Raw genomic sequence first — 113,346 nt, forward strand, 5'->3', positions numbered from 1 at the left:
TCCCCGGCATGCTCGTGGTGTTCGTGCTCGGGTTGGCGTATCTGCTGGTCAAGCATCGCCGGTGGCGACCGCTGGCGGTTGCGCTGGCCGTGGCGTTCGCCGGCATCGTGCTGTCGGTGTCGACCCTGTCGACGGCGCTGATCCACGAACTGCGGTATTTCCAGCCGTTCCTGCCGCTGTACATCGTGGTGACCGTGATCGGCCTGTACGCCGTGTCGCGGTTGGTGGCGCGTGGCCGGTTCCGTCAGGCGGCGTTGCACCTGCTGCCGGCTGTCGCGTTGCTGTTCTCGCTGATGGCGTTGCCGCAGTGGGCGTGGCGGTTCGGCTGGGAGGCGGCGACGATCCGCGACACGAACATCTCGGTCGCGGCCTGGCTGCGGGGCAATCTGCCACCCGACGCGGTTGTCGGCGTCAAAGACGTCGGTGCGGTCGCGTACTACAGCGATCGCAAGGTCGTGGACACGATCGGCCTGACCACCAACGGCTTCGCCGAGGCCAGTAACCACGGCCCGGGCGCGCTGTACGAGAAGCTGCGTGCGATGCCCGAAGGCGAGCGGCCGGACTACTTCGCCGTGTACGAGCAGTGGCCGGGTGCGGCGATGCACTCGTTCGTCGACACGGGTGTGTTCGATCCGGATCCGGAGATGATGTTCGAGCTGAACGTGCCACGTGACAGCACGGGCTGGAGCATCGTCCCGTTCGACGAATTGGCGGTGCGCAAAGCCGACTGGAGCCTCGCCGGCACGGGCGACGTGGCGCCGGTGCCCGGGGACGTGCGCGACCACGTCGACATCGGATCGCTCGACTCCGAGTCGGCGCACGACTACGCGCCGCAGATGGAACAGCCCGGAGTGCAGCCCTACACGGACCTGCGGAAACAGGATGACGTCATCGACAGCAGCCGCTACATCCTGGGTGGTGAAACGTTCCGCATCGAGAATCTGAAGCCCGGCGAGGACGCGAAACTGACCAGCCGGGTGATGGTCAACGGCATCGAACAGTTCGTGCGTGTGCGCGTGGACGGGCGTGCTGTCGGCGTATGGGACCTCGGGCCGAACCGTGACGCCTGGCGCACGCGGTCGTTCGACATTCCCGGCAAGTTCGTGACGTCGTCGGACGCCGAGATCACCCTGGAACCGGTGCGGCCGCTGCTGAGCCCGTACCCGGAGTACACCAGCTACGGCTACTGGGTGACCCAGTAGCAGCCCCGCCAGATCGGCGGCCCCGTCAGATCGGCAGTTTACGGAAGACCGGGCGCGGGACGTGCCGCAGCACCGACATCACCCAGCGGAACGTGCCGGGTGCCCACACGAGGTCCTTGCCGCGCCGCGCGGCGTCGACGGCGATGTCGGCCACCGACTCGGCCGTCTGCTCCAGGGGGGCCTTGTCCATGCCCTCGGTCATCTTCGTCCGCACCTGGCCGGGGCGCACGACCGTCACCCGCACGCCGTAGGGTGCGAGCGCCTCGCCGAGGCCCAGGTAGAAGCCGTCGAAACCGGCCTTCGTGGAGCCGTAGACGAAGTTCGACCGGCGCACCCGCTCGCCCGCGACCGACGACAGGGCGATCACCGAGCCGTGCCCCTGCTGCTTGAGCCGTTCGGCCAGCGCCACACCCATCGACACGGGCGCGGTGTAGTTGACGGTCGCCATCTCGACGGCCTGCGCGTGGTCCTGCCATGCCTCCTCGGCGTCGCCGAGCAGGCCGAACGCGACGACCGTCACATCGATGTCGCCACCCGAGAACGCCTTGTCGACCACCAGCGGGTGCGAATCGGTGTCGGCGGCGTCGAAGTCGACGGTCTCCACCTCGGCACCTGCGGTGCGCAGGCGCTGCGCGGCCTCGTCGAGGCGCGGCGACTGCCGGGCCGCCAGCACGATCCGCAGCGGGCGCTGGGCGAGGTACTTCTCGGCGATCGCCAGCGCGATGTCCGAGGTGCCGCCGAGCAGCAGCAGCGACTGGGGGTTGCCCACCGCGTCGATCACAGTTCCAGCCTCCTGGCCATGTCGGAGATGAAGATGCCGTAAGGGTCGACGGAGTGGCGGATCTTCTTCCACTCGTCGATGCGCGGGTACATGCGGTGGAACGTCTCCGCGGCCGTCCGCGAGTCCTTCGCCGTGTACAGCCGTCCGCCGAGCTCGAGGACCATCTCGTCGAGCTCGTTGCACAGTCGTGCGAGGCCGGGCTTGATCGGGAAGTCGAGGCACACCATCCAGCCCGGATGCGGGAACGACAACGGCGCCGGATTGCCGTCACCCATGCGCTTGAAGACGTTCAACGCCGAGTAGTGCCCGGAGTGGGCGACCTTCTCGACGATCCGCCGCAGGCCGTCGTTCGCGCCGAGCGGCGTGCTGAACTGGTACTGGAGGAAGCCGTTGCTGCCGTAGCCGCGGTTCCACTCTCCGACCAGGTCGAGCATGTGGTAGAAGGCCGTGATGTTCTGGATCGCGCCGCGGCCCTGTTTCGGGGTGGACCGGTAGTAGAACTCGCCGATCGCGCTCAGCGACAGCTTGTTCATCAGCCCGTTCGGGAAGACGTCCGGCACGGTCAGCAGCTGCGGCGCCGAGAACTTCAACGGCTCACTGCGCAGCTTGGCGGGGAGCTCGTCCAGCGTGGCCAGCGAACCGCGGGCGAACGCGCCCCGCCCGAGCTTGCGGCCCGTCGAGATCGTGTCGAACCAGACGGACGAGTACGTGTAGGCCTCGTCGGAACCGTCGCTGATCAGCTCGAGCGTGCCGTCGAGGTCGGCGGTGCGGTCGTTGTCGACGATGAAGTACGCCGTTTCGGTGCGGGTCATCCTGATGCGCGCCCGCACGATGACGCCGGTCAGACCGATGCCGGCGACCGTGGCCCAGAACAGATCGGCCTCGGGGCCGTCGGGCGTCAGGGTGCGCACGCGGCCGTCGGCGGTCACCAGGTCCAGCGACACGACGTGGTTGCCGAAGCTGCCCGCGCTGTGGTGGTTCTTGCCGTGGATGTCGTTGGCGATCGCGCCGCCGATCGTCACCTGCCGGGTGCCCGGCAGTACCGGTACCCACAGGCCGTACGGCAGGGCCGTCTGCATCAATGCGTCGAGGCTCACGCCTGCGTTGACGTCGACGATCGCGCTGTCGGGGTCGACCGAGTGGATACGGTCGAGAGCCGTCATGTCGATGACGAGGCCGCCCGCGTTCTGCGCCGGATCGCCGTAGGAGCGGCCGAGGCCACGTGCGATGACACCACGCTCGCCCGCTTGCGCCACCGCGCGCGCGATCGCTTCGACGTCGGGGGTGGCGAGTACGTTCGCCGTGGTCGGGGCCGTCCTGCCCCACCCGGCCAGGGTGCGCCGTTCGATGTGCCGTTCCGGCGTGGGTGCGCTCACTCGAGTCAGGGTAACCATCTCGAGATATGGCCTGTCTCCGGTGCCACAATGTCCGATCCTTACACTCGTAAGCGCACGGAACCGAAGAATCGGCGTGCGCCCCCCGGGCAGCCCGGCGGGAACGCAAGCCGGTCGGAACAAGTCGGTTCGGAAGCGAGCAGGCTCAGAACAGGCCAGCAGGAGCGGGCCGGCGGAACGCAGGCCGGTAGAACACAGGCTGGCAGAACAAGGGTGCAGCGGTGACGACGATGGAATCTCCTGCCGGCGAGGTGGTGAGGCCCGCATCGCCCGGCCTGGTGACGCAGATTGTCCGGTTCGTTCTCATCGGCGGCTTCTGTGCGCTGGTCGACTCCGGCTTGTACTGGTTGTTGCTGGAGGCGGGCACGTGGGTGCATTTGGCGAAGGCGCTCAGTTTTGTCGCAGGCACCACCACCGCCTATTTCCTTAACCGTCGGTTCACATTTACTGCCGCCCAAAAGGGTGGTGCCGGTCAGATCGGCGGGTTTGCTGCGCTGTACACGACGACGTTCTTCGTCAACGTCGGAACGAACGCCCTGATGCTCGCGATGCTGTCCGACGACTTCCGGTGGCGGGTCGCGGCCGCGTGGGTCATCGCACAGGGCACGGCCACCGTGATCAATTTCGTGATGCTGAAATGGGTCGTGTTCCGGGAATCGCGTGGGTGATGAAGCCTGGTGCGAACCGTGGCGGGACGGCCTGTACCTTACTGGCGTTCGCGCGTTGGAGTGACGCCGACGACGGCGCCGATTCCGCGATGTGAACACTTCGAACCTCAAATCCGGTGGCCCTGAACTACTTGGAGGACGCCTCTCATGTCCGGTGAAGCAACAGTGACGACCGAGGCGACGGCCGGCGCGCTGTTCACGGCCCACACCCCGGCATCGGGGCGTCTACTCGCACAGCGGGGCCTGTTCGACGGGCCGTCCGCGGTCGTCAGCAAGGACCTGTACCTCGAGGTCGTCTCGGGTGTCGCCTCGCGTGACCGCGAGACCGTCACGCTGGAGCCGTCGGCCAGGGCCACGGGCAACACCTACTTCGGCAGGTTTCCCGCGTCGTACTGGCAGCGCTGGACGACGGTCCGGTCCGTGACCGTCGAGGCCGTCGTGAGCGGTTCCGGCAGGCTAGCGGTGCGGGCTTCCGACGTCGCGGGTGATTCGCGCACGGTCGCCGTCGAGGCCATGACCGACGTCGTGCAGCGCACCGTGACACTCGAGGCCAAGCTCGACAAGTTTGTCGACGGCGGCGGGCTGTGGCTCGACCTGGAGACCGACGCCGTGGAGCGGCTCACGGTCTCGCAGGTGCGCTGGACCGTCGATGCACCCGAGTCGGTCCGTCCGACCGCGGTCACGATCTGCACGATGAACCGCGCCGACGACTGCCTGTCGAACCTGCGCACGCTCGCCGACTCGCTGCCTGCTCTCGAGACGCTCGACGCCATCTACGTTGCCGATCAGGGCGGCGACACGGTCGACTCCCGTGACGGGTTCGCCGCGGTCGCCGCAGACCTGGGTGACAAGCTCAAGTACGTCAAGCAGCCGAATCTCGGCGGCGCGGGCGGCTTCACCCGCGGCCTCTACGAGGTCGCGGGACAGGCAGCGGCCGAGCACGCCAACGTGCTGTTCATGGACGACGACGTGCTGCTCGAGCCGGACATCGTGATCCGGCTGACGGCGTTCTCCAACAAGGCGGCCAACCCGATGATCGTCGGGGGGCAGATGCTGAACCTGCTGCACCCGAACCAGCTGCACGTCGGCGCCGAGTACGCCCAGCTGAACGCGCTGCAGCCGGGGGTGCCGGTGCCGCACAGCCCGGCGACCGCCGACCTGCTCGGCCTGGACCGTCGCGGCAAGAAGGTCCGCCAGGAACGCCGCCTCGACGCCGGGTACAACGGCTGGTGGTCGTGTCTGATCCCGTCCGAGATCGTGCAGAAGATCGGTTACCCGATGCCGTTCTTCTTCCAGTGGGACGACGCCGAGTACAGCTACCGTGCCCGCGCGGCCGGGTTCCCGACGGTGACACTGCCCGGCGCGGGCGTGTGGCACGCCGACTTCCACTGGAAGGACTGGGACGAGTGGCACCGCTACTTCAACCTGCGTAACTCGATCATCACCGCGGCGCTGCACAGCCCGTTCGACCTGAATCTGCTCTCGCGGGTGCTGCTGTCGCAGGTGATGCGCTACCTGCTCGGCATGCAGTACGGTCTCACGGCGACGCTGATCAAGGCCGTCGAAGACTTCCTCGAGGGGCCGGAGATCCTGCACGACGGCGGTGTCGCCGCGATGAAGGAGATCCGCGAACTCCGTGCGCAGTACCCGGAGACACAGCGGCACGACCCGACGAACGTGCCGGGTATCCCGTCGAACAACATCGTCATCAACAACACCGCGCCGCGGCCGAGCATGCAGCGTGCGGTGCTGGCCAAGCGGGTGCTGAACCGCGTGCTCGGCAAGAACCGGTTCAAGATGGGCGCCATTCCCGCCGACGAGGCGCACTGGTGGCACGTGTCGCTGTTCAAGACGGCGGTCGTCACCGACGCCTCGCAGGAGGGTGTGCGGGTGCGGTCCTACGACAAGGAGCGCATGGTCGACCTCGCCAAGCGGACGCTTCAGGTCGTCGGCCGACTCCGCAAGGAGGGCCACGCGGTGCAGGCACAGTACAAGCGCGCCATGCCAGAGCTGACCAGCCGCGAGAACTGGAAGCGCCTGTACGAACTCTGATCCGGTGCGGGTGTTCGGCCCGCGGAGTCACCGCAGGCCGAACACCTTGCCGGAGCGTTGCAGATCGTCGAGGTACGCGGCGGCCACGTGGGCGAAGTTGAGCACCACACGCGAGTCGTCGGCGGTTCGGATGATCTGTACGCCGCCGTCACGCATGTAACCGTGCAGGGTCTGGTTGGCGATGACGTCGTCGGGCGGCAGCGTGAACACCAGCGGTTCGCCGCCCGAGACGAGGTGCAGCACGAGTGCGGGTTTCGAATCGGTCATGAATCCACCTGAACACCGGTGATCCCACCGGACAAGGCGGTTCGCTGACAGCGTGACGCGCCGGGCGGAGGTGTGACGCGCCGGGCGGAGGCCGAGTGTGCCCGGGACGCGTGGGCGGCGAGTCGGGGCGGCGACGTGCCGAGCGCAGCTGCCGGTCACTCGCGGCCAGCCGCGGTCGCGGGGTGGCCGAAGCGTGACAGCGCGGTGCGGCCCGGCTGCTAACGTTTCGCGCGTCGGAAGTGACGAGACGGGGGAGAGATGGCGCAGTCGTTCTCACTGTCGCTGGTGGCGGTGGACCTCCTGCTCGAGCAGTACAAGCTCGGAAGGTCGCCGTTCCCGTTCGAGATCCCGCACATGGGCACGACGCACACCCAGCGCAACCAGGTCCGTGAGGCGGTGTTCCGCGACCTCGAAGCGCGCAGCCTTGCTCGTGGCGGCAGGCTGGAACCGGACGTCGAGGCCACCTTCGACGCGTTCATGCGCGCGCCGTTGATCGTGGCGCTGGCCGGCCAGGTCGACGACGGTGAGGAGCTCTACGCGCGGGCCGTGTCGGACGGCCAGTCCGCGCTCCTGGTGCGGCAGGACGCCAACATGCTGACGTTCACCGAGGTTCGGCCGACGAACTTCGTCGCAGAGCTGGTGGACCTGCTGCCGTTGACGAAGCCGGCGCCGGGCCAGTCCATCACCGTGCCGGTTCCCGCCGCCCGCAGGCCGCGGTCGGAGGGTGGCGGGTACGACCCCTTCGGCGGGATCCAGGCGCCACGGTCGTCGCAGACGACGTCGCAGGAACGCGCCGTGGCCCGGCTGTTCGAGAAGAAGATGGAACGCGTCGGGTTCATCACCGCGTTCGTGCCCGGCGACGACGGCAGGCCGGTCAAGCTGGAACCGGTGATGTGGTTCGACAACGAGGACGGTCGGCACCTCGGCACCCAGCGTTCCGCCGAGGACGGCCAGAAGTGGGCCACCTACGCGCCCGCCGACAACGCCCGCATCGTCTCGCAGCTCTACACCCAACTCGAACCCTACTTGTGATTGTTGGGTTGTTCTGGCGGCCGGTGCGAGTGGCGGAAGCGGCTGCGCCGCTCGGGGCGGCGTCAGAACCCGCGACGGCGCCGGTTGCGTGGGTGGTGAAAGCGGCTACGCCGCTCAGGTGAGAACCCGCGGCGGCGTCGCTAAGCAGCGCGAGGGGAAGATTCGGGGTGTTCAACGCCCCGAAGGTGCCCTTGGGGGCATTCAGTAGCGGTAGAAGTGTTCCTTGCGGCCCTGGCGGACGAGCCGCAGCCACTCGACGAACGCCTTCGGGTCGCGCTTGACGCCCACGAAGTACAGGCCGAACCGGGCGATCTCGAGGGCACCGATCTTGCGCATCCCCGGTTGGGACAGCAGGAACCCGCGGTTGCGGTACGTGTAGTAGCGCTTCACCTCGCTGGCAGGGTCCTGCGCGTGGAACCGGCCGCCGAGCATGGGCTTGAACTCGTCCGATCCGTTCGGGTGCAGGTACGCCGTGCGCAGCGACGTGCCGAACGGCAGGTCGGAGCGCACGAGCCGCCGGTGCAGCTCTACCTCGTCGCCGCGGAAGAACAGCCGCAGATCGGGAACGCCCGTCACCTCGAGGGTCGACGCCCGGAACAGCGCACCGTTCATCAACGAGGCGATGCCGGGCAGGAAGTCCTCACCGAGCTCGGCGGACGTGCGCTTCCACGTCAGGCCACGCCGCAGCGGGAACGCCAGCTTCTCGGGCTCGTCGATGTTGACGACCATCGGCGACACCTCGGCGAGCCCGCGCCGCTCCGCCTCGCCGAGCAGCGTCTCGAGGACGTGCTCGTCGGCGGGCCTGCCGTCGTCGTCGGCGAGCCACACCCACTCGGCGCCGAGCGCCAGCGCGTGCAGCATGCCCAGTGCGAACCCGCCGGCGCCGCCGAGATTGCGGTGGGACGGCAGGTACGTGACCGGCCGCGAGTACGCCTCCACGACGCTGCGCGCCGACTCCTCGTCGGGGCCGTTGTCGACGACGATCAGATGGTCGACGGGCCGCGTCTGCGCTTCGACGACCTTCAGCGACTCGGCGAGCAGGTCGCGGCGGTTGCGCGTGACGACGACGGCGGCGATCGCGCCTTCGGGGAGGGCGCTCATGTCAGCCGCCGTTCACCGGAGCCGTGGCTGCGGACGTGTCGGCGGCCTGCCCGCCGTCGTTGCCGGCTCCCGCGTCGTTGCCGGCTCCCGCGTCGTTGTCCGAGGGCTTGGCGAGGTCGTCGGGGTTGGCCTGGCCGAGGCGTTCGAGCACCTCGCGGCTGACGTTCTGGAACGGGTCCTTGCCCTTGTAGCTGGTGAGGACCTCGCGCAGCCTGCCGTGCTGGCGCACCCGGCCCTCGTCCATCCACATGGCCTGGTCGCACAGCTCCATCAGCAGCTCGTCGGAGTGGCTGGCGAACACCAGGATTCCCGAGCGCTTGACGAGGTCCTTGAGCCGGTCGCGGGCCTTGTTCATGAAGGACGCGTCGACGGCGCCGAGGCCCTCGTCGAGGATGAGGATCTCGGGGTCGATCGAGGTGACGACGCCGAGTGCGAGGCGCACGCGCATACCGCTGGAGTAGGTGCGCAGCGGCATGGCGAGGTAGTCGCCGAGCTCGGTGAACTCGGCGATGTCGTCGATGCGCTTCTCCATCTCCCTGCGGCTCTTGCCGAGGAAGAGGCCGCGGACGATGATGTTCTCGAAGCCGGAGGTCTCCGGGTCCATGCCGACGCCGAGGTCGAACACCGGCGCGACCTTGCCCGAGACCGTCGCCGAGCCGCGCGTGGGCTCGTAGATGCCCGACAGCAGCCGCAGCAGCGTGGACTTGCCCGCGCCGTTGTGGCCGACGAGGGCGAGCCGGTCGCCGTCGGAGAGCTGCAGGTTCACGTCCTGCAGGGCTTCGATGATCGGGACCTTCGAGTCCGAGCCGATCTTGCCGCCGACCTTGCCGAGGACCCGCTTCTTCATCGACCGCGTCTTGGCGTCGAAGATCGGGAAGTCCACGTAGGCGTTGCGGACGTCAATGCTGACCATCTGGTGTCACACCCAATACGAGACACGGGCACGGTAGTTGCGCATCACCACGAGCGCGAGTGCCCATCCGACGATCGTGATGCCGATGGCGACCAGCCAGCTCTTGCCGTCGATGTGCTGGCCGATCAGTGGTGCACGCACGATCTGCACGAAATGGTAGAGCGGGTTCAGCTCGATGAGCGGCAGCGCCCAGGACACGTTCTCGCGCCCGCCGCCCGCGTACAGCTGGTCGATCGGCCACACGATCGGGGTCAGGTAGAACAGCAGCTGGATCAGCGACGAGATGAGCTGCGGGATGTCGCGGTAGCGCGTCGAGATGACGCCGAGCATCAGCGTGACCCAGCCCGCGTTGAGCGCGAGGATCGCGAACCCGGGCACGGCGGTGAGGATCGTCCAGTCGATACCGGGGTGGCACAGGCCGTTGCCGGTGGTGCACGCGCCTTCCTGCACCGCGTACTGCTGCGACAGTGCGGGGAAGTAGATCGCCACGATGATCACGTAGACGATCACGTTGTGCGCCGCCATCAACGTCTGCCGCCACACCGTCCGTAGCGCGTAGATCGTCAGCGGTGCCGGCATCTGCTTGATCAGACCCTCGTTGGAGATGAAGGTCTGCATGCCCTCGGTGATGCAGCCGCTGACGAAGCCCCAGACGATGAAGCCGGTGACGATGTAGGGCAGGAACACTTCGATCCGCAGGCCGAACAGCTGCGAATACAGCAGGCCGAGGCCGAGCGCGATGACACCCTGCGTGATGGTCAGCCAGAACGGGCCGATCACCGAGCGGCGGTACCGCTGCTTGATGTCCTGCCACCCGAGGTGGCCCCACAGTTCTGTCTGCCGCAGGCCCGAGCGGATGTCGTCGAAGGCGCGTTTCCAGGACCGGCTGCCCGGTACGGGCGCGGTATCGGTCGTGTCGGCATTCATCGGTGACGTCGTCCCTGGGCTGTCGCCTGATTCGCCGTCGCGCGAACCAGTGGCCGTCGAGGTGCTTGTGGCATGCACGAGATACGAGGGTACTGCTGCCGCGAACGCGCGAACGCGCGCGTCGGGTTCTGGGGCTTCCGTGTCGCCCGTGTGGGTGGAAATAGGTCCGAAATGCCAGGTCAAGGCATTTTGTCGATGCCCGTTTCGAGCGAGGTGGGAGGTCTCGGAGGCAGGTTCCGGCGCTGGTAGTTTGCGGTCGTGAGTCGATTGGCCGTGACGGCGGCGGGTCTGCTGGTGGTGTTCGCGTTCGGCACCTGGATGGCGTGGTCGTACGTCACCGACGCGACATTCGTCGATGCCCGCTACGCCCAGAATCTCGCCGAAGGGCACGGCCTCGTCTACAACGTCGCCGACCACGACCCCGTCGAGGGATTCACCAGCCTCGTGTGGACGTTGTGGCAGGCGCCGTTCGCCGCATTCGGCGCCGACCCGGTGCTCGTTGCGCAGGTGACGGGAGTCGTGGCGGGGGTGGCGACCCTCATCCTGCTGATGCGCGCGGTCGACGGAGCCGCGGCTGTCGTGGCCGGCTGCGCCTACGTGCTGTTCCTTCCCACCTACTTCCACGTCGCGGGCGGACTCGAGACGGCCCTGGTGGCGCTCGTCGTGCTGCGCATGGCCGTGCTGGGGATGCGCGTCGTCGAGGAGCGGCACGTCGTCGACCTCGAACCCCCGCTACTGCTCGTGCTCGCCGCGCTGCTGCGGCCCGAGGCGTTGATCGCGGTGCTGCCCGCCTTCGTCGTCTGGTTCCGGTCCCGGCGGTTGTCCGGGCAGGCGCGCGTGGGGCTGATGATCGCCGTCGTGCTCGCGCTGGCCTGCGTGGTGTGGACGGTGGTGCGGTACGGCCACCTCGTGCCGAAACCGTGGAGCGACGCCGTCGGCCCGCTCGGGTTCGACGGATCGTGGCTGTGGTCGACGTTCGTGGTGTTCGCGCCGTTGCTGCTGCTCACGGTGGCGTTGCTGACGTGGCCCGCGCTGCGCCGCGTCGGCGCGTTCTTCTGCGTCACGGTGCTGGCGGCAGGCCTGCCGATCGTGCTGTTCGGGCCGCCGGAGGCCGACGCCCTGCACCGCTACGCGTTCGCCGTGTTCCCGGTGCTGTGCCTGGCTGCGGGCGTCGCCGTGGCGGCCATGGCGGGGGTGCGGTTCGTGCAGGCGGGCGTGGGTGTCGTCGTGGTCGGCTGGGTGGCTGTCGCAGGCGTCGCGTCGCCGGGACTGCCGGCCGTGGCGAACACCGGCGTGGACCTCGAACGCACGCACGCCGCGATCGGCAGGGGACTCGCCGACGCGGACGTGCCCGCGGGCGCGCGCACCGTGGCGGTCGCCGACCCGGGTGTGATCCCGTACTACAGCGGCTGGAACGCCGTCGACTACAGCGGCCGCAACGACGGGACCATCGTCGACGGGGCGAGGCCCGACTCCGTGGTGCGCAGCCATGAGCCCGCCGTGATCGTCGTGCCCTCGCCCGGCAAGAACCTCCCCGACACGGTGCACGGACTCGACATTCCCATCGCCGTGGCGGGGTATTCGCAGCTCGGGCCGTTCCAGGCGCGCGACGGCAGCTGGCAGTTCGTGTTCGTCGCCCCCCGGTGGGAGCAGCAGGTCGAGGTGACCGTCCGCGCGGCCGTCGCCCGCGGCGAGGAGCAGTACGGCAACGACTACTCGGTGACGATCAACCGCTGGCTGAACAGCCTCAAGGACTGACCGGTGCTGCGCCGGTTACAGGTACTGGCCCGGGTTGCCGATGCCGGTGGGTGCGCCTTCGGCGGAGCCCTGCGGCAGGCCGCGGCGCATCTGCTCGAGCTGGGCGCGGGCGGCCATCTGCTGGGCGAACAGCGCCGTCTGAATGCCGTGGAACAGCCCCTCGAGCCAGCCGACGAGCTGAGCCTGCGCGATCCGCAGTTCGGCGTCGGACGGCGTGCTGTCCTCGGCGAACGGTTCGACGAGGCGTTCCAGTTCCTTCCGCAGGTCGGGGGCGAGTGCCTCCTCGAGCTCCGTGATCGACGTCTGGTGGATCTCGCGCAGCCGCTGTCGGCTGGCGTCGTCGAGCGGCGCGGCTTTCACCTCTTCGAGGAGCTGCTTGATCATCGTGCCGATACGCATGACCTTCGCGGGCTCCTCGACCATGTCGCCGATCGACTCGCCCTGCTGTTCGGCCTCGCCGTCGGCGGCCTCCGGGTCGATCTGCGCGGCGCTGACCCGGGAACCGTCCGGTCCGACCACCATGACGTGCTGGTCGTCCGAAGGGGTCGCGGTGTACGGGATGTTCGGCTCCGTCATGGCTCCATCCTGGGTCGCTGCGGAAGATGTCGCAGGATTCGAGGGTACTCAACCGGCCGGAGCGCGCCGGGCGTGCCGGGCCGTCGGCGGGGTGGCCGGACGGGTCAGGGGCACCCGGACGATCCGGCTGCCTCCGGTGGCGACGGTCGATCCGGACTCCGGGCCCCGGCTGCGCGGCGAAGGGCCCCGGCTGCGCGGCGAAAACCGACCTCCGTACCTTGTTCGCATGGCGTTTGACGTCGCTCGGATCCGTGGGTTGTTCCCTGCGCTGGGTGACGGCTGGATTCACTTCGACGGTGGAACCGGAATGCTCGTCCCCGAACAGGTCGCGTCGGCCGTCTCGACGGCGATGCGGGCACCGGTCTCCGGGCCGGGCGGAGCGTTCCCGGCCTCCCAGCGGGCGGAGAGCATCGTGGCCGCGGCCCGGCGTGCCGTGGCCGACCTCGTCGGAGGCGAGCCCGAGGGCGTGGTCCTCGGGCCGAGTGCCTCCGCGCTCATCGCCCGGTTCGCGGACACGTTGTCCACGCGCTGGACGATCGGTGACGAGGTCGTGGTGTCCCGGCTCGACGAGGCGGCCAATGTCTCGCCGTGGCTGCGGGCGATGAATCGCGTCGGCGGCAAGATTCGCTGGGGCGAGATCGACATCGAGAACTGTGAGCTGCCGGAGTGGCAGTACACCGGCCTGATGGGTGATCGCACCAAGGCCGTCGCCGTGACCGCGGCTTCCGGCGCCGTCGGTACCCGGCCGGACCTGGGGCCGATCACGTCGGCGGCGCGGCAGGCGGGCGCGCTGATGGTGGTCGACGCGACGTACGCCGCGCCGTTCGTGCCGCTCGACCTCTCGACGCTCGGCGCGGACGTCGTCGTACTGTCGGCGCAGGCGTGGGGCGGGCCTGCGATCGGCGCGCTCGTGTTCCGTGACCCCGACCTGCTGGCACAACTGCCGCCCGCGGAGCTGTCACCGGAGACGACCGGTCCGGAACGCCTCGAGCTGGGTCCGCACCCGTATCCGCTGCTGGCCGGGCTCATCGCCTCGGTCGACTACCTCGCCGACCTCGACGATTCCGCGACCGGCACCCGCCGCGAGCGGCTGCTCACCTCGCTCGGCTCGGCGAAGTCGTATCAGGAGGGGCTGCTCGACCGGCTCTCCGCGGACCTGCGGTCACTGCCGCACGTCACCGTGCTCGGCGATGCGATGCGGCGGATCCCCTCGTTGGCCTTCTACGTCGACGGGCACAAGGCCTCCGACGTCGCCGACCATCTCGCACGGCAAGGAGTCTGCGCGTTCGCCGATCCCGGCAACTGCGGTCTGTTCGACGCGCTCGGCCTCGGCGAGGTCGGCGGCGCGGTGCGGATCGGTCTGGCCCACTACTCGAACAGCTTCGAGATCGGCCAGCTCACGCGCATCCTCGCTGAACTGCCCTGACCCGAACTGCCCGCCCCGGACCACGCCGATCCGAACCACGCCGACTCGCACTGCCCTGCCCCGGCCCACCCGCCGTGCCGGTCCGGCAGGCGGGTGGGTGGGTGCTCACCGCGCCGTCAGGACGACCTTGCCGAACACGTCGCCCTCGTCGAGCGCGCGGTGTGCCTCCGCGGCGTCGCCCAGCGGCAGCACCTGGTCGATCACGGGCAGCACCATGCCCTGATCCAGCAGGGGCCACAGATGCGTGCGCACATCGGCCACGATTGCCGCCTTGCTCTCGAGCGACCGCGATCGCAGTGCCGTGGCCGACACGGTGCCGCGCTTGCGCAGCAGTTTGCCGATGTTCAGCTCGCCCTTCATGCCGCCCTGCATGCCGATGATCACCAGGTGGCCGCTGTCGCGCAGGACGTCGATGTTGCGGTCGAGGTACTTGGCACCGATGTTGTCGAACACGACGTCGGCGCCGCCCGTGGCGGTCTTCAGTTCCTCGACGAAATCCTGCTCGCGGTAGTTGACGGTGATGTCCGCGCCGAGTTGTCTGCACCGCTCGAGGCGGTCGGCCGACCCGGCGGTGACGGCGACCGTCGCGCCGAGTGCCTTGGCGACCTGGATGGCGTGGGTGCCGATGCCGCCCGCGCCGCCGTGCACGAGCAGAACGTCCCCTTCGGACAGACCTGCGTGCATCACGAGGTTGGACCACACGGTGCAGGCCACTTCGGGCAGTCCGGCGGCGGCGTGCAGCTCCACCTCGTTGGGCAGTGGCAGCAGCTGGCCCGCGGGCACGGCGACCTTCTCGGCGTAGCCACCGCCTGCGAGCAGTGCGCACACCTCGTCGCCGAGCTGCCAGCCGGTCACACCGTCGCCGAGTGCGGCGACGGTGCCCGAGCATTCGAGGCCGAGGATCTCGCTGGCACCGGGCGGCGGGGGATAGTTCCCCTGCCGTTGCAGCAGGTCCGCGCGGTTCACGGAGGTCGCGGAGACGTCGAGGAGCACTTCACCGGGCGCGGGCTCGGGGTCGGGCACCTCGGTCAGCTCGAGGTTCTCGGGAGGGCCGGGTTCTCGGACCATGATCGCGCGCATACCGCGACTGTATGTCACACCGGGAAGCCCGGCCGGGTGGTGGCGTGTACCTGCCCGGCGACGGCGGCCGGTGATGGCCATTCCCTTGCGGCTACGTGGTTTTCCTACGAACGGACCTTGACCTTTGGGAGAACTCGCACAAAAGTGACGCCGCAAAGTCAGAAGGGGCTCAGATGTCATTCAGTAGAGGGAAGTTGCGGTCCGTCACCGCCATCGCGGCGTGTGCGGGCCTGGTTCTCACCGGTACCGCTACGGCGCAGGCCGCGCCGAAGTCGTTGCCGGACGAGCTGCCGGAGAAGGTCGAACTCGGCTCCGTGCAGCGGCACCTGATCGCGATGCAGCGCATCGCCGACGTTCACGACGGCAACCGGGCCGCCGGTTCGATGGGACACGAGACGTCCGCCGAATACATGGCGCAGCGCCTCGAACGTGCCGGCTACGACATCACGCGCCAGCAGTTCCCGTTCACCTACACCGAGACTCTCGCCGAGAAGCTCACGGTCGGTGGCGAAGACGCGCCGATCGTCGTCATGGAGTACAGCAAGAACACCGAGGAAGGCGGCATGACCGCCCCGGTCGCCGCCATCGAGCCGGACGACACCCCGGGCTGCGAGGCCGCCGACTACGGTGACGTCACCGGTCGGATCGCGGTCGTCAAGCGTGGCGCCTGCTCGTTCGCCGCCAAGCAGGCCGCCGCGGCCGAGGCGGGCGCGGCCGCCGCGATCGTCTACAACAACGAGTCCGGCCCGCTCAACGGCACGCTCGGCGATGCCGACAGCGCGGTGATTCCCACCGGCGGCGTCAGCCAGGAGGCCGGGAAGACACTGGTCGACGCCGACGGCCAGGACGTCACGCTCGAGCTGCGGCAGCTGCAGGAGGAGCGCACCACCTACAACGTGATCGCCGAGACCACCACCGGCCGCGACGACAACGTCGTGATGGCCGGTGCCCACCTCGACGGCGTCACCGACGGTGCGGGCATCAACGACAACGGCACCGGTTCGGCCGCGCTGCTCGAGACCGCGCTGCAGCTGGGTGGCTCCCCGGAGGTCAACAACAAGGTCCGGTTCGCCTGGTGGAGTGCCGAGGAGTTCGGCCTCGTCGGCTCGACGCACTACGTCAACTCGCTGAGCCAGGAGCAGCAGCTCGACATCGCGATGTATCTCAACTTCGACATGATCGGCTCGCCGAACGCCGGTTACTTCACCCTCGACGGCGACGACTCCGAAGGTGAGGGTGCGGGCCCCGGCCCGTACGGCTCGGCGCAGATCGAGAAGGCGTTCGAGGAGTCACTCGCCGAGCGCGGTGTCGAAGCGGAGGGCAGCGACTTCACCGGCCGCTCCGACTACGGCGAGTTCATCGCCTACGGCATTCCGGCCGGTGGCCTGTTCACCGGTGCCGAGGACGTCAAGACCGAGGAGCAGGCAGCCAAGTGGGGCGGAACCGCCGGTGAGGCGTACGACCCGTGCTACCACACGGCATGCGACAACCTGGGCAACGTCGACTACGGCGCCCTGGACGTCAACGCCGACGCGATGGCCCAGGTGACCGCGCAGTACGCGCTCAGCACCGAGGACGTCAACCACATCGCCCCGGCCGAGAAGAAGAACAGGGCCCAGGTCGCCAAGCAGCGGTCGGCGGACAAGAAGCTCCCGGCTGTTGCCAACGAGCGCGCACACGAGGCCACTGCCTGACCCCGGCACGAGTGCACGAACGCAGTGCCCGTTCCCCGGCTGCGGGGGACGGGCACTGCTGCATTTCACGGAGGATTCTGTCTTGCTGCCGCAGCCCCGGTGGCGGGCGCCTGGGCGCGGCGCGTGGCCGCGCCCAGGCTCTTACCGAGGTTGCGATTGGCGAATCGCCGGCGGCCGAGGTGCATGCGCCCCGCTGCCGCGCGCGACCGGGCCGCCGTAGGACCCCGATCGCGGGGAACGCGGTCTCCGGCGCGACGGGCCTGTGGCCCCGGGTGCCGCACCGGGTTCGGCGCCGTGGGCCGCCGGCTGTGCCTTGATCTTCTTGCCATGGCACCACCTGACCCTTCCCGGGTGGAGTCGGCGAGCTGCCGGCTGGGTGCAGAGGCGTTCGGCTCGGCCGGCTCCCTCCGTGACTCCAGACTGCTCCCGTCCGGCGAGGTGCACAAGCCGGGCGCGCCGCGGAGTTCCGGCCTTCGGGTGAGGAGTTCCGGTCTCCGGGTGAGACCGCCGGCCCCGGCGGGGCGCGTTGGCTCACGGACACGGAGGTGACGGCCCCGGAGACGACCGATACGGAGACGACCGACACGGAGACGATGGCGTGGCGGCCGAACTCGACGAGTGGAGGACGGGCGCCGGGTCCGGGAGTGATCGCGGCCCGTTACCCTGAGCGCCGGGGAAGCGTGGCAGAGCGGCCGAATGCACTCGACTTGAAATCGAGCGTGGGGCAACCCACCGGGGGTTCGAATCCCCCCGCTTCCGCAGCTGTGAGCAGTGCCAACGCCGGGTCGGACATCGCGTCCGGCCCGGCGTTTCGCGCTAGCGGGCCTCAGTTTGGGTCTCGGTTCCCCGTCTCAGACGCCGGTTTCGCCGTCGATGCGTTCGCGGAGCAGGTCGGCGTGGCCGTCGTGGCGGGCGTACTCGGCGATCATGTGGGTGTAGATCCAGCGCAGGCTGACCTCTGCGCCGTGGAACATCGCCGTGGTGTCCAGGGTGTGGTTCGCGCAGTTGCGCTTGGCGACGGCGATCTCCTCGCGCCACGCCGTCATCGCCTGCTCGGCGGACACCTCGTCCAGCAGGGCGAAGCCCTCGTCGTGCTGCCCACCCGTCGACGGGTACACCGACGCCGCGTCCTCGCCGGCGAGGACGCGGCGGAACCAGGCGCGTTCGACCTCGGTCAGGTGCTGCACCAATCCGAGCAGGGTCAGTGCCGACGGCGGCGCCGATGCGGTGCGCAGCTGCTCCTCGCCGAGTCCTTCGCACTTGAGCGCGAGCGTGTCGCGGTAGAAGTCGAGCCACGCCTCGAGGGTCGTCGGCTCGTCCGCGGTCGTCGGCGGCCGCTGTCGTTCCACGGCGACGTTGCTGTCGGGGGTGCGTTCGGTGGTCATGACGATGATGCTCTCAGCGGGTACCGACGTTTCCGGGACTCTCGCCGGTGCCGGTGCCGGTGCCGGTGCCGGTGCCGGTGCCGTCGAGAGCGTGGGCTGCTGCGAACCGGGGACGCTTCGCGCGATGGCGCCGGGCGATCGTGCGCGCCCCCGTGGCGCCGAGCCGCCAGCGCGCCATCGGCCTGCTGACCCCGAACCGGCGCGCCACGGCGGCGTCGGTCCACCCGCGCAGCGCCGCCGTCCTCGCTGCGTCCCGGGGGAGCAGCAGCTCGCCCGCGAGCTCGTCGGCCTCGCGTTCGACGGACGTGGCCGTCGCGCCGCACAACTGGGCACCGGTCACCAGCAGGTCGAATTCGTGCTCGAGCAGCACGTGGGCCATCTCGTGGGCGATCGTCGCGCGCCTGCGCCGGGTGTCGTGCACGTGGTTCTCGACGATCACGCGTGCTCTGCCGACCGCGACGAGCGCACCCGAGAAGGAGTCCGCAGCGGGGCCGGTGAAGTGCCGGACGGCGTCACGGGGCATCGCCGGATCGTGCAGGTCGAGCACGGGGATGCCGTACAGCTCGGCGAGGGTGTACGGATCGAGCGGGTCGTGGGTGGACAGGCCCATCTCTTCCCTGACGGCGAGTGCGAGGCGCCCTGCATGCGCCTTGAAACCGCGTCGGAGCGACTGTGCCACGGCGCTCACCTCCCGGAATCGGGGTTGCCGGAACCGTCCGCGTCGGCGACACGGCTGCCGATGGTGCCGGAGTCGTCGGCGCGGCCGTCGTGCTTGATGCGGCGCATCGTCGCGCCGACGATCTCGAGCAGGTACTCCTTGTCGGCCTCGGGCAGGTCGTCGCGGGCGCGCAGCAGCATGGCGAGCTGGGTCTCCAACTCGGGGGTCGGGCCGTGGGCCGGGGGTGCGACACCGGGTTCGTCGCCGGGACGGCTCATGAATTCTTCCGCAGGCGTGCCGAGCCACTGGACGAGCGCGATGAATCCGTCGAGGTCGGGGCGTTGTCCGTTGCTCATGCGGCTGAGCAGGGACGGGCTGACCCCGGCTTCCTCTGCGAGCTGGCGCCAGGACAGGGCACGCGCGCGGCGCTGCGCATCGAGCGCGTCATGCAGTCGGGGCAGGTCGATGCGACCTGACATGGGACCTCCTTCGGCGGACCGGCGCAGCACAGCTTGGCAGGTGACCGGGGTGATGACCAGCGTTGTATTGCAGTTGTGCAATGAAGTTGCAAAATCGGTACATGTGGGTCATGCTGGCCCGGTAACGCGGTCCGACACGGGAGACAGCCGGTCGCTGCAGCCGGACCGGCCGTACGAACGGACCGCCCGAGCCGCAGGATCACGTGGCGATGCCCGAGCGGCCGTCACGCACACCGACAGGGGGAGATGGACATGACCACCGACCGAGCCGCCGGCCACGCCGCAAGTACGGCATCCGGCCCTGCCGTCGACCGAGACCACTCCGGCGACCCCGTGCAGCACACGGCGTTCGCGGTGCGATTCCGGTTGTCGCCGGATTCGCTGACCTGGCTCGTCGTGCGCGACGGAGCCGTGCTGTCCCGCCACGTCCGCAAACGGGACGCCGAACGACTCGCCGCCGCACATGCGCGGGGATGCCGCCCGAGCAGTGTGACGATCGAGCGGATGGACGGCACCGAGCAGACTAGGCGGCACTACCGACAGCCCCGGGCCCGCGGCGACGTCGCCGTCGCCGTTGTCGCCGTCGCCGCCGCCGGGAATGCCGCTGCAGTCCCCCGGGGCGGTGAGAATTCGACACTCGTGACAGCGCCCGGACCGGCCTACTCGGCATCACCCGACGTGGACACCGCCGGAACGGGCACGGACACGGGTACGGACACCACTGCGGACACCACTGGGCCGTCCCGCCCGCTGAACCGTGGGTTTTCGCTGGTCGAACGCCGTGTCCCGGTCCGTGCCGGGACGCAGGCCGCGGGGCGGCGCGGCTGGTCCGGCCGCGTGTCACGGCCGTGCGCACGGGGCACCCGCGCGACGAATGTGCGCGTGGTCGCCACGACGCGCCTGCCGGGACGAAGCCGTACTGTGGAGACACGATGAGGAAACGTGTGTTGTTCGCGGCCATGACAGGCCTGCTCGTCGCCGGGTGCGGTTCATCCGAGGCTCCGACGACCCAGAATGCGCCCAGTCCGGGATCGGCGGCCTCGGAGACGCCGTCGGAATCGTCGTCGGCGCCCGCATCGTCGGCGAAGCCGGATTCCGCGCCGGCCTGTTCCGCAGTGGCCGACATGTCGACCCGTGAGAAGGTCGCGCAGCTCGTCGTGGTCGGCGTCGAATCCGGTGAGCAGGCCACGACGCAGATCGTGCGCGACAACCAGATCGGCGGCCTGTTCATCGGCGGCAACGCCACGGACCTGTTCACCGGTGACGCGCTGGCGTCGGTGCAGGAGGCGGCGGACGTACCGGTGTCCATTGCGATCGACGACGAGGGCGGCCGGGTGCAGCGGCTCGACGAGCTCGTCGGCGACATTCCGAGCGCCCGCGAGATGGCGCGGACGATGAGTCCGCAGGACGTGCGGCAATTGGCCGTCGAACGTGGTCGCGAGATGAACGAGCGCGGCGTGACGGTCGACTACGCGCCCGACCTCGACCTCACCGACGAGCCGGCGGGCGAGGCGATCGGCGACCGCTCGTTCAGCACCGACCCTGCGACGGCACGCCGCTACGCGAAGGCGTTCGGCGACGGCCTGCTCGAGGCGGGCATTCAGCCGGTGATCAAGCACTTCCCGGGTCACGGCAACGCGAGCGGCGACTCGCACGCCGGCGACGTCACCACGCCGCCGCTGCCCGAGCTGCGCAAGCACGATCTCAAGCCGTACGAGCGGATCGGACAGTACGGCGACGTCGGCGTCATGGTCGGCCACCTCACGGTGCCGCAGTTGACCGACGGGCAGCCCGCGTCGATCTCACCCGCCGCGTACCGGCTGCTGCGCGAGGACTACGACTTCGACGGCCCCGTCGTCACCGACGACCTCGGCGCGATGAAGGCGATCACCGACCGGCATTCGCTCCCCGAGGCCGTGCTGCTGGCACTGCAGGCCGGTGCCGATCAGGCGCTGTGGTCGTCCGGTGGCAACGTGGCGCCGGTGCTGGACCGGCTCGAGCGGGCCGCGACCAGCGGTGACCTGTCGGCCGAGCGCATCGACACGTCGCTGACCCGGGTACTGCGTGCCAAGGACGCGTGTGACTGACCGGTTCGGTATCCGGCGCTCGTGCCGATTACCGAACCGGACCGGGCCGTCGGTCAGGGTCGGGCCGTGGTGAGTTCGTCGATCAGTCGGTCCAGGTCCAGCCGGTCGGCCTCGGTGCCGGGCGGCACGATCGCCGTGGTGGCGTCGGCGAATCGGCGCACGTCCGCGATCTCGAGTTCGACCACGGCGTAGCCGTCCGGCGACTCGAGTTCGAGTACGAGGAACGTCTCGTCGGTGGCCAGGTCCGGCCGCAGGCGGATGTCGCCGATCCCCGCGGGTTCGGTCAGGCCGGTGAGCAGCAGTTCACGGGAAAAGTCCCACGCCACCCAATCGCGCGCGTCGATGCGGAACGCGAGCGACACGGTGAACGGGTCGTCCGCGCGGTACATCAGGCGGGCGAGTACCGGCGTGCTGCAGCCGTTGAGGTGCACGAACTGGCTCTGGTGTACGGCGTCGCTGTGCACTGCACACTCCCGTCTCTCCGGCGCCGCCCCCTCGGCGGCTGTGTCGTGGGTGAGACTCCGGATGGGGCACACTCTGATGCACCATTACTACGAAAACTCCCCACTACGCCCGATTGGGGCATCTGATGACTGTCTGTATGTGGGTCTTCATCCCATCGAGCTCTTCTGGTTGTGAATTCGGGACGTTGCCGTGACATGAGAGCCTGTTGGCGCGTTAATGGAGAGCCCCGCAAGCGGTCCCGCCGCGGTGATGTGTGTACCCGGTGATTGCTCGACCGACACGTTCCTGGAGGTCTGATGGCGCCGACGGCCCCGCGTCCGACGCCGCATGACGACGCGCTGCTCGACCGCACCGGGATCATCGGTGCCTCGGGGCATGGTCCGGCAGCGCCACCGACCCCGGGCATGAATCGTTCCGGCGTGGCCGGGTTCGTGGTGTTCGTGCTCATGGTGTTCGCCGCCGTCACCGGGGTGTCGGAACTGGAACGGGACAACGGTGGGTCCACGCTGGTCGCCGGGGACGAGGTGACGGAAGCGGTGCCGGAGTCGCAGGCACCCGACGGCGCCGGGCCGGTCGGTGAAGGACCGGAGGAACCCGGCGCGAGGTCCGACGAGGGATCCGACGGTGACGCGGGCGGCGAACCGGAGCGAAAGGCCGATTCGCGGGAGGTTTCCGACGTCGAGCCGGCATCGCCGGATATCGGAGTGGCCCCCGGCGAGCCGGCGGACGTCGACGGGAAGGCCGGCGGGGAGCTTGCCGACGGAGCACGGTCGCAGGTCGCGGCAGCGGCGTCGGCGGACCGTGCGGGCGGTGCTTCGGAGGCCGTCGAGCCATCGGCGGCCGGGTCGGAGGTCGAATCGCAGCACCGGCGACTGGAGCTGTTCGCCGAGGAACTCCGCCACCGCATCGACAACTACGGCATCGAGCGTTACCGCGCCGAGCGGCACGACGTGAAGCGGTACGACGTCGAGAGCGGCCGCACCGAGCGCGGCGGCATCGATCGCGACGGCATCGAGCGCAACGGGTTCGAGAGGCTGCTCGACACGGTCGTCGGCCGTACACCGGTTCACGAACCGGAGCTGCGCGTTCCGAAGCAGAAGCCGGCGGACCAGGAGCCGGCCGAGGGTGAGCGCTACGGTCGTGAGCCGGCTGCGGCGCCGTCCGGTGAGCGCGAGAGCGGCACCTCCGACCGCGACGCCTCCGACCGAGGCGATACCGACCGCGATGACACCGACCGGGGCGACACCGACCGGAGCCTGCGTGATGCCCTGCCGGACGTCGCCGGTGAATACCGGACACACGACGGCGGGTGGTCCGGCGACCGCTCGTACAGCGCCGGTTCCTACGAAACCGGTTCCTACGAAGCTGGTGCCGATGATGCGACTGCCTACGGTGCCACCACCTACGACACCGGTGCTTACGACACCGGCACCTCCGAGGTTCACGCTTTCCCGGGTGGTTCCGATGGCGGCGGTCACGAGTACGGCGGGTACGAGGCCGGCTGGTAAGCCGCCCTGCGACGTGAACATCGGGCCCGGCCCGCCACTTCCGGGGGACTGTCCGAAAACGACAGTCAGGTGATTGTGCAGGCGGCGGCCGTGAATCCGAACCCGGCCCTCGCGCGGGGTGGCGGGCGTCGACGGTCCGTTCGCGGCGTCCGTTCGGCGGATAGCGCGGACGTGTGAGCGAGACATGTGTCACATGGTGTGCCTCTACCGGAAAGTAGGCCATACATAGGGGTCTGGAGGCGTTTGGGCGTCTCGGTACGGGATCAATCAGCGCCTTCACTGGAGAGATCACAAGTGGCCACACGATCGACGGCGGTACTGACCGGCCTGGGCGGCTGGCTGCCACCGCGCGTGGTCGACAACTTCGAATTGACGGACCGGCTCGACACGACCGACGAGTGGATCCGCTCGCGCACGGGGATCGCCGAGCGTCGCGTCGTCGACGACGGGATGTCCACAGTGGACATGGCGGTCGAGGCCGGTGCGCGGGCGCTGCGGTCGGCGGGTACCGAGAACGTCGACGCCGTCGTGCTGGCCACATCGACCCCCGATCAGCCCTGCCCGGCCAGTGCTCCGCAGGTCGCGACCCGGTTGGGTCAGCGTGACGTCGCGGCCTTCGACGTCAATGCGGTGTGCAGCGGGTTCCTCTACGCCCTCGCGACGGCGGCCGGTCTCATCGCCGGCCGGGTCGCCCGCGACGTGCTCGTCGTCGGGTCGGACGCGTTCACCACGCTCATCGACCCCGACGACCGTGGCACCGTGCCGATCTTCGGTGACGGCGCGGGCGCGGTCGTGCTGCGTGCGGGTGAGGAGGACGAACCCGGTGCACTCGGCCCGTTCGACCTGCACAGCGACGGCTCGGGCACCGACCTGCTCGTCGTTCCCGCCGGCGGATCGCGGCAGAAGACGCCGCAACAGCCGAGCGAGGCCTACCTGCACATGGAGGGCCCAGCGGTGTTCCGCCACGCCACGGCGCGAATGGCCGAGTCGTCGCGGGTGGTGCTCGGCGAGCTCGGCTGGGCGGTCGGCGACGTCGATCGCTTCGTCGGCCACCAGGCGAACCTGCGCATCCTGAACGCGGTCGCGAAACAGCTGGGCCTGCCAGCCGACGGCCTCGTCGTGAACATCGGCCACACCGGCAACACCAGTGCCGCGTCGATTCCCCTCGCCCTCGCCGACGGTGTCCGCGACGGCAGCCTTCGGGCGGGCGACCGCGTCCTGCTCGCCGCCTTCGGAGCCGGCCTCACCTGGGGCGCCACGGCCCTACGCTGGCCGGACCTGGCGGTCGAACCGGTCGAATGACTCCGTGGTCGACGCGCAGGCGCATCGCGCCGAAGTCGAGCCGGTGGACGGTGCGGTTGCCGAGTCGTGTCGTCACAAGCGGGGGCAGCGGGTGAGACTGCGACCACCTCTACCGTCCTTGACCTGGATTTAGGTCGAAGTTACATGATCGGATTCTGTTTACACCAGACAGGGGAAGATCTTGTACAACGTGACTAACGACGTCCCGGATAACCTCATCAAGCGATATGAACACGCCTTCAACACGAATGATGCCAAGTCCATGAACGATCTGTTCGTGGACGACCCGATCTTCGTCAATTTCGGCGGCAACCTGGTCGATGACAAGGAATCTCTCTATCGTGCCCAGGCGTTCGTGTTCGGCCCGGGTGGACCACTCGAGAACCTGAGCGTCAGCTATACGGTCGAGAAAATCACCGACCTTCCAGAAGGCCTGGCGGCGATCCACGCTCGTCAGCGGACACTGCGCTCCGATGCTGACGCGGAGGACCAACGCACAGATTCCATGGAGGCGATTTTTCTCGTTGTCGCTGAGCTGGTCGATGGAACTTGGAAAATCAAGATCGGTCAGAACACGCCAGTGACGTGACAGGTGCAAACGTTCCGATGCCCCTGGTCGTTCGGTTGCCCCGCGGTCGGTCCGTGTCCGACCGGGGCGGGTGAATCGGCCGGCGCCGTCGTACCTCGCCGTCCTGCCGGGTACGCAGGCTAGCCGTACTCGGCCGGCGTGGTGCCCCCGGCCGGCGCTGTGCCTTCGGCTGATGCAGCCTTCTCAGTTGGCGCGGTGTGCGTTTCCCGCGTCGCGTCCGGCGCCGCAGCCGGGTTGGTGTCCTGCTCCGAATCGTGCCGGGCCCACGAGTCGGCTGGGGATGCCGCCTCGCCGGGCGGGGTCGCCCACGTCTCGGTCGGCTCGGTACGGCCGCGCAGTTGGTACGTCTCGTGTGCGTGCCACCGGTCGCGTTCGCTCTCGCCCGCCGCGTCGATCGCCGCGCGGCTGGCGAGGATCCGCCCGCCGGCGTGCTTGGCGTGCTCGGTGAGGCGGGCTGCTTCGTTCACGGCGTCGCCGATCACGGTGTACTCGAATCGGGTGGCGGTGCCGAGCTGGCCCGCGAAGGCAGGGCCGGTCGCGACGCCGATGCCGAGGTCGAGTTCGCCGCCCGCGGTGACCGCGTCGCGGATCGCCCGTGCCGTGCGCAACGCCGACGTCGCGGGGTCGGCATGGCGGGCGGGCGCGCCGAAGATGCACATCGCCGCGTCACCCTGGAACTTGTTGACCAGGCCGCCGTGGGTGCTGACGGCGTCGACGACCACCGAGAACAGACTGTTCAGCGTGCGTGCCACCTCGTCGGGCGCGAGCTCGGCGGCGAGGCTGGTCGAGTCGACGACGTCCACGAACAGCGCCGTCACCACGCGCACGTCCCCGTCCATCGACGCACCGTGTTCCAGGGCGTGCCGCGCCACGTCGTCGCCGACGTGCCTGCCGAACAGGTCCCGCATCCGTTCCTGTTCGCGCAGCCCCGTGGTCAGGTCGTTGACCGACGCCTGCAGCATGCCGATCTCGCTCGCGTCGTCCACGCCGACGGTCAGGTCACGGCGGCCGCGGGCGATCTCGTCGAGCGCGTCACGCAGCCGGTGCAGCGGAGCCGCGACCGAGCGGGCGAGCAGGAACGTGGCGAGCGCACCGAGCAGCAGTCCGAGGAACGACAGCGTCATGAGGCTGTAGCGGGGGTCGCCGCCGAGGTCCGGCGGCAGCACCAGGATCAGCACCCCGATCATCGGAGCGCCGCTGGCGAGCAGCCACGTCACGACCAGTCGCGCGAGCACCGTCGTCGCCAGGGACGATCCCGGCGGCACGGCGCGCAGTGCCGCTGCCAGCAGCGGCCGCGCGACCCATTCGGTCGCCAGGTAGTTGAGCCCGACCGTGGCGATCCCGCCGAGCGCGATCGCCAAGGCGACGCCCATCGCGTCGAACCACGTACCGAACACCGTGGTGAGCGTGCCCAGTACCACGATCCCGCCGAGCCACAGTGTCCCGCTGACCTTCGCCAGCTGAAGCGGCAGCCGCAGCGCACGGCGCGCTTCGTCGCGGGTCGGGGTGCGCCCGAGGACGAACCACACCACGGTGCGCCGTTGCAGGAATCCTGCCCACGTGGTGCCGATCAGCACCGACAGCAGGACGTATCCGGCTGCGACGACCGCGATGATCCATTCGGCGCCCTGTGCGTCCGCAGGCACACCCTGCAGCAGCAACACGAGGAACACGACGCCCGCACCGAAGAAGCTCGAGCAGAAGCCGAGCGCGGCGAGGCCGAGGCTGGTGCGGAGTACGGGGCGCAGCTGCTGCGGGAGCAGCGGTCGGGGCACGGGCACGGGGCCGATGGTAAAGCGCACGGGTGGGAGGCGGGAATGAGCACTGCCGGGATGCGGGAAATGAGCACGGGGTGGGACGCGGAAGGCGAGCAGAGCCGGAAGGCGAGCAGAGCTGGGAGGCGAGCGGGCTGGGAAGCGAGCAGGTCGGGAGGCGAGCAGAGCTCGGAGGCGGGCAGAGCCGGGCCGGCGAGCCGGCGGATTCGGCGCCGCGGTCAGGTGTCGTCGGCGAGGCCCTGCCGGAGTTTGGCGAGCGTGCGGGCCAGCAGCCGGGAGACGTGCATCTGCGAGATGCCGACCTGCTCGGCGATCTGCGTCTGGGTGAGGTTGTGGACGAAGCGCAGCGCGAGGATCTTGCGTTCCCGTTCGGGCAGCTGTCTCACGAGCGGCTGCAGGGTCTCGTGGTTCTCGACACCGGCCAGCGCCGCATCCTCCTCCCCGAGGGTGTCACCGAGTGCCAGGTTCTCGACCTCGCCGGAGAGAACCTCGTCGAGTGACATCGAGTGGTAGGCGTTGCCCGCGTCGAGGCCTTCGAACACGGCGTCCTGCGAGATGCCCAGGTGCTCGGCGATCTCGCTCGGTGTCGGCGCGCGGCCGAGTCGCTGGGACAGCTGCGTGCTCGCGTTGTTGATCGACAGGTGCAGTTCTTTGAGCCTGCGCGGTACGCGGATCACCCAGCCGGTGTCGCGGAAGTGGCGGCGTACCTCGCCCATCACGGTCGGCACCGCGAACGAGAGGAAGTCCGAACCCCGCCGCGGGTCGAACCGGTCGACCGCATTGATCAGGCCGACCCGTGCCACCTGCACGAGGTCTTCCTTGGCGACGCCGCGTCCGGAGAAGCGCTGGGCGATGTGCTCGGCCAGCGGCAGGTGTCCGCGCACGAGCTCCTCCCGCAGTTCGGCTCGTCGGCGGTCGCCCTCTTCCAGCGTCACCAGCTCGTCGAACAGCGGGCTCAGGTGCTCGTAGTCCTCGGAGGAACCACGCGATCCGCGTTTGGTGGATTCGGTCACGTAAGCGTCGGCTTTCGTTTGGTCAGTTCGACGTGCACCCGGCCGTGAGTTCCGTCGAACACGGCGTCGGGTGCTGCGCCGTCCGGTGAGATCTCACCTGCCGGTTCGAGCCACGTGGTCGCCGAGTCGGCGAGCGTGGTGAGGACCTTCCAGCCGAACGAGGCCGTGCTGGGGGGATCCTGATCGGGGGAGGGGACCGTGCCGTGGAAGCGGAGTTCGTCGGATTCGATCGTGAAGCGGCAGCGCATGGTGGAGCCGTTCTCGGCGCTGGTGATCAACGTGGAGCAGGCTTCGTCGACGGCGAGCCGCAGGTCGGAGATGGCATCGAGGTCGAAGTCGGCGCGGGCGGCGAGGTTGGCCGCGATCGAACGGACGATGGGCAGATGCGTCAGGTTTGCACCGAGTCGTAGCTCGATGTCGTTCTCGGCGGCCAGGGCGTCCTGTTCGCCGCCGGCCGAATGTGCGCGCCCTGTCGACTCTGTCTCTGTCACTTTCACCTCAGTGGGGACGGGCCTCGTGCGGGCCGTGGGTGTCTTTCCTCGATGATGACTGGTGACCGTGACCGTCTGTCACTCACTTGTACCTCCTCGTGACTCGGTTCGCAGGGTGCGTGTCCCGACCGCGGCCCGGGCAGGGTTACCCGTGATCGCCGTCGGGAAACGTCGGGTGGTGAGTCCGGCCACGCCCACCTCCCCGCGGGCGGCCGCCGGGAAGCGGGGCGGCCTATCGTCGCCTGGTGATCTGGTGGCATGCCGTTCTCATCGTGACGGCCGGCGTCTGGGCCGGGATGATCAACACCGTCGTCGGCTCCGGGACGCTGGTGACGTTCCCGGTGCTCGTGGCGCTCGGCTATCCGCCGGTGACCGCGACGACGTCGAACGCGATCGGGCTCGCACCCGGCAGCGTCAGCGGCGCGATCGGCTACCGCCACGAGCTGCGCGGCCACGGGCGCGTGCTGCTGTCGTTCCTGCCCGCGTCCGTACTCGGCGCCCTGGTGGGGACCATCCTGCTGCTGTCGTTGCCCGCGGACGCCTTCGAGACGATCGTTCCGGTGCTCATCGTGCTGGCACTGGTGCTGGTGCTGGTGCAGCCGAAGGTGTCGGCGTGGGTGACGCGCAGGCGCCAGCGCGCCGGTGTCGACGACGCCGACGGCGGGTCGATGACCGCGAAGAGTGCGGCGGGACTGGTGACGCTGGTCTTCCTGATCGGCATCTACGGTGGGTACTTCACCGCGGCGCAGGGCGTGATGCTGATGGCGGTCATGGGCATCCTCATGACCCTGCCGCTGCAGACGCTCAACGGCATCAAGAACGTCCTGTCCGCGGCCGTCAACATCGTCGCCGGCACGGTCTACGCGTTCGTGGCGCCGATCAGCTGGCCGGTCGTGGCCCTGCTCGCCGTCGGTTCGGTCGTCGGTGGCCAGCTCGGTGCGAAGATCGGCAGGAAGCTGCCGCCCCGGGTGCTGCGCGGTGTGATCGTCGTCGTCGGTGCCGCTGCTGCCGTCCAGCTCGTGGTGCAGCAGCTGTGACACCACGGCACACGTGGCACCACCGCACACGTGTCACCGCGGCACACGTGTCACCACGGCACACGTGGCACCACCGCACCGCTTATGACACCGCACCGTGACCACGCCGCGTCACCGCAGGGAATCACCGTGACCCGCGCGCTGCGGGGGCGTCGGCGGGCGCGTCACTTGTCGAACGCGCGGGCCGCGGCGAGGAACAGGTCGTTCTCGGCCGGTTCACCGATCGTCACGCGGACCCCGTCGGGGGCGTAGCCGCGCACGACGACCTTGTGCTCCAGCGCGTGCTCGGTGAACTCCTGGGTGCGCTCGCGCAGCGGCAGCCACAGGAAGTTGGCCTGCGTTTCCGGCACCTCGAACCCGGCGTCGCGCAGCGCGGCCACGACCCGCGTGCGCTCGGCGATGATGCCGCGGCACCGCTCCATCAGTTCGTCTGCCGCGTCGAGCGAGGCGATCGCCGCCCGCTGGGCCAGCGCGTTGGTGCTGAACGGCACGTAGACCTTGCGCAGTGCCGTGATCACGTCGGCGGGCCCGATCCCGTATCCCACGCGCAGGCCCGCGAGCCCGTACGCCTTGGAGAACGTCCGCAGCACGAGCACGTTCGGGTAGGTCCGGGCCAGCTCGACGCCGTCCGGGACGTCGTCGTCGGTAACGAACTCGCGGTACGCCTCGTCGAGGACCACCAGCACGTTCGAGGGCACGGCGTCGAGGAAGCGGGTGAGCGCCTCGCGGCGGACGACCGTGCCCGTCGGGTTGTTCGGGTTGCACACGAACACCAGGCGGGTGGCGGGGGTGATCGCGGCGAGCATGGCGTCGAGGTCGTGGGTGTGCCCATCGTCGAGCGGCACCGGTGCGGCCGCGGCGTTGGCGATCTGCGTGGCGATCGGGTAGGCCTCGAACGAGCGCCACGCGTAGACGACCTCCTCGCCGGGGGCGCACATCGCCTGCACGAGCTGCTGGCACAGCGCCACCGAGCCGCATCCGACGGTGATCCGTTCGGACGGCACGTCCAGTTCCCGGGAGATCCGCTCGGTCAGGGCCGTCGACACCATGTCCGGATAGCGGTTGACCTCGGTGGCGGCGTCGGCGATGGCGCGGGCGACACTCGGCAGCGGCCCCTGCGGCGTCTCGTTGCTGGCCAGCTTCACCGCCCCCGGTACGGTCCGTCCCGCGACGTAGGCGGGCAGGTTCGCCAGATCGGCCCTGGTGCGGGGCTGCTGCGCGGAAGAATTCGCCGGGGACTGGGGTGCGCTGGACACGGTGACGGCTCCCTGCTCTCGATCTGCTCGTGTACTGCCTGCTCGTGTACTGCCTGCTCGGGTGCTGCCGCCCGCAGGATTCGTCCACGGGCCGCTTCCACGCGTTCCTCCGCGCGGTGTCGTCTCAACGTAACGCGGCCGGTGGGCTGCGGGCCGAGGCGATTCGAAATCGGCCGAACCGGTCGGCTCCCGCGTGCGTCGCAGCTACAGTTGCCGACATCGACCGGACCGGGGTGTGATCGTGACGGAACCCAGCACGACGCGTGACGACGGTGCGGAGCCCGCAGGAACCGTCGACGTGTCGTCGGCCGCGCCCGCGCTGGACTTCGCCGAGGGTGCGGCGAACCGGCTCGCCCCGGTGGCCGAGGAACTGAACCAGGTCAGGGACCAGATCGACAACGGTGACCTGCGGCTCGACGAGGGCGCGGCTCATGCGTTGCTCGCGACGCTGCTGCAGCTGCAGGGCCACGTGCACCGGCTGATCGCCGACGCGGGCGAGAACATCGGCGCGCCGCTGCAGTTCGGGGACAACTTCGTCGGCGAAACCCTGGCCCGGCGACTGCAGGGTGCCGCAGACGGGGACGACAACGCTGCGCTGCCCGTACTCAAGGCGTACGCGGCGCAGCTGGACAAACTCGAGGGCATCGTGCGGGCCGCGGCCGGGATGATCACCACGACGGACGAGGACGCCGGGGAAGCCCTGTACACCATCGGGAGGTCCGAGTGATCGCGAACTGTATGCCGCTCCCGTGGCCGCCGAGGGAACCGGAAGGTCCGCAGCCCGGCAAGGACGCGCTGGAGTCGGAGTTCGACTGGCAGGTCCTGCCGCACGCCGAGCTGCACCGCATGGCCACGACGGGGGTGGACGCCGACACGGCCGAGCAGGTGTCGGACAAGTGGGCCGAGCTCGGCGCCCAACTGCAGGACATCGGTGACAGCCTGCGCGCCGCACTGCGGGAAGCCTCGGAAGGCTGGCAGGGCGGCGGCGTCGAGCAGGCCCGCAGGCGCGTCGAACAGCTCTCGACATGGACCGACCGGACCGCGCGCGACAGTCACGGCGTCGCCGCCGCGATCCAGGCCCAGTCGCATCTCGCGCAGTGGGCGAAGAACAACATGCCCGAGCCGCCCCAGGCCACGCTTCCGTGGCCGTGGCGCCCGCCGCTGATGCTCATGCCGGCAGGTGAGGCCGCATCCCCCGGACACGACGTCGTCGCACTCGGCGGGTCGCATCCGGACGGGGTCCGGGGGAGCAGTCTGCCGGGGGAGATCGACGTGCTGGGTGACGGCGTGTCCGGCGCTGCGGGTGGCACCGGCGGTGGTGTGGCCGATGCGCCGGGTGACGGCGGGTGGGCGCTGGGCCGCGGGACCACCGACCCGGGAGCACGCACGGGCGGCACCTCCGGTGGTTCTGGCGCGGCGGGTACGGGCGGCGGGTTCGCCGAAGGGGCCGCGCTGCCGCAGGACCCGTTCGTCGACGCCGAGCGCCGCGAGGAGCTGCACCGCCAGGCCGCCCAGGTCATGCGGACGTACCAGCTCGAATCGGGCACCGTGTTCCGTGGCGTGCCGCAGTTCGTGATGCCCGGCGAGGACATCGTCAAGGACGACCCGCGGGACGAGGAGAAGTCGCCACCGCCGGACCGGGGCACCGATCCGGCGCACACGGGGCCGCCGCCGAGCGGGGGCGGCGGGTTCACGCCCGGTGTCGTCGCGGCGCCGCTGGCCGCGGGCGTGGCGTCGGGCATGGCGGCGGGGTCCGTCGGGGCCCCCGCGTCGGGCATGCAGACCGGTGCGGGCGCCTCGGGCGGCTCGCCGGGTGCTGTCGGCGGGCAGGCCGCGTCGGCGCCGGGTGCGGCGCGCGGCGGTGCGCCGATGGGCATGATGGGCGGCGGTGCGGGCGCGCGTCCGAACCAGGACGAGGAGTCCGAACACAGCTCGCCGTCGTATCTGCAGGAGGAGGACGACGTGTGGGGCATGCCGGTGGGGCAGGTCGCGCCGCCGGTGATCGGGGAACGCGACTGGCGCAGGGACGAGTGACGGCGGGTGCGTGACGAGAGTTCCGGATGGATCACGCTCCACCCGGGCGAGTTCTACCTGCTGTGGCGGACGCTGGAGCTCGGCGACCCGCCTGTCGTGCTCGACGTGCCGCGGGCCGGTGCCACGGAGTCCCACCGCGCGGAGTTGGTCGGGCTGGCAGGCGAATCGCTGGCCGGCCGCGGGCTGGGCACGATGACGGCGCCGGACCGCGACCTCGTGGACCTGCTGCGCACGCTGGCGAATCCGGACGTGTCGGTGGACCTGAGCGCATCGGGCGCGGACGTATCGTTCCGGTCGTACGGCGCGATCGGCGAACGCGGCGCGGTGACGGTGGGCACGTCGGGGGAGGACGTGCTGGTCGGGCCGGTGCGGCCCGACCAGCTGATCCCGACGATGCTCGAGGCGCTGCCGGACGTCGAAGCGGCCCCGGGCGCGCCCGCGAACGTCGGCTTCGCGGAGTACCGCCGCGCCTGCCGCGCGGGCGAAGCCGAGGGCGCCAGCGGATTCCTGGACGCGTTGCGCGAGGCGGGCGTGCGGTCGTCGCAGGCCGCGATGTTCCTGCGCGCGGTCGAGGGCAGGCGTGCAGGCGGTTACGTCGGTGCCACGTCGCGCACGCGCGGGCGCACGCAGGGCACCGTGAACTGGGTCGATACCGAGCACGGCCGGTACGCGCTGCGTAAACTGGGGGACTGGGTCACCGTGACGCCCGCGGATGTGGCGAGATTGCGTGGCATGGCGGAGGAAATGGTCGACGACCTGACTTAGGGTCGCGGGCATGAGCACGCAGGGCGGCGACGCTACCGATACACCCACAGCAGCCACCACCTCCGCGGCAGCGGGCACGTCCGGCGGAACGGGCACCGCTCCCGAAGTCGTGTGGACGCCGACGCCGGAGCAGGTCGAGCGCACGCGCGTGGCGGATTTCCGCCGCTGGCTGGCCGGCGAGCGCGGCGTGACGACGAAGGATTACGCGCAGCTGCACGAGTTCTCGACGACGTCGCTGGGCGACTTCTGGTCCGCGGTCGCCGAGTACCTGGGTGTGATCTGGCACGACGAGCCCGGCCGGGTGCTGTCGGGGCCGGAGATGCCGGGCGCGACGTGGTTCGCGGGCGGCACGCTGAACTACGCCGAGCACGCCCTGACCGGCGGTGTCGCGGGTGCGGCGAAGGCCGACGACGAGGTCGCGGTGATCTTCGCCAGGGAGGACGGCCTCGAGCGGGATCTGACGTACGGCGAGCTGCGCGCCCGGGTGGCGGCGGCGCGCGCGGGCCTGATCGAACTGGGTGTCGGCAAGGGCGACCGTGTGGTGGCGCTGGCGCCGAACTGTCCGCAGACCCTGGTGGCGTTCCTGGCCGCGGCGAGCCTGGGTGCGATCTGGTCGTCGTGTTCGCCGGACTTCGGGGTGCGCGCGGTGGCCGACCGGTTCACGCAGATCGAGCCGAAGGTGCTGATCGCGGTCAACGGCTACCGCTACAACGGGCGGGCTTTCGACATCCGCCCGACCGTCGAGGAGCTGCACGGACAGTTGCCGGGGCTGGGCGCGACGGTGCTGATCGACTACGAGGACGGCGGCACCATGCCCGGTACGCGGGGCTGGGACGAGCTGCTGGCCGCCCACGAGGGCGCCGAGCTCGCCTTCGACGCCGTCGAGTTCGACCATCCGCTGTGGATCCTGTACTCGTCGGGCACGACCGGCCTGCCGAAGGGCATCGTGCAGGGCCACGGCGGCATCACGCTCGAACACCTGAAGGCCCTCGCGCTGCAGCAGGACCTGGGCGCGGGCGAACGGTTCTTCTGGTTCACCACGACCGGCTGGATGATGTGGAACTTCCTGATCTCCGGCCTGCTCGTGGGGTCGACGGTGGTGCTGTACGACGGCAGTCCCGGATACCCGGATCTGGGCGCGCTGTGGCGGTTGTCGGCGAGGCGCGGCGTGACGGTGTTCGGCACGTCGGCGCCGTTCGTGCAGACCTGCCTGAAGGCGCATCTGAGGCCGGCCGACGAGCTGGACCTGTCGGCGCTGCGGGCGATCGGCTCGACGGGAGCGCCGCTGTCGGAGGAGGGCTTCCGGTGGATCGCCGACGCGATCGGACCGGACGTGCAGATCTGTTCGGTGTCCGGCGGGACGGACCTGTGCACGGCGTTCGTCGGGCCGGCGCCGGACGTGCCGGTGTGGTTGGGTGAGCTCTCGTGCCGGAGCCTCGGTGCGGCGGTGCAGGCCTACGACGACAGCGGGCGCGCGGTCGTCGACGAGGTGGGCGAGCTGGTGGTCACCGAGCCGATGCCGTCGATGCCGGTGATGTTCTGGAACGACCCCGACGGCAGCAGGCTGCGGGCGGCGTACTTCGAGGATTTCCCCGGCGTGTGGCGGCACGGCGACTGGATCAAGATCACCAGGCGCGGGTCGGCCGTCATCTACGGCCGCAGCGACTCGACGCTCAACCGCGGCGGCGTGCGGATGGGCACCGCGGAGTTCTACCGCGTCGTCGAGAGCTACGACGCGGTCGTGGACTCGCTGGTGATCGACACGTCGGCAGCGGGCGAGGACGGCGAACTGCTGTGCTTCCTCGTGCTCGCCGAGGACGTCTCGCTGGAGGACCTGGAACCGGACCTGCGGAAACAGCTGCGCGGCGCGCTCTCGCCGAGGCACGTGCCGGACCGGTTCGTGGTGGTCGACGCCGTTCCCCGAACGCTGAACGGGAAGAAGTGCGAGGTGCCGGTGAAGAAGATCCTCTCCGGTGCCGACCCGGACCGTGCCGTGTCCCGCGACGCCCTGGCCAACCCGGATTCGTTGACCCCCTTCGTCGAGTACGCCGAACGCTCCTGACCCGCGTGTTGCGCCCTCGGGGGTGAGTGTTGTGCTCTCCGGGGCGCGTGTTGCGCCGTCCGGGGTCCGTGTTGCGCATTCGGGCGCCGAGCGGGCGGCAGGTGGGTACGGCGGGACCCCGCCTCCGGATCGGGTCCCGCCGTGCGTGCCGCGGCTGCCCGTTGGTGCGGCGACGTCGGCTGCGCCGGACGTGCCCGTGCTCGTGGCCGACCCGTGGAGGTGCGCCGCTGAGCCTGCACGGGGCGCATCCGCGGGCAGCGGTCACGCAGGTCATAGAGGTGACGGTGCGGTCACCTGCGCGAGAGGGGGGTGGCTGGAAGTTCGGTGAGGGGCATGCGTAAACTATGACGGCAGTGGTCGCGACGACCCGGGAGGCTTCGCCTAGTCCGGTCTATGGCGCCGCACTGCTAATGCGGTTGGGAGTGACCCTCCCTCGCGGGTTCAAATCCCGCAGCCTCCGCTGACACTCGGTCCACCCTGAGTGTTGGTCCCGACAACCCGTCGGGTACAATCGAAAATGACGCGCCTGTAGCTCAACGGATAGAGCATCTGACTACGGATCAGAAGGTTTGGGGTTCGAATCCCTACAGGCGCACCACGGTTTTTCCTGCTCACAGCCATGCCGACGATGTCGGCATGGCTGTTTCTGTTGGTGTGTCCCTGTAGTTGTAGGGCTGCGCTGGTGGCGGTATAGAGACGCCCGCGCGCGGGGTTTGTGTCATGGCATCGCCGATCGGGCGAGGCCGGGACATAGAGACGCCCGCGCGCGGGGTTTGTTGCGGCTGCGCGGGTGTGGCGGGCCTGCGGTTCGTGAGACCACGTGTCGTGGCGGTGGGTGTTGGTGTTCGAACGGTGCTCCGGCCCGGGGTGGACGTATCGCCGGTTGGCTGGTCTTCCCTGTTGATCCACTTCGTTGCAAATTTCGCAGCGTGCTTGTCGCGGTGACGTTGGGCGGCTTTCCTGGCTAACAGGACGTTGGCGACCGAGCGCGCCTTGCCGGGCGGGTGACTGGGCTAGCCCAGAACCATCTGTGTACGAGCCTGCCCCTCGGGCCATCACTGCCGCTTGCTGGCATGTGCGTGCCGCACTGGGCTATTGGTGAGCGCAGTCCATTCGCCGCCCGGCGGAGTCCTCAGATCTCGATGGCATGGAAGGTTGCGCTGGTGGCCGGGTCGCGCTGTCGTTGCCGGATGGTGGGTGGTTGGCACGTTCGTCAGTGGGCGTGGTTGATGTCTTTCAGCCAGGTTCGGACGGTCGTGTTGTGTTGGCCGAGGCGGGTTTGGCGTTGGCGGCAGTGGTCGGCGCGTTCGCTTTCAGTGCCACGAAGCATCTGAGTCGTCGCCGGGTCGCCAGCCACAACTGACCGGCCGGCTGATCGGGTCGCCGAAGACATCATGCGGCGGATCGACACCGGAGAATGGCCACCCGGGGCGTGCTTGCCGGTGCGATCAGCGCTGCGCGGCGAGTACGTGCACGGCCGAGGCGATCAAGGACGCGCTGATCACGCCGCTATGCCGCCATGTTCGGCACGTTGGAAACGGACCCCAGAAATTGAATCCAATTCAAGACATCCCTTGACGGGGCAGGCTGCCGGAACCTAGCCTCAAGTTATTGAATCTGATTCAAGACCTGGAGTGGTGATGGTTGTCAATCGGCGCGGTGAGGCGTCTCGTTCCGCGCTGCTGGCCGCGGGCAAGACCGCGTTCAGCAGCCGTCGGTACGAAGAGGTCTCGATCGTGGACTTGGCGCGCGAGCTCGGCGTGGCGGCCGGCTCGATCAGCTACCACTTCGGTGGCAAGCGGGGCTTCTACTTGGCCGTGCTCGAGGCTGCGGCAGACGAGTTCTGGGGCGATCTGCTGGCGATGCGCGGTCCCGCGCTGGACCGGTTGAGTCGCGGTGTCGACAGGTTGCTCGATGAGGCGGTGCAGCAGCCGGCGTCGTTCGAGGCGCTGATCGCTGATGTCGCCGATGTCGAGGTCCGCCAGATTCGTGAGCGGCATCGGGGTCAGCTGGCCGATGCGTTGGCCGTCGAGATGACCGGTTCGAGTTCGTCGGCGGTATTGCGCGCGGCGATCAGCGGGTTCCTGTCTTTCGTCGAGGGGTTGGTGTTGCATTGGCTGCACACCGACGAGATCACTCGTGTCCAGGTCAAGGATCTGATCATGGGCAACTTCTTCGGTGCCGCGATGAGCGCGTTGCGGGTCGATCCCGATATCGAACTTACCCAGCGAGCCATCGATGCCGCGCTCTCGGATGCGCACGGCTTTGGCCTGTTTGCGGGTTCCCCGGGCGTTTTCCATCAAGCCGAAACACCGGAGTGATCACTGATGTCTGCAATTCTGCCCACCGGTCCGTCGCGTATCGTCGGCACCCCGGTCGCACGGGCGCTGGCTTGGCTGATCGGGCCGCGGGGATTGCGCGATCAGGCCACTCTGCGCCGCGAGATACAGGGCAAGGTCGTCGTGATCACCGGAGCGTCTTTCGGGGTCGGCGAGGCGACGGCGAAATGGTTTGCCGGTGCCGGTGCACGGGTTGTCCTCGCCGCGCGGTCGGTTGATCGGTTGAGTGAGGTTTCCGACGAGATCGCCGCCGCCGGTGGTGAGGCCTACTCGTATCCGCTCGACCTGACGAGCGAGGATTCGGTGCGCGAATTCGCCGATGCGGTTCTGTGTGACTTCGATGGCGTCGACGTACTGATTCACAACGCGGGCAAGTCGCTGCGGCGCTCGATCCACCTGTCCTACGACCGGCCCAAGGACATCACCGCCACCACCGGCGCGAACTACCTGGGACCGATGCGGCTGACCCTGGCACTGCTGCCCGGTATGCGCGAGCGCGGCAGTGGCCATATCGTCAACATCTCGACGGTCGGCATCATGTTCCCCGTCGCGCCGAAGTGGAGTTTCTACCTGTCGTCGAAGCTGGCCTTCGACTGGTGGATGCGAGCGGTAGGCGCCGAAGCCCGTGCCGACGGCGTCACCTTGACCACCTTCTACGGCGGCCTGCTGCACACCAGGATGAGCGCGCCCAGCCGCTGGATGCGGGTGCTGCCGGGGCAGACTTCGCAGGACGCGGCCAAAGTGCTGGCCAAAGCCGTGGTGAACAAGCCGCGCACGATGACCCCGCTCTACGGCTTCCCGTCGGCGATCCTGGTGACGCTGCTGCGGCTGCCGCTCGAAGTGCTGGTGGAACGGATCTTCCGCAATCTCGGTGATACTCAGGCCTCGCTGTCGCGGCTGCGACCCGCCGCCGTTTCGCCACCGGTTGCGTCCGTCGGCGACAAGGCGGAGGTGGCCAGCGGTGCGCGCTGATCTTCGACACGGCCTCCGGCAGTGGGGTTCGGCACTGCCCGCGATCGCGAAGTCGGGAATGCTCGCACCGGTCGGCCCGCGCAAGGCGGCGGCCCTGGCCCGCAGCTTCTACCGATACGGGCCGACCCCGGCGATGTTGCTGGCGGCGACGGCGATCCGCCACCCGGACAAGGTCGCGATCATCGACGACGCCGGGGAGCTGACCTACCGGCAGCTGCAAGGGCGTGCCGAAGCGATCGCGGCCGCGCTGTTCGCGGCCACGGCGACGCCCCCCAGATCAGTGGGCATCCTCTGCCGCAACCATCGCGGGTTCGCCGAGGCGCTGGCCGCGGGCGCACAACTCGGCGCAGAACTGATCTTCATCAACACCGAACTCGCACCGGCGCAGTTGCACGCGATCCTGGCCAGGCACCAGCCCGACGTGCTGATCTACGACGACGAGTACGCTGCCGCCGTCGAGGACGCCTACTATCCGGGGTTGCGGGTGCCGGCCTGGCGTGAACCCAGCGCCGAAACCTCTGCGCTGCCCAGCCTCGACGACCTCGCCGCGCGCAGTGGTCCGGCACCGCCGCGGGTGCGTGGCACGGTCAAGCTGACCTTGCTGACCTCGGGAACCACGGGATTGGCCAAGGGGGTGCCGCGCGCGGTCAAGCCCACTGCGATCGTGCTGTTGGCCGTGACGGCGATGGCGATCGTGCGACTACGCACGACGGACCGGGTCTTGGTCGCACCGCCGATGTTCCACGGTTTCGGACTGCTCGCTCTACTCGGCCCGCTGGCCTTGGGCGCGACCGCGATCTGCCGCCGCCGATTCGACGCGCAGACCGCGCTGGACGATATTGCCCGCCACCGGGTCACGGTGGTGATGGCGGTGCCGGCCATGTTGCAGCGAATGTTGGCCGTGCCCGGTCTTACCGACAACGCGTCGGCGCGTTCAGCGCTGCGGATCATGGTCACCGGCGCGGCACCGATCGCACCGGCAACGGTGTCGGCGCTGATCGAGGAATTCGGGCCGATTCTGGTCAACGGCTACGGCTCGACCGAGGCTGGTCTCGTCACTATCGCCACGCCCCAGGACCTCGTTGCCGCACCCGACACGATCGGCCGGACCTTGCTCGGGGTGTCGGTGCGAATCCTGCGCGCCGACCGAACCGAGGCAGCCACCGGCGAGATCGGTGAGATCTTCGTCCGCAGTGGACTGGAGTACACCGGCTACACCCCCGACGCCGCCGCAACGGTGTCGTCGAAGGAGATCCTCGACGGCCACGTCAGCACCGGGGACCTGGGGCACTTCGACGCCGAAGGCCACCTGTTCATCGCTGGCCGCGCCGACGACATGATCGTCTCCGGCGGAGAGAACGTCTTCCCCGGCGAGGTCGAATACCGTCTCGTCGCGCACCCCGATATCACCGACGCCGTCGTGATCGGCGTCGCGGACGCCGAGTTCGGTCAGGTCCTCAACGCGTTCATCGTGCTCGGTTCCGGGGCTGCAACCCCGGCCGATGACGCCCTCAAGCAGCATGTGCGCCAAGGGCTCGAACGCTACAAGGTGCCCAAACGGTTCATCGTGGTCGACGAGATTCCGCGCAACGCAAGCGGCAAGGTTCTGCGGACGAAACTGCACGCCCCGACCGCGCCCTGATCCAGCACTTCAGAAAGGCCGGACCATGACTGTGAAGCCATATCGCGAGCCCTCGATCATCATCATCGGTGCCGGCGTCGCCGGAATCGCCGCCGCGGTGACATTCAAGAAGGCCGGGTTCGAGGATTTCGTTATCCTGGAAAAAGGCTCCGACGTCGGTGGGGTGTGGTTCTGGAATCGCTATCCGGGACTGACTTGCGATGTGCCCTCGCAGGTGTACCAGTTCGGGTTCGCCCCGAAGGCGGACTGGAGCCGGATCTGGGCCACCGGAGACGAAATCCAGCGTTATCACGCCGACGTGGTCGAGAAGTTCGGGTTACGCGAGCACTTGCGCCTGGACAGCGAGGTCACCGACGCGGTATTCGACGGGAACCGCTGGGACGTCACCGTCGCCGATGGCACCCGACACCGCGCGGACTTCGTCATCGCCGCGACCGGCGTACTGCACCATCCGTTCACCCCCGACATCCCGGGACTGGACGAATTTGCCGGTGACACGGTTCACACCGCGCGCTGGAACGACTCGATTGTCACCGAGGGCAAGCGGATCGCGGTGATCGGATCCGGCTCGACCGGTGTGCAGGTCGTGTCGGCACTACAGCCGGACGCGGCGACACTGACCCAGTTCGCCCGCTCCCCGCAGTGGGTGCTGTGGGCGCCGATGGGATTGCGACAGTCCTCGCTGGTGACCAAGGTGCTCTCGGCGTTCCCGGCTCTGCGCGATCGGGTCTACGGTGTGTCGCTGTGGGCGTCGGGGATTCTCGCCGACGTCGTCCTGCGTCCGACCTGGCGGCGCAGACTGGTCCAGCGATTCGCGCGCTGGTCGTTGCGCGCGCAGGTCCGCGACCGGAAGCTGCGCGAAACACTGACCCCCGACTATCAGCCACTGTGCAAGCGGCAGGTCGTCTCGGGCACCTACTACCAGGCCATCCAGGCAGCCAACGCGGAACTGGTCACCGAAGAGATCACCGAGATCACCCCGACCGGTATCCGCACCGCCGACGGGCGTGAGCACGAGATCGACCTGATCGTTTTCGCGACCGGGTTCCATCCGCACAACTACATGCGCCCGATGAACCTACGTGGCCGCGACGGGTTCACCATCGATCAGGCGTGGGAGAAGGGCCCACGCGCCTACCGCATGTCCGCGATCCCCGGTTTCCCGAACCTGTTCACGGTGCTCGGGCCGAATTCGCCGACCGGGTCGATCTCGCTGCAGTACGCCGCCGAACTCACCTCCCGCTACATCACCCGCTGGCTCGAGCGTTTCCGGGCCGGTGAGTTCGACACCGTCGAGGTCACCGAGGATGCCACCACCCGGTTCAACGACGCGGTAGCCGAGGCGATGGGCCCGACCGTGTGGAACACCGGCTGCAACTCCTGGTACTTCACCGAGCAGAACACCATCGACCTGTGGCCCTTCGACCGCAAGACGATGACCGCGATGCTCACCGAACCCGACGACCACGACTTCCTGATCAACCGAAACGCACCCGCGCGCGACTCCGCCGAATCATCGACCCGCTGAATCCAGAATGAGGACACAAATGTCCAGCAAACCCCGAATCGATCTCACCGGCGTCGTCGTCATCATCACCGGCGGCGGCCGCGGAATCGGCGCCGCCACCGCGCAGGCGTTCAGCGCGCGCGGTGCGCACCTGTGGATCGGCGACATCGACACCGATATCGCCTGCGCAACCGCAGCCTCGATCCCGCACTGCCGCAGCGCACGCCTGGACGTGACCAGCGCCGAATCCTGGCGTGAATTCCTCGCCGAAGTCATCGAGGAGGAAGGCCGAATCGACATCCTGGTCAACAACGCCGGGGTCATGCCGCTCGGCGGCTTCATCGAGGAAACCCAGTCCACCACCGATCTCATCCTCGACGTCAACGTGCGCGGTGTCATCAACGGAATGCGCGCGGTGCTGCCCAGCATGGCCGAAGCAGGGCGTGGCCACATTGTCAATGTGGCGTCGATGGCCGGGATGATCCCGATTCCGGGCATGGTCACCTACAACGGTTCCAAGTTCGCCGCGCTGGGGCTGTCGCTGGCCGCGCGCCACGAGTACGCGGGCACCGGTGTCACCGTGACCGCAGTGCTGCCCTCGGCAGTGCGCACGGAACTGTCCTCGGGCGCGACTCTGGGCAAGGGCATGCCGACGGTCGATCCCGAAGACGTCGCGCGTGCCGTCGTCGACAGCGTGCGGCGCAGGCCCGAACGGGTCTCGGTCCCGGGCTGGGTGGCGCCCGGCTGGTCACTCGTGCGGGCACTGGTTCCCCGATTCATCGAGAACGTCCTACGCCGCCTCGTCGACGACCGGCGTGCACTGAACGGGATCGACCCCGAGGGCCGACGTGCCTACCTCGACCGCATCGAACGTCATGCCCGGGAACACACCGCCACCGCCGAGACCACTTCCCAGCGCTCGCTAGCCCGCAAGACCGGCGTTCGATGACCACCCGGGCTCTGGTACTCGGCTGCGGCGGCACGATCGGCAGGGCGTGGACCATCGCGGCCTTGTGCGCGCTGTCCGAACAACTCCAGTGGGATCCGCGCACCGCCGACCTGTTGCAGGGAACCTCTGCAGGCGCCGAACTGGTGACCATGCTCGCCAGTGGCGTCGCGGTCGACGAACTAGTGGCTATGCAGCAGGGCAACGCCGATGACCCACGGCTGCGCTCCCACCACGCCGACACACCGCCGAGCTTGCCGCCCCTACCGCTTCCCCGACCGCTCAACCCGCGGCTGCTGCGCTCGCAGCGTGGGCTGGCCGCACTGGCCGGGATCGCTCCGATCGGCCGCGGCGACCCGAGCTGGCTGGCGCGCCTGGCCGACGGTTTCACCGCGGGCCGGGACTGGTTCGACCACTCTGCCGCTCGAATGGTCGCCTTCGACATCGATTCCGGAGAACGGGTCGCGTTCGGCGCTCCCGGTGCGCCCGCTGTATCACCGGCAACCGCCTTGCAGGCGTCCTGGTCGATCCCGGGTTGGATGCCGCCGGTCACCGCGCACCGCCGCACCTACATCGACGGCGGTGCGGCCTCGACCGTCTCGCTCGACCTGCTCGCCGACGACGACTTCGACGAGATCTACCTCATCGCCCCGATGGCCTCACCGGACCGAGCCCGCATCCCTGGCCCCGGCGGGTTCCTCGAAGACCGCTGTCTGCGCCGGCCGATGACCGGCGTCCTCGCCGCCGAGATCGCTACAGTCACCGCTCGCGGGACACGCGTGATCACGATCTGCCCTGGCATCGCAGACCTGGCGAACCTGCCGCCGAACTTCATGCACCGCAAGCGGCAGCACCAGGCGTTCACCCACTCGAGCCGCACCGCCCACGACACTGTCGCCGCCGCACTGGCGACCGATACCGGCTGAACCCATCCTTCGACGTCACCTTGATCAGGAACGCCACACATCGGATTCTCAAACAGGAATCCTTCAAAAGGAGACGAGATGTCGACCGACACCAAGCTGAACAGTCCCGGGTTCGATACCCCCTCGGCTTGTGTGTGATCGTCTTCGCGGCGCTGTGCGGCCCGCTGTCCTTGCTCCGGCCGAGCCTGCGCGCGATGTGTGGTTTGGCGGCCGGTCCCCGCGCGTATCGGCGGGAGCCGAGGCAGGATGAGACGGAGTACGAAGCGTCGCCTGCCGTCGCTGATGTGTTGGGCTCAGCTGGATGCTATCGGGACCCATTGTGGCGAATCACGGTTGAGCTGTCGGACCTCGAACAGCAGCTGTTGCCCACCGAGGGCCTCCTGACGGGGTGAATGCCGGACACATCCACTCCGTCAGGAGGTTCGCTTTCGGCCGCTCAGGCGTGTGAGCGGGTCTTGAAGTCGTCGAACTCGAGCAGGAGGGAGACGCCGAGGCCGGCGAGGAGTGCCCAGAAGGGGCTGGAGATGCCGAAGATCGTGACGTCACCCATGGCGACGACGAGGGCGACCAGCGCGCCGAGCTTGTATCGGCCTTCGGAGAACGCGCCCCGGAACGCGATGATGAGGACGCCGAACATCGCCAGTCCGGCGACGGTGGAGATGAGTTCACTCGGGAGTGCACTGACCACGCCCACGGCGATGCTGGCGAAGAAGCCGAACACGACGAAGATGATGCCGTTCACGACGGCTGCGGCGTAGCGACGGTTGTGGTGGGAACCGGCTTGGTCGGAGCCGCAGATGGCGGTCATCGGCCCGGCGATGCTGGCGTTGTGACCACCGAACCCGGAGACGAGCAGGCTGGCAGTTCCGCTGACCACGGTGATGTTGTTGACCGGCGGACGGTACTTCTCGGCGATGAGCACACCCATGGATTGGATGTTCTCCGCCTGGATCACCAGTGCGAGCGGGATTCCCACGCCCAGCATGGTCAGCGGGTTGAAGTCCACGCCGGCCCAGGTGGGCAGGGTGAAGTCGGTGCCGACCTGGGCCGAGGCGAACGAGTCGGTGAGCACGGCTGCGACGATGCCGAATGCGAGGGCGCCGATCACTCCCGGGACCGCCTTGACGAAGCGGCTGAGCAGGAGGAAACCGACGACTGCGGCACCGACCAGGAACGGCCGGGTCTCGGCGGCGCCGACGATGCTGAGCGCGTACTTGAACAGGACACCGCCGATCATGGCCATCAGGATCGGCATGGGTAGCCAGCGCACCAGGGTGCGGACGAAGCCGGACAGTCCGAGGAGTAACACCAGGACGCTGGCGGTGAAGTAGGCGCCGATCATCTCCGGGAGGGAGTGGTCGGCCAGGCTGGAGACGACCAGCGCCGCCGCGGGAATGCTCCACGCGCCGACGATCGGCTGTTTGTAGTACAGCGCCATGATCAGCGAGATGAAACCGCCGACCAGGTAGACCGTGCTGACCCAGGACACCGTTTGTGCGGTGGTGAGTCCGGCGTTGGTGGCGCCGTTGACGACGATCAGTGCCGGGCCGGTGCAGCCGAAGACCGCGGCGACGACACCGGCGCCGATCGTCGAGACGTTGAGGGAACGTCGGAGACCCCGCAGCCCGGCGCGATAACCCGGGCCGCGTTCGATGAGCCGGTCGGGCTCGCCGGAGCCGCCGATCTCCTGGTCTTCGATGCTCTGGGACATACGTGTTCCATTCGTCAGGCTGCATCCCGTGGGTGCAGCTCGGCTGATGCGGAAAAGACCGACGCGCCCGTCCCAGTGGCGTCGGTGCGGCGGCATCGGCGACAACGCCGGGCGGATCGGAACCCGAGCGACCGGTGTCGCGAGAAGCGTGGCCGAGGTGGCCCCGTCCGCCCCGGGCCGAGGCTCCCGGCCCGGGGCGGAGGCGATCAGAAGAACCAGTGCTCGGGTTCGGCGCCGTGGGGCGTGATGTCGCTGAAGCGGCCTTGATAGAAACCGAGCGGGTCGCCGTCCCGGGTGCACACGTCGGTGACCCTGCCGAAGACCACCGTGTGATCGCCGGCTTCGACGACCTGTCCGACCTCGCAATCGAGGTGTGCCAAGGCATTCGGCACCACCGGAACCCCGTGGTCGCCGTACTCCAGGCCGAGGCCGCCGAAATGGTCCTCGCCACGCCTCGCGAACCGCATGGCGATCGGCTGTTGCCGTTGCGAGAGCAGGTTGACGACGAAGCGTCCCGATTCGGTGGCCGCCGTGGCACTGCGCGCGCCGTGGTTGAAACACACCAGCAGCAGCGGCGGATCCAGCGACACCGAGGTCAACGAGTTCATGGTCATGCCATGGGGGATGCCGTCGGACTCGGTGGTGATGACCGCGACACCGGTGGCGAAGCGCCCCATGGTCTGCCGCATCGTGGCGGGGTCGACCAGTTGCGAAGTCATGGCGGTCATCTCACTGCTCCGCCGGCGCCGGGTACCGGACCTCGTAGGTGGTCACGCCCTCCTCGGAGCGCCACGGTCCGTGCGGCATGCCCGGCGGCCGGCAGGCGAACTGGCCGGCGTGGAAGGTCTGGCCCAGCGTCAGGTCCGTGAAGGATCCCTCGACGATGTAGACCTCCTCCCAGAAATCGTGTTTCTGCACCCCGATCGGAGTCGAGTCGGCACCCGGCTCGTAGCGCAGGATCCTGGTGGCGACGCCGGTCGCCGGGTCGGTGGCGAGGATCCGTTCCTTGATCAGCGGATCGTCGCCGGGGCACAGCGTGTACTCGATGTCGGTGATATCGGTGAATTCGATTGCGGGCTTGCTCATCGCGCTGCCTCCATGCCGGTGCTGTCGTAGCTCGCGAGGAAGTCGTCGACCTCGGCGAGCGGCTGGTCGTAGCCGTAGTTGCGGTAGGCGTAGCCCTTCACGACGAAGGGCGCGCCCGCGTAGAAGAGTTCGTACTGCTGGTGCCGGCCGGCGAACTCCGACCCGATGGCGTCCCAGACCAGCTTGAACAGCTTGATCCGTTCCTCGGCGGAGGTGCCCGGGCTGCTGACGTAGCGGTCCATGTGTTCGCGGGTCGCCTCGCTGCGCAGTTCCTCGACGCTCGCGGGAAGCTGCAGGACGCCGCCGCCTGCGAGGTCGCGCAGGATGCCGATCACCCGTGGGTGGATCTCGGACTGCAACCCCATGGCCCCGTACAGTGCGCGCGCTCCGGGACGGCACAGCCCCTGGTCGTCGCTCTCGGCGGTGTGTTCGGCGGCGAGCACACCAGATTCCACAATCGACACCAGACTGGCCAGTTCGCCCAGCTTCTCCACGACGCCGGGGAATTTGTCGACGCCGTTGACCTCGGCGACCTTGCGCGCCAGCCCGGCCAGGAAGCGCAGCTTGGTGGCGAATCGGATCTGGGCCTGCCAGTTCCCGAGAACATGGGCTCCGGTGCCGAAGAACTGCTGGCGGAGGCCGGGCACGTCCTTGTAGACGAAGACGTTCTCCCAGGGGATGAAGACCTCGTCGAACACCAGGAGGGCGTCGGTCTCGTCGTAGCGTGACGTGAGCGGGTAGTCGTACTCGCTGCTCGCTCCGGGGGCGTAGGGGCGCCGGCAGTACAGCGTCAGCCCGTCGGTGTCGACCGGGACGGTGAAGCTGACCGCGAAGTCCTCGTCCTCGGCCTGCAGGGGTTTGATGCAGGAGACCAGGATCTCGTCGGCCACCGCGCCCCCGGTGGCGAGCATCTGCGCGCCCTGCACGACGATCCCGTCGGGCCGTTCCTCCTTCACGCCGACCTGGATGAAGTCGCCTTCCCAGGCGTGCGCCGTGGTGGCACGGGAGACCTGCGGCGGGATGATCGAGTAGGAGACGTAGAGGTCGTCGTCGACCACGCGGCGATGGAAGGCGCGGACGTTCTCGGCCAGATTCTTGCCGGGACCCCGGTCGTCGGCGAATGCCTCCGGATGGCTGGAGAATGCGGCGAGGAAGGCGCCGACGTGGTCGGGAGAGCGTCCCACGAAACCGTGGGTCTCGGTGGCCCAGACCTGAGCAGCTTCCCGGTAGGCCGTCAACTCCTCGGCGTCACGTGGCGGGAGGAAGAGGCGGTTGGCGACCCGTCCGGTGACCGGATCCTCGGTCTGCATGTTGTTGGCAGGATCGCCGGCCAGATCGAAGAGGCGCCCGATCGTGTGGGCGATCGGCGCGAAAGCCGGGTGCTCGACGACGTTCTTGACCGGCTCACCGTCGACGATGACGCGGCGGCCGTCCTCGAGTGACTGCAGGTAGTCGGTACTGGTACGCATCAGTTTTCCCTCACAGAACTGGTGTAGGTGAGTTCGACGGCTGGCTGACCGGGAACGTGGAGGCGCATCCGCCATTCCCGGCCGAACCGGAACCCGCCGCCGAGGAGCGGCATCGTCCCTCCGAAAAGGACGAGATCGTCGGCGTCGGTGTCGAAGTCGGTGTCGAAGTCGGTGCCGGCGCCGAAGGAGTCCCATTCGGCGAGGACCTGGGTGATGGGAAGCAGTTGGGCGAGGGCGCCGTCCTGGTAGAGCTCGCCGTCCAGCCAGCAGCCGGCCGTGATCTCGTCCCACGGAAGCGACTCGGGCCGGTCGCCCAGGTCGAGGACGGTGCCGGCCATCGGTTTCGGGCATGCGCCCTTGGACGTCTTGATGTCGTCCCGTTCCAGCGCCCGGTCGGTGTGGTCGCTGCCCACCGTCAGGTAGTGGCGCCCTTCGCTGCGGATGAGGACGGGCTCGACTTCACCCGAGGTCTGCTCCCCGGCGACCTCGACGTCGTTGGCCACGGTGAGCAGGTCGGTGTCCAACTCGTAGAAGGCCGGGATGCTGTCCGGCTCGGGGACACCGATGGCTGCGAGTTCGTCGATGTGGTGCCGGACTGCGGCCTGGTCCCGTCCGGTGTAGCCGGCGACGACGAGGCGGCCGGGTGTCACGTCGACCGGCTCGCCCTCGACGGTTCGTAGCCGGATCGCGGCGGCTGTGCGGGTCATGATTCTCCTTGCGTGCCGGTGGTTGCGTTCGGAATGAGGAATGGCGCCGGGAACCTGCCGGAGTGGCGCCGGGACGTGGGCACCGACGTGGGCACCGACGTGGGCACCCATGTGGGCACCGACGTGGGCTACGACGCGGGCACCGGGGCGGGCGCAGGGGCCGGCACCGGCCAGCGCCGGTCCGCGAGTGCGGAGAATTCGGCGCGCATCTTCTGCGGGAGAGCGGAATCGACGTCGGCGTAGGTGAAGCCTTCTTCCGTGCCTGCCTCCACCAGAACCTCGCCGGTCGGCGCGACGACCCGACTGTGACCACCGAGCGCGACGTCGTGCTGCCGGCCGACGGCGTTGCAGGCGATCAGGGTGGCCTGCTGTTCGACGGCACGGACCGAGGTGAACAACCGCCAGTGCTCGAGCCTGGCCGCAGGCCAGGCGGCGCATACGAGCAGCTGCTCGGCGCCGTCGTCGACGAGGCTGCGGAACAGTTCGGGGAACCGCAGGTCGTAACACGTGGTGATGCCCGCGGTGGATCCGGCGACGTGACCCACACCGAGTTGATCGCCTGGGGTGAGCAGCTCCGATTCCCGCGATCCGTAGCCGAACAGGTGCACCTTGCGGTAGGTCGTGACGACGGCCCCGTCGGGGGCGACGACGGCCGAGGTGTTGTGGAGGCGGCCGTCGGAACCGGCCTCCACGAAGCTTCCGAGATGGACGAACAGGTCGAAGGCACGCGCCCACCCGCGTGCGGCCGTGAGGGTGGGACCGTCGAACGGCTCGGCGCGGGACGCGTACTCCTCGAACGAGAAGTATCCGGCGGTCCACATCTCCGGAAGGATGAGCACGTCGGTGTCGTGAAGACCGTGCTCGGCGTCGATCATGCCGGTCACGCGGGCGATCCGGTCCTCGACGGACTCCTCGCCCGGACTGGCGAGTTGAAGGAGTGCGATCTGCATTCCTCCACCATCGCGTGATGCAAGGCACACGGATATCGGATGAACGCCGAGCCGTTCTCGGAATTACGCAGCATCACGCAGCGGGCCGCACCGCGGGCAGGAACTGGATCGAGACCGTGGGTCAGTGCCGATTCGAGACCGTGGGTCAGTGCCGTGTGGCCAGGAGTTTCGAGGGTGTGGTGCCGAAACGGCGGCGAAACGCGGTGCCGAACTCGCCGAGGTGGAAGAAACCGCAGCGGTAGGCGACATCGGTGACCGACAGCCCGAGTGCTCCCGTGGTCAGCAGCGCATGTGCGCGTTCCAGCCGCTGCTGGCGGAGCCATTGCAACGGTGAGGAACCGATCTCGCGCCGGAACGCCTGCTGCAGGGTTCGGACACTCGTGTCGCATGCCTCGGCGACGGCCGTGACGGCCAGTGGTTCGCTCAGCCGCTCGAGCATGAACTCCATCGCCTGGCGTACGCGTGGCGAGTTCGGCCGACTCCGAGCGGTGTCGGTCATGCGGGTCCGGTTGTTCGGCTGGGTGACGAGCAGCGTCTCGAGAATCAATTGCTCGAACTGCCACACCAGTTGCGGGTGATGGCCGGTGGTCTCGGAGCCGACGAGGCTCAGTGCCGATTCCAGCAGGCCGTCGAGCGTCGCCACGTCCGGAGCGAGCGGGAGGTCGAAGTCGACGGGACCGATGTCGCCGGTCAACGCCGCCGCGGCGGACTCGACTCGATCGCGGTCGAGCCGGATGACCAGTTGGTCCCAGGTCGGGCCGAAGTCGAACGCGAACTCGCGGTGGGGGCCGATGATGACGCCGCGGTCGGGCGAAGCGGTGGCGACGTCGTTGCCGTAGCGGAACGTGCCGTGGCCCGACAGGGGAAGCGTGAGCAGATAGTCGTCGAGTGCGCCGTCGCCGGAACTGACGGTGACTTCGGTGCCGTAGCGCAGCCGATTGACCGAGGTGTCCTGCAGCCGGACGTGCACCAACCTGGTGGCGAGGTGCGAGACGCCGCTCTTCACGGTGAGGGAGTGGGGACGCAGCGTGCCGGTGCAGGCGTCGACCGTCTGTCCGGCGTCGTCGGTGTCGTCCAGGATGGCGCGGCCGCGATGCTCCGCGAGTTGCGCCAGCGACGGGGCACTCATCTCATCACCTCATGACAGGTGAGCCGTGTGAGCTCGGGTGCTTCCTCGGGCGGGAAGTTCATCCTGTGCGATGTTGTGCGCTGCGTCAACGGTCAACGGTCAACGGTCAACGGTCAACGGTCAACGACGAAGGACCGCGGGCAGCCGGCCGTGCGACGACCGACCGGCCGGTCGGGTTCGTGGCAGAAGATGCCGACCCTCAGGCCTACCGGCCAACCAGTCGGTTGGACGTCCCGTGAGTGCGGCGTCGCGCATGACCACGATGACCGCAGGGCGTGGTGAGCGTCCGGCCACAGTGGACTCTCGTGGTGCCGTGGTCTTCCTCGGTGACCCGCGTGGAGTCCGCCGCGGTCCGGCTCGCCACGTGCCGGGTCCGGCGCAGGCCACCGGTGGTCGATCGCGGGTTTCGAGGACACGGCATGCGACGCCCCGGTCGGTGCCGACGTCGGTACCCGATGCCGATGGCCCGGTGTCCAATGTGGTCTGTGGTGACGCCGGGTCCGCAACTGTGCCGGGCCCGTAATCGTGCCGGTTCGGTGTGGGGTCCGACACATCCTGGAGTGTGGACGGGTCTGTTACGTTCATCGGGCCGTGGTGATCGGGAATCCGGTGGCAAACCGGAGCGGCCCTCGCCACTGTGATCGGGAAGTGCTGTGCCACTCGACGAGTGGGTCACTGGAACGAATGTTCCGGGAAGGCAGGCGCAGCGCGGCAGGACCCGTCAGCCAGGAGACCGGCCACGGCACCGTACGACCCGATTCCACGAGGACCTGGAAGGGTGGGCTGACACTTGTCATTGCCACCGCACCGTGTGCGCACTGCTGTCGCGATACTCGCCGGGTGCGCCCTGGCACTGGCCGGTTGCGCTCCGCCGGAACCCCGCTCGGCTGCCACGGGCGCCGACACGACCAGCAGGAACAACTGCGGGATCGATGTGTCCGTGGCGGATCCGCCGGAGCGCGTCTACGCGGCCTATCAGCCTGCGATCGAACTCGCCCACGCACTCGGCATCACCGACCGGCTCGTCGGGACGGCGTTCCTGGACGCGAAGGTCCTGCCCGAGTACGTGGACCAGCAGGCGGACGTGGATTACGTGCCCAGCCTCCCGAGCAGGGAGGCCCTGTTGCACACCGAGCCGGACTTCGTGCTGTCCGGATTCAACGGCTTCTTCGCAGAGGAGAGCGCGGACAGCTCGGTCGGCACCCGTGCGAGCCTGCGCGAATTGGGTGTACAGAGCTGGATTCTCTCGCCGCTCTGCCCGAGCGAGGACGGTCTCACCGACCGGTCGATCGACCCGGCCGAGGTGGAGGTCGAGACCATCTACCGGGACCTGCGTGACCTCGGCGCGCTGTTCGGTGTCGAAGACACCGCGGCGGAGGTGATCGGCGATCTGAAGGAACGGATCGCCGCGGTCGAGGACAAGGTCGCCGACGCCGACCGGCCGTCGGTCGCCATCGTCTCGCCCGAGGCGGACGGCAGTTACCGGGTCGCGAGCGGGACCGACTTCGGGTCGCACATCATCGACCGTGCGGGCGGCACGAACGTGTTCGGCGACCTGGCGGAGAAGCGCAATGTCGAGATCGGCGCCGAGAAACTGGTCGAGCGTGACCCCGACGTCATCCTGACCGACGCGTGCTGCGACGGGCAACTGACCGAGCAGGACGCGCGATCCGAGGTCGGGGCCATCGAGGGTGATCCGGCGCTGGCAGGCGTGACCGCAGTAGCCGACGACGCCGTGCACCCGTTCCTGTTCGCCAACCGCTCCGCGGGAATCCGTGCCGCACACAGCATCGAGCTGGTCGCGTCGCTGCTCCACCCCGATCTCGTTGACTAGCGGCGGCCTCGTTGACTAGCGGCGGCGTGGCCGACGCCGGAACGGCCCGGTCAGCGCGGTCTCGCCCGGGCAGCGGCGGACCGGGCGACGGCGGCCAGGATGACAGCGGCGGAGCGGACGACGGCGGCGGACCGGGCGATCGGGGAACCGCTCCGTGTTCCGGCCCGGGCTCGCCGAACGGCGGCCGGTCCTCGACCGTGGTGCGGGCGGCCTCGGCGGTACTGCTTCTCGTGGCGACCTGCGTGCTGTCCCTTGTGGTCGGTACGTATCCCGCTTCGGTCTCGAGCGTGCTGTCCGCGGTCGTATCGCCCGGAAACGGCGGCGACGTGGACGCGATCGTGTGGCACGTGCGGATCCCGCGGACACTCACCGGACTGCTGGCGGGCAGTGCGCTGGGCGTCGCCGGTGCACTCATGCAAGGCCTCACCCGTAATCCGTTGGCAGGTCCGGGAATTCTGGGCATCAACTCCGGAGCATCGTTCGCCGTCGTGGTGGCGATCGGTCTCGGTGTGACCGCCGTGAACGGCTACCTGTGGTTCGCGTTCGCCGGTGCCGGGGTGGCCGCGGTGGTGGTCTACACCCTCGGCTCGCTCGGCGGAGGCGGTGCGACGCCGGTGAAACTGGCACTGGCAGGGGCGGCGCTGACCGCCATGGTCGGGTCGATGACCACGATCGTCACCCTGCTCGACGCGGCCACGCTCGACGAGTACCGATTCTGGGCGATCGGCTCGCTCACCCGTGCCGGGAGCGACGCGCTGGCCACGGTCGGCCCGTTCCTCGCGGCCGGTTCCCTCCTGGCGGTGGCGGTCGGCGGCAGTCTCAACCTGCTCGCGCTGGGGGAGGACATGGCGCGCAGCCTGGGGGCGCGGCTGGTGGTCGTCCGGGTGCTGTCGGCCGTCGCGGTCCTGCTGCTCGCCGGGGCGGCGACCGTGATCGCAGGCCCGGTCGGATTCGTCGGTCTGGCCGTCCCGCACATCGCACGAGCTCTGACCGGACCCGACTACCGGTGGATCATGCCGTACTGCGTAGTGCTGGGACCGATCCTGCTGCTGCTCGCCGATGTGGTCGGCCGGATGCTGGTGCAACCGGAGCAGCTGCAGGTGGGCATCGTGACCGGGCTCGCGGGTGCACCGTTCTTCCTCTACCTGGTACGCCGTCGGAAGGTGGCACAGCTGTGACGGCCACCCGGCGAGACACGTTCCACGTGCGCATCGCCCGCCACGGCCTCGTGTTCCGGTTCAGCCGGCGCTCGACGGTGCTGACGTCGGTGCTCTGGCTGTGTGCCGGGGGAGTCCTGGCGCTGTCCCTCGGTCTCGGGGAGTTCGACCTGCGGTTGGCCGACACCCTGCGGGTGCTCGGAGGTGGCGGCACCCTCATCGAGTACGACGTCGTCGTCCGGGACCGGCTGCCGCGCGCGGTGACCGCACTCGGGGTCGGCGCCGCGTTCGGCGTCTCCGGGGCGATTCTGCAGCGGATCGCAGCGAACCCACTGGTCAGTCCGGACGTCATCGGAGTGAACGCCGGTGCGTCCTTCGGCGCCCTGTTCGTGATCACCGTCCTGGGCGGTGCGGGAGCGAGCCTCGTGCTGGGCGCGCTGGCCGGAGCATTGCTGACCGGAGCGGCGATCGTCCTCATCGCACTCAACCACGGGCTCAGCGGCTACCGGCTCGTGCTGGTGGGCATCGGGATCGCGGCCATGCTCTCCTCGGGGACGTCCTATCTGCTGATCCAGGCCGACTACCGCCAGGTGCTGAACGCGGCGTCCTGGCTGACCGGAAGTCTGGCCAACCGCGGGACCCTGCACGTCGCGGTCATCGCCGGCACGCTAGCGGTCGTCGTGCCGGTGCTGCTGGTGCTCGGCCGTCACCTCCGGGTGCTCGAACTGGGCGACGATCTGTCCCGCGCCCTGTCGGGAGGGACGCGGAGGATCAGACTGAGCCTGATCACCACTGCCGTCGTCCTCGCCGCGATGGCCACCGCGGCAGCCGGGCCGATCGGATTCGTCGCGCTCGTCGCACCACAGATCACGCGCAGGTTGCTGCCGGGACGGCCGGTCCCGCTCGGGACGGCCGCAGCGACGGGCGCACTGCTCGTGATCGGCTCGGACCTCGCGGCCCGGCTCCTGTTCGCGCCCACCGAACTTCCCGTCGGCGCCGTGACCGGAGTCATCGGCGCACCGGTTCTGCTCTACCTCCTCGCCCGTGCCAACCGGATCGGACACACCGGATGAACCCTGATTCGACCCCGGCCACCACGCTGTCGGCCACCACGCTGTCGGCCGGCACGCTGTCGGCCAGTGCGACGGCCACCACGCTGTCGACCAGCGATCTCACCCTCGCCTACGGGGACCGTCACGTCGTCCGCGACGTGTCCGTCGCCGTGCCGCCCGGCCGGATCACGGTGATCGTCGGCGCCAACGGCAGCGGCAAATCCACCCTGCTGCGAGGGCTCGCACGGTTGATGGCCCCACGCCGCGGTTCCGTCCTGCTCGACGGCCGCGACATGGCGCGGCTGGGAGCCCGAACCCTGGCCCAGCGCCTCGGGCTGTTGCCGCAGCAGCCGCTCGCCCCGGACGGCATCACGGTGTCGGACCTCGTCGGCCGCGGGCGACATCCGCACCAGCGCTGGTTCCGTCAGCACACCGAGGCCGACAGCGCCGCGATCGCAGCCGCGATGGAGGCCACCGGCATCACTGACCTCGCCGAGCGGCCGGTCGACGAACTCTCCGGTGGCCAGCGGCAACGGGCGTGGCTCGCGCTCGCTCTCGCCCAGGAGCCCGACGTCATGCTCCTCGACGAACCCACCACCTACCTCGACCTGGCCCACCAGGTCGATCTGCTCGAGCTGCTCACCCACCTCAACGCCACGCTCGGCCGCACCACGGTCCTCGTACTGCACGATCTGAACCTCGCCAGCCGCTACGCCCACCACCTCGTCGCCGTCAAGGACGGCCGCATCGCCGCCGAAGGACCCCCTGCCGACGTCCTCACGCCGGACACCATCGAATCCGTCTTCTCGCTGAGCTGTGCCGTCATCAACGACCCGCTCACCGGAACGCCGATAGCCCTGCCCCGGCCGCAACCCCGTTGATCTCGGTTTCGACCCCGGTGCCGTGACCGCCGCACCGGCGGTTGGGCTACGCTGCGTACCCGAGGTCCCCTGCCGTCGTGACGTTCCCGTGTAGCGAGGTCAGCTCGAATGTCCGCTTCCCGCTCCGAGTCCGAATCCGCCCAGTCCGGCGTGGTGAGCATCGACACCACGACGCCGAGCATCGCCCGCGCCTACGATTACGCCATCGGCGGGAAGACGAACTACGAGGTCGACCGTGAGCTGATCCACCGCATGGACGAGGCCGTGCCGGAGGTCCGCCAGATCGCGATCAGCAACCGGATGTTCCTCATCCGGGTCGCGCGCTTCCTCGCCGCCAAGGTGGGCCTCGACCAGTTCCTCGACTGCGGTTCCGGACTGCCGACCGCGGAGAACACGCACGAGGTCGTGCAGCGGCTCAACGACGAGGCGCGCGTGGTCTACGTCGACAACGACCCCGTGGTGCTCGCGCACGGCCGCGCGATCCTCGAGGAGAACGCCCACACCCGCTTCGTCGGCGCCGACATCTTCCGGCCCGAGCAGGTGCTCGACAACGCGACGGTCCGGGAGTTCCTCGACTTCTCCCGGCCGATGGGGTTGTTGCAGGTGGCCACGCTGCACCACCACGACGCCGAGTTCGGCCTTCCGCCCGCCGACGTCATGCGCGCCTACATCGACGCGCTGCCGTCGGGTTCCTACGTCGCGTTCACGCACTTTCTCGATCCGGAGAACGAGCACACCGAGACCGCCATGCGCGTGCAGGAGATCATGCGGGGCGCGGGCGGTACCGGCCGTGGCTACTGGCGGACGCGCGCGGAGATCATGGAGATACTCGGGGGTCTCGACCTGATCGAACCGGGCCTGGTCGTCAACGACGACTGGTGGCCCGACGGACCCCGCGTGGACGAGCTGCCGTCCGCGGCCCACTGCATCGCCGCCGCCGTCGGCCGCAAGCCGTAGCGGTGTGATTCGCGCCGCGCGGCAGGCGCGGGAGCGGAAGCCGTTCCCGGCGGATTCGTGCTGACGTGACTGCAAAACCCGCGTGCGAGGCGGGGCCGGCCCGTGACAGGCTGCGGCCATGACGTCCGCGTTGACCAGCATTCCCATCACTGGCGAACTCGTCGCCGGAGCCCTCGAACTCGAACGCACCGACCGCGGCGTGCTGGCGCATCGACTGCCCGCGTGGGCGCGTGCGCAGTGCTTCGACGGCCGGGGCGAGGGTGCCCAGCTGGCTCAGGCGGAGACGCAGCCCGCCGGGGTACGCCTCGCGCTGCGGACCTCCGCGAGTTCGATCGAGCTCGACGTCGTCCGCACGCGGAAGGTGTACCGCGGGGTGCCGCCCCGGCCCGACGGTGTCTACGACCTGCTCGTCGACGGCACGCTCGCCGCGCAGGCCACCGCGACCGGCGGCGACGTCGTTCATGTCGACATGACGACCGGCGAATCGCACGTCGAACAGGGCCCCGTCGGCACCCTCGCGTTCACCGGTCTGCCCGAGGGCGCGAAGGACGTCGAGATCTGGCTGCCCCACAACGAACGGGCCGAGCTCGCCGACCTGCGTGCCGACGCACCCGTCGAGCCGGCGCGCCGCACCGGCCGCCGCGTGTGGCTGCACCACGGCAGTTCGATCAGCCAGGGATCCAACGCCGCGAGCGGCGCCGGCACCTGGACCGCGCTCGCCGCCGCGTCCGGCGACGTCGACCTGGTCAACCTCGGCTACAGCGGCGCCATGATGCTCGACCCGTTCGTCGCCCGCACCATCCGTGACCTGCCGGCGGACGTGCTCAGCCTCGAGATCGGCATCAATCTCGTCAATGCCGACGCCATGCGCACCCGCGCGTTCACCCCGGCCGTGCACGGTTTCCTCGACACGATCCGCGACGGCCACCCCGACACCCCGCTGTTCGTGGTCTCGCCGCTGTACTGCCCGATCCACGAGGACACCCCGGGCCCGGGAACGTTCGACGTCGACGCGCTCCGCGAGGGGCGGATCCGCTTCGCCGCCACGGGAGACCCGGCCGACGCCGCGGCGGGCAAGCTGACGCTGACGGCCATCCGTGAGGCACTGCAACGGATCGTCGAGCACCGCGCCGGCACCGACCCGAATCTGTTCATTGTGGACGGTCGGGATCTGTACGGTCTCGGCGATCACGACGAACTGCCGCTTGCCGACGCGCTGCACCCCGACGGCGAGGCGCATCGCCGCATCGGGCAGCGGTTCGCGAAACGCGTCTTCACGACGTGATCCGGGCGCTGCCCGGCGCTCACAGCTCGATGTACATGATGTGCAGGCCCACGCGGCCCTGCACCGGGTGATCGAACGCGCCGGGAACCGTGCCGATGATGCGGAAACCGAGCCGTTCGTACAGCTTCACCGCCGACGTGTTCGTCTCGATGACGGCGTTGAACTGCATGCCCGCGTAACCGTCGGCGCGGGCCCGGTCCAGCGCGTAGCGCACCAGCGCCTCGCCGACGCCCTTGCCGCGCGCGGCGCTCGAGACCATGAAGCTCGCGTTCGCGACGTGGCTTCCGCGTGCGGGGCGGACCGGACTCATGTGTGCGGTACCCAGAATGCCGCCACCGCCGGTGTCGTCGACCGCCACGACGGTGTGCTGGCCCGCCACCCAGAACTCGTACGCCTGCTCGGGTGTCAGGTCCGGCTCGACGGCGTAGGTGTCCTCTGCCTTGATGACCTCCTGGACGATCGGCCACACGGCGTCCCAGTCGGCATCGGTGAATTCGCGAATCTGCACGCATCTCACGGTACCCAGGCGGTGCGGGCCCGCGCCGACGTCGCCGGTGCGGGCCCTGCCGCGGTGAGCGGGTTCACCTCACCCGGAACCCGCCGTCCCGCCGGGCCGGGTTGCCGGTGATCGGACGACGCATGTTGTTCCTGCGCCGATTCGCGCACCGCTGCGCCCGGTGGACGGCCGCCATCGTCGAGGAGTGCCATCGGCCGGCCGAGGTGCCGGGAACGGGCGTGCGGTTCGTGCCGGGGCGGTTGTTGCACTGCGCCGAACGTCCCGTGCCCGAACGTCCCGTGTCCTGGCGTTGTGCCGACGAGGTCGCCGCCCTGGCGGGGTGACCCGGGTCACGGCCGCCGGGATCTCGCCCCGCGGGCGCAGGGCGGCACAATCGTGGACATGACCACGCCGAGCCCGTACGTCGTCACCGCGCAGCGGACGGTTGCCGCTGACGCCGAGCGGATCTTCGACCTCATCGCCGACCCGTCGCTCCAGCCCCGCTGGGACGGCAACGACAACCTCGCCGAGGCGCCCGCCGGGCAGCGGGTCCGTGCGGTGGGCGAGGTGTTCGTCATGACGTTGACCAACGGTGGCATCCGCGAGAACCGGGTCGGGTTCGCGGAGGGGCGGCTGATCGAGTGGCTGCCGTCCGAACCCGGCGACGCGCCGCCCGGGCACCGGTGGCGGTGGGAACTCGAACCCGTCGACGCCACCTCCACGCTGGTCACCCACACCTACGACTGGTCGCAGCTCACCGACGAGAACCGGATCGCACTGGCGAGTGCCACGACCAGTGCCGAGCTGCAGGCCTCCGTCGACCGCCTCGCCCGGCTCGCCGAGTCCTGAACGCGGACGCGGCGGGCTTGCGCGCTGCTCGGACGACGGGTGCCGCAGCCGGATGCGGCAGTGGTGCGCGGGACCGTGCCGGGCCACCGGGCTCAGGCCACGGATTCGTCGGTGGTCCTGCGGACGTGGATGCCGGGGTTCGCCTCGTCCAGTCCCCAGCTGCCGATCCACAGTGGAATGATGCGGATGACCTCGGGGCTCATCACGCCCGCCGCGGGCGGTTCGGTGTTCCCGATGGCTTCGGCCGTGCCGCGGATCTCCACGCCTCGCACCCGCCATGGATCCACCGACGGGAGGTCGTCCACCACCAGGCAGACGTACGGATTGCCGCGGACGTTCCGGAATTTGCGGGTCTTGCCCAGGTTGTAGCCGCCGATGTCGACCGTGCTCGCGCTCCGGTCGATCCGGTATCCCACCGGGCTGTTCTGCGGCGCGCCACGGGAGTCGACGGTCGCAAGCCTCCCGATGCGCTGCGAGCGGAGGTAGTCCACTTCGGCCGTGGTCAAGGTCAGTGTCATGAACCGAACGTAGAATCTCTACCAAGGTAGAGGTCAACGGACGGGTCGTCTCGACAGGCGCGCGTGCCGCAGATGGCCGACCATAGGGGGAGCAGTACGACACGTGGCGGTGCCCGAGTTCGCGGTACCGTCGCAGGTGGAGGGACGAGCTCGTGGCCGACACGAAGAAGACCGCCGCTACGGATGCCGAGGCCGGCGCTGCGACCGTGGCCTTCCTCGGCGCAGGCGGACTGATGGGCCTGCCGATGGCGCGCAACCTCGCGCAGGCCGGTTTCCCGGTGCGCGCGTGGAACCGTTCGCGCGAGAAGGCCGAGCCGTTGGCGGATGACGGTGCGGTCGTCGTCGGCGACGTGGCCACCGCCGTGGCCGGTGCCGACGTCGTCGTCACGATGCTCGCCGACACGGGCGCGATCATCGAGTCGCTGGGCGACGAGCTGGACTCCCTGGCCGCCGATGCCGTGTGGCTGCAGACCAGCACGGTCGGTGTCGACGGCACCCAGCGGCTCGCCGAGCTGGCCGCGGCGCACGACGTGACGTTCGTCGACGCACCCGTGCTGGGGACCCAGGCACCCGCGGAAAGCGGCGACCTCGTCGTGCTCGCCTCCGGTCCCGAGGACGTCCGCAGGCGGGCCGGTGCCGTGTTCGACGCGGTCGGGAAGAAGACGATCTGGGTCGGCGAGGTGGGCGCGGGCAGCAGGCTCAAGCTCGTCGCCAACGCGTGGGTGATGTCGCTCGTCGAAGCGACCGCCGAGACGGTGGCGCTCGCCGAAGGCCTCGACGTCGACCCGCAGCAGTTTCTCGACGCCGTCGCCGGCGGCCCGCTCGACCTGCCGTATCTGCAGGCCAAGGGTGCGATGATGATCGCCCGCGACTTCGACCCGTCGATGAAGCTCGCCCTGGCAGCCAAGGACGCCCGCCTCATCGACGACGCCGCCGACGAGGCCGGACTCGACCTGCCGATGCTGCGCACCATCCGGCACCGCCTCGGCGAGGGCGTCGCCGACCACGGCGACGAGGACATGGCCGCCACCTATCTCACCAGTAGCCCGGCGGGCGACTGAGCCGACGGCCCAGCCGACGGCCGGGGTCACGGCTCGTCGGTCAGGGGTCGGCCCGGTCGGCGCGGCCGAGGTTACGGCTCGACCCAGCCCGCCCGGTCGAGGATGTCCCGGATGACCGGGCCTTTCGCCTCGGCGTAGTAGTTCATGTCGTCCCACTCGTGCCGCGCGAGCTCGCGCTTGGTGGCGGCGTAGCGGTCACGGTCGTCCGGGTGGCTGCGCAGGTGATCGCGCAGCACCAGGTAACGGCGGGTCTCGACATCGTCGGGTGCGTAGCAGTGCAGGTTCACCGGTTCGCCCGGCTCGCCGGCCCGTAGCGCGCGGTGACGCGGCTCGGTGACGCGCAGCTCGTATCCCGCGGCCTCCAGGTCGGGCAGGTAGGCGGGTTCGTCGTCCGGGTCGTCGATGCCGACCACGATGTCCACCACCGGCTTGGCTGCGAGCCCGGGCACGGACGTCGACCCGATGTGTTCGACGAGCCGTGCCCGCTCGCCCAGAATCTCGCGCAGCTCGACGGCCCTGCGAGCGAACCGCCGTGGCCATTCCGGGTCGTAGTCGACGATCTCGACTCGGGTCGGTGTCGGCCCGTGGACGAGCATCGCGGTCAGCCTCTCCTCGTCGAGTGGTTCGCGCGCCATGCGATGTCACGGTAGTTGGATTCAGCTCGCGAACCCAGGTCACCTTCGGCGCCTCTGCCGGGCGCCGTGGTTGCCGTCCTCGAACACGGCCGTGCGGAGCGGGCCCGCCGAGTGTCGTGGGTGCACCCACCGTATCCCCGGTGGCACCGCTTCCGCTCGGTCACGGCAGGGCTGCGACCCCGGCTTCGGCGACCTCTGTGTCCTGTTCGACGCTGCCCGCGCTCACGCCGATCGCGCCGATGACCTCGCCGTCGCGCTCCAACGGGATGCCACCGCCGAAGATCACCAGGCCGCCGTTGGTTACCTCGACGCCGTACAGCGGCGCGCCGGGCTTGGCCGCCTCGCCGAGCTGCGCGGTCGTCATCTTCAGCAATGCCGACGTGCGGGCCTTGCGGGTCGCGATGTCGATGCTCGCCAGGATCGCGCCGTCCTGCCTGGCGAACGTCACGAGGTGTGCCCCGGCGTCGACGACGGCGACGTTCATCGGCTGGCCGATCTCTTCGGCCTTGGCCAAAGCGGCCTCGAGCACGGGCTTGGCATCCGCGAGTGTCAGTGGTGCGACCACGTTTCCTCCATTTCGTCGGGCGGTTCCTTCAACGGCAGCCCGACGACGAGGCGGGCCGCGTTGTGCCCGCACCATCGGGCGCGGGTGGAATCAGCAGTGACGACGGGCCGGTCGGCGGGGCGTTTCGCGTGATGCACGCATACCCGTCCCTCGGCATCGACGCCGACACCCACGTCCAGCGGGGACGCGCGGGCCGCGGCGTGCGCCAGCTCGACGGCCGTGGTGTTCACCCCGGCAGCCGTACCCGACTCGCCGTCGCCACGTGCTTCGAGGTCCCGGCCGTCCGCGCCGGCGAGCCGCACGGGCACGCCCTCCTCCTCGATCCCGGCCAGCAGCTCACGCACGCCGCGCTCACCGGCACACCGGACGACGACGGTCGGCGGTGACCGGCGGTCGAGCTCGACGCGGCGGTCGACGATGCCGCTCATCGGGCGCGTCCCGTGTGATCGTCGACCAGGCCGGTCGCGACAGCGTTGCGCGGGCCCTCACACCCCCGCACGTTGCCCGTGCCGCACACGATTCCCGCGCCCGCCACGGCCTCGGCGATCATGTCGGGGATCTCGAAGTCCAGGGCCGAACCGCCGAGCACCACCACGAACCCGATCTCCCGCAGGTTCCCGCCGGGTGCCACCCGCTCCAGCGCACGAAGGGCGTTGACGACGAACACCTTGTGCTTGGCCGACCTGCGCACCTGGCGGACCTGCTCCAGCGAGTACCGCGTCGGCACAGGCCGCATGCCCTCCTCACCGAGCACGACCACGCGGGCGAACGCCTCCGCGGGCAGCGGCTCGTCGAAGAACCGCGCCGTCCCGTCCTCCATGCGCACGTGGAAGAAGCTCTCGGCTTTCGCGAGGGGGCTCTTCTTGATGTCCTCGGCGACCTCTCGGTTGTCGAGGCCGAGTTCGGAGTCGATCAGCTTCGTCACCAGATCGCCCGCGCCCGCCAGGTGGACCGAACGCACCTCGCCGTGGCCCGTGGCCAGGGCGGCGTCGGTGGAGCCACCACCGAGGTCGAGCACCGCCAGCGGCCGCTCGGTGCCCGGTGTGGTCAGCGCACCCAGCACGGCCATGTCCGCCTCGACGCCGCCGACGTGGACATCCACGTCGAGAGCCGACCGCAGCTGGTCGGCGAGCGCCTCCATCGGGGCCCGGCTCGTGCGCACCATCGCCGCCAGCGCCACCGCGTTCTCCAGCGCGAACTCGCCCGCGAGTGCGCCGGTGACGAGCTGCGGGACGAAGGTGTCGACCGCGAGCACGTCCTGGATGTGCACGTCCTGTTCCTCGGCCGTGTCCGACAGCGTGTCGGCCATGGCGTCGCGCACCGTCGCCAGCATCCCGCCCACGTGGGTGCCTGCCTCGCCGGTCGCGTCGGCCAGCGGGGCCACCCGGCGCAGCGTCGCCATGATCTCGTCGGCGCCCGCGTCGACACCCACCGACAGGCGTGCGTGCTCGCCGATGAGCGTCAGCGTGCCCGCCGGAATGCGGCGGTCCGCGATGTCGCCTGACGGTGTGCGCACCACGACGGCCGACCGGTTGCCCACCAGCGCCCTGGCCACGGGCGCGACGAGGCGGGTCTGGTCGGGGTCGAGGTCGAACAGCGTTGCGAGGCCGTACGAGTTGGACAGCGTGCGCACCGTCCTGCCCGGTTCGGCCACCTCCACCGCTGCGGGCATGCCCAACGGCACCTTCCCGATCAGCGTGACCTCGTCGACCACGGGGATCGGCGCGGGCAGCCGGTTGACGATCAGATTCGCGTCGTCGGCCTGCACCACCGCGCCGGTGACCTCGACACCGCGATCGCGGGCCGCCGCGATCCCCACCGCGGCGTCCTCGAAGTCCACACCCGCACCCACCACGCAGATCACGTGTTCCCCGGGCCCGCACGAGCCGAGCTCGGTGAACGCAACGGTCGTGCCCGTGCCGAGACCTGCCCCGGCCGGCGTGTCCGGGTTGTGCCCGATCATCGTCGACTCGGTGATGACGGTTTCGGTGATCGTTTCCATCGCCAGTCCGCTGATCACCGGCGTCGCCTCGTTGACCAGCACCGCCGCCACTTCGTGCTGGGCACTCCCGGTTGCCGACAGCGCCTCCTGCACCACCTTGACGACACCCGGCACGTTCTCCGCCGTGCCCTTCACACCGGACGTCGGCGCGAGCGCCCCGCCCAGGTAACGCGGACCGTCCGGGCCGAGCTCGGCCAGACACGCCTCAGTGGTCGAGTTTCCGATGTCGACGCCGACGAGCAGAGTCACGGCGTCAACCGGCGTCGGCCAGCCGGATCCGGACGTCGAGCTCGACCGGCGGGGCATCGGGTGTCACGAACTCGGTTTCCTTGATGTGCAGCAGCGCCGCCTTGGCTTGCCAGCGCGGCCGGGCCATGTAGTCGTTGCGCGCGGGGACCGGTTCGGGCGACTCGGCCTTGGCGTAGCGCGCCGCGTTGCGGCCGACCTTACGGAACGTCTCCGGATCGAGCAGTGGTGCCTGTGGGAAAAGCTCCAGATTGGACAGGCGGACGAGGTCCTTCTGATGGATCATCGTCGTGCCGCGGGACAACACGCCGACGCCGATACCCGAGCCCGACAGCCGCGCCGCCGAGTGGGCGATCACGGCGAGGTCCGACCCGCTGCGATACCGGATCACCCGGGCCTGCACGCCCTGCTCTTCGACCCCGGCGAGGAGTTCGCGCAGCACCTCGGAGTGCGGGATCCCGACGATCGTCTTGGTGAAGAAGTCTCCGAACGCGGGCGAAATGCCGATGACCACCTCGTCCGGACGGGATCCCACCGTGGCTTCGCCCCTCTCGACCGCGTCGAGCACCCGCTCGGGCCGCGCTTCCATGCTCGTCATGGCAGGACCGTCCTTTCAGCCGTTTTCCTCTTCGGGATTGCTGGCGCTGACGACATGGCGAAGGCGTTTCATCTCGCGCCAGCGTTCGCCTGCAGGGCGGTACCCGCTGCCGGGGCCCGCGTAGTCGTTGGCGTCGTTGACCGCGGACAGGGTCTCCAGTTCGGAGGTGAGAATCGCCGAGGTGTGCAGCAGGTCGCCGGACACCCGGTGCCGCAGTACCGACAGCAGTGTGTGCGCCATGTCGCTGTACCCGGACGCCTCAAGTGCCTTGATCACGTCGAGTCCGGTGATCCCGCGGTCCATCACCGACTGTGCGGCTTTGAGGTCCTCGAGCACGTCCCGCATCGGCAGATCCTGGCTGCCGTGCGCGTAGGTGGCCGCCTCGACCTCCTTGTCGGAGATGGTCGGTAGTCCGAGCTGGGCGAACACCGCCTGCAGTGCGCGCGCCGCCTTGCTGCGTGCGGCCAGCAGTTCCTCCTCCGGAACGTGCCGCAGTGCGCCGTCGACCTGCAGGTCGCGCTGGATGGTGTTCCAGTCGTCGTAGTCCGTGGAGTCCAGATTGGAGCCGGCGAACATGTTGTCGTAGTTGGGCACGGACGAGTATCCGGAGCACACAAAGTCCGTGCCCGACAGCAGCTGCGGCAGCAGGCGCGCGGTGCGGCGCATGTCCGAGTGCGAGAACGACTGGTCGTTGCCGGAAGCGCATTCGAGGTCGGCCGTGCTGGCGAGCAGGTTCTCGGCGAGTACCGCGCGGATACCCGCGGGCACGGCGCCCGGCACGCCGATGCAACTGATCGACCCGTTCTGCAGCCCTTGCACGCCCGCGCCCTTCGCGACGAGGATGCAGCGGATTTCCAGGTACAGCATCGAGCGGCCCTCGGCGTTGCCCATCTGCACCTCGGAACCGGTGCCGGAGGTGAATCGCATCTTGATGCCGCGCGAGGCGTAGGCCGAGGCCAGGAACGCCTTCGACCACGGTGTGTCGTCGCCGTCGCAGAACACCGGCTCGGTGCCGTAGACGGAGATCGTTTCCGCGTAGGCGGTGATGCCGCGCATGCCGAGTTCCAGCTCGGTGGCCTCTTCGAGAGCGCACTGGGTGAGTGCGCCCGGGGTGCCGGCCAGTGCACCGACCTGCAGTGCAATCGCCACGAGCGGCGCGTACCGCACCACACCCAGGGTCGTTTCCAGCTCCCGGAACCCGCGCAGCGACGCCTCGGCCGCCTCGGCCGCGACCTGCACCGGATTGTCGCGCGCGCTGGTGGAATGTGCCTGGTTGGCCGGCGTGCGCCGGGCGCGCATCTTCTGCAGCGCCTGCATCATCTCGACGACGTTCATCGTCTTGACGACCTCGAGCAGTGCGGCGGGGGTCAGACCGCCCGCGACCTCGACGACCTCCGATCGTGTCACCGTCGGGTCGACGAGCATGCGTGCCACCTCGACCGGTTCGAGTGACATGGCGCGTTCGGTCACCGACACGTCGATCGCGTGGTCGGAGATGAACTGGTCGAGGAAGTCGAATTCGGCACGCGGCTTGCCGTCCATCTCCACGATGACGCCGTCGGCCACCCGCACGCTCGGTGCAGGGTCGTAGGGGCTGTCCATCGCCACCATGCCGACCTCGGGCCATTCCTCGACGAACCCGTCGAGGTTGACCGGCCGCTCTTCGAGCGCCTCGGTGCGGCTGGATTTCGGCGTCGATACCGGAAGCGGTTCCGCGGTCATCTTTCGGATCTCCCTGTGTCGTGGGCACAGGCTGGGCTGTGCGGCGGTGAAGGCTGTGTCGCGGGTGGATGCCGGGCATGGGCGACAGCCGGGTGGTGCCGGTAGGTGTCGTGCCGGAAAATCCGGCCTCGGCTGCAGGAGGCGGGTCGCTGGCACGGCGGTGGCGTCGCCCTCGCGGGCTCGCCGCGGGAGGTGGTGGGCGGTGGTGTCAGGCGAGGATGTCGCGGCGCTCGTAGACGTCGGCCGCTTCGCGCACCAGCTCGGCGCACAGGGTCGCGGTGTACTCGTTCTCGAGCTGGTCGGCAATGTCCGTGAGCTGCTGTTTCGTCGAGGCATTCGGCCGTAGCGAGTTGTAGATCGACAGCACGAGATCGTCCGGGAGCGCGGTCAACTCGGCGGCACGGCGGAAGTTGCGGGCCAACTGGGTGCGGCCCACCCGTTCGGCGACCTGTGCCTGCAATCGCAGCGTGTCGGGCGAGATGCGCAGGTCCTCGGGGGCGATGTCGCCGGAGAGGACGGCCTGCATCGTCAGTTCGTCGATCGGTTTGCCCGTCGGAGTGCGGAGCAGCTCCGGACGGTGCGACGCGAGCGGATAGTCGCGTCCCGGGTCGAGTTCCGCCTGCTGGTCGGGAAGTGTCACCGCCATCACCTGCCTTCTTCGTTGAAGCCGGTACCGGATGTCGAACCTAGGAGTGGGGGCGTTGCACCGACGTTGCAGGCGACGCCCGTCTGTCAGTCGTCGTCGTTGTCGAGCAGCCAAGCGAGTCGGGCATCCGCGACCGGGCGACGCGGATCGCCGGCGGGCAGGACCCGCGTGAGGTGTTCGAACACCTCGACGTCGTCGTGGCCCGGTTCGCCCTCGGACAACGCCCACAGCGCCTCGGGGTCGCCGCTGTCGAGGACGGCCGTGCGCAGCGCCACGGTCCGCTGGTCGCGCTCCGCCCGGATCGTCGGCGATTCGGACCGGGCCAGCAGTGGTGCGGTCGCGATGGTGGCGGCCCTCCCGACATCGCCGGTCGCGAGGGCGTCGCGCACGCGCAGGAAGTCGGCGTCGGCCTCGGCGGCGAGCCGGTACGGTTTGGCGAGCAGAGCTTCGCCGAGTTCGCTGCGCAGGCGGTGCACTTCTGCTCGCACCGTCGTGGGGTTTCCTGCGTCACCGTAGAGGTGCAGTGCGAGTTGGTCCGCGGTCAATCCCTCGGGATGCAGTGCCAGGAGGGCGAGGATCTCCGCCCTGCGCAACGTCAACGGCACGCTGCGCCCGTCCAACTGAGCCTCCGGGGTCGTGCCGAGGAACGACAGTCGTAGCGTCGGCGCCGCCGGGCGCACGGGGATCGTCGTCCCACCTTCCCTCGGCAGCCGCAGCAGGTACCCGCCGGAGAGCGGTTCGAGCAGCGCCTCACGGCCTTCGACGTCGATCCGGTCGGTGCCGTCCTCGACCGAGACCCGGTGGGGGAATGTGCCGAGCGGGTTCGCGGCGATCACCCGCCCCGACGTCGTGAGCAGCGCGCCGGGTTCGCCGCCGAGCCGTTCGAGATGGGACAGGTTCCGCCTGCGCAGACGTTCGTCGGAGTGCTCCATGCGCTGCCTCAGGTGGTTCTCGGCGACCTGCGCGGTGGCGTTGACCAGCGAGACCATCGCCGGATGCAGCGTGTCGAGCCTGCCGCTGATGTCGATGGCGCCCAGCACCCGGCCGGTGTCGGGATCATGGATCGGCGCCGCCGCGCAGGTCCACGAGTGGTAGGTGCGTACGAGGTGCTCGGCCGAGTAGATCTGCACCGGTGCGTCCGTGGCGAGTGCGGTGCCCATGGCGTTGGTCCCGATCGCCGTCTCGGCCCACTGCATGCCTTCATGCAGGCCGACCGGGTCGGCCAGCCGGCACAGCTCCGACGGGCCTTCCCGCCACAGGATCGTGCCGTCCGCGTCGGTGACGATCGTGATGTGCTGTGCCTCGTCGGCGATGCTCACCAGCAGTTCCCGCAACGGCGGTAGCACGGCGTGCAGCTGATGCGAGGTGCGCACCTCGTCGAGCTGGTCGTCGTCGTACACGACCGGCGGCAGGTAGCCGTCCGGATCGACGCCGGTGGCCAGCGACCGGCGCCAGGACTCGGAGATGAGCGTGCGCGGTGCCGCTCGACCGTCCGCGCCGCCTGCCTCCTCGTCACTGAGCGCGGCATCGCGGATCCGCTGGAGCACACGCTGCTGAGCCAGCGGGTCCGACACGCTGTGCAGGGCGTTCGGGGCGGGTTGGGATCTCATGGACACTCCGCGGCGATGACGGTGACGGGCGGTGCTGTCGCTTGAGCATGCCCCGCTCACGTTGCCGAGGGCAAGCAACTGGCACGAGGGGGCCCTTCGTGCCACCGGCCGCCTGGTAGGGCGGCTCTGCAACGCGTCTGCAACGTCGCACTCCCTACGTTCGCCGCCGAGGCAGTGAAATCGAGCAGAGAGGCTCACTTCGGATGACCACTTACGCCGCACCGGGGCAGCCAGGCAGCGTCGTCGCGTTCGAATCGCGGTACGACCACTTCATCGGCGGGGAGTACGTGCCGCCCGCCAAGGGCCAGTACTTCGAGAACCCGACGCCGGTCACCGGCAAGGTGTTCACCGAGATCGCGCGCGGCACCTCCGAGGACATCGACCGCGCCGTGACCGCGGCGACAAGGGCCGCCGACGCGTGGGGCCGCAGTGCCCCCGCCGAGCGCGCCGCACTGCTCAACAAGATCGCCGACCGGATGGAGGCCAATCTCGAGGCCATCGCCGTGGCCGAGAGCTGGGAGAACGGCAAGCCCGTCCGCGAGACGCTGGCCGCCGACATCCCACTGGCCATCGATCATTTCCGGTACTTCGCCGGTGCGATCCGCGCACAGGAGGGTTCGCTCTCGCAGATCGACGCCGACACCGTGGCGTACCATTTCCACGAGCCGCTCGGCGTGGTCGGCCAGATCATCCCGTGGAACTTCCCGATCCTCATGGCGACGTGGAAGCTCGCACCTGCGCTGGCCGCGGGCAACTGCGTGGTGCTCAAGCCGGCCGAGCAGACTCCGGCTTCGATCCACGTGCTGCTCTCGCTGATCGCCGACCTGCTGCCCGCGGGCGTGTTGAACATCGTCAACGGCTTCGGCGTCGAAGCGGGCAAACCGCTCGCCCAGCATTCGGGCATCCGCAAGGTCGCTTTCACGGGTGAGACCACCACCGGCAGGCTGATCATGCAGTATGCCAGCGAGAACATCATCCCGGTGACGCTCGAGCTCGGCGGGAAGAGCCCGAACATCTTCTTCGACGACGTCGCCGCGGCCGACGACGCCTTCTACAACAAGGCGCAGGAGGGCTTCGCGATGTTCGCCCTGAACCAGGGCGAGGTGTGCACGTGTCCGTCGCGGGCGCTGGTGCAGTCTTCGATGTACGACCGGTTCGTCACCGACGGCGTCGCCCGAGTCGAGAAGATCACGCAGGGCAACCCGCTCGACACCGACACGATGGTCGGTGCGCAGGCCTCCAACGACCAGTTCGAGAAGATCCTGTCCTACATCGACATCGGTAAACAGGAGGGCGCGAAGGTCCTCACCGGTGGCGAGAAGACGGACCTGGGCGGTGAGCTGTCCGGCGGGTACTACATCCAGCCGACGGTGTTCGCGGGCGACAACAAGATGCGTGTGTTCCAGGAGGAGATCTTCGGCCCGGTCGTATCGGTGGCGAAGTTCGACGACTACGACGACGCCATGAAGGTCGCCAACGACACGCTGTACGGCCTCGGTGCGGGCGTGTGGTCGCGGGACGGCAACACGGCGTTCCGCGCGGGTCGTGACATCCAGGCCGGCCGCGTGTGGACGAACTGCTACCACGCTTACCCCGCGCACGCGGCGTTCGGCGGCTACAAGCAGTCGGGTATCGGCCGCGAGAACCACCGGATGATGCTCGACCACTACCAGCAGACGAAGAACCTGCTCGTGTCGTACTCGCCCGATGCGCAGGGCCTGTTCTGAAGCCGATGAGCCGAGTGGATCTCACCGACGCTGCGGCTGACCTGCTGCGACGGCTGTCCGGAGAACACGGGCCTCTGATGTTCCATCAGTCCGGCGGTTGTTGCGACGGCAGCGCCCCCATGTGCTACCCGGCCGGTGAGTTCCGCACCGGCGCAGCGGACGTGCACCTCGGTGACCTCGACGTCGCCGGCGTGCACGATCCCGTTCCGGTGTGGATGTCGCGGGCGCAGTTCGAGTACTGGCAGCACACGCACCTGACCATCGATGTGGTCCAGGGGCGGGGCAGCGGATTCTCGCTCGAGGCCCCGGAGGGAGTGCGGTTCCTGATCCGTTCTCGGCTGCTCACCGACGAGGAACTCACCGGGCTCGGCTGATCCCGAGCTCGTCCGTTGCCGGCCACCGCTGGTCCACCCCGAACTGCGAGGCCCGTCCGCCGAAGAGTCCATTGTGGACATTCCGGCGGGCGGGCCTCGTGCCACGTTCACCACGCGATGCGGCGTCGGCGTTCGAACGAGAGGGCGTTCCGGCGCGCTGAATGCAACCAAGGTGCCCCTGGTGCGTCCGGGGTGCGAGCGTGCACGTCCGGGTGAGGCGGGATCTGTCGCACCCGACGCAACCAGGGTTCCCTTGGGGCGTCCGGGTGCCGATGTCGGGCGGGTTTCACGGTGTGCGGTCGGGGACCGTGATGCGGTACTGCCGGAGCTTGCGATAGATCGTCGCCCTGCCGAGCCCCAACTGCTCGGCCGCCTCGCTGACGGTGGTGCCCGGTTCGGTCAGGCAGCGGACGATCTCGTCCCGTTCCACCGACTGCAACCTGGTCAGCGGATGGCCCGGGCCGGTGAACACCTCGGGTGCGAGGTGGTGGAGGTCGATCCGGTCGGTCCTGGCGGCCGCCTCGCGGACGACCCGGCGGAGGCTGCGGACGTTGCCCGGCCAGTCGAACGTCGTCAGCGTACGCGCGGCCGCCGGGGTGAAGTCGATCTCGCGACCCCGGGCCTGGTGGGCGAAATGCCTGGCCAGCGGCATGATGTCGTCCGGCCGGAACCGTAGGGCCGGCACTTCGACGATGACGTCGATCAGCTCGCGAAGCTCCGCCGGCAGCGTGTCGGCCGACGCGGCCGTGACCACGTAGGGCTGCATGTCGTCGGTGGCTCTCACCCGGGCGAAAAGGTGCGCGAGTTCCGTCGTCGCCCACGCGGGCATGCTGTCCACCCCGGAGACGATCACGCAGGTGCTGTCCTTGCCGAGTTCGGGAACCCACAGCTCGAACCACGACTGGACGTCCTCGGGGGCGGGCGGCCGCGCGCTGAGCACACGCTCCCGGCGCAGCTCGCGGCGGGCCAGCGAAGACAGGGCGGTCTTGCCCGTGCCCAGCTCGCCGACCACGGCGACGGCCAGTCCGCGCCGGAAGGCCGTGCGTGCCTCGGCGAACGCGCCGCGCCACCCGGTGGTCGGCAGCCCCTCTTCGGGTGCACGGGAGCGGTCGGCGTACACGCGGAACACCTCGCCGTGAGAAGTGGGCGGAGCGGCCTTCCCGGCACCTCTGGCCAGCATCAACGCCGATGTGTTGGCTGCCGCCGACTGGGCCAGCGCCATCAGCAGTTCCGAGGCCGAATCGGACCAGGTCGTGAGGTTGACGCTGCCGGCGATGTCACCCGACGGATCGACGACGGGTGCGGCCGCGCACGTGTAGCCGCGCAGGCCGCTGCAGTAGTGCTCGTCGGCACGCACCAGCGACGGTGCGCGGTCGGCCAGCGCGAGGCCGAGGCCGTTCGTGCCGGCGTTGCGTTCGGCGAAGTAGAACCCCGGGGCAAGGTGCACGCGGTCCAGGGAGCGGTTGATCGTGGCGTCCTCCGACAGTCTGCTCAGCACGAGCCCGTCCGGGTCGGTGATCATGATGCTGACCGGTTCGTTCGCCAGCGCCTTCTGCAGGCCGCGCAGTACCTCGCGACCGCATTCGTACAGCAGCGATTCGGTGTCGACCGAGCCCGTGAACACGGGCCGGATCTCGTCGGCGGCAAGGCCGTAACGCTCGCTGCGGCGCCAGGATGCGCGGAGTCGTGGTGCGCCGCCCTGCATCGGGTCCGTGGGGAGTGCGAAGTCGTCGCGGTGCATGTCGGCCTCCCGAGCGCGTCGTTGCGCCTTCCTGGGTCAGACAACCACATCGTGCCTCGAACCTCAGCGGTCCAGGTGTCTCAAAGTGAGACACGCATGGGGTCCCCGGGGACTCCGGGCGCTCGTAGCGTTCCCGCACCACGGGCCACCGGCGGCCACGTACGGGAGGAGACCCATGTACACGAAGGACGACGAGAAGTACTTCATTCTCGATGCGCACGTTGCACTTTGGGACGCCCGTCCCGAGAATCAGCGCAACATCCACGGAAAACAGTTCATCGACTGCTTCTACGACTACCACCGCAACCTCAGCCCGGAATCCGAGGTCTGGCCGTACGAGGAGTACCTGTACCAGGGCGGCGAGCGGTTGATGCGTGACCTGTTCACCCACGGCTACGTGGATCACGCGATCTTCCAGCCCGCGCTGCTGAGTGCCTTCTACAACAACGGGTTCGGCCAGACGGAGGAAGCGTTCGCGCTCGCGCAGCGGCACCCCGACAAGCTGACCTACAACCACTGCTGGGACCCGCGGTTCGAGCAGGCGGGACTCGACCAGCTCAAGCGTGACGCGGAGCGGTTCGGGCTGAAAGGCGTCAAGCTCTACACCGCCGAGTGGCAGGGCGATTCGCGCGGTTACAAGCTCGACGATCCGTGGTCCTACCGGTACCTGGAGACCTGCCAGGAGCTGGGCATCCGCAACATCCACATCCACAAGGGCCCGACGATCCGCCCGCTCGACCGGGATGCCTTCGACGTGGCCGACATCGACAAGGTCGCCACGGACTTCACCGACCTGAACATCATCGTCGAGCACTGCGGGTTGCCACGGCTCGAGGACTTCTGCTGGATCGCCACACAGGAGCCGAACGTGCACGCGGGCCTCGCCGTGGCGATGCCGTTCATCCACTCGCGGCCGCGCTACTTCGCCCAGATCATCGGCGAGCTGCTGTACTGGCTGGACGAAGACCGGATCCAGTTCTCCAGCGACTACGCGATCTGGACGCCGAAGTGGCTTGTCGAGCATTTCGTCGACTTCCGGATCCCGGAGGACATGACCGAGTACGCGCCGCTGACCACGGCGCAGAAGAAGAAGATCCTCGGGCTCAACGCGGCGAAGATGTACGACATCGACGTACCGGCCGAATGCCGGCTGCCCGGCGAGGACTCGGCCGGCAGCCGGACCGAAGCCATGGCGGTGGCCTGATGCGTGCCGCGGTGAACGAGCAGGTCGCCGCGGTCTTCGCGGACAGTGCTCCGGACACGGACGTCCTGGAGCGGGCCCGCGAGGCGCTCGGCACCGTCGTCGACCCCGAACTCGACGAGTCGATCACCGACCTCGGATTCGTCCGGTCGATGGACGTCGCCGACGGGGAGCTCGTGGTGCACTTGCGGCTCCCGACGTCGTTCTGCGCGCCCAACTTCGCGTACCTCATGGCGTCGGACGCGAAGGACGCGCTGCTGGCTCTCGGCATGCCCGTCACGGTGCGGCTCGACGACCACCACGATTCGGAGATCATCAACCGTGGGCTGGCCGCCGACGCCGGCTATCGCGGCACGTTCGGCGACGAGGCCGACGAGGACCTCGACGAGCTGCGGCTGACGTTCCGGCGCAAGGCGCACACGGCGGCGATGGAACGGGCGCTCACGCGGTATCTGCGTGCGCATCCCGATCTGCCGGAGGAGGGTCTGTACGACGTCACGCTGGGTGACCTTCCCGACGACGACGCCACCCGCGCGCTGCTGCGGCACCGCTGCACGCTCGGGCTCCCGACCGGCGATGATCGGCCCGCGCTGGTCGGCCGGAACGGTGAGCCCTGCGCGCAGGAGGACGTGCCGTGGCGGCTGCGGGTCGCGCGCTCGCTGCGCGTGTCGATGGACGGCAACGCGCACTTCTGCCGTGGCCTGCTGCGTACCCGTTACCCCGATTCGGCGGCCGACCAGTTGCCCCGAGCATTCCAGGAGAAGGTGTCATGAAAGCGATTCAGGTAGTCGGCTATCACGAGAAGCTGCAGCCGGCCGAGGTGCCGATGCCGGAGCCGACCGGGCCCTACGACGTCGTCGTGAAGATCGGCGGCGCGGGCGTGTGCCGCACGGACGTCCACATCCTCGAAGGTCAGTGGGCGGAGAAGTCCGGCGTGACACTGCCTTACACGATCGGGCACGAGAACGCGGGCTGGGTGCACGCCGTGGGCAGCGCGGTCACCAACGTGGTCGAGGGTGACAAGGTGATCGTGCACCCGCTGGTGACGTGCGGTCTGTGCCGGGCCTGCCGGTCGGGTGACGACGTGCACTGTGAGCAGAGCCTGTTCCCGGGAATCGACACCCACGGTGGTTACGCCGAGTACCTCAAGACGTCGGCGCGCAGCGTCGTGAGGATCGACGACTCGCTGGAACCCGCCGATGTGGCGGCGCTCGCCGATGCGGGGCTGACCGCCTATCACGCGGTGGCCAAGGCGGCCCGGACGTTGCGGCCCGGTGACCGGTGCGTCGTCATCGGCGCCGGCGGGCTGGGCCATATCGGCATCCAGGTGCTCAAGGCGCTCACCGCGGCGGAACTGATCGTCGTCGACCGCAACGCCGATGCCGTGAAGCTCGCGGTGTCCATCGGCGCCGACCGCGGCGTCGTGGCCGATGGTAATCACGTCACGCAGGTGCTGGAGCTGACCGGCGGCAACGGTGCTGAGGTCGTGGTCGACTTCGTCGGCGAGGGCGGCGCGACCGCCGAGGGCGTGCGCATGCTGCGTCGCGCCGGTGACTATCACGTGGTGGGATATGGCGAGAACATCGACATCCCGACGATCGACATCATCTCGACCGAGATCAACTTCATCGGCAACCTGGTGGGTTCGTACAATGATCTGTGCGATTTGATGGTGTTGGCTGCACAGGGCAAGGTGCGGCTGCACACCAGTAAGTACCCGTTGGAACGCTTCCAGGACGCCATCGACGACCTGGAAGCGGGCCGCGTACGCGGTCGCGCCATCCTGACGCCCTGACACCGAGTTCCTGGGACACCGGAGTTCCTGGGACACCGAGTTCCGAGAGTGCTCTGTTCCAGGAGTGTTCCGTTCCCGGGGTGTTCCGTTCTCGGGGCGCCGATTTCCGGGAGCGCTCAGACCCTGAGGTCCCGCACGACAACGAGGAGACGAGACGAGACGATGATCTTCATTACCGCGAAGTTCCGCGTCAAGCCCGAGCACGCCGACCGCTGGCCGGAGATCGCGAAAGCCTTCACTCACGCGACGCGCAGCGAGTCCGGCTGCTTGTGGTTCGAGTGGTCGCGCAGCCTCGAGGACTCGAACGAGTACGTGCTCGTGGAGGCGTTCCGCGACGGCGACGCCGCTGCGGCACACGTCAGCTCCGAGCACTTCAAGGCCGCGCAGCAGACACTGCCGCCGTACCTTGCCGAGACCCCGCGGGTGATCAACACGACGCTCGACCAGGACGACTGGTCGGAGCTGGGCGAGATGGCGGTCCAGTAGCCGCCGGCGCCGACCCCGGCCGGGTCGTCCGGCTGCTCACCCGTGGTGCGCCTACCACTCCGGTGTGCGTGAGGTGTTCCGATCGCCGCGTCGCGACCGCATCGCCGACGCGGGTGACTGCGGGCGACGGGTGGGGATGAGGAGGGGGGGCGAGAAGGCGGAACCCGTCGCCCCCGACGGCGACGGGTTCCCCGCCGGCTCGCGAGAGCCGGCGCATTCTCGCCACTCCCGAGCGGGCGAGTGTCGAGGAGTACCCGGCAGTCGGCCTGCGCAAACCCGTCCGTGGGTGTGCGCACGGGGCGGTCGTCGGACGGGGAGAAGCGCGGGTCCGCGAGCGCAGATCCCGCAGTGATCAGCGCGCGAGGCGGCAGGAGTACATGCGCGGCACGCGCGTGGAACGGGCATTGTTCGCGCGGGTAGCCTGGAGGATTGTGTCCACTCCTCACGACGCGTCCGCCCTCGACGAGGCGCGGCGCAGGCGGTCGTTCGCCGTTATCAGTCATCCCGACGCCGGTAAGTCGACGCTGACGGAGGCGCTCGCGTTGCACGCGCGTGTGATTTCCGAGGCGGGTGCGGTGCACGGGAAGGGTGGCAGGCAGGGTGTCGTGTCGGACTGGATGTCGATGGAGCAGGCGCGCGGCATTTCGATCACGTCGGCGGCGTTGCAGTTCGAGTATCGCGACTGTGTGATCAATCTGCTGGACACGCCTGGTCACGCGGACTTTTCCGAGGACACGTATCGGGTGTTGTCGGCGGTCGATTCGGCGGTGATGTTGCTGGATTCGGCGAAGGGGCTCGAGCCGCAGACGTTGAAGCTGTTCGACGTGTGCCGGCATCGTGGTATTCCGGTGTTGACGTTCGTCAACAAGTGGGACCGGCCGGGTCGGGAGGCTCTGGAGCTGTGTGATGAGCTCCTCGAGCGCATCGATCTGCAGCCGATGCCGTTGACCTGGCCCGTCGGCGTGGCAGGACAGTTCCAGGGCGTGCTGGACGTGCCGACCGGGCAGTTCGTCCGGTACTCGCGGACTGCGGGGGGTGCGACGGCCGCACCCGAGGAGCACCTGACGTCCGAACAGGCCGACGTCGAGGTCGGCGAAGCCTGGACGACCGCACGCGAGGAGTACGACCTGCTCCTCGAGTCCGGCGGCGAGTTCGACGAGGAACGGTTCCGCGACGCGTCTGCGACGCCGGTGCTGTTCGGCGCGGCGGTGCTGAACTTCGGCGTCCGTCATCTGCTCGACCTCGTCGTCGACCTGGCGCCGCGGCCGGAACCGCGGGAGGACGTCGACGGCGCGCCGCGGCCGCTGGACGGTGAGTTCTCGGCGTTCGTGTTCAAGGTGCAGACCGGTATGGATCCCGCCCACCGCGACCAGGTGGCGTTCGCGCGCGTGTGTTCGGGTGTGTTCGAACGCGGCATGGTCGTCACGAACGCCACGACGAAACGGCCGTTCGCGACGAAGTACGTGCAGCAGGTGTTCGGCCAGAAGCGGTCCACAATGGATGTCGCGTATCCCGGGGACGTGGTCGGCCTGGTGAATGCGACGGCGTTGCGGGTCGGCGACACCCTGTATTCCGGCAAACCCGCGGTGCGCTTCCCGGGTCTGCCGCAGTTCGCGCCTGCGCACTTCGCGGTGGCGACCCCGTCGGACCTGAGCAAGGCCAAGCAGTTCCGCAAGGGCGTTGACCAGCTCGGAGCGGAGGGCGTGGTGCAGCTGCTGACGTCCGACCTGCGTGGCGACGGCGCCCCGGTACTGGCCGCTGTCGGGCCGATGCAGTTCGAGGTTGCCTCACACCGGCTCGAGCACGAGTTCTCGTGTCCGGTGAAGCTCGACCGCTTGCCCTACAGCGCCGTGCGGAAACTGGGTGACTCGTCGCAGCGCAAGATCGTCGACGCGGGCAGGCGCAGCGAGGTCCTCGACCGCGCCGACGGCACCGAGCTCGCGGTGTTCGAGGACGAGATGTCCCTGCGCATTCTCCTGCGCGCCCACCCGGAGCTCGAACTCGAATCCCTGCTCGCCGAAGGCTGACGCCCACCGGGGCGGTTCACCGGTCGCCTGCCGACTGCCGCAGGAACAAGCCGTGCCCGGCCTTCGGGTCGAACCAGGTGGACTTCGGCGGCATCACATGGCCGGCATCCGAGACCGCCATGACCTGGTCCACCCGCGGAGGGCTCGGCAGGAACCCGACCGCGTGGTGCTCGTCGCACCAGTTCGCGATGGCCGCCGTACCGGCACGGCCGGACAGCGGCGTGTTCCCTTTCCCCTCGGGCAGTACCGGCGCGATGATCGCTTCGTCGAGGAGAACCGTGTCCACTGTGGATAGCGGATGCACGGTGGCGGGCGGAGGCACGACAGTGTGCGGCTGGTGCAGCCACAGCCGATACCACCGGCCCTCCAGATACATCGACACCGACCCGTGGTCCGGCCGGATCGCGTCGGACGGGGCGAGTTCGTGGAGTCGTGCCACCACCGGTTGGCGGGCCAGCTGATCGAGCAGGACCGGCGCCGGTGTGCCCGCCGGGCGCGGGACGCACCGGGGGTAGCCGAGGATGCGCAGTTGATCCCTCGGGAACAGCACAGCGAGCGTGAACGAGCAGGTCGTGGCGGCACAGCGTTCCGCGGCCGCCAACCGGTGATGCCCGTCCGCGATGTAGAGCACCGCGAGCTCGGCCAGCTCGTCGTACACGGCCCGTACGGTGTCCGTGTCGTGCGCGATCCACACCGTGTGCTCCTCGTGCTCGCGGGTGACGCGCACGTGTGGTTCGCCCGCGGCGACGCGCGTGATCAGCTCACACAGCACCGGACGTTCCTGGTGGGCGAGTGTGACGGGCAGCTGCTCGACACCGGAGCGCTCGGTGAGCTCGGCCAGCTGCCGCTCCCGGCCGTGGTCGGTGGCCTCGTGTCGCCGGATCCGCCCTTCCCGGTAGTCGTCGACCGCGACCTCGACGACGACGCCGGTCTGTTGATGCGCGCCGCTGGTCACCCGGTAGACCAGCACGGCAGGCTCCGGGAGTCGGTGCAGCACGCCGCGCTCCACCAGACCGGGAAGTTGTCCGGCAGTGGCCGGTTCCGGCAGGTGGGCGGCGCGCTCCGGGTTCAGCACCAGCACGCGCGGTGGCCGGATCGTGACACCGGTGTTGCGGCCGTCCGGGTTCCGTGCGGCCGCAACGCGGGCCGACAGTGACTGCGGTGCGCTCATGGTCGGCCACCCGAGCTCGTGGAGGTGGGGAAGGAGGCTGCGACGGCCCGTTCGACGGCGTCCGGGTTGACGCAGTGGGGCGGGGCGTCGGAGGGCGCCGCCGAGGCGAAGGCGGTGACGATCCGCACCACCTCGGCGGCGACCGCGTGCTGGGCCTGCTCGGTGGAGGCGCCGATGTGGTGCGTGCCGTAGACGTTCGGATGCTTGGCGAGCCGCGAATCCACGGTCCCCGTGCCGGCGGCGGGCTCGTCGGCATAGACATCGAGACCGGCACGCACGCCGTTGCTCTCCATGGCATCGATCAGCGCATCCTCGTCGACGAGGTCGCCGCGAGACGTGTTCAGCACGATCGCCCCCGGCGGCAGCTGTGCGAGCAGGTGCCGGTCGACCATCAGGCGGGTGCCTGCCGTGGCGGGCACATGGAAGGACAGCACGTCGCAGCTGCGGGCCAGCTCGTCCAGCGAGTCGACGAAGACGGTGCCGATGGCGCGTGCCCGCTCCCGCGTCTGCTCGTCACGGTTCGGGTTGGCGAGTGCGTGGACACCGGCGCCGAATGCTGCCACGCGCTCGGCGAACGTGAGCCCGATCCGGCCGAGCCCGACGACGCCCACCTTGCGGCCGTGGATGCCCCGTGCCCGGGAGTAGCGCTTCTTGTCCCAGTGGCCTGCTCGCAGGTCGGCCACGTTGTCGGGAATGTTGCGGTCCAGCGCGAGCAGCAACCCCATGGTCAGCTCGGCGACCGCGACGGCATTGCGGCCCGGCACGTTGCAGACGTGGACGCCGTGGCGCGCCGCGGCGTCCACGTCGATCGTGTTCGTACCGGAGCCGGCGCGGATCACCAGGCGCAGCGAGTCGGCGGCCTCGACGGCGTCCGCCGTGACCGTGGTGCTGCGCACGATCAGCGCGTCGTGACCGGTGAGCGTCCGGGGTAGCTCGCTGCCCGTGGTGTCGGGCACGTAGGTGCAGTCGTGCCCGTGTGCGGTGAGTTCGGCGCGGTACTCGTCCGGGAACGCGTCGGCGACAAGGATCCTCATCGGCCACCTTCTCTCGGCGCGACGAATCTGTGGGTGTATCGGCGTGGGCGTGAGAGACGCACCCGCGGCGACGCCTTCGACCCGAGGCGACCTTCCTCGGAGTGATGTTGCGTATAGCACAATTAGTTGCCTATGACGCAATGGTGGGGATAGGTGCCGAAGTGCGTCAACACCTGCGCGGCGACCTCGAACCGTCCGGTTTTGCTGGCGAACTGTGTGCCGGGTTCGCCGTCAGTCGTCCGTGTCGTGGATTGCGGCGTAGAGACAGGCCAGCGCCGCGACGGTGAGCGCCGCCGCCGGCACGATCGGCCACCACATCGACATCGCGTCGGCGAGGAAGAACTGCACTGCCGCGGTGACGGCGAACGTTACGGAGAGCAACACGAACAGCATCCGCTCGATGGGCGGTTGCTGGAGCCGGAGGTCGCTCAAGGGGCGCTTGAGCATGACTTACCTCCCGTCGGGACAAGTGTGGGCGAAAACGGTGTCCGGTATGCATATCGCTGGGGCGTCCGCGAGGGTTACTGTCGAGTTCGACGCGACCTTCGTCGTCCACCGGATGGGTCATGACCTTGATCACGTCGAGTTACTAAATTGCTGTTCGTTCAGGGGTTGAAAACGCAGCTCGCTCGCTTGGCGTGTGCTAAGAGAGCGGATTCGGCCGGATCACCAGCGTTGACTCTCCCGACCGGGCTGCATAACCTCCGCGCTGCGTGGTCGGGCCGCCCGTGGCAGTTGGCGACCCGGCCCGATGTGCAGTCAGCTCGACGGGGACGGGGGCCCTGGGCAGTCATCCGGCGTCGATGAAAGGGCCTCGAGGCGTGCTCACCAAGCCTGCCAGGCGTTCACTCCGCGGACGTGTGCTCGCCGCGGCGCTCGTACCGAGCGTGGCATTGCTGGTGGTCGGCGTCGTCGTGTCCAGCTACCTGATCTACGACGCGATCAAGGGCCGCGACTTCGTCGTCCGGGTCCACGAGGCGGCCGAACCCGGCGTCGACTTCTTCGGTGCGATTCGTGCCGAGCGGCGGCTCACCCTCGAAACTCTGGCGGGGTCACCCGCCGATCGCGAACTCGCCGAACAGCGTGCCGCGACCGATGCGGCGACCAAGACCCTGATGAGCGACGTCGACGGGATGGTCGACGGCGCATCCGACGAGATCCGCGGCGTCATCGAACGGCTCCGGGGACAGCTCGGTGAGCTCGAACAGTTCCGAGGCCGGGTCGACGGGTACAACGGACCGAACGGCCCGACGCTGCAGGACGCCTACGACCTCTACAACCGGATCATCGACACCGTCGCGGCCGGTCTCACCGGTGTGGCCAGGCTGACGCCCGACGCTGAGACCGCATATCTGCGCGTTCAGTCCATGCCGCTGTTCACCGCTGCCGACGGCATGGCGCGGGCCGATGCGCTCGCCGCCGCCGGGCACGTCGCGGGCGGGTTGAGCGACGAGGAATTCCGTACCTATGCCGGCCAGGTCGGCGCCTACCGTGCTCAGCTCGCGCGCACGTCGATGACCCCCGAGGTGCGGGCCGAGTACGAACGGCTCGTGGCCAGCGACGCGTGGCAGGTCGTGGCCGACGTCGAGAACGCGTTCCTCCAGGGCGGTACCCAGCAGGTGCCGGTGTCGCCCGAACGCTGGCACGAGGCGGCGAACGAGGTCGGTTCGACGCTGATGTCGCTGTACATCGAGCAGAGCACCCATGCCACGAACGAAGGTATCGACCGCGCCGAGCGCACGCTCGTCGGCGCACTCGTCGCCGGTGGTGCGTCCTTGGTCGCCGGGTCGCTGCTGATCTTCTTCGCGTGGCGGCTCGCGCAGTGGCTGGTCCGGCGGCTCGTCCGGCTCCGCGAGGAGACGCTCGACCTCGCCGACAACCGGCTTCCGGACCTCGTCGGGCGGGTGCGGGCGGGTGAGAACGTCGACGTCGTCGAACTCGAATCGGTCGACCACGGTGAGGACGAGATCGGCCAGGTCGCCGATGCGTTCCAGAAGGCGCAGCGCACCGCGGTCTCCGCGGCGATCGAGGAATCGCGCGTACGTGAAGGAACCAAGACGGTGTTCCTCAACATCGCGCACCGCAGTCAGGTGCTCGTGCACCGCCAACTGAAGGCGATCGACGACGCCGAAGAGCAGCTCGACGACTCGGAGCAGCTGGAGATGCTGTTCCGGATCGACCACTTCGCCACGCGAGCCCGGCGCAACGCCGAGAACCTGATCATTCTCGGCGGGCAGCAACCGGGCCGGCGGTGGCGTAATCCGGTGTCGATCGCCGACCTCGTGCGTGGTGCGAACGCCGAGATCGAGCAGTACCGCCGCGTCGACGTGGCGTCACTGCCGGACGTCGCGGTGATCGGCCCTGCCGTCGGCGACGTCGTCCACCTGCTTGCCGAATTGCTGGACAACGCGACGGCGTTCTCACCACCGGATTCACGCGTCGTGGTACGCGGCGACGCGGCCGAGACGAAGGGAGTCGTCCTCGAGGTCGAGGACCAGGGTCTCGGTATCGAGGAGGAGGACGTCGAACGGCTGAACACGCTGCTGGCCGAGCGGCCGGACTTCAGCTTCATGGCGCTGTCGGACGAACCGCGGCTGGGCCTGTTCGTGGTCGCGCGGTTGGCGGCGCGGCACGGCATCCAGGTGCGGCTCCGGGAAGCGATCCACGGCGGCACGCGCGCCGTCGTGCGGCTGGGCCCGGAACTGCTCGGCACGCTGCCCGAGCACGACCGTCGCGACACCGGGTCCGGCACGGGTGCCGGTTCCGATCCGGGTACCGGTCTCAACTCGGTCGGCGCGGCGGTTGCAGCGGGTCCGGGAGCCGGCGATTCCGCTGGTGGCGCGGCGTCCGAACCTGCGATCGGCTGGCCGGCCGCGGAGCCGGCCGAGGCGGACTCCGGGCACGCCACCGCTTCGCGTGTGGATGCTCGGCCCGGGGATTCTCGTGGTGCGGATTCACGCGGCGGAGGTGACGAGGCCGCAGGTGAGGCGGCCGCGGGGACGTCGGCGTCGGTGAGTGCCATTCTGTCCGGATCGCACCCGAAGGTCGAAGCCCCGGGGACGGGGTGGTTCGGCGCCGTGACCTCTCCGGGGCAACAGCAGTCCGACTCGCCGCAACCGTCACAGGGGCAACTGCAACAGCAGCCGCCGGCCCCGCAGCAACCGCGCGACCAGCAGCCGGGCGAGCAGCAGCCGTCGGACGTGCAGCAACGGCAGGCACAGCGGCCGGAGCGGCAGGCTCGGCAGGCAGGGCAGACTCGGCAGACAGGGCCGCAGCAACCGGACAAGGACCAGCGCGCCGAATCGTGGCCCTCGTCGGGAGTGGAATCTCCGGTGGACCGGCCTGGACGGGCGCCGTCGGTGCAGGACCGGTTTCTGCGTGACGAGCGCGCGGCCGGGGAACGGCCCGGTGACCTCGACGGGCGGACGGAGCTGCGTCGGCCGTCCCGACCGGAGCTGTCGCGTCGCAGGCCGCAACGTCCGGAGCCGCCGACCGAACCTCCGGCACCGCCGGCGGGGCAGTCGTCGGCACCGGATCCGTCGGCATCGCAGGCGGCCGCGCCGCAACCGTCGGCGCGACAGCAATCGCAGGCCTCCGGGCAGGTTCCGGGGCCGGGGACACCACCTCGACCGCGGAACCCGACACACCATTCCGGCCAGCAGGCTGCGGTGCCTCCGGCAACCGGCGGATCCGGACCGCAGGCGAAGCCGTCGTTGCCGCGGAGGCGTAAGCAGGAGAATCTTGCTCCGCAGCTGCGGGAGGCGCCGGCGGACTCGCCGGAGCCGTCGGCACCGGGGCCGGAAGGCCGAGGTGCGAACGCCGACGCGGCGAGGAACCGATTTGCGGGATTCCAGCGTGGCACGGAACGTGCGCGGCACGATCAGGGGAAGCGGGAAGGCACGGGCCTTTTCGCGAGTGGGGAAGGACCAGGATGACAAGCAGGGGTAGTGAGCTCGGCTGGTTGCTGGACGACCTGGTGCAGCAGGTCACCGGTGCCGACAGAGCAGTGGTGTTGTCGGCGGACGGCCTGTTGATGGGCAACTCGAGCAACATGGCCGCTGAAGAGGCCGAGCACTTGTCGGCGGTGGCATCCGGGTTCCAGAGTCTCGCGAAGGGGACCGGTCGCCAGTTCGGTGGTGGCGGCGTGCGCCAGACGCTCGTGGAGATGGACCACGCGTTCCTGTTCGTGACGGCCGCGGGCAATGGTGCGTGCCTGGCGCTGATGACCTCGGCCGATGCGGATATGGGCATGGTTGCCTACTCCATGAACATGATGGTGAAGCGGGTCGGGGCGGTCCTGAGCGCGGCTCCGCGGACGTAGCGGCCTCTCGTGGTCGGTACGCGGTCGCGTGCGTGGTTGGCTCACCTGCGAGCATGTGCAACTACTGAAAGGCGCTCCAGCGGATCCGAACACAAGACGTACGCAGGCGGTTTCCATGACACCCGGACACTCCGAACCCGGCAGTGGAGAGGCTACGGCCGCGAAACTGTTGATCGCCGGTGGTTTCGGCGTCGGTAAGACGACGCTGGTCGGCTCTGTCAGCGAGGTACCGCCGCTGCGGACCGAAGAGTCGATCACCGAGGCGTCCGCGGGCACCGACGATCTGACAGGTGTCGAGTCGAAGGTCAGCACCACCGTGGCGCTGGACTTCGGCCGCATCACGATCAGTCCCGAGCTGATCCTGTACCTGTTCGGGACGCCGGGGCAGGACCGCTTTTGGTTCATGTGGAACGAGCTGGCCGAGGGTGCGATCGGTGCCGTCGTGCTGGCCGATCCCCGGCGTCTCGAGGCGTGTTTCCCGGCGGTCGACTTCTTCGAGCGGCGCAGTGTGCCGTTCATCGTGGGCGTCAACTGCTTCGACGACGCCCACCGCTACACCGCCGACGAGGTACGGGACGCCCTCGACCTCGCGCCCACGGTGCCCCTCATGCTGTGTGACGCCCGCGACCGCGCCTCGGCGAGGGACGTGCTGATCACGCTCGTCGAACATGTCATGCACCAGTACGATCTGGCCCATTCGATGGCACCATGAGCTTGGCCTGGTCATTCGGTCATACGAGCCTCCGTCGGCAGGCGCCCCTGGATGGACGCGTCGATCACCTGCACCGGGTGCAGCATCGGCACGTCGTCGAGAAAGCGCTGCAACTGGAGTAGGCAACCGGGGTTGGCCGTGACCAGTAGCTCCGGTGCGACCGTCCGTACGTTCCGTGCCTTGCGTTCGCCGAGTTCCTCCGCGGGTTCGGGATTGAGCATGTTGTAGACCCCGGCGGAGCCGCAGCAGAGTTCGGCTTCGGGCAGATCGACCAGCTCGATGCCGGGCACGGTTCGCAACACAGATCGGGGCTGTTCCCGGATTCCTTGCGCATGCCCGAGATGACACGCATCGTGGTATGCCACCTTTGCCTCGACCCGATGCCGTTCGGCCTGTGGCTCGAGCTCGGCGAGTAGCTCCGTGACGTCGCGGACCTTCGCGCTGAACGCTTTCGCTCGTTCCCTCCATTGTGGATCGTCGGCGAGCAAGTGTCCGTATTCCTTCAACGACGATCCACATCCGGCCACGTTCACGACGATGTTGTCCACCGGAAGTTTCTCGAAGGTTGCGATCGTCTGCTTCGCCTGTTCCCGAGCATGGTGTTCACGCCCGGCGTGCAGCCCGAGAGCGCCGCAGCATCCTTGATCGCGCGGTGTCAGCACCTCGCAACCTTCCGCCGCGAGCACACGCTGCGTCGCCGTGTTCACCTCGTGGAAGAACACGTCCTGCACACAGCCCGACAGCAGTGCCACCCGTTTCCGGGGCGTTCCTGTCGGCCTGATGCGGCGCGGCAGACTCGCGAACGCCGAACGGATCCGGACCGATGGCATCAGCGCCTGTACGGCCCGCAGGCGTGGCGGCAGCACGCGCGCGGCGAGCGCCGGCAACCCCAGCTTCTGGTAGAGCGCACCACCGATGGCCGCCGCCCGCAGTCGCCTGCGATAGGGGAACAGCGCGAAAATCCCGTTCCGAAACCATCGGTCCGATCGAGCGCGTGGCACGTGCCGTTCGACCTGCGGCCGCGTCGCCTCGAGCAGGCGGTCGTACTGCACGCCGGACGGGCAGGACGTCACACACGCCATACATCCGAGACACGCGTCGATGTGTTCGGTGAACGCGCCCTCGAGTTCGATTTCGCCCCGTTCTGCCAGGTCCATCAGGTAGATCCGGCCTCGCGGCGAGTCCATTTCCTCACCCCACAGTTGGTACGTGGGGCACGTCGGCAGGCAGAACCCGCAGTGGACGCAGTCGTTCAACAGTTCTCGCGACGGCGGGTTGGTCGCGTCGAAACTCGAATCCGTCACTAGTCCTCCTGTTCCGAGTCGGCAGGTTCCGCCCCGCCGGAAGAATCCGTCGGTGCCTGCACCACGTGGGATGCCGCCTGCGATGCGGCCGCCCGTGGAGTCGGATCACCCTGCTGTGCCGTCGACCTGTCCGCCGCGTCCGGAGATCCGGTCGATGCGGGAGACGTCGTGGGCGGTGCGGTTGCGGCAGCCGTGCCGGCGGTCGGCGACGGCCCACCCGATGCCGCCGCGACCGACGAAGCCGGTGCCGCGCCGGCATCCGTGGCGGTTCCGGCCCCAGCGACGACGTTCGGTCCCAGCCAGGTTCCGAATCGCCCGGGATCCAGTCGGCAGGTCGGGTCGAGTTCCCGTTTGATCGCCTGCAGGACCCGCAGTGCGGACGGCTGCTGGCCCCATGCCCGTATGTTCGGATCAGTGGCCCGCACGACCGAGGTTCCTCCGGCCTCGGTGACGGCATCGTGGACCCGGTCGACGTAGGCCGCGGGGGCCGACAGCGTCGCGATACCGGTGGCCAGGCCGGCCGCAACCGGAGCGTCGAATCGCCCGAGTACGTCAGGAAGACGACTGGGCCGGCAACCGACCCGAACCGTCGCGTCGTCGACCAGCCGAGCGTGCTGGTCCCACGAGTCCGCGGCGTCGTCCTCTGGCAATACTCGGCCACCGGTCAGCTCGGCGAGTGCTCGGGCCCTGACTGCGGTGCCGTCGGCGGTTCCCTCGATACGGGTCAACAGGATGCCGTCGGCCCACTCGAGAGACACCGGTTCCTGGGCCTCGGCCAGTATCGACCGCGTGTGCCGGGTCGCTTCGTGCAGCGTGCAGTCCAGCGCCACGGTGCGTTGTGCCTCCGGAACGGGATGCAACCGCAGCACGACCTCGGTCATGAGTCCGTACACGCCGTACGAACCGTGCATGAGCTTCGCCAGGTCGTAGCCCGCCACGTTCTTGATGACGTGGCCGCCTGTCCGGGCGGGGGTGCCGTCCGCCAGCACGACAGTCGCTCCGATGACCAGGTCACGCATCGATCCGAAGCCGAGTGCCAGAGGGCCGGAGTCGGCGGTGGCGATCAGCCCGGCGACCGTGGCACCCCGGCGCACTCGTGCGGCGTCGAACGCGATGCGCTGGCCGTGCCGGGCGATCTCGTCCTGTAGCTGCGCCAGCGGCGTGCCCGCGCCGACGGAGACCGTCATGTCGGCCGGGTTGTAGGCGCGGATCCCGGAGAGACCCGTCGTGTCGACGACCACGTCGGCTGCGCCGGGGGCCTCGGCCCAGGCCGCGGCCGTGCCCGCACCCTGGATGCGTATCGCACCCCGGGTCTCGGTGAACGCTGCGCACACCGACCGTAGGTCGGTCGGTGTGAGAGTCGTGGCGGTCATAGGCGCTCGATCACCCCGGCTTCTTCCAGCGGATGCGGTCGGTATCGTCCCGGCTGCTCACCGCACAGCCTCGGCGTGGGAAGCAGTTTTCCCGGGTTGCACAGGTGCTGCGGGTCGAACGCGGTCCGCACTCTGTCCATCGTGGAAAGGTCGGCCTCACCGAACATACGCGGCATGGAACATGCCTTGTCCGTACCGATGCCGTGCTCACCGGACAGTGATCCGCCCAGCTCGACGCACAGCTCGGCGATGTCGGTCGAGAGCTCTTCGGCACGTTCCAGTTCGCCCGCGTCGTCGTCGAACAGTACGAGCGGGTGCAGGTTTCCGTCGCCCGCGTGGAAGACATTCGCCACCCGCAGGCCTGCGTCGCGGCCCATGTCTTCGATCCGGTTCAAAACCTCGGCGAGTCGTGTCCGTGGGACGACTCCGTCCTGCACGATGTAGTCGGGGCTGATCCGGCCCACGGCCGCGAAGGCCGCCTTTCGGCCCTTCCAGATCTTCGCGCGTTCCGCTGCGGTTCCGGCGATGTGGAGTCGGGTGCAGCCGTGGCGCTCGCAGATCGCCCGCACTTCGTCGAACTGTGCGGTGCACTCGGCTTCGGGGCCGTCCAGTTCGACGACGAGCGCAGCCGGTGTCGTCAGCGTGTAGCCCGCGCCGACCGCCTTCTCGGCCGCCTGGATCGCCAGGTTGTCCATCATCTCGACCGCGGCGGGGATGATGCCGGCCGCGATGAGATCGCTGACGACCTCGCCCGCCGCAGTCACCGAAGGGAAGTCCGCCAGCAGCGTGCGCACCGTCTCCGGCACGCGGAGCAAGCGCACCGTGATGTCACAGACGATTCCGAGTGTTCCCTCCGACCCGATGACCACTCCTCGTAGGTCGGGGCCGAGCTGCTCGTCGCTGTCGCTGCCGAGCGTCACCGTTTCCCCGTCCGGCAGGACGACGGTCATCGACAGGACATGATTCGTGGTGAAGCCGTACTTCAAGCAATGGGCCCCGCCGGAGTTCTCCGCGATATTGCCGCCGATAGTGCATACCTGCTGGCTCGACGGGTCGGGAGCGTAGTACAGCCCGTGTGTGGCTGCCGCCGTCGTGATGTCGAGGTTCGTGACACCGGGTTGCAGCACCGCTCTCCGGTCGACCGGGTCGATGTCCAGGACGTCCCGCATTCGCTGTAGTGAGATCACGACGCCGTCGGCGACGGGCATGGCGCCGCCCGACAGCCCGGTGCCCGCGCCGCGCGCGACGAACGGGACGTGGTGTCGATGACAGGCGCGTACGGCCTGCGCGACCTGCTCGGTGGCGCGGGGGAGCACGACGAGGGAGGGAATCTGGCGAAAGCCGGTCAGGCCGTCGCATTCGTAACTGCGCAGCTGAACCGGGTCGGAGATGACATTCTCCGTGCCGACGGCCGCGACGAGTGCCTTGTGGGCTGCATGGTCGAGCATCGTCGCTCTCCTGCCTCAATCGTGCGGTGGGGTTCCGCAACACCCGAGCGCGGGCAACGACGCTGCGGTCCGACCTGTCTAGGCTGGGCTCCGCTCTGTCAGCTGCTCTTCGTGCGCGGCTCTTCGGCGTGCTGCTCCTCGGGAAGCTGTTGTAGATCCGGGTGGTTCGGATGTCACTCGGATGGCCTGAAATTCCGGATCGAGACTCCTGCCTGGGATTCGGAACTCGTGAGTCGGAGTCCGGGTTCCACCTCCATTTCGAATTACGAAACCGACTTATCGAAACAAGAAACTTTAGATCCGGCGCGCCCCTGTTCGTCAACCCCACGGCCCGCGGTGCAGTCGTCGCGTGCGAAGCGCCAGTCGTAGGCGAACTCCCGCTCGTTCCATGGTCGATCCCTGTGGTGGCTGATCTGTGTGCCGGTTGGTTTGTGTGGCGGCCCGGACGCTCTTCGTGGTCGCCTGCACTCCTTGATAGCATCGTCGTCGTTCCGTTGACAAGTCCTGGGCGTCGTCGTTACGTTGACGGAGTGGATCGATACGAAGAGCTGCGGGAGACGGTCGAGCGGGCCGCTGACGACGACGCGGTGGAGGCGGACGACGTGGTGTCCGCACTCGAGGTGCTGCGCGAGGTACGTGAGGAACTCGCCGATTGGGAACCGCGCCTGATCGCTGCCGCACGCCGACTAGGGGTGAGTTGGGCGGAGCTCGCGCCCGCGTTGGGGGTAGCGAGCAGACAAGCGGCGGAACGGCGGTATCTGCGGCTCCACAAGCCCGAGCACAAGCCCGAACACGAGGCCGAATCGACTGCGGACGAGCGGGTCCAGGCTGAACGTGATCGCCGTGCCGGGCAACGGGCCGTGCGAGCGTGGGCGCAGGACAACTCCGAGGTCGTCCGCAAACTGGCGGCGCTGGTCGGCTCGCTCGACGATGTGGGCGACGAAGCGCGGGTTCATGTCGATGTGGTTTCCCGAACCCTGGGCGACGACGATCCGGTGCTGTTGATCTCGCCGATGGTGTCGGCTGCAGCCCATCTGCGTGACAGTCACCCGGATCTGGCGGCGCAGGTCGACGGCGTGAATTCAGAGGTCGAGCAGGCCCGGCGCGACGCCGTCGATCGCAGGGTCGGACGGTGAGTGGTGTCGATGAACTGCGACAACGCGTACCGTTCCCGATATGCGCGTCATGTGGAAGGGTGCGGTGTCCTTCGGGCTCGTGACGATTCCGATCCACTTGTACGCGGCGACCGAGAGCAAGAACGTGTCGCTGCGTCAGGTGCACGAAGCCGACGGCGGACGCATTCAGTACAAGCGTGTGTGCACGGTGGATGGCGAGGAAGTACCGTACGCCGATATCGCCAAGGGGTACGAATTATCCGACGGCGGCATGGTCGTGTTGACCGACAAGGAGCTGTCCGAGCTGCCGGTCTCGACGTCGCGGTCGATCGACGTGCAGGAGTTCGTGCCGCTCGAATCCATCGATCCGATCTATTACGACAAGAGCTATTACCTCGAGCCGCAGAAGGCTGCGATCAAGCCGTACGTGCTGCTGCGCGACGCGTTGCACAAATCGGGTCAGGTCGCCATCACCAAGGTCGCGATCCGACAGCGCGAATCATTGGCCGTACTGCGAGTGGTCTCGGACGTCATGGTGCTGACGACGATGTTGTGGCCCGACGAGGTTCGCGATATCGATTTCCCGTTCCTTCGGGAAGATCCACCGGAGGTGCGAGCGCAGGAAATGTCGATGGCGAGCTCACTCATCGACTCGCTTTCCGACAGCGTCTTCGAGCCCGACAAGTATCAGGACAGCTACCGCGAGGCATTACTGGGGCTGATCCAGTCGAAGATCGACGGCAAGGAGGCCGAGCGTCCGCCCGCGGCTGCGGCGGAAGCCGAGATCACCGATCTCATGTCGGCGCTGCAGGCGAGCGTGACCGCTGCGAAGGAGGCGCGGGAAACCGGCTCGGACGGCGACGCCGGGGATTCGGGTGGCCACGGTTCGGGCGGCAGCGCCCCGAGCGGATCCGGTTCGGGCGACGAGGACGCTTCGGGCGAGGAGGACGCGGAGTCGAGTGGTGCGGCTTCCGGGATGGACAAGGACCGGAGCGGTGGTTCGGGCCGATCCTCCCGCACATCCGCCTGACTGTCGGCGAGCCGCAACTACCAGGTGTAACGGGTTCTCGTACCGGTCGGAACGCTGTCGTGAGGCCTGCGCAGGGCGTCGTCACATCTGGGCGTGTCCCACCCGGAGGTGCCGAGGGGTGGTGGTACTAAGGATCCATGACCTGTTCGAGCTGTGAAGTCGGCATCGACCATTGCCACGGAACGCTGGTGGAGCACGTGTCCGGGTTCGTCGAATGCACGGACACGGACTGTGTCGGCTTCGGAGCGGAGCGACACTCCCTGGTGATCGACTGTGAGGCTGTGGAAGGCGGTTGTGGGTGCACGGCGCACCCACAGCTGATTGCGCAGGCGGACCCGTCGGCGATGGGCGTCGAGACCCCACAGGATCAGCTGCTGCGGGCGTCGTAAGCACGCGCAATCCGGTACCGCGCAGTCCGCTACCACGGAATGTCGGGGCGCGCAGTCCTGCACTGCGCCATGTCAGGACTGCGCCATGTCAGGACCGCCGCTATGTCAGGACCGCGCCGTGCCGGGACCGCCGACGTCGAGGAATCGGTGGCTCGGAGCTCTGTCCGTGAATCACTGCTCACGTTGCGTCGGCAGGCTCGTGCGCCCTTCTTCGGCGTCCAAGCCGAGCGCGTCGAGGAGCAAGGCGCAGTCCTCGGCGTCGCGTGCCGCGGATGCGATGGCGCGTACGGCCCGACGGCGCTGTTCGGCGTCCGGTTCGTTGACGCGGGGCAGCGACGGCTGCGGGTTCTGGGTCGGAGCGGTCGGGCTCTGTGCGTTCACGGTTCACTCCCCGAAATCGTGTGCCGGCTGCATGCTGCAGCTACCCGTTAAACGTACGAGCCACACGTTGTGTTTCCTGATCGGCCGGAAAATGTGCCATGGGCAACTATAGTCCGATGTGGACAGTGTGTGGACGGGTGCCGACACGGGAACGATGCTGCAGGGCATGGGTTGATCAGGTACCTGTGTCGGTCCTGTCGTCGTGCTGCCGATCGGTGACCCCGCTGCCGTGGGGGCGGCGGTGGCTCACAACGCGGCCGGAGGTCTCGTGGGCGGCAGGGTGACAGGCTGTGCGGCCCGTGTTGCCACGCGGCTCCGTGATCGACGGTTCCGTGGATGACGGCCGCGTGGTGGGTGACACCGCGCGGGGTGACGCCGTGACCGGGGAACCGCTGACCGGGGAACCGCTGACCGGGGAGCCGCTGATCGAGGAATCGGCGGTTGATGCGGCTGTGGTCGAGGGGGCGGTGGTCGATGCGGTTGCGGTCGAGAAGGTCGGTGCCGTCATGGCGGTCGGTGCTGCATTCGTGGCCGCTGCATTCGTGGCCGCCGCATTCGTGGCCGCCGCGCCCGTGGCAGGTGCCGTTGCCGCCGGTGCAGCCATCGCCACCGGTGCAGCCGTGGTCCCAGCAGCCGTGGTCCCGGCTGCCGGGGCCGGGCCCGGGGTCGAGGCGGTAGCCCGTGCGTGTCGCGCTGCAGCGAACAACAGTACAGCGAGCAGGAAGAAATCCACCACAAAGACGATCCGTTGTGTGAATCCGACGGGTGCAGTGTCGGCGACCATTGCGAAGACGGGTATGCCCGCCAGTGCGTCGGCGATGTAGCTGACCCCGAACAGCCCCAGGCTGACGAGTGCGACTCGCAGCAGCCACGTCAACGTCGAGGCGAGCCGTGCGAGCACCGGGGTGGCGCGTACGGCATCGAGCAGCGACAGTGCGATGGCGGGGAGGCCGAGGAACGCGACGACGCTGGCGTACTGGTGGATGCGCCCGCTCACCGGGTCGATGTCCGAACTGAACGTCGCCGGGAACAGTGCGGCCGTGGCCAGGCCTGTCGAGGTCGCGTAGACCAGCGTTGACGTCGTCCTGCTCACCGGAAGACCTGCGGACAGGATCGATCCACGCACCGCGATCACGCCGACCGCCACGGACAACAGGCTTGCCTCCAGCATGCCGTTGCCGCGATCGGTGAAGGCGTACCGGCTCAGTGGATCCGTCAACGGGTCGAACGAACTCACCGAATGCAGGATGATCAGTGTGAAAATCGCCCAGCCCAGGCCGGCGACCGCGGCGACCGTCCACGCACGAGTGCGCGCGACATCCGCGGTGTGGACCTTGTCGTGCGATGCTGAGCCGGGCATATGTCCATGTAAACGTATCGGACATTGCGGCGTGTTCCGGGTAAACCCCTGAGATCACCCTGATCGGGTGGTGAAGTCGACCACGACGATCGCCTGATCGTCGTGGACCTTCGGTCTCGGCCAGCGGGTCCGGGCGCTGTCGGAGCGTTCCGCGTCGCGTACGGCATCCAGCACGGCGCGTGGCCCCGAGTCGTCCGCCAGTTGCCGCAGGCCGTGCCAGTCGAACAGGCCGTAGTCGTCGACGCCTGTTGCCACGCCGTCGGTCGCGAGGATCAGCGTCTGCACCTCGGCGCGCGGCAGTCGTGCCCGGACCGCGTGTTCTGCGGCATCGGGAGCGGCCTCGGCCACCCAGAATCCGCCGACGTGGTTGCGCAGCGATTCGACCGCCGAACGGGTGCGTAATCGGCCGGCGGTGCGCAGTCGGGACAGTCGCTCGTCCGCCACGATCTCGACTCCTGTCGTCCCGAACAGCACCACCGGGCTGTCGGCCAGGACGAGTACGTCGACGACCTCGGCGGTCCAGCGCGCGAGTGCGACCGTGCTGGACGGGCTCACACCTGCGCGCAGGTCGTGCTCGCGCGCGACGGCGTCGATCGCGTCGGCCAGCGTGGCGCGCAGGTCCGTTCCCGGTGCTCGCGCCAGCGTTTCGTGCAGCCGGTGGCCCAGCTGTTGCGCGTACCAGCCGCCGCTCGGCAGTCCCGGACGCTGCTCCGTCGCGCCGTCGAGCACGGCGACGGCACCCGTCTCCCGGTCGCTTCCCGGCGCGGGGTCGACCACGACTACGCGGTCTTCGGACGGGCGCGGCTCACCGTCCAGGCTCGTCCCCGCCTGCTCGGCGACCTCGATCCGCGGCACAGCCACCACCATAGTTGTCAACTAGTGTTGACGACTCTCGAATGTCAACGTAAATTGACACCATGACCGACGCCACCGAACTGGCAACCCGGGCAGGGGACAGCGACCCGCGCACCGGTCTGCGTGCTGTCGCGGCACTGCGGAGGTTGCTCGAACGACTCGAGGCCGTCCAGGTGCGCAGCGCGCGCGTCAGCGGCTGGTCCTGGCAGGAGATCGCCGACGAACTCGGCGTCAGCCGGCAGGCGGTCCACAAGAAGCACGGGAGGCGATGATGTTCGAACGATTCACGAAAGACGCCCGCACCCTGGTCACCACCGCTGTCCACGATGCGGAAGCAGATGGCGCCGCGCGTGTGGACACGCTGCACCTGCTCACCGCGGCTCTCGATCCCACTGGGACGGCGGGCAGTACCGGCGCCCTCGCACTGCTCGCCGCGCTCGACGTGACACCGGCCGAGGTTGCCGGTGGCGTGGACGAACTGCGTCGTCACGGTGGGCTGAGCGATACCGATCGGCGAGCTCTGGGTGACCTGGGCATCGATGTCGACACGATCGTCGCCCGTGTCGAGGACCGGCACGGAGCGGGTGCGCTGGCCGACGGCCCGGAAGGATCGACGGAACCGGGGGCCAGGAGTTCCCGCGGACGTCGCACGCGCAACCGGTGGCACATGCCGTTCGGCGACGATGCGAAACGAGTCCTCCGAGCGAGTCTTCGGCAGGCGCTCGACGTTCGCGACAACGACATCGGCAGTGAACACATGCTGCAGGCACTCGCCGCAGTGCCGGGGCCCGCCGCCGACGTCCTCGCTGCGGCGGGCGTATCCGCTGAACGGCTCCGCGGAGCGCTGCTGCAGCGCAGGCGAGCTGCATGACGCCTCACGTGGGCGGGTGCGGGCGCCACACGACCCTCGGCAGGAACAGCTGAACCAGTGGGCCGATCGACAGCGCGAACAGCACGGTGCCCACACCCGCCGTGCCGCCGAGTAGCCAGCCCGCTGCGAGCACGCACACCTCGAGCACCGTTCGCACCAGGCGTACCGACAGGCCGGTGCGTGCCGTCAGCCCCGTGAACAGGCCGTCGCGCGGACCCGGGCCCAGCCGCGCACCGACGTACATCGCGGTCGCGAGGCCGTTCAGCGCGATCCCGCCGAGCAACAGTGGAATCTGTACCGCGAGGTGTTCCTGCGGCGGCAGCACCCATCTCACCAGGTCGACCGACACGGCGACGAGCACGACGTTCGCGATCGTGCCGATACCGGGGCGCTGTCGCAGCGGGATCCACAGCAGCAGCACGGTCACCGCCGTCACGACGGTCACGGTGCCGAACGTCAGCCCGGTGCGGTGCATGAGGCCTTCGTGAAGTACGTCCCACGGGTTCAGGCCGAGTAGCGACCGCGACATCATCGCCATGCTGGTACCGAACAGCACCAGGCCCGTGACCAGCTGCGTCAGTCGGCGCGCCGGATTGTGGCGCACTGTCACCGGATGAAGTTCGAACTGCGTCGTGGTCGCCACGGTGCTCACTATCGGATGACACGTCAGGTGCGGTCCACCGTATTCAACCAATGGGACGCCGCGACGCACGGAGACGTCGGGGTGTGAACGAAGCGGAGCCGGTGCGCTGGATCCCGAGGGTGCCGTCACTCCAGAAAACGGCGCGGGAGACCCAGCGCACCGGCTCCATCCGTGTCGCACGGACACGGTGCCGCCTGCGGAACCGGCATCGCCCCTCGCTATGCCGGCCCGCCGGACGGCTAGGTGCGCAGCGGCGTCATCGCCCCACCCGGCGCGGTGAGCGGGGCGATGCGGCGCGCACCCGAATACGGCTCCGGCGCCGCGGGGGCAGCGCGGCGCCAGAGCCAGGACCCGTCCCGGCCAGGCGCGGTCGGCCGAACGGGAAGTCGTCGATACATGCGGATTACCCCAAAACAGACACGCGTACGCACGGCGTCACACGTGATGGGTCACGACGGCAGCAGGCGGAAGGCCGCCCGATGGGCACAGTTGCCCGACGGAGTTGCCGGTGGGGTCAGTCCGGCGCGGTGGGCGGCAACCCGAAGTGGACCGCGTCGGCGTCCACGTCGCAGGCGCTCACGGTGCCGACGAGATGCGGCCGTTCACCGGCCGGCGTCGACGGCAGGACTCCCTGGTGGGCACGGCCGCCGCCGTTGTCGCAGTTCACGCTCGTGACCGACGGTGCAGGCGCAGGCTCGGGAACGGTCGGCGCCGGAACGGTCGGAGACACGTTCGACGCCTGGTCGTGGTCCTGACGAGGAGGAACCGTTCGCTGCGCTGCGGTCGGGCCGTCGGCGGCAACGTGCGGCGCGGAGATCGCGGGTACCGAGCGCGGTGCGTCGGTGGCGGAGCGGTTCGGATCGGGCGATGCGCTCTCGGCGCCTGCGGGTGTGCTCTCGGCCGTCTCGCCGCCCGCCGGTTCGGTGGCTGCGGGGCTGTCCGGCGGGGTGAGGGAGCCGAGCAGTGGCGCGACGCGATCGACCGTGTCGGTGACGGTCTGTTCGGCGTCCGCAACGCTGTTGTGGACGATCCGGTCGACCTGCTCCACGGTGCCGGTCACCACGGTGCCGGTCACACGGTCCAGCAGATCGTGTTCCCCGGTGGGGGACAGCCTGTCGACGATGGCCCCGGTCAGCTCCGTGACCAGTCCGTCGTCGGCCGATCCGGTGGCAGACCCGGCCTGGAGCCGGTCGGACGATGCCGCTGTTCCGGCCGCTGCGGTCCCGTCGGGATCGGTTTCGGTGGGCGCGGTTTCGGTGGGCGCGGTGACCTCGGTGGTCACGTCCTGGGCTGCGCTGTCCGGGGCTGCGCTGTCCTGGGGTGCGGGGCCCTGGGTCTCGGCGTCGAGGAGCCCGGTGTCCTGGAGTCCGGCGATCGCGGAAAGGTTGTCGGGTTCGACCGTCGCGGGCTCGGTCGACTCGGGCTTGGTGGACTCGGGCTTGGTGGACTCGGTCTCGGTGGATGCGGGCAGGTCCGGCTCGTGGGCCGCCTCGGATGCGGCCGGCGCCTCAGCGGCGTCTGCCTCAGCCGGATCTGCCTCAGCCGGGCCTGCCTCTGCGGCGTCTGCCGCGGCGGGGTCGGCAGCAGCGTCATCGGCCGGCGTGTCGCCTGGTGAAGCTTCGGAGTTCCCGGAGCCGGCCACGGAGTCGTCTCCGGAGGCGGAACTCGCCGTGCGGTTCGGCGTCCCGGCGGAGGTCGACGCCGGTTCCGAGGCCGACGTCGGATCCGTGGTCGAGGGCGAATCGGAGGTCGGTGAGGATGCGGAGGCGGAACCGGCGATCAGCAGCCACGCGATCAGTGCGAACGCAGCGACCACGAAAGCGCGCACGACGACGGCGGCGCGCACGCCCACCGTCTTGCGCATTGCACACTCCCGCGGTCTCGTCCTCGCCGGCGGCCGGCCGGTGGCCGGAATCGTCGCAGGTCCGGCCGCGGTCTTTCTAGCACCGAAGCCGGGGGTTCCTCCGATCGCGGGTGTGTGCTCGGCCGAACGCCTCAGGCTCGATGCAGCTGGTGCAGGCGTTCCACGGCTTCGTCGAGAACCTCGTCACGTTTGCTGAACGCGAACCGGAGCACGTGATTCCACTCGTCCGGGTGGTCGGTGAACACCTTGACGGGCACAGCTGCGACTCCGACGAGCTCGGGCAGACGCCATGCGAGGTCCTCGGCGTCGGTGAACCCGAGCGGACGCACGTCGGCACACACGAAGTACGTGCCCGCGCTCGGCCACACCGAGAAGCCGGCGTCGGTGAGGCCCTTGGACAGCCGGTCGCGCTTGGTCGACAGCGCCTCCCGCAGCTGTTCGACCCAGCTCAGTTCGTTCGTCAGCGCGTGCGCGACGGCAGGTTGCAGCGGTCCGCCGGAGACGAACGTGAGGAACTGTTTCGTGGTTTTCACCGCCGTGACCAGCTCGGCGGGCGCGCACACCCAGCCGATCTTCCAGCCGGTGCAGTTGAACGTCTTGCCTGCGCTCGAGATCGACACGGTGCGTTCGCGCATGCCGGGCAGGGTCGCGAGCGGGGTGTGCTCGATGTCGTCGAATGTGAGGTGTTCGTACACCTCGTCCTGCACGGCGACGAGGTCGTGCTCGACGCACACCTCGGCGATGGCCGTCAGCTCGTCGGACGTGAATACGGTGCCGGTCGGGTTGTGCGGCGAGTTGACCAGGATCGCTCGCGTGCGCGGAGTGACGGCGGCGCGCAGGGCGTCGACGTCGAGGGCGAATCGGGTTCCGTCCGAGGTCAGCGGCACGGTGCGGCGCTCGGCGCCCGCCATCGCGATCGCGGCGGCGTACGAGTCGTAGTACGGCTCGATGGCGATCACCTCGTCGCCGCGGTCGGCCAGCGCGAGCAACGACGCGGCGATCGCCTCGGTGGCACCGGTCGTGACCAGCACCTCCGTGTCCGGGTCGTAGTCGAGGCCGTAGCGCGTGCGGTGCTCGGCGATGGCCCGTCGCAGTTCGGGACGTCCCGGACCGGGCGGGTACTGGTTCGCACCGCCGTACAGGGCGTCACGGGCGGCGTCGAGCATCCCGGCGGGACCGTCGGTGTCGGGAAACCCCTGACCGAGGTTGACCGCGCCGGTTCGCGTGGCCAGTGCCGTCATCTCGGCGAAGACGGTCGAGGTGAACGGCTGGAGGCGGGCGGCGAGAGGTGGGCGCACGAGAAACGATCCTCACGGACAATGCGGGTGTGGAGCAACCGAGTGACAACGTGACATCCGGCGCTGCGGCATCCGAACCCGCGGCGACCGGCGCGGTGGCCACCGACGGCCCGCCGGATCCGGCGCCGACGCCCGGCGCTGTGCCACCCGGACAGGCGCCGTCCGGTGGCCTCGCCGGTGACGAGGCGAAACGGCAGAGCCTGCGCCGGATGAAGCGGGTCGCGCTCGCCTTCCTGTTCGGTGCGGCGGTGGTGTTCCTGCTGGCCAGGTGGGCCGAGAGTGAGAGCTGGCCCGCGTGGGTCGGGTACGTGCGGGCGGCAGCCGAGGCCGGCATGATCGGCGGGCTCGCCGACTGGTTCGCCGTCACCGCGTTGTTCCGGCATCCGTTGGGCATCAAGATCCCGCACACGGCGATCATTCCGAGCAAGAAGAACGTGCTCGGCGAGAGCCTCGGCGATTTCGTCGGATCGAATTTCCTGTCCGAACCCGTGGTGCGGGACAAGTTGCAGCGACTCGAGGTGTCGCGGCGGTCGGGCGAGTGGTTGGCCCGGCCCGACAACGCCGAACGGGTGACCTCGGAGCTCTCGACCGTGGTGCGCGGCGCCGTGACGGTGCTGCGTGACGAGGACGTGCAGGCCGTGATGGAGCAGGCCGTGATCCGCCGCGTCGTTGACCGCGAGTGGGGACCGCCACTGGGCAAGCTCCTCGAACAGGTGCTGACGGACGGCGCGCACTACCGGTTCGTCGACCTGATGTGCGACCGCGCCTACGACTGGGTGCGCACCAATCACGCCACGGTGCTGCGTGTGGTGTCGGAACGGGCGCCGTCGTGGTCGCCGCGGTTCGTCGACGAGATGCTGGCCGACAAGGTGTACGGCGAGGTGCTGACGTTCGCGTGGGCGGTGAAGACCGACGTCAACCATCCGATGCGGCTGGCGCTCGACCGGTTCGCGAGCGAGTTCGCCCAGGACCTGCAGAAGGACCCGGAGACGATGGCCCGCGCCGACGCCGTGAAGCGGCAGCTCGTCGAGCATCCCGAGGTGAAGAAGCTGATCGGCTCGGCGTGGGCGACTGCGAAGGACATGCTGCTCACGGCCGCCGAGGACCCGTCGAGCGAACTCCGCACGCGCGTACGGGAGGCGTTGCGGACGCTGGGCGGGCGGCTGCAGGCGGACGCGGAGCTGGCCGGGAAGGTCGACGGCTGGGTGGAGGACGTGGCGGCACACGTCGTGCGGCACTACTCGCGGGAGATCACGACGATCATCACCGACACCGTCGAACGCTGGGACGCCGAGGAGACCTCGCGCAAGGTCGAATTGCAGGTCGGTCGCGATCTGCAGTTCATCCGCATCAACGGCACGGTCGTCGGCGCGCTCGCGGGTCTGGTCATCTACACGGTCGGCGAACTGCTCTTCTGAGGGGGACGTATCTGCGCCACGGCGCAGGTGCGGTGCCGTGGCGCCGGTTGCGGTGTGTGATCGCGAGTGGGATTCCCGGCTTGGTCCGGACCACCTGACAGGGGGAGGTTATCCACAGTGGGTGGGGTTATCCACGTAGTTGTCCACAGGCTTGGCGGGTTGTGGTCAACCGACTGTGGAGTCCTCGTTGCCGGCTGAGTCGGTTCGTCTGCGGAAGGTGCGCGCCTTGACGCGGTTGCCGCACACCTGCATGGAACACCAGGTGCGCGAGCGATTGCGGGACTCGTCGTAGAAGGCCCACAGGCAGTCCCCGGCGGGACAGATCTTGATGCGTCGCCAGTCGCCGAGCACGGTCAGGCGCATCGCGGCGGTGAACACCGCCGATACGGCGTCATCGGCGACCAGCTGTGGGTCGGCCGAGGGGGAGAGCCGAAACGCGACGTCGACCGGTATCGGCAGGTCTCGTGCGGAAGGCGCCGGGGTTTCGGAAGGTGGCGGGTTCTCGGAAGGTGCGGTCCTCTCCGAGGGTGCCGTGCTCTCCGAGGGTGCCGTGTTCTCGGACAGTGTCGTGTTCTCGGGATCGGTGGCGGACGACTCGTCGGGCGGCGCGCCAGCGGCGTCGCGGAGGACCCGGCGGGCGCGGGCCGCCTCGTCGAGGGATCCGGGGGTCAGGTCGCGCGCATGTGCCCACGCGTGCCATTCCGCGGTGGAGTGCAGAACGTCGGTGTCGCTTTCGACGTCGACCGTGTTGAGGAAGTCCAGTACCAGGCTTACATCCGCGTCCACGTCACCAGTGTAGCGAGAACAGTGGTTGCGTTCGGCTGCCATAACCGGCATAGTTCATTCATCGGTTATGGCGGGATGTCGGCCGGGGCGGTGGGATTCGGTCGGCGTCCGCGGGTCTCGGTATCGCCATGGCCCCGGTGTCGAGATGGCCCGGTGTCGAGATGGCCCGGTGTCGACCATGGCGTCGGGTCATGAGCCGGTTGTTGTCGTGATGAAGCGAGCGCGAGGAGGCGCTGATGAGTACATCGGTGACGTTGGGCTGTGTCGCCCTGGACTGTCCGGAGCCGTATCGGCTCGCGGACTTCTACGGGAAGTTGCTCGGCTGGAAGCTCGCTCCGGATTCGGACGACGAGTGGGTGACGCTCGTGAATCCGGACGGTGGAGCCGACATCAGTTTCCAGCGCGATCCGGACTATCGGCCGTCGACGTGGCCGTCGAACGAACGGCCGCAGATGCTGCATCTCGACTTCACGGTCGAGGATCTCGAGGCCGAGCACGAGCGGACGTTGCAGCTCGGTGCGCGACTGCTCGACGACAAGCCCGAGACGTTCCGCGTCTACGCCGATCCGGACGGCCACCCGTTCTGCCTCTGCGCCTGTTGAGCCCCGGGAGCGGTCGCTGCGATGTCGTTCAGCCGGGCCTTCGGTGAATGCTGCTCTGTCCTGCCTGGTGCGGAGCAGGTGCCGGCTGCGTGTGGTCGGCACGGTCGCGGCGTTCGAAGGTCAGCCTGACGAGGTTGCGGTCCCCACCCCACAACGCGAAGCTGCGGTAGTAGCTCTTCAGCGTGTAGCCGAGCTCCCAGGCAACCGCGCAGTAGAGATCTCTGCTGGGCAGGCGGTACGGGATCGCGTAGATCCGCACCTTCTTCCGCCCGTCGAACTCGCGGATCAGCGCGGAGACCAGGTGATCAAGTGTTGGGCCCGGGCGGCGGAACCTGAGTATGAACGTGGTCGTGGTCACGAGTGCCGGTAACAGCAGTGCACCGGCCGCCAGGAACGCCCACAGCATGGGCGACTCGCTGATGGTGTCCCCTTGAGAGACGATCAGGCCCAGCGGTAGCAGTCCCAGCAAAGGCACCATGCCTATGGCGATTGCTGTGCAGTACCGCCGAAAGGACCGGAACGGTTTCTGGAATGGCACGCATGTGTCCCGGATGGACCGGATCGGAACTCGGCTGATCAACATGAGAAACGGCCCGGGCGGCAAGCCGAGTGCGCGGACGACGGACGCACCGAACTGCCGCGCGACGGTGTCGACGTGCTGCGGACTGGGGGTGACCTCTTCGGTCCGCAACCACGTGAACGGCTTGTCCCGCAGGGCGAACGCAACGGTGCTGTGCAACGAATCGTGTGCCGTGACCATCAACTCGACTCCGTTCCGGCGGCAGAGGTGATCGTCCGACTGCCGAGGTCCGCCCGGTCCTCGACGGTCGGCTTCTTGCTGGTCCGGCGGACCTCACCCGGATCGGCTACGGGTGTCCCGCATCACACGCGAAGGGTGCAAGCAGAGTGCTTGCAACTGCTAGCACCTCTCGGTATTGTCGATGGTGTCGCAAGGAGGTGGCAGGTGTGACGGACAAGCCGGACGAGGCCCACGATGACGAGTCCGGCCCGATGGACAAGGTGGCCGACATCGGCAGGGACATCGGTTCGTACATCCGCCAACAACGCAGCAGCGCCAAGATCTCCCTGCGGCAACTGTCCAAACTGGCCGGTGTTTCCAACCCGTATCTGAGCCAGATCGAACGCGGGGTCCGCAAGCCCAGCGCGGAGATCCTGCAGCAGATCGCCAAGGGGTTGCGAATCTCGGCGGAGGCGCTCTACGTGCAGGCCGGAATTCTCGACGACCTGCCGGCAGGGGGCCCGGTGCTCGATGCGATCCGCGCCGACACCGAGCTGTCCGAGCGCCAGAAGACGGTTCTGCTCGACATCTACGAGTCGTTCCGCAGGCAGAACCGCGACGAGACCACGCCCGGAACCGAACCCGAACAGTCGCACGCCGAGGAGTGAGCCGACATGGCTACCGAAACCGCCAAGACCGAGACCACCAAGAGCGAGACCGCCACGGGCGGCGACGCCAAGACCCCCGTCGACCAGATCAAGACCCCGCTGCTCGCCGCCCTGGGCGCGGGCAACCTGGCGAGCCAGGCCGTCAACGACGCGCTGACCAAGGCCAAGGAGCGTTACTCCGACGGCGGTGACGTCGTGCGCAAGAGCGTCGAGGACGCCAGGAAGGGCTTCGAGGACGCGAAGAAGAACCTCGAGGAACTGCCGTCCGAGCTCGAGGGGCTCCGCGACAAGCTCGACCCGGCCGAACTGCGCAAGCTGCTCGACGAGTACACCGACGCGGCGCTGAAGCTGTACCACCGTCTTGCCGAGTCCGGCGAGGAGGCCTGGGACAAGCTGCTCGCGCAGCCGCAGGTCAAGAAGGCCACCGACCAGCTCGGTGAGACGTTCCAGACCGTGCAGGTGCGTGTCGACGGCGCCACGACCGACGTGCGCAAGGGCATCGACGACGTCGTCTCGAAGGTGACGTCCACGGTGCGCGGCGTGGGCGACGACGCGGGTGAGGTCGTCGAGGCGACCGCGGAGAAGGTCTCCGACGTCGCCGAGAAGGCCGAGGGCGCCGCCGAGAAGGCCGAGGACGCCGTCGAGGAGGCCGCGACGCCTGCCAATTCGAAGGCAGCCACCAAGTCGTCGACCACGAAGTCGACCACCACGCGTCGCACCACCAGCGCCCCGAAGAAGTCGACGAGCACCACCAGCTCGAAGACCGACAAGTGAGCTGACACTCGAGTGAGCTGACGCCACACCTCGGGCTCCGGATTGTCACCGCAACCGGAGCCCGAGCTCTGCTCGGAGTCTGACGTACGCTGAGGGACGTGCCGTATCTCGCGTACTGGATCGTCTTCGTCATCGACTGGGCAGGCACCATCGCCGGTCTGGTGGCGTTCGTGCACGCGCTGACCCAGCGCTCCGATGCCTACACCGCAGCCGACCGCCACACGAAACCGATGTGGCTGGGCATCACGGGCGGCGCGACCCTCGCGATGCTGCTGTTCAACTTCTACGGTGCCGGGCTGATCTTCTGGCTGGCCGGCATCGTCGCGGCGCTGGTCTACCTCGTGGACGTGCGCCCCAAGCTGATCGAGGTGCAGCGCGGCGGTTCCGCCTGGTGAGATCCGGCCTCGGCCGAGGTGGGCACGGCGCATCTCGGAGCGCGACGACGCCCGGTGGCGCACCTGCCGCCGATGCGCCGGGATGCGGTGACGGCGCGGTGACTTACGGTGGCGATGTGAACGACTGGAACATCGCAGGGACGCTCATCGTGCAGGAAGTCACCGAGCGTCCCGACCTCGTCGCCGAACCGGTCGCGGACGCGCTCGACTCCGTCAAGGCGCCGGTCGGTATCGCCGAGATCGACCCGGAGCTGGCCGACACCGCCGCGTTCTGCGAGGCCTACTCGTCGCCGCTCGAGGCGTCCGCCAACTGCGTCGTCGTCGCGGGCAAACGCGCGGGCGAGGTGCGCTACGCCGCCGTGCTCGTGCTCGCGACGACCCGTGCCGACGTCAACAACGTCGTCCGCAGGCACATGGACGTGCGCAAGCTGTCGTTCGCTCCGGCCGGCGAGGCTGTCGAGCTGACGAACATGGCCTACGGCGGCATCACCCCGATCGGCCTGCCCTCGGACTGGCCGATCCTCATCGATGCCGCCGTCGCGCAGGCGCCGGAACTCATCGTGGGCAGCGGTATCCGGGGCAGCAAGCTGCTCGTCACCGGGACGGCACTCGCCTCGCTGCCGGGCGCCGAGGTCATCGAGGGCCTCGCGCAGTAGAACCGGGTTCGCGCGCACCGCCCGCGGACCCGGCCATCGATCACCAGGGAGAGCACATGGGACAGGTCACCGCCACTACCGAGCGGACGATCGACGCGCCCGCCGACACGGTGCGCACGCTCGTCGCCGACTATGCCGACACCAGACCGAAGATCCTCACCGAGGCCTACCGTGACTACGCCGTCAGCGAGGGCGGCACGGGTGCGGGCACGGTCGCGGCCTGGAAGCTGCAGGCCACGTCGAAGCGCGTACGGGATGTCGCCGCCACGGTCACCGAGCCGAAACCCGGCACGATCGTGGAGACCGATGCCAACTCGAGCATGGTCACCACGTGGACCGTCGCCGAGGCCGGCGACAAGTCGACCGTCCGCATCGAGACCACCTGGCAGGGTGCAGGCGGCATCGGCGGCTTCTTCGAGAAAACGTTCGCGCCCGGCGGACTCAAGCGTATCTACGACGGTGTGCTCGACAATCTGGAAAAGGTGGCCACAGCATGACGGGGACAGCTGACAACGCGGTCGAGATCCGGCTCACCGAGCGGCCGCACGGTGAGCCGACGATGGCGAACTTCGAGATCGCCGACGTCGACGTTCCGCAGCCCGGGCCCGGCCAGGCGCTGGTGCGCAACTCGTGGCTGTCGGTCGACCCGTACATGCGCGGCCGGATGAGCTCGGCGAAGTCGTACGCGGCGCCGTACGAGGTGGGCGAGGTCATGACGGGCGGTGCGGTCGGCGAGGTCGTCGCGTCGAACGTCGACGGGCTCGCGGTCGGCGACACCGTGCTGCACCAGCTCGGGTGGCGTACCCACGCGCTCGTCGATGCCGACAACGCAGCGAAGATCGATCCCACGGTGGCGCCCGCGCCGGCGTATCTCGGGGTGCTCGGCATGCCGGGGCTGACGGCCTACGCGGGGCTGTTCGACGTGGCGCAGCTGCGTGAAGGCGACGTCGTGTTCGTGTCCGGCGCCGCGGGTGCGGTCGGGTCGATGGTCGGCCAACTGGCGAAGCTGCGCGGCGCGTCGCGGGTCATCGGCAGCGCCGGGTCCGCCGAAAAGGTGCGGTGGCTCACCGACGAGATCGGGTTCGACGCCGCGTTCAACTACAAGGACGGTCCCGTCGCCGACCAGCTGGAGGCGGCCGCGCCGGACGGCGTCGACGTCTACTTCGACAATGTCGGCGGGGAACACCTCGAGGCCGCCATCGGGTCGCTGAACCTCGGTGGGCGGATCGCGATCTGCGGGATGATCTCGCAGTACAACGCGACCGAGCCGCAGCCGGGGCCGCGCAACCTGACCCAGTTCATCGCCAAGCGGATCACGATGCGCGGTTTCCTGGTGGGCGACCACCTCGATGCGCGGCCGCGGTTCATCGAGGACGTGGCACCGCTCGTCGGGGACGGGTCGATCCGCTACAGCGAGACCGTCGTCGACGGCATCCGCAGCGCTCCGCAGGCGTTCCTGGACCTGCTCGGAGGCTCCAACACGGGCAAGATGCTCGTCCGCGTGTGAGACGGTGGCAGAGCGGCGCCGAAGTGCATGCATTTCGGCGCCGATCTTGCTACGGTGACTCCATGACCACCATCCAGGTCAAAGACCTGCCGGATGAGGTCGCCGAGGTCTTCCGTCGGCGAGCTGCTGAGGCGGGACAGTCACTGCAGGCGTACATGCGCCAATACCTCATCGACGCTGCGCGTGAGCGTGCGAAGGCCGACTACGTCCGGGCCGTCGAGGAGAACCTCGCAGCGAGCACGACGCCGGGGGCGACGGCGGGGTCCATCGACGAGGTGCTTCGCGAGGCGCGTGGCGCGTGACGGCGAGTGAGTACGTCGTCGACGCGTCGGCTCTCGTCGCAGCGTTGACGCGGAAGGACGGCGTCGGCACGGCGGTGCGGAAGCTGCTCGCCGACAGCCGGGTGCATGCGCCGTATCTGATCGACGCCGAGGTTGGCCAGGCACTGCGAGCCCTCGAGCGGCGCGGCGAGGTCACCGCGGATGAGGCGTCGACCGGCCTGCGGGCGCTGCGTGGGCTCGTGGACGAGCGGTACGACCAGGTGGTCTTATTGGAACGGACCTGGTCGTTGCGGCACACGATCACGTTCTACGACGGGCTCTACGTCGTGCTCGCTTCTGCGTTGGACATGTCCCTGCTGACCGGTGACGCGCGGCTGAGCAACGCGCCAGGGCTGGACTGCAAGGTCGAACTGCTCCGCTGACGCCGACCGGCGCTTCCGCGGGCTCGGCAGTGCCCCGTTTCGGCTGCTGCTTCCCCGTTCGGCGGGCGCTTCCCTGTTTCGAGGGCGCTGCTTTGTTTCGAGGGCGTTGCTCGATTCGGCTGGCGCTGCCCGATTCCGGGTACTGTCTTGTTTCGAGGGCGCTGCCCGATTCCGACAGTGGTCGCCGCCGGTTCGCGAGCGTCTCGGGACCGCGAACCGGCGGCGCGTCTCGTAGGCCGATGCCGCTGATGCCCCGAAGGGACCCTTGGGGGCACTCAACGCCACAGATCTTCCCTTCGCGCCCGTCGTGATCGTCTGGACCGCGAGGGGAGGATTCGGGGCATTCAACGCCCCGAAGGTGCCCTTCGGGGCGCCACCATCACGGATGGGACGTCAGGTAGCCGCCCATCTTCGTGAAGAACTCCGTGCCGGTGTACTCGGTGCCGTCCTCGGTGCGCAGGCGCTCGATCCGCAGTCCGTGGTTCCGGCCGAAGCGCGCATCGGCGCCCGCGACGATCACCACGCCCGTGCCCTCGGGGTAAAAGATGCGCCCCGGGGTGCCGCCGTACCGGCCGTCGGACACCGACGCCTCGAGGATGCGGATCCGCTCGCCCCTGTGGAACGTGTACGCATTGGGATACGGGTCGGCCAATGCGCGCACCAGCCGGTCGAGGTCGTCGGCGGGCCAGCTCCAGTCGATGCGGCTGTCCTCGAGCGAACGTTTGTGGAAGAAGCTGGCCTTCGATCGGTCCTGCGGAATCCGGTCGGTGCGGCCCGCCGCGATGAACTCCAGCGCCTCCGCCACCAGCGGTTCGATCAGCTCGACCGTGGCGTGGACCAGCTCGATCGCGGTGTCCCGCGGGCCGACCGGTACGGACTTCTGCCCGACGATCGGGCCCGCGTCGAGCTCCTCGTTCATCATGTGGGCGGTCACGCCGACCTCGGATTCGCCGTTGATGAGCGCCCAGATGATCGGCGAGAACCCAGCGTAGGCGGGCAACAGCGAGTCGTGGACGTTGAGCGTGCCGTGCGTGGGCAGGTCGAAGATCTCCGGCGGCAGCCAGGTGCGCCAGTTGTTGGCGACGATGAGGTCGGGTGCCGCTTCTCCGAGCTTGTCGACGAGCGCGTCGTCGGGGCGGTGGGCGAGGACCGCTTCGACACCGTTCTCCCTGGCGAGGTCCTCGACGGAGTCGGCCAGGATCCGTTCGTAGGCGTGTTCGGACTTCGGGTGCGTGACGACCATCGCCACCTCCACGTGCTCCGAATCGAGCAGCGCACGCAGGGTGCGATGCCCCCACGTCTGGTAGCCGAACATGACGACCCGCATCGGTCCTCCGTAACGTCGTGAGCGAAACAGGGCTAGTGAAGCAAGGCTTACCTAATCTGGCAAGTCCTCACTCTGGAGTCGAAGATCACCCTCGAAAGGCCTAACTGAGGCTCACCTTAGTTAGGTTAGGGTAGCCTCTGTCTGACTGTCTCGGCGATAGGACTGGTATGACACAGGGGTTCGCAGACGATGTACTGGTGTACGACCTGGTCGGTGTGGGTTTCGGGCCGTCGAACCTGGCTCTGGCCGTCGCCGTTGCCGAGTACAACGAGGGCGCCGCCGAGCCGGTCACGGCGCAGTTCCTCGAGAAGCAGGGTTCGTTCGGCTGGCACCGCGGCATGCTCGTCGACGACGCCACCATGCAAGTGTCGTTCCTCAAGGACCTTGCCACACTGCGGAATCCGACGAGCCGGTTCAGTTTTCTGTCCTATCTGCACGATCGCGGACGGCTCGTCGAATTCGTCAACCACAAGACGCTGTTCCCGCTGCGGGCCGAATTCCACGACTACTTCGAGTGGTCGGCCGCGCAGGTGGGCGACCTGGTCTCGTACGGCAGCGAGGTCGTCGCCGTCGAGCCGGTGTTCGACGGCGACGAGATCGTCTGCGTCGATGTGCGCACCTCGTGCGCAACGGTGTACCGGGCGCGCAACGTCGTGCTGGCGACGGGATTGCGGCCGCGGGTGCCCGACGGCGCCGTGCTGTCCGATCGGATCTGGCACAACAGCGAACTGCTGCAGCGGGTGCCGTCCGTGCAGGGCGATGCGCGGCGGTTCGTCGTGGTCGGCGCGGGACAGAGCGCAGCCGAGGTGACGGCCCATCTGCACTCGACGTTTCCGGCCGCCGAGGTGTGCGCGGTGTTCTCCCGCTTCGGCTACAGCCCGTCCGATGACAGCCCGCTCGCCAACCGGATCTTCGACCCGGCGTCGGTCGACGAGTTCTTCGGCGCGCCCGAGGACGTCAAGGACCGCCTGATGGACTACCACGCCAACACGAACTACTCCGTCGTGGACCTGGAACTCATCGAGGACCTGTACCGGCGGCTGTATCGCGAGCGGGTACTCGGGCACGAGCGGTTGCGTTTCTTCCACGCCTCACGCGCGACCGACGTGGTCGAGGCCGCGGGCGGCGTGCGGACGACGGTGGAATCGCTCAGCACCGGGGAGAAGTCGGTGCTCGACGCCGACGTCGTCGTCTACGCCACCGGATACCTGCCCGCCGACGTCGACGCCCAACTCGACGGGCTGGCGCCGCACGTCACGAGGGACCCCGCGGGCAGGCCGCGGGTCGAGCGTGACTACCGGGTGCACGGCGGCGCGGCCCTGTCGGCCGGTGTGTACCTGCAGGGCGGCGCCACCGAGCACACGCACGGCATCACGTCGTCGCTGCTGTCGAACAACGCGATCCGCTCCGGTGAGATCCTCGATTCCGTCCTGCAGCGCCGCCGTTGCGGCGTGCCGGCGGAGTTCGCCGTCAGCGGGCCGTGAGGGACGCGGCGTTGCGGTCGTCGAGGATCGGCCACCGGAGCGCGGTCACCGAGCACAGGCCACACGGAAACTGGTCACACGGACATGAGGAGTGAATGATGAATCCGTTCGAGGACAACGAAGGTCGGTTCTACGTGCTCGTCAACGACGAGGACCAGCATTCGCTGTGGCCGTCGTTCGTGGACGTTCCGGCCGGCTGGCGCGTCGCGTTCGGCGAGGACAGCCGCGAGGCCTGCCTGCGTTACGTCGATGCACGGTGGACCGACCTCCGCCCCGCGAGTATCCGCTAGCTCACGGCTTTCAAACCGACGACGCAGCCGATGATGCCGACGAGGAACAGCACCTTCAGCGGGGAGATCGCCTCGTCGCCGGTCGCCATGGCGTAGACGACCGTGCCGACGGCACCGACCGCGACCCACACGGCGTAGGCGGTGCCGGTCGGCAGGCCGCGCATCGCGTACGCGAGCCCGGCCATGCTCACCGCGAGCGCGACGAAGAACACCGCCGACGGCCATAGCCTGGTGAAACCCGCGGTCTTGCCCAGTGCGGTGGCCCAGACGGCTTCGAACAGCCCCGACACGATCAGAATCAGCCACGACATGGCAGGCCCCTTTCGGCGGCCGTCTTGTCGCGCTTCCGGGTACGGCTCCCTCGTCCGGAAACCCTCGCTCGGGTTCAGCATCCCATTTTACCTGCTCAGCGCCGTGGCGGCTGCGAGCCCGATCACCATGGTGCTCGACGCCACAGTCGTCATCAGCCGTCCCCGCGGGCCCGAGACGATGCGGCCCGGTGCCGAGCCCGCGGCCACCAGTGCGAGTTGCCAGCTCGCCGGCGCCGCGAACACGACGGCGACGAACACCACCGGCGGTCCAGGATCCTCCGGACCGGCGCCGCCGCCGAGGACGAGCGCCGCGAAGTAGGTGAGCGTGGTCGGGTTCAGGCACGTGATCGCCAGCAACACGGCGTAGGCGCCTCCGGGTGTGGCCGGCGTTCCCCGCGCCGGCTGCGTGGCCCGTGGGCGGGATCGTTGCCGATACTCGGCGACAGCCGACCCCGTGATCGTCACGGCGATCGCCACCAGCACCGCCCCGGTCACGGCTGCGTGGTGGTCGGGCGACGGGCGGGAGCAACACGGCCCCTGGAAAACGCAACACGGGCCCTGGAAAACGCAACACGGGCCGGCGTGGGGAGGCACACGTCGAGGTGCGGCACTCGATTGGTTAGCCTCACCTTATGCCGTCGACCGCCGGGGCCGCAGCCGAACCCGGAACACGCACCGCGCCCGCACCGGGCGGTGGGTCCGCCACCCGGGGGTCCACCACGCCAGGGTCCACCACGCCAGGGCCCAGTACGCGAGGGGCCGGTACGCGGGGGACCGTCGCGCGCGGCGCCGGGCTGGCGGTGGCTGTCGGCGTACTGTTCCTCCTCGCGCTGGCGAGTGTGTGGTTCGGGTCGAAGGGGATCCCGCTGCTGCAGACGTGGGACGTGCTGTGGCACAACGACGGCTCCGACGAAGCCGTGGTCATCCACGAGTACCGCATCCCGCGCACGATCCTGGCCATGCTCGTCGGCGCGAGCCTCGGCCTCGCGGGCGCGCTCATGCAGGCGCTCACCCGCAACCCGCTCGCCGACCCCGGGCTGCTCGGCATCACGATGGGCGCCTCGACCGGCGTCGCACTGGCGCTCACCTACCTCGGCATCACGACCGTCCTCGGCTACGTGTGGCTGGCCTTCGCTGGCGCCGCCGTCGCCAGCGTCGTCGTCTACGCCCTCGGCAGCACAGGTGCGCGAGGGGCAACGCCGGAACGTCTCGTCGTCGCGGGCGCCGCCGTCACCGCGGTGCTGTTCGCCGTCAACAGCGGGCTCATGCTCACCGCCCCGGACGCGTTCGAGGAGTTCCGCCGGTGGCAGGTCGGGTCGTTGTCCGGCCGCCACTACGACGTCCTGCTGCCGGTGCTGCCGTTCATGGCCGTCGGCGTCGTGGCGGCCATGCTGCTGATGCGCCCGCTCAACGCCCTGGCCATGGGCGACGACCTCGGCCGCGCGCTCGGCGCCCATCCCGACCGCATCCGCATCGCGGGAGCCGTCGCGATCACGCTGCTGTGCGGCGCCGCGACGGCCGCCGTCGGGCCGATCGGGTTCGTCGGACTCGCCGTGCCGCACGTCGCCCGCTTCGTCGCCGGACCCGATCAGCGCTGGGTACTGCCGTACTCGCTGGTACTCGCGCCCGCACTGCTCGTCGGCGCCGACCTGGTGGGCCGCGTCATCGCACCGCCCGCGGAGATCCAGGTCGGCATCGTCACCGCCGTGCTCGGTGTCCCGGTGTTCCTCGCCCTGTGCCGCAAGCGAAAGCTGTCCTCGCTGTGACCCCGACGAACCGCGCCGACACCCAGGCCACCGACACTCAGGCTGCCGACACCCAGGCCACCGACACTCAGGCTGCCGACATCCAGGGCACCGAGACCCGGACTGCCGATCCGCAGGCCGCCGAC

General features: G+C 69.0%; 110 protein-coding genes, 3 tRNA genes, 1 pseudogene and 2 riboswitches (2 of these 116 running past the window's edge). Of the genes and pseudogenes, 63 read left to right on the forward strand and 51 right to left on the reverse strand.

Annotated elements, in window-relative coordinates; genetic code table 11:
• A protein-coding gene (locus LY41_RS17930; RefSeq protein WP_253865201.1) for an ArnT family glycosyltransferase crosses the window boundary here: on the forward strand, positions 1–1,202 show its 3' portion. 1,033 nt of this gene lie to the left of the window's left edge; the window shows 1,202 of its 2,235 coding nt (coding positions 1,034–2,235); its start codon lies beyond the left edge, outside the window; it ends in the stop codon at positions 1,200–1,202.
• 25 nt (positions 1,203–1,227) lie between these two features.
• On the opposite strand, the gene dprE2 is transcribed toward LY41_RS17930, so the two are convergent.
• Positions 1,228–1,983, reverse strand: a complete 756-nt coding sequence (gene dprE2, locus LY41_RS17935; protein WP_253865202.1) for a decaprenylphospho-beta-D-erythro-pentofuranosid-2-ulose 2-reductase — start codon at positions 1,981–1,983, stop codon at positions 1,228–1,230.
• Positions 1,980–3,377 (reverse strand): decaprenylphosphoryl-beta-D-ribose oxidase, encoded by a 1,398-nt coding sequence (gene dprE1 / locus LY41_RS17940; protein WP_253865203.1) that lies wholly within the window; start codon positions 3,375–3,377, stop codon positions 1,980–1,982. The genes dprE2 and dprE1 overlap by 4 nt, the downstream gene beginning before the upstream one ends.
• Positions 3,378–3,607: 230 nt before the next feature.
• Here dprE1 and LY41_RS17945 point away from each other — a divergent pair, with 230 nt between their 5' ends.
• Together LY41_RS17945 and LY41_RS17950 are read left to right on the forward strand one after the other, a co-directional pair.
• A complete protein-coding gene (locus LY41_RS17945) occupies positions 3,608–4,045 on the forward strand; it encodes a GtrA family protein (protein WP_253865561.1) in 438 nt (145 codons plus the stop codon).
• A 147-nt stretch (positions 4,046–4,192) separates the two neighbouring features.
• Positions 4,193–6,097 carry a glycosyltransferase gene (locus LY41_RS17950; RefSeq protein WP_253865204.1) on the forward strand — a complete coding sequence of 635 codons (1,905 nt, stop codon included), beginning with the start codon at positions 4,193–4,195 and terminating at the stop codon, positions 6,095–6,097.
• A gap of 27 nt (positions 6,098–6,124) precedes the next feature.
• Here the strand turns inward: LY41_RS17950 and LY41_RS17955 are convergent, their stop codons facing one another.
• Entirely contained in the window at positions 6,125–6,364 is a 240-nt protein-coding gene (locus tag LY41_RS17955; RefSeq protein WP_253865205.1) for a hypothetical protein, read from the reverse strand.
• 258 nt (positions 6,365–6,622) lie between these two features.
• Here LY41_RS17955 and LY41_RS17960 point away from each other — a divergent pair, with 258 nt between their 5' ends.
• The gene (locus tag LY41_RS17960; RefSeq protein WP_253865206.1) at positions 6,623–7,396 is read left to right on the forward strand and encodes an ESX secretion-associated protein EspG; all 774 of its coding nucleotides are present in this window, start codon (positions 6,623–6,625) and stop codon (positions 7,394–7,396) included.
• 201 nt (positions 7,397–7,597) lie between these two features.
• Here LY41_RS17960 and glfT1 read toward each other — a convergent pair whose 3' ends face one another.
• The 3 genes from glfT1 to wzm are packed head-to-tail and all read right to left on the reverse strand — an operon-like array spanning position 7,598 to position 10,415.
• Complete coding sequence (gene glfT1 / locus LY41_RS17965) at positions 7,598–8,497, reverse strand: galactofuranosyltransferase GlfT1 (protein WP_253865207.1); 900 nt, start codon at positions 8,495–8,497, stop codon at positions 7,598–7,600.
• 1 nt (position 8,498) lies between these two features.
• Positions 8,499–9,410 carry a galactan export ABC transporter ATP-binding subunit Wzt/RfbE gene (wzt, locus tag LY41_RS17970; protein ID WP_253865208.1) on the reverse strand — a complete coding sequence of 304 codons (912 nt, stop codon included), beginning with the start codon at positions 9,408–9,410 and terminating at the stop codon, positions 8,499–8,501.
• Positions 9,411–9,416: 6 nt separating this feature from the next.
• The gene (wzm, locus tag LY41_RS17975; protein ID WP_372493313.1) at positions 9,417–10,415 is read right to left on the reverse strand and encodes a galactan export ABC transporter permease subunit Wzm/RfbD; all 999 of its coding nucleotides are present in this window, start codon (positions 10,413–10,415) and stop codon (positions 9,417–9,419) included.
• 180 nt (positions 10,416–10,595) lie between these two features.
• On the opposite strand from wzm, the gene LY41_RS17980 reads away from it, so the two are divergent.
• Complete coding sequence (locus LY41_RS17980) at positions 10,596–12,095, forward strand: DUF8728 domain-containing protein (RefSeq protein ID WP_253865210.1); 1,500 nt, start codon at positions 10,596–10,598, stop codon at positions 12,093–12,095.
• A gap of 15 nt (positions 12,096–12,110) precedes the next feature.
• Here the strand turns inward: LY41_RS17980 and LY41_RS17985 are convergent, their stop codons facing one another.
• The gene (locus LY41_RS17985) at positions 12,111–12,671 is read right to left on the reverse strand and encodes a bacterial proteasome activator family protein (protein WP_253865211.1); all 561 of its coding nucleotides are present in this window, start codon (positions 12,669–12,671) and stop codon (positions 12,111–12,113) included.
• Between the two features lie 226 nt (positions 12,672–12,897).
• Here LY41_RS17985 and LY41_RS17990 point away from each other — a divergent pair, with 226 nt between their 5' ends.
• Entirely contained in the window at positions 12,898–14,097 is a 1,200-nt protein-coding gene (locus tag LY41_RS17990; protein WP_253865212.1) for a cysteine desulfurase-like protein, read from the forward strand.
• Positions 14,098–14,202: 105 nt separating this feature from the next.
• Here LY41_RS17990 and LY41_RS17995 read toward each other — a convergent pair whose 3' ends face one another.
• Positions 14,203–15,177 carry an NAD(P)H-quinone oxidoreductase gene (locus LY41_RS17995; RefSeq protein WP_253865213.1) on the reverse strand — a complete coding sequence of 325 codons (975 nt, stop codon included), beginning with the start codon at positions 15,175–15,177 and terminating at the stop codon, positions 14,203–14,205.
• 173 nt (positions 15,178–15,350) lie between these two features.
• On the opposite strand from LY41_RS17995, the gene LY41_RS18000 reads away from it, so the two are divergent.
• Positions 15,351–16,871 (forward strand): M28 family metallopeptidase, encoded by a 1,521-nt coding sequence (locus tag LY41_RS18000; protein ID WP_253865214.1) that lies wholly within the window; start codon positions 15,351–15,353, stop codon positions 16,869–16,871.
• Positions 16,872–17,545: 674 nt separating this feature from the next.
• Positions 17,546–17,630, forward strand: a tRNA-Ser gene (locus LY41_RS18005).
• A 92-nt stretch (positions 17,631–17,722) separates the two neighbouring features.
• Here LY41_RS18005 and LY41_RS18010 read toward each other — a convergent pair.
• The 3 genes and pseudogenes from LY41_RS18010 to LY41_RS18020 all read right to left on the reverse strand — a co-directional run.
• Positions 17,723–18,256 carry a DinB family protein gene (locus LY41_RS18010; protein WP_253865215.1) on the reverse strand — a complete coding sequence of 178 codons (534 nt, stop codon included), beginning with the start codon at positions 18,254–18,256 and terminating at the stop codon, positions 17,723–17,725.
• Positions 18,257–18,269: 13 nt separating this feature from the next.
• Entirely contained in the window at positions 18,270–18,935 is a 666-nt protein-coding gene (locus LY41_RS18015) for an ImmA/IrrE family metallo-endopeptidase (RefSeq protein ID WP_253865216.1), read from the reverse strand.
• A gap of 80 nt (positions 18,936–19,015) precedes the next feature.
• Positions 19,016–19,393: pseudogene (locus tag LY41_RS18020) on the reverse strand (helix-turn-helix domain-containing protein); the annotation flags it as partial.
• Between the two features lie 252 nt (positions 19,394–19,645).
• Here LY41_RS18020 and LY41_RS18025 point away from each other — a divergent pair.
• Together LY41_RS18025 and LY41_RS18030 are read left to right on the forward strand one after the other, a co-directional pair.
• Positions 19,646–20,329, forward strand: a complete 684-nt coding sequence (locus tag LY41_RS18025; protein ID WP_253865218.1) for a hypothetical protein — start codon at positions 19,646–19,648, stop codon at positions 20,327–20,329.
• Entirely contained in the window at positions 20,326–21,480 is a 1,155-nt protein-coding gene (locus LY41_RS18030; protein ID WP_253865219.1) for a glycoside hydrolase family 3 N-terminal domain-containing protein, read from the forward strand. The genes LY41_RS18025 and LY41_RS18030 overlap by 4 nt, the downstream gene beginning before the upstream one ends.
• 53 nt (positions 21,481–21,533) lie before the next feature.
• Here the strand turns inward: LY41_RS18030 and LY41_RS18035 are convergent, their stop codons facing one another.
• On the reverse strand, positions 21,534–21,944 hold the full coding sequence (locus tag LY41_RS18035; RefSeq protein ID WP_253865220.1) for an SsgA family sporulation/cell division regulator: 411 nt from the start codon (positions 21,942–21,944) through the stop codon (positions 21,534–21,536).
• Positions 21,945–22,241: 297 nt separating this feature from the next.
• On the opposite strand from LY41_RS18035, the gene LY41_RS18040 reads away from it, so the two are divergent.
• From LY41_RS18040 to LY41_RS18050, 3 genes are all read left to right on the forward strand, one after another.
• Positions 22,242–23,453 (forward strand): hypothetical protein, encoded by a 1,212-nt coding sequence (locus LY41_RS18040; protein ID WP_253865221.1) that lies wholly within the window; start codon positions 22,242–22,244, stop codon positions 23,451–23,453.
• A 294-nt stretch (positions 23,454–23,747) separates the two neighbouring features.
• Positions 23,748–24,755, forward strand: coding sequence for a beta-ketoacyl-ACP synthase III (locus tag LY41_RS18045; RefSeq protein WP_253865222.1), 1,008 nt, complete (start codon positions 23,748–23,750; stop codon positions 24,753–24,755).
• Positions 24,756–24,945: 190 nt separating this feature from the next.
• A complete protein-coding gene (locus LY41_RS18050) occupies positions 24,946–25,344 on the forward strand; it encodes a YybH family protein (RefSeq protein WP_253865223.1) in 399 nt (132 codons plus the stop codon).
• A 119-nt stretch (positions 25,345–25,463) separates the two neighbouring features.
• On the opposite strand, the gene LY41_RS18055 is transcribed toward LY41_RS18050, so the two are convergent.
• From LY41_RS18055 to LY41_RS18065, 3 genes are all read right to left on the reverse strand, one after another.
• Entirely contained in the window at positions 25,464–27,125 is a 1,662-nt protein-coding gene (locus LY41_RS18055) for an adenylate/guanylate cyclase domain-containing protein (protein ID WP_253865224.1), read from the reverse strand.
• Positions 27,126–27,337: 212 nt separating this feature from the next.
• Entirely contained in the window at positions 27,338–28,132 is a 795-nt protein-coding gene (locus tag LY41_RS18060; protein WP_253865225.1) for a SigB/SigF/SigG family RNA polymerase sigma factor, read from the reverse strand.
• Complete coding sequence (locus LY41_RS18065; RefSeq protein ID WP_372493314.1) at positions 28,129–28,623, reverse strand: ATP-binding protein; 495 nt, start codon at positions 28,621–28,623, stop codon at positions 28,129–28,131. Before LY41_RS18065 ends, LY41_RS18060 begins: the two co-directional genes overlap by 4 nt.
• A 245-nt stretch (positions 28,624–28,868) precedes the next feature.
• On the opposite strand from LY41_RS18065, the gene LY41_RS18070 reads away from it, so the two are divergent.
• Positions 28,869–29,660, forward strand: a complete 792-nt coding sequence (locus LY41_RS18070; protein WP_253865226.1) for a sulfite exporter TauE/SafE family protein — start codon at positions 28,869–28,871, stop codon at positions 29,658–29,660.
• Between the two features lie 164 nt (positions 29,661–29,824).
• Here LY41_RS18070 and hisC read toward each other — a convergent pair whose 3' ends face one another.
• Positions 29,825–30,916, reverse strand: a complete 1,092-nt coding sequence (hisC, locus tag LY41_RS18075) for a histidinol-phosphate transaminase (RefSeq protein ID WP_253865227.1) — start codon at positions 30,914–30,916, stop codon at positions 29,825–29,827.
• A 241-nt stretch (positions 30,917–31,157) separates the two neighbouring features.
• Between hisC and LY41_RS18080 the strand changes: the two genes are divergently transcribed.
• From LY41_RS18080 to LY41_RS18135, 12 genes are all read left to right on the forward strand, one after another.
• Positions 31,158–31,643 carry a hypothetical protein gene (locus LY41_RS18080; RefSeq protein WP_253865228.1) on the forward strand — a complete coding sequence of 162 codons (486 nt, stop codon included), beginning with the start codon at positions 31,158–31,160 and terminating at the stop codon, positions 31,641–31,643.
• A complete protein-coding gene (locus tag LY41_RS18085; RefSeq protein WP_253865229.1) occupies positions 31,640–32,950 on the forward strand; it encodes a PPE domain-containing protein in 1,311 nt (436 codons plus the stop codon). The genes LY41_RS18080 and LY41_RS18085 overlap by 4 nt, the downstream gene beginning before the upstream one ends.
• 6 nt (positions 32,951–32,956) lie before the next feature.
• On the forward strand, positions 32,957–33,715 hold the full coding sequence (locus LY41_RS18090; protein ID WP_253865230.1) for an ESX secretion-associated protein EspG: 759 nt from the start codon (positions 32,957–32,959) through the stop codon (positions 33,713–33,715).
• Positions 33,716–33,725: 10 nt separating this feature from the next.
• Positions 33,726–35,777, forward strand: a complete 2,052-nt coding sequence (locus tag LY41_RS18095; RefSeq protein WP_253865231.1) for an acetoacetate--CoA ligase — start codon at positions 33,726–33,728, stop codon at positions 35,775–35,777.
• 370 nt (positions 35,778–36,147) lie between these two features.
• A tRNA-Ser gene (locus LY41_RS18100) sits at positions 36,148–36,237 on the forward strand.
• 62 nt (positions 36,238–36,299) lie between these two features.
• A tRNA-Arg gene (locus tag LY41_RS18105) sits at positions 36,300–36,375 on the forward strand.
• A gap of 1,042 nt (positions 36,376–37,417) precedes the next feature.
• Positions 37,418–38,098 (forward strand): TetR/AcrR family transcriptional regulator, encoded by a 681-nt coding sequence (locus LY41_RS18110; RefSeq protein ID WP_253865232.1) that lies wholly within the window; start codon positions 37,418–37,420, stop codon positions 38,096–38,098.
• Positions 38,099–38,104: 6 nt separating this feature from the next.
• On the forward strand, positions 38,105–39,088 hold the full coding sequence (locus LY41_RS18115) for an SDR family NAD(P)-dependent oxidoreductase (protein ID WP_253865233.1): 984 nt from the start codon (positions 38,105–38,107) through the stop codon (positions 39,086–39,088).
• Positions 39,078–40,730, forward strand: coding sequence for an AMP-binding protein (locus LY41_RS18120; protein WP_253865234.1), 1,653 nt, complete (start codon positions 39,078–39,080; stop codon positions 40,728–40,730). Before LY41_RS18115 ends, LY41_RS18120 begins: the two co-directional genes overlap by 11 nt.
• A 25-nt stretch (positions 40,731–40,755) precedes the next feature.
• Entirely contained in the window at positions 40,756–42,258 is a 1,503-nt protein-coding gene (locus tag LY41_RS18125; RefSeq protein ID WP_253865235.1) for a flavin-containing monooxygenase, read from the forward strand.
• Positions 42,259–42,277: 19 nt separating this feature from the next.
• Positions 42,278–43,186 carry an SDR family oxidoreductase gene (locus LY41_RS18130; RefSeq protein WP_253865236.1) on the forward strand — a complete coding sequence of 303 codons (909 nt, stop codon included), beginning with the start codon at positions 42,278–42,280 and terminating at the stop codon, positions 43,184–43,186.
• A complete protein-coding gene (locus tag LY41_RS18135) occupies positions 43,183–44,109 on the forward strand; it encodes a patatin-like phospholipase family protein (RefSeq protein WP_253865237.1) in 927 nt (308 codons plus the stop codon). The genes LY41_RS18130 and LY41_RS18135 overlap by 4 nt, the downstream gene beginning before the upstream one ends.
• Before the next feature lie 436 nt (positions 44,110–44,545).
• Here LY41_RS18135 and LY41_RS18140 read toward each other — a convergent pair whose 3' ends face one another.
• The 7 genes from LY41_RS18140 to LY41_RS18170 form a co-directional block, all read right to left on the reverse strand.
• The gene (locus LY41_RS18140; protein WP_253865238.1) at positions 44,546–45,820 is read right to left on the reverse strand and encodes a benzoate/H(+) symporter BenE family transporter; all 1,275 of its coding nucleotides are present in this window, start codon (positions 45,818–45,820) and stop codon (positions 44,546–44,548) included.
• A gap of 206 nt (positions 45,821–46,026) precedes the next feature.
• Positions 46,027–46,548, reverse strand: a complete 522-nt coding sequence (locus LY41_RS18145; RefSeq protein WP_253865239.1) for a flavin reductase family protein — start codon at positions 46,546–46,548, stop codon at positions 46,027–46,029.
• Position 46,549: 1 nt separating this feature from the next.
• The gene (locus LY41_RS18150) at positions 46,550–46,906 is read right to left on the reverse strand and encodes a cupin domain-containing protein (protein WP_253865240.1); all 357 of its coding nucleotides are present in this window, start codon (positions 46,904–46,906) and stop codon (positions 46,550–46,552) included.
• Positions 46,903–48,375, reverse strand: coding sequence for a 4-hydroxyphenylacetate 3-hydroxylase family protein (locus LY41_RS18155; protein ID WP_253865241.1), 1,473 nt, complete (start codon positions 48,373–48,375; stop codon positions 46,903–46,905). Before LY41_RS18155 ends, LY41_RS18150 begins: the two co-directional genes overlap by 4 nt.
• Positions 48,375–49,082 carry a DUF2848 family protein gene (locus LY41_RS18160; protein WP_253865242.1) on the reverse strand — a complete coding sequence of 236 codons (708 nt, stop codon included), beginning with the start codon at positions 49,080–49,082 and terminating at the stop codon, positions 48,375–48,377. Before LY41_RS18160 ends, LY41_RS18155 begins: the two co-directional genes overlap by 1 nt.
• Before the next feature lie 128 nt (positions 49,083–49,210).
• On the reverse strand, positions 49,211–50,032 hold the full coding sequence (locus LY41_RS18165; RefSeq protein ID WP_253865243.1) for a nitrilase-related carbon-nitrogen hydrolase: 822 nt from the start codon (positions 50,030–50,032) through the stop codon (positions 49,211–49,213).
• Between the two features lie 145 nt (positions 50,033–50,177).
• Entirely contained in the window at positions 50,178–51,161 is a 984-nt protein-coding gene (locus LY41_RS18170) for an AraC family transcriptional regulator (protein WP_253865244.1), read from the reverse strand.
• Positions 51,162–51,736: 575 nt separating this feature from the next.
• Positions 51,737–51,917: riboswitch (cobalamin riboswitch) on the forward strand.
• 184 nt (positions 51,918–52,101) lie between these two features.
• Here LY41_RS18170 and LY41_RS18175 point away from each other — a divergent pair.
• The 6 genes from LY41_RS18175 (at position 52,102) to LY41_RS18200 (ending at position 58,327) form a co-directional block, all read left to right on the forward strand.
• Complete coding sequence (locus tag LY41_RS18175; protein ID WP_253865245.1) at positions 52,102–52,995, forward strand: ABC transporter substrate-binding protein; 894 nt, start codon at positions 52,102–52,104, stop codon at positions 52,993–52,995.
• A gap of 197 nt (positions 52,996–53,192) precedes the next feature.
• The gene (locus LY41_RS18180; RefSeq protein WP_253865246.1) at positions 53,193–54,173 is read left to right on the forward strand and encodes a FecCD family ABC transporter permease; all 981 of its coding nucleotides are present in this window, start codon (positions 53,193–53,195) and stop codon (positions 54,171–54,173) included.
• On the forward strand, positions 54,170–55,225 hold the full coding sequence (locus LY41_RS18185) for a FecCD family ABC transporter permease (protein ID WP_253865247.1): 1,056 nt from the start codon (positions 54,170–54,172) through the stop codon (positions 55,223–55,225). The genes LY41_RS18180 and LY41_RS18185 overlap by 4 nt, the downstream gene beginning before the upstream one ends.
• A complete protein-coding gene (locus tag LY41_RS18190) occupies positions 55,222–56,085 on the forward strand; it encodes an ABC transporter ATP-binding protein (protein ID WP_253865248.1) in 864 nt (287 codons plus the stop codon). Before LY41_RS18185 ends, LY41_RS18190 begins: the two co-directional genes overlap by 4 nt.
• Before the next feature lie 108 nt (positions 56,086–56,193).
• A complete protein-coding gene (locus LY41_RS18195) occupies positions 56,194–57,042 on the forward strand; it encodes an SAM-dependent methyltransferase (protein ID WP_253865249.1) in 849 nt (282 codons plus the stop codon).
• Between the two features lie 118 nt (positions 57,043–57,160).
• Positions 57,161–58,327: an SGNH/GDSL hydrolase family protein gene (locus tag LY41_RS18200; protein ID WP_253865250.1), complete on the forward strand. Its 1,167-nt coding sequence runs from the start codon at positions 57,161–57,163 to the stop codon at positions 58,325–58,327.
• Positions 58,328–58,346: 19 nt separating this feature from the next.
• On the opposite strand, the gene LY41_RS18205 is transcribed toward LY41_RS18200, so the two are convergent.
• Positions 58,347–58,835, reverse strand: coding sequence for a GNAT family N-acetyltransferase (locus LY41_RS18205; protein WP_253865251.1), 489 nt, complete (start codon positions 58,833–58,835; stop codon positions 58,347–58,349).
• A gap of 131 nt (positions 58,836–58,966) precedes the next feature.
• Between LY41_RS18205 and LY41_RS18210 the strand changes: the two genes are divergently transcribed.
• Together LY41_RS18210 and LY41_RS18215 are read left to right on the forward strand one after the other, a co-directional pair.
• Positions 58,967–59,167, forward strand: a complete 201-nt coding sequence (locus LY41_RS18210) for a hypothetical protein (RefSeq protein ID WP_253865252.1) — start codon at positions 58,967–58,969, stop codon at positions 59,165–59,167.
• 58 nt (positions 59,168–59,225) lie between these two features.
• A complete protein-coding gene (locus tag LY41_RS18215) occupies positions 59,226–59,672 on the forward strand; it encodes an SRPBCC family protein (protein WP_253865253.1) in 447 nt (148 codons plus the stop codon).
• 92 nt (positions 59,673–59,764) lie between these two features.
• Here LY41_RS18215 and LY41_RS18220 read toward each other — a convergent pair whose 3' ends face one another.
• Positions 59,765–60,190 carry a PPOX class F420-dependent oxidoreductase gene (locus tag LY41_RS18220; protein ID WP_253865254.1) on the reverse strand — a complete coding sequence of 142 codons (426 nt, stop codon included), beginning with the start codon at positions 60,188–60,190 and terminating at the stop codon, positions 59,765–59,767.
• A gap of 152 nt (positions 60,191–60,342) precedes the next feature.
• On the opposite strand from LY41_RS18220, the gene LY41_RS18225 reads away from it, so the two are divergent.
• Positions 60,343–61,251: an NAD(P)-dependent oxidoreductase gene (locus LY41_RS18225; RefSeq protein WP_253865255.1), complete on the forward strand. Its 909-nt coding sequence runs from the start codon at positions 60,343–60,345 to the stop codon at positions 61,249–61,251.
• A 71-nt stretch (positions 61,252–61,322) separates the two neighbouring features.
• Here LY41_RS18225 and LY41_RS18230 read toward each other — a convergent pair whose 3' ends face one another.
• From LY41_RS18230 to LY41_RS18265, 8 genes are all read right to left on the reverse strand, one after another.
• Entirely contained in the window at positions 61,323–61,886 is a 564-nt protein-coding gene (locus tag LY41_RS18230) for a GrpB family protein (protein WP_253865256.1), read from the reverse strand.
• Positions 61,887–62,046: 160 nt separating this feature from the next.
• Positions 62,047–62,451: a GlcG/HbpS family heme-binding protein gene (locus LY41_RS18235; protein WP_253865257.1), complete on the reverse strand. Its 405-nt coding sequence runs from the start codon at positions 62,449–62,451 to the stop codon at positions 62,047–62,049.
• Positions 62,436–62,879 (reverse strand): glycerol dehydratase reactivase beta/small subunit family protein, encoded by a 444-nt coding sequence (locus tag LY41_RS18240; protein ID WP_253865258.1) that lies wholly within the window; start codon positions 62,877–62,879, stop codon positions 62,436–62,438. Before LY41_RS18240 ends, LY41_RS18235 begins: the two co-directional genes overlap by 16 nt.
• On the reverse strand, positions 62,876–64,702 hold the full coding sequence (locus LY41_RS18245) for a diol dehydratase reactivase subunit alpha (protein ID WP_253865259.1): 1,827 nt from the start codon (positions 64,700–64,702) through the stop codon (positions 62,876–62,878). The genes LY41_RS18240 and LY41_RS18245 overlap by 4 nt, the downstream gene beginning before the upstream one ends.
• 4 nt (positions 64,703–64,706) lie before the next feature.
• Positions 64,707–65,297 carry a propanediol/glycerol family dehydratase medium subunit gene (locus tag LY41_RS18250; RefSeq protein ID WP_253865260.1) on the reverse strand — a complete coding sequence of 197 codons (591 nt, stop codon included), beginning with the start codon at positions 65,295–65,297 and terminating at the stop codon, positions 64,707–64,709.
• 15 nt (positions 65,298–65,312) lie between these two features.
• On the reverse strand, positions 65,313–67,019 hold the full coding sequence (locus tag LY41_RS18255) for a propanediol/glycerol family dehydratase large subunit (protein ID WP_253865261.1): 1,707 nt from the start codon (positions 67,017–67,019) through the stop codon (positions 65,313–65,315).
• 208 nt (positions 67,020–67,227) lie between these two features.
• Positions 67,228–67,659, reverse strand: coding sequence for a diol dehydratase small subunit (locus tag LY41_RS18260; protein WP_253865262.1), 432 nt, complete (start codon positions 67,657–67,659; stop codon positions 67,228–67,230).
• 92 nt (positions 67,660–67,751) lie between these two features.
• The gene (locus LY41_RS18265) at positions 67,752–69,275 is read right to left on the reverse strand and encodes a helix-turn-helix domain-containing protein (RefSeq protein WP_253865263.1); all 1,524 of its coding nucleotides are present in this window, start codon (positions 69,273–69,275) and stop codon (positions 67,752–67,754) included.
• A 203-nt stretch (positions 69,276–69,478) separates the two neighbouring features.
• Here LY41_RS18265 and exaC point away from each other — a divergent pair, with 203 nt between their 5' ends.
• Positions 69,479–71,002: an acetaldehyde dehydrogenase ExaC gene (exaC, locus tag LY41_RS18270; protein ID WP_253865264.1), complete on the forward strand. Its 1,524-nt coding sequence runs from the start codon at positions 69,479–69,481 to the stop codon at positions 71,000–71,002.
• 5 nt (positions 71,003–71,007) lie between these two features.
• Positions 71,008–71,376, forward strand: a complete 369-nt coding sequence (locus LY41_RS18275) for a DUF779 domain-containing protein (RefSeq protein ID WP_253865265.1) — start codon at positions 71,008–71,010, stop codon at positions 71,374–71,376.
• A gap of 286 nt (positions 71,377–71,662) precedes the next feature.
• Here LY41_RS18275 and LY41_RS18280 read toward each other — a convergent pair whose 3' ends face one another.
• Positions 71,663–73,117: an AAA-type ATPase lid domain-containing protein gene (locus LY41_RS18280; RefSeq protein ID WP_253865266.1), complete on the reverse strand. Its 1,455-nt coding sequence runs from the start codon at positions 73,115–73,117 to the stop codon at positions 71,663–71,665.
• A 175-nt stretch (positions 73,118–73,292) separates the two neighbouring features.
• Here LY41_RS18280 and LY41_RS18285 point away from each other — a divergent pair, with 175 nt between their 5' ends.
• The 5 genes from LY41_RS18285 to LY41_RS18305 all read left to right on the forward strand — a co-directional run bounded on the left by LY41_RS18285 (position 73,293) and on the right by LY41_RS18305 (position 78,626).
• The gene (locus LY41_RS18285) at positions 73,293–74,321 is read left to right on the forward strand and encodes an amidohydrolase family protein (protein WP_253865267.1); all 1,029 of its coding nucleotides are present in this window, start codon (positions 73,293–73,295) and stop codon (positions 74,319–74,321) included.
• Positions 74,321–75,091, forward strand: a complete 771-nt coding sequence (locus LY41_RS18290) for an iron-sulfur cluster assembly protein (protein WP_253865268.1) — start codon at positions 74,321–74,323, stop codon at positions 75,089–75,091. The genes LY41_RS18285 and LY41_RS18290 overlap by 1 nt, the downstream gene beginning before the upstream one ends.
• Positions 75,088–76,113: an NAD(P)-dependent alcohol dehydrogenase gene (locus LY41_RS18295; protein WP_253865269.1), complete on the forward strand. Its 1,026-nt coding sequence runs from the start codon at positions 75,088–75,090 to the stop codon at positions 76,111–76,113. Before LY41_RS18290 ends, LY41_RS18295 begins: the two co-directional genes overlap by 4 nt.
• A 162-nt stretch (positions 76,114–76,275) precedes the next feature.
• The gene (locus LY41_RS18300) at positions 76,276–76,599 is read left to right on the forward strand and encodes a putative quinol monooxygenase (RefSeq protein WP_253865270.1); all 324 of its coding nucleotides are present in this window, start codon (positions 76,276–76,278) and stop codon (positions 76,597–76,599) included.
• Between the two features lie 431 nt (positions 76,600–77,030).
• Positions 77,031–78,626 (forward strand): peptide chain release factor 3, encoded by a 1,596-nt coding sequence (locus tag LY41_RS18305; protein WP_253865271.1) that lies wholly within the window; start codon positions 77,031–77,033, stop codon positions 78,624–78,626.
• 16 nt (positions 78,627–78,642) lie between these two features.
• Here the strand turns inward: LY41_RS18305 and LY41_RS18310 are convergent, their stop codons facing one another.
• From LY41_RS18310 to LY41_RS18320, 3 genes are all read right to left on the reverse strand, one after another.
• Positions 78,643–79,797, reverse strand: a complete 1,155-nt coding sequence (locus tag LY41_RS18310) for a DUF1015 family protein (protein ID WP_253865272.1) — start codon at positions 79,795–79,797, stop codon at positions 78,643–78,645.
• Complete coding sequence (locus LY41_RS18315) at positions 79,794–80,831, reverse strand: NAD(P)-dependent oxidoreductase (RefSeq protein WP_253865273.1); 1,038 nt, start codon at positions 80,829–80,831, stop codon at positions 79,794–79,796. Before LY41_RS18315 ends, LY41_RS18310 begins: the two co-directional genes overlap by 4 nt.
• 231 nt (positions 80,832–81,062) lie before the next feature.
• Positions 81,063–81,278 carry a hypothetical protein gene (locus LY41_RS18320; RefSeq protein WP_253865274.1) on the reverse strand — a complete coding sequence of 72 codons (216 nt, stop codon included), beginning with the start codon at positions 81,276–81,278 and terminating at the stop codon, positions 81,063–81,065.
• A 374-nt stretch (positions 81,279–81,652) separates the two neighbouring features.
• On the opposite strand from LY41_RS18320, the gene LY41_RS18325 reads away from it, so the two are divergent.
• The 3 genes from LY41_RS18325 (at position 81,653) to LY41_RS18335 (ending at position 85,864) form a co-directional block, all read left to right on the forward strand.
• Complete coding sequence (locus LY41_RS18325) at positions 81,653–84,766, forward strand: sensor histidine kinase (RefSeq protein WP_253865275.1); 3,114 nt, start codon at positions 81,653–81,655, stop codon at positions 84,764–84,766.
• Positions 84,763–85,152, forward strand: coding sequence for a roadblock/LC7 domain-containing protein (locus LY41_RS18330; RefSeq protein ID WP_253865276.1), 390 nt, complete (start codon positions 84,763–84,765; stop codon positions 85,150–85,152). Before LY41_RS18325 ends, LY41_RS18330 begins: the two co-directional genes overlap by 4 nt.
• Positions 85,153–85,267: 115 nt before the next feature.
• Entirely contained in the window at positions 85,268–85,864 is a 597-nt protein-coding gene (locus LY41_RS18335) for a GTP-binding protein (RefSeq protein WP_253865277.1), read from the forward strand.
• A gap of 11 nt (positions 85,865–85,875) precedes the next feature.
• On the opposite strand, the gene LY41_RS18340 is transcribed toward LY41_RS18335, so the two are convergent.
• From LY41_RS18340 to LY41_RS18350, 3 genes are read right to left on the reverse strand one after another with little or no spacing between them, the layout of a single operon-like run.
• Complete coding sequence (locus tag LY41_RS18340; protein WP_253865278.1) at positions 85,876–87,168, reverse strand: (Fe-S)-binding protein; 1,293 nt, start codon at positions 87,166–87,168, stop codon at positions 85,876–85,878.
• A complete protein-coding gene (locus LY41_RS18345; RefSeq protein ID WP_308292273.1) occupies positions 87,168–88,541 on the reverse strand; it encodes an FAD-binding oxidoreductase in 1,374 nt (457 codons plus the stop codon). The genes LY41_RS18340 and LY41_RS18345 overlap by 1 nt, the downstream gene beginning before the upstream one ends.
• Entirely contained in the window at positions 88,538–89,989 is a 1,452-nt protein-coding gene (locus tag LY41_RS18350) for an FAD-linked oxidase C-terminal domain-containing protein (protein WP_253865279.1), read from the reverse strand. Before LY41_RS18350 ends, LY41_RS18345 begins: the two co-directional genes overlap by 4 nt.
• Positions 89,990–90,519: 530 nt before the next feature.
• Here LY41_RS18350 and LY41_RS18355 point away from each other — a divergent pair.
• Together LY41_RS18355 and ku are read left to right on the forward strand one after the other, a co-directional pair.
• Positions 90,520–91,125 carry an HSP18 transcriptional regulator gene (locus LY41_RS18355; protein WP_253865280.1) on the forward strand — a complete coding sequence of 202 codons (606 nt, stop codon included), beginning with the start codon at positions 90,520–90,522 and terminating at the stop codon, positions 91,123–91,125.
• A gap of 40 nt (positions 91,126–91,165) precedes the next feature.
• Positions 91,166–92,134: a non-homologous end joining protein Ku gene (gene ku, locus LY41_RS18360; protein WP_253865281.1), complete on the forward strand. Its 969-nt coding sequence runs from the start codon at positions 91,166–91,168 to the stop codon at positions 92,132–92,134.
• Positions 92,135–92,694: 560 nt separating this feature from the next.
• Here the strand turns inward: ku and LY41_RS18370 are convergent.
• The 3 genes from LY41_RS18370 to LY41_RS18380 all read right to left on the reverse strand — a co-directional run bounded on the left by LY41_RS18370 (position 92,695) and on the right by LY41_RS18380 (position 95,131).
• Positions 92,695–92,904, reverse strand: coding sequence for a hypothetical protein (locus tag LY41_RS18370; RefSeq protein WP_253865283.1), 210 nt, complete (start codon positions 92,902–92,904; stop codon positions 92,695–92,697).
• A gap of 175 nt (positions 92,905–93,079) precedes the next feature.
• Positions 93,080–94,264 carry a DUF998 domain-containing protein gene (locus tag LY41_RS18375; RefSeq protein ID WP_253865284.1) on the reverse strand — a complete coding sequence of 395 codons (1,185 nt, stop codon included), beginning with the start codon at positions 94,262–94,264 and terminating at the stop codon, positions 93,080–93,082.
• A 54-nt stretch (positions 94,265–94,318) separates the two neighbouring features.
• Entirely contained in the window at positions 94,319–95,131 is an 813-nt protein-coding gene (locus LY41_RS18380) for a protein phosphatase 2C domain-containing protein (protein ID WP_301297275.1), read from the reverse strand.
• A gap of 50 nt (positions 95,132–95,181) precedes the next feature.
• Here LY41_RS18380 and LY41_RS18385 point away from each other — a divergent pair, with 50 nt between their 5' ends.
• Both LY41_RS18385 and LY41_RS18390 read left to right on the forward strand, forming a co-directional pair.
• Entirely contained in the window at positions 95,182–95,391 is a 210-nt protein-coding gene (locus LY41_RS18385; RefSeq protein WP_253865286.1) for a helix-turn-helix domain-containing protein, read from the forward strand.
• A complete protein-coding gene (locus tag LY41_RS18390; RefSeq protein ID WP_253865287.1) occupies positions 95,388–95,990 on the forward strand; it encodes a Clp protease N-terminal domain-containing protein in 603 nt (200 codons plus the stop codon). Before LY41_RS18385 ends, LY41_RS18390 begins: the two co-directional genes overlap by 4 nt.
• Positions 95,991–95,994: 4 nt before the next feature.
• Here LY41_RS18390 and yczE read toward each other — a convergent pair whose 3' ends face one another.
• The 3 genes from yczE to LY41_RS18405 all read right to left on the reverse strand — a co-directional run bounded on the left by yczE (position 95,995) and on the right by LY41_RS18405 (position 99,795).
• On the reverse strand, positions 95,995–96,633 hold the full coding sequence (yczE, locus tag LY41_RS18395; RefSeq protein ID WP_253865289.1) for a membrane protein YczE: 639 nt from the start codon (positions 96,631–96,633) through the stop codon (positions 95,995–95,997).
• A gap of 514 nt (positions 96,634–97,147) precedes the next feature.
• Positions 97,148–98,497, reverse strand: a complete 1,350-nt coding sequence (locus tag LY41_RS18400; protein WP_253865291.1) for a hypothetical protein — start codon at positions 98,495–98,497, stop codon at positions 97,148–97,150.
• Positions 98,498–98,628: 131 nt separating this feature from the next.
• Entirely contained in the window at positions 98,629–99,795 is a 1,167-nt protein-coding gene (locus LY41_RS18405) for a pyridoxal phosphate-dependent aminotransferase (RefSeq protein ID WP_308292274.1), read from the reverse strand.
• A 140-nt stretch (positions 99,796–99,935) separates the two neighbouring features.
• On the opposite strand from LY41_RS18405, the gene LY41_RS18410 reads away from it, so the two are divergent.
• Positions 99,936–101,213 (forward strand): DUF445 domain-containing protein, encoded by a 1,278-nt coding sequence (locus LY41_RS18410; protein WP_253865566.1) that lies wholly within the window; start codon positions 99,936–99,938, stop codon positions 101,211–101,213.
• 165 nt (positions 101,214–101,378) lie between these two features.
• Here the strand turns inward: LY41_RS18410 and LY41_RS18415 are convergent, their stop codons facing one another.
• Positions 101,379–101,999 carry a CGNR zinc finger domain-containing protein gene (locus LY41_RS18415; RefSeq protein ID WP_253865293.1) on the reverse strand — a complete coding sequence of 207 codons (621 nt, stop codon included), beginning with the start codon at positions 101,997–101,999 and terminating at the stop codon, positions 101,379–101,381.
• Between the two features lie 236 nt (positions 102,000–102,235).
• Here LY41_RS18415 and LY41_RS18420 point away from each other — a divergent pair, with 236 nt between their 5' ends.
• Positions 102,236–102,601: a VOC family protein gene (locus tag LY41_RS18420; RefSeq protein ID WP_253865294.1), complete on the forward strand. Its 366-nt coding sequence runs from the start codon at positions 102,236–102,238 to the stop codon at positions 102,599–102,601.
• Positions 102,602–102,629: 28 nt separating this feature from the next.
• On the opposite strand, the gene LY41_RS18425 is transcribed toward LY41_RS18420, so the two are convergent.
• Positions 102,630–103,079: a hypothetical protein gene (locus tag LY41_RS18425; protein WP_253865295.1), complete on the reverse strand. Its 450-nt coding sequence runs from the start codon at positions 103,077–103,079 to the stop codon at positions 102,630–102,632.
• Positions 103,080–103,612: 533 nt separating this feature from the next.
• Here LY41_RS18425 and LY41_RS18430 point away from each other — a divergent pair.
• The 8 genes from LY41_RS18430 (at position 103,613) to LY41_RS18465 (ending at position 108,043) form a co-directional block, all read left to right on the forward strand.
• A complete protein-coding gene (locus LY41_RS18430; RefSeq protein ID WP_253865568.1) occupies positions 103,613–104,008 on the forward strand; it encodes a helix-turn-helix domain-containing protein in 396 nt (131 codons plus the stop codon).
• A 6-nt stretch (positions 104,009–104,014) separates the two neighbouring features.
• Positions 104,015–104,782: a hypothetical protein gene (locus tag LY41_RS18435; protein ID WP_253865296.1), complete on the forward strand. Its 768-nt coding sequence runs from the start codon at positions 104,015–104,017 to the stop codon at positions 104,780–104,782.
• 98 nt (positions 104,783–104,880) lie between these two features.
• Positions 104,881–105,177 (forward strand): DUF2516 family protein, encoded by a 297-nt coding sequence (locus tag LY41_RS18440; RefSeq protein ID WP_253865298.1) that lies wholly within the window; start codon positions 104,881–104,883, stop codon positions 105,175–105,177.
• A gap of 116 nt (positions 105,178–105,293) precedes the next feature.
• Complete coding sequence (locus tag LY41_RS18445; protein WP_253865299.1) at positions 105,294–105,833, forward strand: YbaK/EbsC family protein; 540 nt, start codon at positions 105,294–105,296, stop codon at positions 105,831–105,833.
• A 56-nt stretch (positions 105,834–105,889) separates the two neighbouring features.
• Positions 105,890–106,330, forward strand: coding sequence for an SRPBCC family protein (locus LY41_RS18450; protein WP_253865301.1), 441 nt, complete (start codon positions 105,890–105,892; stop codon positions 106,328–106,330).
• Entirely contained in the window at positions 106,327–107,340 is a 1,014-nt protein-coding gene (locus tag LY41_RS18455; RefSeq protein WP_253865302.1) for an NADP-dependent oxidoreductase, read from the forward strand. The genes LY41_RS18450 and LY41_RS18455 overlap by 4 nt, the downstream gene beginning before the upstream one ends.
• A gap of 62 nt (positions 107,341–107,402) precedes the next feature.
• Entirely contained in the window at positions 107,403–107,642 is a 240-nt protein-coding gene (locus LY41_RS18460) for a FitA-like ribbon-helix-helix domain-containing protein (protein ID WP_253865303.1), read from the forward strand.
• The gene (locus LY41_RS18465) at positions 107,639–108,043 is read left to right on the forward strand and encodes a type II toxin-antitoxin system VapC family toxin (protein WP_253865306.1); all 405 of its coding nucleotides are present in this window, start codon (positions 107,639–107,641) and stop codon (positions 108,041–108,043) included. Before LY41_RS18460 ends, LY41_RS18465 begins: the two co-directional genes overlap by 4 nt.
• A 379-nt stretch (positions 108,044–108,422) precedes the next feature.
• On the opposite strand, the gene LY41_RS18470 is transcribed toward LY41_RS18465, so the two are convergent.
• A complete protein-coding gene (locus tag LY41_RS18470; RefSeq protein ID WP_253865308.1) occupies positions 108,423–109,370 on the reverse strand; it encodes a methionyl-tRNA formyltransferase in 948 nt (315 codons plus the stop codon).
• A 167-nt stretch (positions 109,371–109,537) separates the two neighbouring features.
• On the opposite strand from LY41_RS18470, the gene LY41_RS18475 reads away from it, so the two are divergent.
• Positions 109,538–110,854 carry a lysine N(6)-hydroxylase/L-ornithine N(5)-oxygenase family protein gene (locus LY41_RS18475; RefSeq protein ID WP_253865309.1) on the forward strand — a complete coding sequence of 439 codons (1,317 nt, stop codon included), beginning with the start codon at positions 109,538–109,540 and terminating at the stop codon, positions 110,852–110,854.
• A gap of 95 nt (positions 110,855–110,949) precedes the next feature.
• Positions 110,950–111,144 carry an MbtH family protein gene (locus tag LY41_RS18480; protein ID WP_253865311.1) on the forward strand — a complete coding sequence of 65 codons (195 nt, stop codon included), beginning with the start codon at positions 110,950–110,952 and terminating at the stop codon, positions 111,142–111,144.
• Here the strand turns inward: LY41_RS18480 and LY41_RS18485 are convergent.
• Together LY41_RS18485 and LY41_RS18490 are read right to left on the reverse strand one after the other, a co-directional pair.
• The gene (locus LY41_RS18485) at positions 111,141–111,455 is read right to left on the reverse strand and encodes a DMT family transporter (protein ID WP_253865313.1); all 315 of its coding nucleotides are present in this window, start codon (positions 111,453–111,455) and stop codon (positions 111,141–111,143) included. The two genes, LY41_RS18480 and LY41_RS18485, sit on opposite strands and share 4 nt — an antisense overlap.
• Before the next feature lie 14 nt (positions 111,456–111,469).
• Positions 111,470–111,534, reverse strand: a riboswitch (guanidine-III (ykkC-III) riboswitch).
• 8 nt (positions 111,535–111,542) lie between these two features.
• Positions 111,543–111,950 (reverse strand): hypothetical protein, encoded by a 408-nt coding sequence (locus LY41_RS18490; protein ID WP_253865315.1) that lies wholly within the window; start codon positions 111,948–111,950, stop codon positions 111,543–111,545.
• 299 nt (positions 111,951–112,249) lie between these two features.
• Here LY41_RS18490 and LY41_RS18495 point away from each other — a divergent pair, with 299 nt between their 5' ends.
• Positions 112,250–113,221, forward strand: coding sequence for a FecCD family ABC transporter permease (locus tag LY41_RS18495; protein WP_253865570.1), 972 nt, complete (start codon positions 112,250–112,252; stop codon positions 113,219–113,221).
• Between the two features lie 80 nt (positions 113,222–113,301).
• On the forward strand, positions 113,302–113,346 hold the 5' portion of the coding sequence (locus tag LY41_RS18500) for a FecCD family ABC transporter permease (RefSeq protein ID WP_372493319.1). Its footprint extends 1,077 nt past the window's final position; the window shows 45 of its 1,122 coding nt (coding positions 1–45); it begins with the start codon at positions 113,302–113,304; the stop codon falls past the right edge of the window.

The organism is Prauserella halophila (assembly GCF_024171895.1).
In the GTDB taxonomy this organism is placed as follows: domain Bacteria; phylum Actinomycetota; class Actinomycetes; order Mycobacteriales; family Pseudonocardiaceae; genus Prauserella; species Prauserella halophila.

Excerpts from the sequence above, each read along its gene's own strand:
- dprE1 (WP_253865203.1), bottom strand. The coding sequence starts at position 3,377 with ATGGTTACCCTGACTCGAGTGAGCGCACCCACGCCGGAACGGCACATC.
- LY41_RS17945 (WP_253865561.1), top strand. The coding sequence starts at position 3,608 with ATGGAATCTCCTGCCGGCGAGGTGGTGAGGCCCGCATCGCCCGGCCTG.
- LY41_RS17950 (WP_253865204.1), top strand. The coding sequence starts at position 4,193 with ATGTCCGGTGAAGCAACAGTGACGACCGAGGCGACGGCCGGCGCGCTG.
- LY41_RS17955 (WP_253865205.1), bottom strand. The coding sequence starts at position 6,364 with ATGACCGATTCGAAACCCGCACTCGTGCTGCACCTCGTCTCGGGCGGC.
- LY41_RS17960 (WP_253865206.1), top strand. The coding sequence starts at position 6,623 with ATGGCGCAGTCGTTCTCACTGTCGCTGGTGGCGGTGGACCTCCTGCTC.
- glfT1 (WP_253865207.1), bottom strand. The coding sequence starts at position 8,497 with ATGAGCGCCCTCCCCGAAGGCGCGATCGCCGCCGTCGTCGTCACGCGC.
- wzt (WP_253865208.1), bottom strand. The coding sequence starts at position 9,410 with ATGGTCAGCATTGACGTCCGCAACGCCTACGTGGACTTCCCGATCTTC.
- LY41_RS17985 (WP_253865211.1), bottom strand. The coding sequence starts at position 12,671 with ATGACGGAGCCGAACATCCCGTACACCGCGACCCCTTCGGACGACCAG.
- LY41_RS17990 (WP_253865212.1), top strand. The coding sequence starts at position 12,898 with ATGGCGTTTGACGTCGCTCGGATCCGTGGGTTGTTCCCTGCGCTGGGT.
- LY41_RS17995 (WP_253865213.1), bottom strand. The coding sequence starts at position 15,177 with ATGCGCGCGATCATGGTCCGAGAACCCGGCCCTCCCGAGAACCTCGAG.
- LY41_RS18000 (WP_253865214.1), top strand. The coding sequence starts at position 15,351 with ATGTCATTCAGTAGAGGGAAGTTGCGGTCCGTCACCGCCATCGCGGCG.
- LY41_RS18010 (WP_253865215.1), bottom strand. The coding sequence starts at position 18,256 with ATGACCACCGAACGCACCCCCGACAGCAACGTCGCCGTGGAACGACAG.
- LY41_RS18025 (WP_253865218.1), top strand. The coding sequence starts at position 19,646 with ATGACCACCGACCGAGCCGCCGGCCACGCCGCAAGTACGGCATCCGGC.
- LY41_RS18030 (WP_253865219.1), top strand. The coding sequence starts at position 20,326 with ATGAGGAAACGTGTGTTGTTCGCGGCCATGACAGGCCTGCTCGTCGCC.
- LY41_RS18040 (WP_253865221.1), top strand. The coding sequence starts at position 22,242 with ATGGCGCCGACGGCCCCGCGTCCGACGCCGCATGACGACGCGCTGCTC.
- LY41_RS18095 (WP_253865231.1), top strand. The coding sequence starts at position 33,726 with ATGAGCACGCAGGGCGGCGACGCTACCGATACACCCACAGCAGCCACC.
- LY41_RS18110 (WP_253865232.1), top strand. The coding sequence starts at position 37,418 with ATGGTTGTCAATCGGCGCGGTGAGGCGTCTCGTTCCGCGCTGCTGGCC.
- LY41_RS18115 (WP_253865233.1), top strand. The coding sequence starts at position 38,105 with ATGTCTGCAATTCTGCCCACCGGTCCGTCGCGTATCGTCGGCACCCCG.
- LY41_RS18125 (WP_253865235.1), top strand. The coding sequence starts at position 40,756 with ATGACTGTGAAGCCATATCGCGAGCCCTCGATCATCATCATCGGTGCC.
- LY41_RS18130 (WP_253865236.1), top strand. The coding sequence starts at position 42,278 with ATGTCCAGCAAACCCCGAATCGATCTCACCGGCGTCGTCGTCATCATC.
- LY41_RS18135 (WP_253865237.1), top strand. The coding sequence starts at position 43,183 with ATGACCACCCGGGCTCTGGTACTCGGCTGCGGCGGCACGATCGGCAGG.
- LY41_RS18140 (WP_253865238.1), bottom strand. The coding sequence starts at position 45,820 with ATGTCCCAGAGCATCGAAGACCAGGAGATCGGCGGCTCCGGCGAGCCC.
- LY41_RS18145 (WP_253865239.1), bottom strand. The coding sequence starts at position 46,548 with ATGACCGCCATGACTTCGCAACTGGTCGACCCCGCCACGATGCGGCAG.
- LY41_RS18150 (WP_253865240.1), bottom strand. The coding sequence starts at position 46,906 with ATGAGCAAGCCCGCAATCGAATTCACCGATATCACCGACATCGAGTAC.
- LY41_RS18155 (WP_253865241.1), bottom strand. The coding sequence starts at position 48,375 with ATGCGTACCAGTACCGACTACCTGCAGTCACTCGAGGACGGCCGCCGC.
- LY41_RS18160 (WP_253865242.1), bottom strand. The coding sequence starts at position 49,082 with ATGACCCGCACAGCCGCCGCGATCCGGCTACGAACCGTCGAGGGCGAG.
- LY41_RS18165 (WP_253865243.1), bottom strand. The coding sequence starts at position 50,032 with ATGCAGATCGCACTCCTTCAACTCGCCAGTCCGGGCGAGGAGTCCGTC.
- LY41_RS18170 (WP_253865244.1), bottom strand. The coding sequence starts at position 51,161 with ATGAGTGCCCCGTCGCTGGCGCAACTCGCGGAGCATCGCGGCCGCGCC.
- LY41_RS18190 (WP_253865248.1), top strand. The coding sequence starts at position 55,222 with ATGAACCCTGATTCGACCCCGGCCACCACGCTGTCGGCCACCACGCTG.
- LY41_RS18195 (WP_253865249.1), top strand. The coding sequence starts at position 56,194 with ATGTCCGCTTCCCGCTCCGAGTCCGAATCCGCCCAGTCCGGCGTGGTG.
- LY41_RS18200 (WP_253865250.1), top strand. The coding sequence starts at position 57,161 with ATGACGTCCGCGTTGACCAGCATTCCCATCACTGGCGAACTCGTCGCC.
- LY41_RS18210 (WP_253865252.1), top strand. The coding sequence starts at position 58,967 with ATGTTGTTCCTGCGCCGATTCGCGCACCGCTGCGCCCGGTGGACGGCC.
- LY41_RS18215 (WP_253865253.1), top strand. The coding sequence starts at position 59,226 with ATGACCACGCCGAGCCCGTACGTCGTCACCGCGCAGCGGACGGTTGCC.
- LY41_RS18220 (WP_253865254.1), bottom strand. The coding sequence starts at position 60,190 with ATGACACTGACCTTGACCACGGCCGAAGTGGACTACCTCCGCTCGCAG.
- LY41_RS18230 (WP_253865256.1), bottom strand. The coding sequence starts at position 61,886 with ATGGCGCGCGAACCACTCGACGAGGAGAGGCTGACCGCGATGCTCGTC.
- LY41_RS18240 (WP_253865258.1), bottom strand. The coding sequence starts at position 62,879 with ATGAGCGGCATCGTCGACCGCCGCGTCGAGCTCGACCGCCGGTCACCG.
- LY41_RS18250 (WP_253865260.1), bottom strand. The coding sequence starts at position 65,297 with ATGACGAGCATGGAAGCGCGGCCCGAGCGGGTGCTCGACGCGGTCGAG.
- LY41_RS18255 (WP_253865261.1), bottom strand. The coding sequence starts at position 67,019 with ATGACCGCGGAACCGCTTCCGGTATCGACGCCGAAATCCAGCCGCACC.
- LY41_RS18265 (WP_253865263.1), bottom strand. The coding sequence starts at position 69,275 with ATGAGATCCCAACCCGCCCCGAACGCCCTGCACAGCGTGTCGGACCCG.
- exaC (WP_253865264.1), top strand. The coding sequence starts at position 69,479 with ATGACCACTTACGCCGCACCGGGGCAGCCAGGCAGCGTCGTCGCGTTC.
- LY41_RS18275 (WP_253865265.1), top strand. The coding sequence starts at position 71,008 with ATGAGCCGAGTGGATCTCACCGACGCTGCGGCTGACCTGCTGCGACGG.
- LY41_RS18280 (WP_253865266.1), bottom strand. The coding sequence starts at position 73,117 with ATGCACCGCGACGACTTCGCACTCCCCACGGACCCGATGCAGGGCGGC.
- LY41_RS18285 (WP_253865267.1), top strand. The coding sequence starts at position 73,293 with ATGTACACGAAGGACGACGAGAAGTACTTCATTCTCGATGCGCACGTT.
- LY41_RS18290 (WP_253865268.1), top strand. The coding sequence starts at position 74,321 with ATGCGTGCCGCGGTGAACGAGCAGGTCGCCGCGGTCTTCGCGGACAGT.
- LY41_RS18295 (WP_253865269.1), top strand. The coding sequence starts at position 75,088 with ATGAAAGCGATTCAGGTAGTCGGCTATCACGAGAAGCTGCAGCCGGCC.
- LY41_RS18300 (WP_253865270.1), top strand. The coding sequence starts at position 76,276 with ATGATCTTCATTACCGCGAAGTTCCGCGTCAAGCCCGAGCACGCCGAC.
- LY41_RS18310 (WP_253865272.1), bottom strand. The coding sequence starts at position 79,797 with ATGAGCGCACCGCAGTCACTGTCGGCCCGCGTTGCGGCCGCACGGAAC.
- LY41_RS18315 (WP_253865273.1), bottom strand. The coding sequence starts at position 80,831 with ATGAGGATCCTTGTCGCCGACGCGTTCCCGGACGAGTACCGCGCCGAA.
- LY41_RS18320 (WP_253865274.1), bottom strand. The coding sequence starts at position 81,278 with ATGCTCAAGCGCCCCTTGAGCGACCTCCGGCTCCAGCAACCGCCCATC.
- LY41_RS18330 (WP_253865276.1), top strand. The coding sequence starts at position 84,763 with ATGACAAGCAGGGGTAGTGAGCTCGGCTGGTTGCTGGACGACCTGGTG.
- LY41_RS18335 (WP_253865277.1), top strand. The coding sequence starts at position 85,268 with ATGACACCCGGACACTCCGAACCCGGCAGTGGAGAGGCTACGGCCGCG.
- LY41_RS18345 (WP_308292273.1), bottom strand. The coding sequence starts at position 88,541 with ATGACCGCCACGACTCTCACACCGACCGACCTACGGTCGGTGTGCGCA.
- LY41_RS18350 (WP_253865279.1), bottom strand. The coding sequence starts at position 89,989 with ATGCTCGACCATGCAGCCCACAAGGCACTCGTCGCGGCCGTCGGCACG.
- ku (WP_253865281.1), top strand. The coding sequence starts at position 91,166 with ATGCGCGTCATGTGGAAGGGTGCGGTGTCCTTCGGGCTCGTGACGATT.
- LY41_RS18375 (WP_253865284.1), bottom strand. The coding sequence starts at position 94,264 with ATGCCCGGCTCAGCATCGCACGACAAGGTCCACACCGCGGATGTCGCG.
- LY41_RS18380 (WP_301297275.1), bottom strand. The coding sequence starts at position 95,131 with ATGGTGGTGGCTGTGCCGCGGATCGAGGTCGCCGAGCAGGCGGGGACG.
- LY41_RS18385 (WP_253865286.1), top strand. The coding sequence starts at position 95,182 with ATGACCGACGCCACCGAACTGGCAACCCGGGCAGGGGACAGCGACCCG.
- LY41_RS18390 (WP_253865287.1), top strand. The coding sequence starts at position 95,388 with ATGATGTTCGAACGATTCACGAAAGACGCCCGCACCCTGGTCACCACC.
- LY41_RS18400 (WP_253865291.1), bottom strand. The coding sequence starts at position 98,497 with ATGCGCAAGACGGTGGGCGTGCGCGCCGCCGTCGTCGTGCGCGCTTTC.
- LY41_RS18420 (WP_253865294.1), top strand. The coding sequence starts at position 102,236 with ATGAGTACATCGGTGACGTTGGGCTGTGTCGCCCTGGACTGTCCGGAG.
- LY41_RS18425 (WP_253865295.1), bottom strand. The coding sequence starts at position 103,079 with ATGGTGCCTTTGCTGGGACTGCTACCGCTGGGCCTGATCGTCTCTCAA.
- LY41_RS18430 (WP_253865568.1), top strand. The coding sequence starts at position 103,613 with ATGGACAAGGTGGCCGACATCGGCAGGGACATCGGTTCGTACATCCGC.
- LY41_RS18435 (WP_253865296.1), top strand. The coding sequence starts at position 104,015 with ATGGCTACCGAAACCGCCAAGACCGAGACCACCAAGAGCGAGACCGCC.
- LY41_RS18450 (WP_253865301.1), top strand. The coding sequence starts at position 105,890 with ATGGGACAGGTCACCGCCACTACCGAGCGGACGATCGACGCGCCCGCC.
- LY41_RS18455 (WP_253865302.1), top strand. The coding sequence starts at position 106,327 with ATGACGGGGACAGCTGACAACGCGGTCGAGATCCGGCTCACCGAGCGG.
- LY41_RS18460 (WP_253865303.1), top strand. The coding sequence starts at position 107,403 with ATGACCACCATCCAGGTCAAAGACCTGCCGGATGAGGTCGCCGAGGTC.
- LY41_RS18470 (WP_253865308.1), bottom strand. The coding sequence starts at position 109,370 with ATGCGGGTCGTCATGTTCGGCTACCAGACGTGGGGGCATCGCACCCTG.
- LY41_RS18475 (WP_253865309.1), top strand. The coding sequence starts at position 109,538 with ATGACACAGGGGTTCGCAGACGATGTACTGGTGTACGACCTGGTCGGT.
- LY41_RS18480 (WP_253865311.1), top strand. The coding sequence starts at position 110,950 with ATGATGAATCCGTTCGAGGACAACGAAGGTCGGTTCTACGTGCTCGTC.
- LY41_RS18485 (WP_253865313.1), bottom strand. The coding sequence starts at position 111,455 with ATGTCGTGGCTGATTCTGATCGTGTCGGGGCTGTTCGAAGCCGTCTGG.